This is a genomic window from Streptomyces sp. NPDC006923 (assembly GCF_040635655.1).
Classification (GTDB): Bacteria; Actinomycetota; Actinomycetes; order Streptomycetales; family Streptomycetaceae; genus Streptomyces.
This window is the reverse complement of sequence record NZ_JBEYIF010000010.1, coordinates 113,062-228,404: the sequence shown is the minus strand read 5'-3', so window position 1 is coordinate 228,404 and position 115,343 is coordinate 113,062. Positions and strand designations below refer to the sequence as shown.

The 115,343-nt window shown below is 70.6% G+C and carries 91 protein-coding genes, 1 tRNA gene and 4 pseudogenes (2 of these 96 only partly in view); 42 read left to right on the top strand and 54 right to left on the bottom strand.

The window, feature by feature from the left end; genetic code table 11:
- Together ABZ707_RS21730 and ABZ707_RS21725 are read left to right on the top strand one after the other, a co-directional pair.
- Positions 1 to 496 carry the 3' portion of a helix-turn-helix domain-containing protein gene (locus tag ABZ707_RS21730; RefSeq protein ID WP_360177247.1) on the top strand. Its footprint begins 494 nt before the window's first position, so 496 of the gene's 990 nt are visible here — the last part of the coding sequence; its start codon lies off the left edge, out of view; the stop codon is at positions 494 to 496.
- 12 nt (positions 497 to 508) lie between these two features.
- Complete coding sequence (locus ABZ707_RS21725) at positions 509 to 652, top strand: ATP-binding protein (protein WP_360177468.1); 144 nt, start codon at positions 509 to 511, stop codon at positions 650 to 652.
- A gap of 196 nt (positions 653 to 848) precedes the next feature.
- Here ABZ707_RS21725 and ABZ707_RS21720 read toward each other — a convergent pair.
- Positions 849 to 1,112 (bottom strand): annotated as a pseudogene (locus tag ABZ707_RS21720) (IS3 family transposase); the annotation flags it as partial.
- Between the two features lie 46 nt (positions 1,113 to 1,158).
- Between ABZ707_RS21720 and ABZ707_RS21715 the strand changes: the two are divergent.
- From ABZ707_RS21715 to ABZ707_RS21705, 3 genes and pseudogenes are all read left to right on the top strand, one after another.
- Positions 1,159 to 1,313, top strand: a pseudogene (locus ABZ707_RS21715) (IS110 family transposase); the annotation flags it as partial.
- Positions 1,314 to 1,370: 57 nt separating this feature from the next.
- Positions 1,371 to 1,508: pseudogene (locus ABZ707_RS21710) on the top strand (transposase); the annotation flags it as partial.
- Positions 1,497 to 1,910, top strand: coding sequence for an IclR family transcriptional regulator C-terminal domain-containing protein (locus ABZ707_RS21705; protein WP_360177465.1), 414 nt, complete (start codon positions 1,497 to 1,499; stop codon positions 1,908 to 1,910). The pseudogene ABZ707_RS21710 and the gene ABZ707_RS21705, both read left to right, overlap by 12 nt.
- Positions 1,911 to 2,309: 399 nt before the next feature.
- On the opposite strand, the gene ABZ707_RS21700 is transcribed toward ABZ707_RS21705, so the two are convergent.
- A tRNA-Pro gene (locus tag ABZ707_RS21700) sits at positions 2,310 to 2,386 on the bottom strand.
- Between the two features lie 101 nt (positions 2,387 to 2,487).
- On the opposite strand from ABZ707_RS21700, the gene ABZ707_RS21695 reads away from it, so the two are divergent.
- Positions 2,488 to 2,952, top strand: coding sequence for a DUF309 domain-containing protein (locus ABZ707_RS21695; protein ID WP_360177244.1), 465 nt, complete (start codon positions 2,488 to 2,490; stop codon positions 2,950 to 2,952).
- Positions 2,953 to 3,017: 65 nt separating this feature from the next.
- Here ABZ707_RS21695 and ABZ707_RS21690 read toward each other — a convergent pair whose 3' ends face one another.
- The 3 genes from ABZ707_RS21690 to ABZ707_RS21680 are packed head-to-tail and all read right to left on the bottom strand — an operon-like array spanning position 3,018 to position 5,874.
- Positions 3,018 to 3,659, bottom strand: coding sequence for a lactate utilization protein C (locus ABZ707_RS21690; RefSeq protein WP_360177241.1), 642 nt, complete (start codon positions 3,657 to 3,659; stop codon positions 3,018 to 3,020).
- The gene (locus ABZ707_RS21685; RefSeq protein WP_360177238.1) at positions 3,656 to 5,158 is read right to left on the bottom strand and encodes a LutB/LldF family L-lactate oxidation iron-sulfur protein; all 1,503 of its coding nucleotides are present in this window, start codon (positions 5,156 to 5,158) and stop codon (positions 3,656 to 3,658) included. Before ABZ707_RS21685 ends, ABZ707_RS21690 begins: the two co-directional genes overlap by 4 nt.
- A complete protein-coding gene (locus ABZ707_RS21680; RefSeq protein ID WP_360177234.1) occupies positions 5,155 to 5,874 on the bottom strand; it encodes a (Fe-S)-binding protein in 720 nt (239 codons plus the stop codon). The genes ABZ707_RS21685 and ABZ707_RS21680 overlap by 4 nt, the downstream gene beginning before the upstream one ends.
- A 136-nt stretch (positions 5,875 to 6,010) precedes the next feature.
- Between ABZ707_RS21680 and cobF the strand changes: the two genes are divergently transcribed.
- Positions 6,011 to 6,784, top strand: coding sequence for a precorrin-6A synthase (deacetylating) (gene cobF / locus ABZ707_RS21675; protein WP_360177462.1), 774 nt, complete (start codon positions 6,011 to 6,013; stop codon positions 6,782 to 6,784).
- Positions 6,785 to 7,319: 535 nt separating this feature from the next.
- Entirely contained in the window at positions 7,320 to 9,704 is a 2,385-nt protein-coding gene (locus ABZ707_RS21670; protein WP_360177231.1) for a discoidin domain-containing protein, read from the top strand.
- A gap of 168 nt (positions 9,705 to 9,872) precedes the next feature.
- On the opposite strand, the gene ABZ707_RS21665 is transcribed toward ABZ707_RS21670, so the two are convergent.
- Complete coding sequence (locus ABZ707_RS21665; protein ID WP_360177228.1) at positions 9,873 to 10,046, bottom strand: CsbD family protein; 174 nt, start codon at positions 10,044 to 10,046, stop codon at positions 9,873 to 9,875.
- A gap of 147 nt (positions 10,047 to 10,193) precedes the next feature.
- Here ABZ707_RS21665 and ABZ707_RS21660 point away from each other — a divergent pair, with 147 nt between their 5' ends.
- A complete protein-coding gene (locus ABZ707_RS21660; protein ID WP_360177225.1) occupies positions 10,194 to 10,364 on the top strand; it encodes a hydrophobic protein in 171 nt (56 codons plus the stop codon).
- Between the two features lie 138 nt (positions 10,365 to 10,502).
- Here ABZ707_RS21660 and ABZ707_RS21655 read toward each other — a convergent pair whose 3' ends face one another.
- Positions 10,503 to 11,231, bottom strand: coding sequence for a cupin (locus ABZ707_RS21655; protein WP_360177222.1), 729 nt, complete (start codon positions 11,229 to 11,231; stop codon positions 10,503 to 10,505).
- Between the two features lie 285 nt (positions 11,232 to 11,516).
- Complete coding sequence (locus ABZ707_RS21650; protein WP_360177220.1) at positions 11,517 to 11,924, bottom strand: ATP-binding protein; 408 nt, start codon at positions 11,922 to 11,924, stop codon at positions 11,517 to 11,519.
- 264 nt (positions 11,925 to 12,188) lie between these two features.
- Between ABZ707_RS21650 and ABZ707_RS21645 the strand changes: the two genes are divergently transcribed.
- Entirely contained in the window at positions 12,189 to 12,443 is a 255-nt protein-coding gene (locus tag ABZ707_RS21645; RefSeq protein ID WP_360177459.1) for a DUF5133 domain-containing protein, read from the top strand.
- Between the two features lie 438 nt (positions 12,444 to 12,881).
- Positions 12,882 to 13,301 (top strand): MarR family transcriptional regulator, encoded by a 420-nt coding sequence (locus ABZ707_RS21640; RefSeq protein ID WP_360177218.1) that lies wholly within the window; start codon positions 12,882 to 12,884, stop codon positions 13,299 to 13,301.
- On the opposite strand, the gene ABZ707_RS21635 is transcribed toward ABZ707_RS21640, so the two are convergent.
- Together ABZ707_RS21635 and ABZ707_RS21630 are read right to left on the bottom strand one after the other, a co-directional pair.
- The gene (locus ABZ707_RS21635; RefSeq protein WP_360177456.1) at positions 13,260 to 13,634 is read right to left on the bottom strand and encodes an STAS domain-containing protein; all 375 of its coding nucleotides are present in this window, start codon (positions 13,632 to 13,634) and stop codon (positions 13,260 to 13,262) included. The genes ABZ707_RS21640 and ABZ707_RS21635 overlap by 42 nt on opposite strands.
- 232 nt (positions 13,635 to 13,866) lie before the next feature.
- Complete coding sequence (locus ABZ707_RS21630) at positions 13,867 to 14,382, bottom strand: MarR family transcriptional regulator (RefSeq protein ID WP_360177215.1); 516 nt, start codon at positions 14,380 to 14,382, stop codon at positions 13,867 to 13,869.
- A gap of 78 nt (positions 14,383 to 14,460) precedes the next feature.
- On the opposite strand from ABZ707_RS21630, the gene ABZ707_RS21625 reads away from it, so the two are divergent.
- Entirely contained in the window at positions 14,461 to 15,630 is a 1,170-nt protein-coding gene (locus ABZ707_RS21625) for a PP2C family protein-serine/threonine phosphatase (RefSeq protein WP_360177212.1), read from the top strand.
- Positions 15,631 to 15,768: 138 nt separating this feature from the next.
- Here the strand turns inward: ABZ707_RS21625 and ABZ707_RS21620 are convergent, their stop codons facing one another.
- The 4 genes from ABZ707_RS21620 to ABZ707_RS21605 all read right to left on the bottom strand — a co-directional run bounded on the left by ABZ707_RS21620 (position 15,769) and on the right by ABZ707_RS21605 (position 19,639).
- Complete coding sequence (locus tag ABZ707_RS21620; protein ID WP_360177209.1) at positions 15,769 to 16,239, bottom strand: ATP-binding protein; 471 nt, start codon at positions 16,237 to 16,239, stop codon at positions 15,769 to 15,771.
- A 102-nt stretch (positions 16,240 to 16,341) separates the two neighbouring features.
- On the bottom strand, positions 16,342 to 16,785 hold the full coding sequence (locus tag ABZ707_RS21615; protein ID WP_360177206.1) for a response regulator: 444 nt from the start codon (positions 16,783 to 16,785) through the stop codon (positions 16,342 to 16,344).
- Positions 16,782 to 18,497, bottom strand: coding sequence for a CHASE3 domain-containing protein (locus ABZ707_RS21610; RefSeq protein WP_360177203.1), 1,716 nt, complete (start codon positions 18,495 to 18,497; stop codon positions 16,782 to 16,784). Before ABZ707_RS21610 ends, ABZ707_RS21615 begins: the two co-directional genes overlap by 4 nt.
- The gene (locus tag ABZ707_RS21605; RefSeq protein ID WP_360177453.1) at positions 18,494 to 19,639 is read right to left on the bottom strand and encodes a SpoIIE family protein phosphatase; all 1,146 of its coding nucleotides are present in this window, start codon (positions 19,637 to 19,639) and stop codon (positions 18,494 to 18,496) included. The genes ABZ707_RS21610 and ABZ707_RS21605 overlap by 4 nt, the downstream gene beginning before the upstream one ends.
- Positions 19,640 to 20,094: 455 nt before the next feature.
- Between ABZ707_RS21605 and ABZ707_RS21600 the strand changes: the two genes are divergently transcribed.
- The 4 genes from ABZ707_RS21600 (at position 20,095) to ABZ707_RS21585 (ending at position 23,156) form a co-directional block, all read left to right on the top strand.
- Positions 20,095 to 20,508: an ATP-binding protein gene (locus ABZ707_RS21600; RefSeq protein WP_360177200.1), complete on the top strand. Its 414-nt coding sequence runs from the start codon at positions 20,095 to 20,097 to the stop codon at positions 20,506 to 20,508.
- Positions 20,509 to 20,654: 146 nt separating this feature from the next.
- Positions 20,655 to 20,966, top strand: a complete 312-nt coding sequence (locus ABZ707_RS21595; protein WP_360177197.1) for an STAS domain-containing protein — start codon at positions 20,655 to 20,657, stop codon at positions 20,964 to 20,966.
- 217 nt (positions 20,967 to 21,183) lie between these two features.
- Entirely contained in the window at positions 21,184 to 22,773 is a 1,590-nt protein-coding gene (locus tag ABZ707_RS21590; protein ID WP_360177450.1) for a PP2C family protein-serine/threonine phosphatase, read from the top strand.
- Positions 22,770 to 23,156: an STAS domain-containing protein gene (locus ABZ707_RS21585; protein WP_360177194.1), complete on the top strand. Its 387-nt coding sequence runs from the start codon at positions 22,770 to 22,772 to the stop codon at positions 23,154 to 23,156. The genes ABZ707_RS21590 and ABZ707_RS21585 overlap by 4 nt, the downstream gene beginning before the upstream one ends.
- Before the next feature lie 37 nt (positions 23,157 to 23,193).
- Here the strand turns inward: ABZ707_RS21585 and nhaA are convergent, their stop codons facing one another.
- Complete coding sequence (gene nhaA / locus ABZ707_RS21580) at positions 23,194 to 25,062, bottom strand: Na+/H+ antiporter NhaA (protein ID WP_360177447.1); 1,869 nt, start codon at positions 25,060 to 25,062, stop codon at positions 23,194 to 23,196.
- Positions 25,063 to 25,259: 197 nt separating this feature from the next.
- Between nhaA and ABZ707_RS21575 the strand changes: the two genes are divergently transcribed.
- Entirely contained in the window at positions 25,260 to 26,717 is a 1,458-nt protein-coding gene (locus ABZ707_RS21575) for a M20/M25/M40 family metallo-hydrolase (protein ID WP_360177191.1), read from the top strand.
- A gap of 150 nt (positions 26,718 to 26,867) precedes the next feature.
- On the opposite strand, the gene ABZ707_RS21570 is transcribed toward ABZ707_RS21575, so the two are convergent.
- Positions 26,868 to 27,656, bottom strand: coding sequence for an SDR family oxidoreductase (locus ABZ707_RS21570; RefSeq protein ID WP_360177188.1), 789 nt, complete (start codon positions 27,654 to 27,656; stop codon positions 26,868 to 26,870).
- A gap of 181 nt (positions 27,657 to 27,837) precedes the next feature.
- On the opposite strand from ABZ707_RS21570, the gene ABZ707_RS21565 reads away from it, so the two are divergent.
- The gene (locus tag ABZ707_RS21565) at positions 27,838 to 28,170 is read left to right on the top strand and encodes a nuclear transport factor 2 family protein (RefSeq protein ID WP_360177185.1); all 333 of its coding nucleotides are present in this window, start codon (positions 27,838 to 27,840) and stop codon (positions 28,168 to 28,170) included.
- 61 nt (positions 28,171 to 28,231) lie between these two features.
- On the opposite strand, the gene ABZ707_RS21560 is transcribed toward ABZ707_RS21565, so the two are convergent.
- The gene (locus ABZ707_RS21560) at positions 28,232 to 29,338 is read right to left on the bottom strand and encodes a DNA alkylation repair protein (protein WP_360177182.1); all 1,107 of its coding nucleotides are present in this window, start codon (positions 29,336 to 29,338) and stop codon (positions 28,232 to 28,234) included.
- Between the two features lie 87 nt (positions 29,339 to 29,425).
- Here ABZ707_RS21560 and ABZ707_RS21555 point away from each other — a divergent pair, with 87 nt between their 5' ends.
- Together ABZ707_RS21555 and ABZ707_RS21550 are read left to right on the top strand one after the other, a co-directional pair.
- A complete protein-coding gene (locus ABZ707_RS21555) occupies positions 29,426 to 30,202 on the top strand; it encodes a TetR/AcrR family transcriptional regulator (protein WP_360177179.1) in 777 nt (258 codons plus the stop codon).
- 311 nt (positions 30,203 to 30,513) lie between these two features.
- Entirely contained in the window at positions 30,514 to 31,776 is a 1,263-nt protein-coding gene (locus tag ABZ707_RS21550) for an MFS transporter (RefSeq protein WP_360177176.1), read from the top strand.
- A gap of 20 nt (positions 31,777 to 31,796) precedes the next feature.
- On the opposite strand, the gene ABZ707_RS21545 is transcribed toward ABZ707_RS21550, so the two are convergent.
- From ABZ707_RS21545 to ABZ707_RS21515, 7 genes are all read right to left on the bottom strand, one after another.
- Positions 31,797 to 32,669 carry a helix-turn-helix domain-containing protein gene (locus ABZ707_RS21545; RefSeq protein WP_360177173.1) on the bottom strand — a complete coding sequence of 291 codons (873 nt, stop codon included), beginning with the start codon at positions 32,667 to 32,669 and terminating at the stop codon, positions 31,797 to 31,799.
- A 74-nt stretch (positions 32,670 to 32,743) separates the two neighbouring features.
- Entirely contained in the window at positions 32,744 to 33,589 is an 846-nt protein-coding gene (locus tag ABZ707_RS21540; RefSeq protein ID WP_360177170.1) for a class I SAM-dependent methyltransferase, read from the bottom strand.
- Complete coding sequence (locus ABZ707_RS21535) at positions 33,586 to 35,130, bottom strand: 4-hydroxyphenylacetate 3-hydroxylase N-terminal domain-containing protein (protein WP_360177167.1); 1,545 nt, start codon at positions 35,128 to 35,130, stop codon at positions 33,586 to 33,588. Before ABZ707_RS21535 ends, ABZ707_RS21540 begins: the two co-directional genes overlap by 4 nt.
- Positions 35,127 to 35,666 (bottom strand): flavin reductase family protein, encoded by a 540-nt coding sequence (locus ABZ707_RS21530; RefSeq protein ID WP_360177164.1) that lies wholly within the window; start codon positions 35,664 to 35,666, stop codon positions 35,127 to 35,129. The genes ABZ707_RS21535 and ABZ707_RS21530 overlap by 4 nt, the downstream gene beginning before the upstream one ends.
- Positions 35,663 to 37,498: an asparagine synthase (glutamine-hydrolyzing) gene (gene asnB / locus ABZ707_RS21525; RefSeq protein WP_360177161.1), complete on the bottom strand. Its 1,836-nt coding sequence runs from the start codon at positions 37,496 to 37,498 to the stop codon at positions 35,663 to 35,665. The genes ABZ707_RS21530 and asnB overlap by 4 nt, the downstream gene beginning before the upstream one ends.
- Complete coding sequence (locus ABZ707_RS21520; RefSeq protein ID WP_360177158.1) at positions 37,498 to 38,340, bottom strand: hypothetical protein; 843 nt, start codon at positions 38,338 to 38,340, stop codon at positions 37,498 to 37,500. Before ABZ707_RS21520 ends, asnB begins: the two co-directional genes overlap by 1 nt.
- Positions 38,341 to 38,682: 342 nt before the next feature.
- Positions 38,683 to 39,609 (bottom strand): response regulator transcription factor, encoded by a 927-nt coding sequence (locus ABZ707_RS21515; RefSeq protein ID WP_360177155.1) that lies wholly within the window; start codon positions 39,607 to 39,609, stop codon positions 38,683 to 38,685.
- A gap of 739 nt (positions 39,610 to 40,348) precedes the next feature.
- On the opposite strand from ABZ707_RS21515, the gene ABZ707_RS21510 reads away from it, so the two are divergent.
- Genes ABZ707_RS21510 through ABZ707_RS21480 form a run of 7 tightly spaced genes read left to right on the top strand, consistent with a single transcriptional unit; the run spans position 40,349 to position 47,680 of the window.
- Positions 40,349 to 41,299 carry an ABC transporter permease gene (locus ABZ707_RS21510; RefSeq protein WP_360177152.1) on the top strand — a complete coding sequence of 317 codons (951 nt, stop codon included), beginning with the start codon at positions 40,349 to 40,351 and terminating at the stop codon, positions 41,297 to 41,299.
- The gene (locus ABZ707_RS21505) at positions 41,296 to 42,138 is read left to right on the top strand and encodes an ABC transporter permease (RefSeq protein WP_360177149.1); all 843 of its coding nucleotides are present in this window, start codon (positions 41,296 to 41,298) and stop codon (positions 42,136 to 42,138) included. The genes ABZ707_RS21510 and ABZ707_RS21505 overlap by 4 nt, the downstream gene beginning before the upstream one ends.
- Entirely contained in the window at positions 42,135 to 42,944 is an 810-nt protein-coding gene (locus ABZ707_RS21500; RefSeq protein WP_360177146.1) for an ABC transporter ATP-binding protein, read from the top strand. The genes ABZ707_RS21505 and ABZ707_RS21500 overlap by 4 nt, the downstream gene beginning before the upstream one ends.
- A complete protein-coding gene (locus ABZ707_RS21495) occupies positions 42,941 to 43,771 on the top strand; it encodes an ABC transporter ATP-binding protein (protein WP_360177143.1) in 831 nt (276 codons plus the stop codon). The genes ABZ707_RS21500 and ABZ707_RS21495 overlap by 4 nt, the downstream gene beginning before the upstream one ends.
- A 36-nt stretch (positions 43,772 to 43,807) precedes the next feature.
- A complete protein-coding gene (locus ABZ707_RS21490; RefSeq protein WP_360177140.1) occupies positions 43,808 to 45,445 on the top strand; it encodes an ABC transporter substrate-binding protein in 1,638 nt (545 codons plus the stop codon).
- A 48-nt stretch (positions 45,446 to 45,493) separates the two neighbouring features.
- Complete coding sequence (locus tag ABZ707_RS21485; RefSeq protein WP_360177137.1) at positions 45,494 to 46,522, top strand: LLM class F420-dependent oxidoreductase; 1,029 nt, start codon at positions 45,494 to 45,496, stop codon at positions 46,520 to 46,522.
- Positions 46,523 to 46,567: 45 nt separating this feature from the next.
- A complete protein-coding gene (locus ABZ707_RS21480; protein ID WP_360177134.1) occupies positions 46,568 to 47,680 on the top strand; it encodes an LLM class flavin-dependent oxidoreductase in 1,113 nt (370 codons plus the stop codon).
- Positions 47,681 to 47,845: 165 nt separating this feature from the next.
- On the opposite strand, the gene ABZ707_RS21475 is transcribed toward ABZ707_RS21480, so the two are convergent.
- The 3 genes from ABZ707_RS21475 to ABZ707_RS21465 form a co-directional block, all read right to left on the bottom strand.
- Complete coding sequence (locus ABZ707_RS21475; RefSeq protein ID WP_360177131.1) at positions 47,846 to 48,310, bottom strand: hypothetical protein; 465 nt, start codon at positions 48,308 to 48,310, stop codon at positions 47,846 to 47,848.
- Between the two features lie 12 nt (positions 48,311 to 48,322).
- On the bottom strand, positions 48,323 to 49,057 hold the full coding sequence (locus ABZ707_RS21470; RefSeq protein WP_360177128.1) for a hypothetical protein: 735 nt from the start codon (positions 49,055 to 49,057) through the stop codon (positions 48,323 to 48,325).
- Between the two features lie 308 nt (positions 49,058 to 49,365).
- Positions 49,366 to 49,731: an MmcQ/YjbR family DNA-binding protein gene (locus ABZ707_RS21465; protein ID WP_360177125.1), complete on the bottom strand. Its 366-nt coding sequence runs from the start codon at positions 49,729 to 49,731 to the stop codon at positions 49,366 to 49,368.
- A gap of 361 nt (positions 49,732 to 50,092) precedes the next feature.
- Here ABZ707_RS21465 and ABZ707_RS21460 point away from each other — a divergent pair, with 361 nt between their 5' ends.
- Complete coding sequence (locus ABZ707_RS21460) at positions 50,093 to 50,503, top strand: transglycosylase SLT domain-containing protein (protein WP_360177122.1); 411 nt, start codon at positions 50,093 to 50,095, stop codon at positions 50,501 to 50,503.
- 634 nt (positions 50,504 to 51,137) lie between these two features.
- Here the strand turns inward: ABZ707_RS21460 and ABZ707_RS21455 are convergent.
- Positions 51,138 to 51,404, bottom strand: a complete 267-nt coding sequence (locus tag ABZ707_RS21455; RefSeq protein WP_360177118.1) for a hypothetical protein — start codon at positions 51,402 to 51,404, stop codon at positions 51,138 to 51,140.
- A gap of 304 nt (positions 51,405 to 51,708) precedes the next feature.
- Here ABZ707_RS21455 and ABZ707_RS21450 point away from each other — a divergent pair, with 304 nt between their 5' ends.
- Genes ABZ707_RS21450 through ABZ707_RS21425 form a run of 6 tightly spaced genes read left to right on the top strand, consistent with a single transcriptional unit; the run spans position 51,709 to position 57,511 of the window.
- On the top strand, positions 51,709 to 52,560 hold the full coding sequence (locus tag ABZ707_RS21450; RefSeq protein ID WP_360177115.1) for an STAS domain-containing protein: 852 nt from the start codon (positions 51,709 to 51,711) through the stop codon (positions 52,558 to 52,560).
- Entirely contained in the window at positions 52,557 to 52,931 is a 375-nt protein-coding gene (locus ABZ707_RS21445) for an STAS domain-containing protein (protein ID WP_360177112.1), read from the top strand. The genes ABZ707_RS21450 and ABZ707_RS21445 overlap by 4 nt, the downstream gene beginning before the upstream one ends.
- Positions 52,928 to 53,350: an anti-sigma regulatory factor gene (locus tag ABZ707_RS21440; RefSeq protein WP_360177109.1), complete on the top strand. Its 423-nt coding sequence runs from the start codon at positions 52,928 to 52,930 to the stop codon at positions 53,348 to 53,350. Before ABZ707_RS21445 ends, ABZ707_RS21440 begins: the two co-directional genes overlap by 4 nt.
- Positions 53,338 to 54,435 carry an ATP-binding protein gene (locus ABZ707_RS21435; RefSeq protein ID WP_360177106.1) on the top strand — a complete coding sequence of 366 codons (1,098 nt, stop codon included), beginning with the start codon at positions 53,338 to 53,340 and terminating at the stop codon, positions 54,433 to 54,435. Before ABZ707_RS21440 ends, ABZ707_RS21435 begins: the two co-directional genes overlap by 13 nt.
- A 2-nt stretch (positions 54,436 to 54,437) precedes the next feature.
- Positions 54,438 to 55,907 (top strand): HAMP domain-containing sensor histidine kinase, encoded by a 1,470-nt coding sequence (locus ABZ707_RS21430; RefSeq protein WP_360177103.1) that lies wholly within the window; start codon positions 54,438 to 54,440, stop codon positions 55,905 to 55,907.
- Positions 55,904 to 57,511, top strand: coding sequence for a fused response regulator/phosphatase (locus ABZ707_RS21425; protein ID WP_360177100.1), 1,608 nt, complete (start codon positions 55,904 to 55,906; stop codon positions 57,509 to 57,511). The genes ABZ707_RS21430 and ABZ707_RS21425 overlap by 4 nt, the downstream gene beginning before the upstream one ends.
- 6 nt (positions 57,512 to 57,517) lie before the next feature.
- On the opposite strand, the gene ABZ707_RS21420 is transcribed toward ABZ707_RS21425, so the two are convergent.
- Positions 57,518 to 58,378, bottom strand: a complete 861-nt coding sequence (locus tag ABZ707_RS21420; protein WP_360177097.1) for an oxidoreductase — start codon at positions 58,376 to 58,378, stop codon at positions 57,518 to 57,520.
- Positions 58,379 to 58,575: 197 nt separating this feature from the next.
- Between ABZ707_RS21420 and ABZ707_RS21415 the strand changes: the two genes are divergently transcribed.
- On the top strand, positions 58,576 to 59,190 hold the full coding sequence (locus tag ABZ707_RS21415; protein ID WP_360177094.1) for a TetR/AcrR family transcriptional regulator: 615 nt from the start codon (positions 58,576 to 58,578) through the stop codon (positions 59,188 to 59,190).
- An 18-nt stretch (positions 59,191 to 59,208) separates the two neighbouring features.
- On the opposite strand, the gene ABZ707_RS21410 is transcribed toward ABZ707_RS21415, so the two are convergent.
- The 4 genes from ABZ707_RS21410 to ABZ707_RS21395 form a co-directional block, all read right to left on the bottom strand.
- Positions 59,209 to 60,117, bottom strand: a complete 909-nt coding sequence (locus tag ABZ707_RS21410; protein ID WP_360177091.1) for an aminoglycoside phosphotransferase family protein — start codon at positions 60,115 to 60,117, stop codon at positions 59,209 to 59,211.
- A gap of 57 nt (positions 60,118 to 60,174) precedes the next feature.
- Positions 60,175 to 62,628 carry a SpoIIE family protein phosphatase gene (locus ABZ707_RS21405; protein ID WP_360177088.1) on the bottom strand — a complete coding sequence of 818 codons (2,454 nt, stop codon included), beginning with the start codon at positions 62,626 to 62,628 and terminating at the stop codon, positions 60,175 to 60,177.
- 285 nt (positions 62,629 to 62,913) lie between these two features.
- Positions 62,914 to 63,351, bottom strand: a complete 438-nt coding sequence (locus ABZ707_RS21400) for a nitroreductase/quinone reductase family protein (protein WP_360177085.1) — start codon at positions 63,349 to 63,351, stop codon at positions 62,914 to 62,916.
- 29 nt (positions 63,352 to 63,380) lie between these two features.
- Entirely contained in the window at positions 63,381 to 64,364 is a 984-nt protein-coding gene (locus ABZ707_RS21395) for an NADP-dependent oxidoreductase (RefSeq protein WP_360177082.1), read from the bottom strand.
- Positions 64,365 to 64,599: 235 nt separating this feature from the next.
- On the opposite strand from ABZ707_RS21395, the gene ABZ707_RS21390 reads away from it, so the two are divergent.
- Positions 64,600 to 65,211, top strand: a complete 612-nt coding sequence (locus ABZ707_RS21390; RefSeq protein WP_360177079.1) for a helix-turn-helix domain-containing protein — start codon at positions 64,600 to 64,602, stop codon at positions 65,209 to 65,211.
- A gap of 107 nt (positions 65,212 to 65,318) precedes the next feature.
- On the opposite strand, the gene ABZ707_RS21385 is transcribed toward ABZ707_RS21390, so the two are convergent.
- Positions 65,319 to 65,783 carry a nuclear transport factor 2 family protein gene (locus ABZ707_RS21385; protein WP_360177076.1) on the bottom strand — a complete coding sequence of 155 codons (465 nt, stop codon included), beginning with the start codon at positions 65,781 to 65,783 and terminating at the stop codon, positions 65,319 to 65,321.
- 232 nt (positions 65,784 to 66,015) lie between these two features.
- Here ABZ707_RS21385 and ABZ707_RS21380 point away from each other — a divergent pair, with 232 nt between their 5' ends.
- On the top strand, positions 66,016 to 66,579 hold the full coding sequence (locus tag ABZ707_RS21380) for a TetR/AcrR family transcriptional regulator (protein WP_360177073.1): 564 nt from the start codon (positions 66,016 to 66,018) through the stop codon (positions 66,577 to 66,579).
- A gap of 159 nt (positions 66,580 to 66,738) precedes the next feature.
- Here the strand turns inward: ABZ707_RS21380 and ABZ707_RS21375 are convergent, their stop codons facing one another.
- The 7 genes and pseudogenes from ABZ707_RS21375 to ABZ707_RS21345 all read right to left on the bottom strand — a co-directional run bounded on the left by ABZ707_RS21375 (position 66,739) and on the right by ABZ707_RS21345 (position 72,755).
- The gene (locus ABZ707_RS21375; RefSeq protein ID WP_360177070.1) at positions 66,739 to 67,197 is read right to left on the bottom strand and encodes a thioesterase family protein; all 459 of its coding nucleotides are present in this window, start codon (positions 67,195 to 67,197) and stop codon (positions 66,739 to 66,741) included.
- Between the two features lie 133 nt (positions 67,198 to 67,330).
- Complete coding sequence (locus ABZ707_RS21370; RefSeq protein WP_360177444.1) at positions 67,331 to 68,029, bottom strand: type 1 glutamine amidotransferase domain-containing protein; 699 nt, start codon at positions 68,027 to 68,029, stop codon at positions 67,331 to 67,333.
- Positions 68,030 to 68,424: 395 nt separating this feature from the next.
- A complete protein-coding gene (locus tag ABZ707_RS21365) occupies positions 68,425 to 69,162 on the bottom strand; it encodes a methyltransferase domain-containing protein (RefSeq protein ID WP_360177441.1) in 738 nt (245 codons plus the stop codon).
- 370 nt (positions 69,163 to 69,532) lie between these two features.
- Positions 69,533 to 69,954, bottom strand: a pseudogene (locus ABZ707_RS21360) (ATP-binding protein).
- A gap of 122 nt (positions 69,955 to 70,076) precedes the next feature.
- A complete protein-coding gene (locus ABZ707_RS21355) occupies positions 70,077 to 71,291 on the bottom strand; it encodes a helix-turn-helix transcriptional regulator (RefSeq protein ID WP_360177067.1) in 1,215 nt (404 codons plus the stop codon).
- A gap of 99 nt (positions 71,292 to 71,390) precedes the next feature.
- The gene (locus ABZ707_RS21350; RefSeq protein WP_360177064.1) at positions 71,391 to 71,744 is read right to left on the bottom strand and encodes a winged helix-turn-helix domain-containing protein; all 354 of its coding nucleotides are present in this window, start codon (positions 71,742 to 71,744) and stop codon (positions 71,391 to 71,393) included.
- A gap of 132 nt (positions 71,745 to 71,876) precedes the next feature.
- The gene (locus tag ABZ707_RS21345; RefSeq protein ID WP_360177061.1) at positions 71,877 to 72,755 is read right to left on the bottom strand and encodes an NAD(P)H-binding protein; all 879 of its coding nucleotides are present in this window, start codon (positions 72,753 to 72,755) and stop codon (positions 71,877 to 71,879) included.
- 397 nt (positions 72,756 to 73,152) lie between these two features.
- Here ABZ707_RS21345 and ABZ707_RS21340 point away from each other — a divergent pair, with 397 nt between their 5' ends.
- Positions 73,153 to 74,772, top strand: coding sequence for an NAD(P)/FAD-dependent oxidoreductase (locus ABZ707_RS21340; protein WP_360177058.1), 1,620 nt, complete (start codon positions 73,153 to 73,155; stop codon positions 74,770 to 74,772).
- Between the two features lie 107 nt (positions 74,773 to 74,879).
- Here the strand turns inward: ABZ707_RS21340 and ABZ707_RS21335 are convergent, their stop codons facing one another.
- The 3 genes from ABZ707_RS21335 to ABZ707_RS21325 form a co-directional block, all read right to left on the bottom strand.
- Complete coding sequence (locus ABZ707_RS21335) at positions 74,880 to 75,938, bottom strand: aldo/keto reductase (RefSeq protein WP_360177055.1); 1,059 nt, start codon at positions 75,936 to 75,938, stop codon at positions 74,880 to 74,882.
- A 178-nt stretch (positions 75,939 to 76,116) separates the two neighbouring features.
- The gene (locus ABZ707_RS21330) at positions 76,117 to 76,974 is read right to left on the bottom strand and encodes a helix-turn-helix transcriptional regulator (protein ID WP_360177052.1); all 858 of its coding nucleotides are present in this window, start codon (positions 76,972 to 76,974) and stop codon (positions 76,117 to 76,119) included.
- A 297-nt stretch (positions 76,975 to 77,271) separates the two neighbouring features.
- A complete protein-coding gene (locus ABZ707_RS21325; RefSeq protein WP_360177049.1) occupies positions 77,272 to 78,738 on the bottom strand; it encodes an aldehyde dehydrogenase in 1,467 nt (488 codons plus the stop codon).
- A 397-nt stretch (positions 78,739 to 79,135) separates the two neighbouring features.
- Here ABZ707_RS21325 and ABZ707_RS21320 point away from each other — a divergent pair, with 397 nt between their 5' ends.
- Both ABZ707_RS21320 and ABZ707_RS21315 read left to right on the top strand, forming a co-directional pair.
- Complete coding sequence (locus ABZ707_RS21320) at positions 79,136 to 80,146, top strand: NAD(P)-dependent alcohol dehydrogenase (protein ID WP_360177046.1); 1,011 nt, start codon at positions 79,136 to 79,138, stop codon at positions 80,144 to 80,146.
- Between the two features lie 128 nt (positions 80,147 to 80,274).
- Complete coding sequence (locus ABZ707_RS21315; protein WP_360177043.1) at positions 80,275 to 81,168, top strand: helix-turn-helix transcriptional regulator; 894 nt, start codon at positions 80,275 to 80,277, stop codon at positions 81,166 to 81,168.
- Positions 81,169 to 81,182: 14 nt separating this feature from the next.
- On the opposite strand, the gene ABZ707_RS21310 is transcribed toward ABZ707_RS21315, so the two are convergent.
- From ABZ707_RS21310 to ABZ707_RS21300, 3 genes are all read right to left on the bottom strand, one after another.
- Complete coding sequence (locus tag ABZ707_RS21310; RefSeq protein WP_360177040.1) at positions 81,183 to 81,980, bottom strand: SDR family oxidoreductase; 798 nt, start codon at positions 81,978 to 81,980, stop codon at positions 81,183 to 81,185.
- Positions 81,977 to 82,582 carry a nuclear transport factor 2 family protein gene (locus tag ABZ707_RS21305; protein ID WP_360177037.1) on the bottom strand — a complete coding sequence of 202 codons (606 nt, stop codon included), beginning with the start codon at positions 82,580 to 82,582 and terminating at the stop codon, positions 81,977 to 81,979. Before ABZ707_RS21305 ends, ABZ707_RS21310 begins: the two co-directional genes overlap by 4 nt.
- 325 nt (positions 82,583 to 82,907) lie before the next feature.
- Positions 82,908 to 83,495, bottom strand: a complete 588-nt coding sequence (locus ABZ707_RS21300; RefSeq protein WP_360177034.1) for an SGNH/GDSL hydrolase family protein — start codon at positions 83,493 to 83,495, stop codon at positions 82,908 to 82,910.
- A gap of 2 nt (positions 83,496 to 83,497) precedes the next feature.
- Between ABZ707_RS21300 and ABZ707_RS21295 the strand changes: the two genes are divergently transcribed.
- Positions 83,498 to 84,484: a WYL domain-containing protein gene (locus ABZ707_RS21295; protein WP_360177031.1), complete on the top strand. Its 987-nt coding sequence runs from the start codon at positions 83,498 to 83,500 to the stop codon at positions 84,482 to 84,484.
- Positions 84,485 to 84,606: 122 nt separating this feature from the next.
- Here ABZ707_RS21295 and ABZ707_RS21290 read toward each other — a convergent pair whose 3' ends face one another.
- The 6 genes from ABZ707_RS21290 to ABZ707_RS21265 all read right to left on the bottom strand — a co-directional run bounded on the left by ABZ707_RS21290 (position 84,607) and on the right by ABZ707_RS21265 (position 92,813).
- Positions 84,607 to 87,957: a right-handed parallel beta-helix repeat-containing protein gene (locus ABZ707_RS21290; protein WP_360177028.1), complete on the bottom strand. Its 3,351-nt coding sequence runs from the start codon at positions 87,955 to 87,957 to the stop codon at positions 84,607 to 84,609.
- A 281-nt stretch (positions 87,958 to 88,238) separates the two neighbouring features.
- The gene (locus tag ABZ707_RS21285; RefSeq protein ID WP_360177025.1) at positions 88,239 to 88,994 is read right to left on the bottom strand and encodes a class II glutamine amidotransferase; all 756 of its coding nucleotides are present in this window, start codon (positions 88,992 to 88,994) and stop codon (positions 88,239 to 88,241) included.
- 323 nt (positions 88,995 to 89,317) lie between these two features.
- Positions 89,318 to 90,244 carry an ABC transporter permease subunit gene (locus tag ABZ707_RS21280; protein ID WP_360177022.1) on the bottom strand — a complete coding sequence of 309 codons (927 nt, stop codon included), beginning with the start codon at positions 90,242 to 90,244 and terminating at the stop codon, positions 89,318 to 89,320.
- A complete protein-coding gene (locus ABZ707_RS21275) occupies positions 90,241 to 90,888 on the bottom strand; it encodes an amino acid ABC transporter permease (RefSeq protein ID WP_360177019.1) in 648 nt (215 codons plus the stop codon). Before ABZ707_RS21275 ends, ABZ707_RS21280 begins: the two co-directional genes overlap by 4 nt.
- A 6-nt stretch (positions 90,889 to 90,894) precedes the next feature.
- A complete protein-coding gene (locus ABZ707_RS21270) occupies positions 90,895 to 91,869 on the bottom strand; it encodes a glutamate ABC transporter substrate-binding protein (protein ID WP_360177016.1) in 975 nt (324 codons plus the stop codon).
- 182 nt (positions 91,870 to 92,051) lie between these two features.
- Positions 92,052 to 92,813 carry an amino acid ABC transporter ATP-binding protein gene (locus ABZ707_RS21265; RefSeq protein ID WP_360177013.1) on the bottom strand — a complete coding sequence of 254 codons (762 nt, stop codon included), beginning with the start codon at positions 92,811 to 92,813 and terminating at the stop codon, positions 92,052 to 92,054.
- A 125-nt stretch (positions 92,814 to 92,938) separates the two neighbouring features.
- Here ABZ707_RS21265 and ABZ707_RS21260 point away from each other — a divergent pair, with 125 nt between their 5' ends.
- Complete coding sequence (locus ABZ707_RS21260) at positions 92,939 to 93,859, top strand: LysR family transcriptional regulator (RefSeq protein WP_360177010.1); 921 nt, start codon at positions 92,939 to 92,941, stop codon at positions 93,857 to 93,859.
- Positions 93,860 to 93,941: 82 nt separating this feature from the next.
- On the opposite strand, the gene ABZ707_RS21255 is transcribed toward ABZ707_RS21260, so the two are convergent.
- Positions 93,942 to 115,343, bottom strand: partial view of a hypothetical protein gene (locus ABZ707_RS21255; protein WP_360177007.1) — the 3' portion only. Its footprint extends 17,220 nt past the window's final position; the window shows 21,402 of its 38,622 coding nt (coding positions 17,221-38,622); its start codon lies off the right edge, out of view; its stop codon occupies positions 93,942 to 93,944.

Here is a 115,343-nt window from a genome sequence, read left to right as displayed (position 1 = left end):
TCTCGTCCGCCTCGACCACGGCTCGTCGATCGCCAACGCCGTCGCCCGCCGCCTCGTCGTACCACCGCACCGGGCCGGCGGCCAAGCCCAGTTCGTCACCGCCCCGGTGCCCACCCAGGACGACCACCCGCTCGCCGCCCTGCTCCCCTGGATCATCGAACGGCTCGACCAGCCGCTGACCGTGGAGGACCTGGCCCGCCATGCACGGATGAGCTCACGCCACCTGGGCCGCCACTTCCACGCGGCGACCGGCACCACCCCCCTGCAATGGCTGCTGACCCAACGGATCCGCCACGCCCAGGAACTGCTGGAGAAGACCGACGAGAGCATCGACACCATCGCAGCGGCCACTGGCATGGGCACTGCCACGACGCTGCGCCGACACTTCAACCGCACCCTCGGCGTGCCCCCGGACACCTACCGCCGCACCTTCCGCTCCCAGCCGCGTTCTTCCCCAGGATCGGCAACCGGCCAAGCAGTACACGGTCGTGCGTAGGAGTCGTCAGACATCAACGCAGCTCGAACGCCCGGCTCCAGCACCGCGATCCTCGACCGCCTCTCGCACCACTGCGAGGTCGTGTCCCTCAACGGCCTCAGCCACCGGCTGGAAGAACCGCCTCATGGCATCGAGCGAGAGACCGAAGTGGCCTGACAGCTGGGGACGTTCAAACATACGCGACTGGGGAGTTAAGTCCGTACGCCGACACGCTGTCGAGTTCGGCGCCCGGTTCGGCCGCCCGCGCCATCATCTGGCCGGTGATATCCACGTCAGATCGTGGCACCGGACGGCAGGCGTCAGCTCAGGTCAGGTCCGGTAGTTGTAACCGGCGTTCCGCGAAGCGCCGTCCGCGTCGATGCGGCTTATCCGCGGTGAAGTCGCGGCCGATCAGGTCCGGGGCCTTGGCCGCGGCCGGGTCGGGGACGGTGGTGCGGTGCCGGCGGCGCAACCGGACCCCTTCGATCCCGGACGCCCGCATGATCCTGGCGACCCGCTTGTGGTTCACTGCCTCACCGTTCGTCTCGCGGAGCTCGGCGGTGATTCTCGGGGCTCCGTAGGTGCCGTCCGATTCCTGGTGCACCGCCCTTATCCGGGCGGCCAGCTGTGCGTCGGCCGCCTGCCGGGCGGCCCCGTCCGCGGCTGTCCGGCGCCGGTAGTAGTACCCCGCGGCCCTGATGGCCGTTGAGTCGTGGAAAAAGGGCCTGTGCCGGCCCGAGCCCGCGAACTTCTCCGCCTCGCCCCCACTCCGGCGCGAGCCGCAAAGCTGACCCGCACACAGCTTCAAGCCGCCCTCAAGCGAGCCGGCCGCGAACGCGGCATCGCCGCGGCGGCTGAAGTTTCCCCGTGACATCCTCCGAGCTCCTCGGGCAAGGCGGTCACCGCCGTGGCCCGGGAGCTCGGCATCAGCTCGGAGTCCCTGCGCGGCTGGTACCGCGAGGCCGAGGCCGACCGGGGCGAGGGCCGGGGCGGCGAGCTGACCAGCGCCGAGCGTGAGGAACTGCGGCGGCTGCGGCGGGAGAACCGCGAACAGCCCCCACCAGGCCACCGTCGTGAATCTGGCGATCGGCACTCGGATGCCACCGGCCGCACGAAGCCGACCGTCCGGCGGGACCTCACGGAAGCCCACCTCGCGCCGTTGACCCACAGGACATACACCTCGGCGGAGAAGCTCACCGCTCGCCTTTCCACCGTCCGCGAGCAGGGGTGGGCGGCGGTCGACCAGCATGTGGAAGTGGGCCGGCGTGCCGCCGCCGCGCCTGTCGTCGACGCGTCCGGGCAAGTGGTGGCCGCGTTGGCTCTCTCCTCGGGCACCTCAGGAGAATCCTTCGAGACGTTCGTCGGACGCGTCGTGCCCGAGGTGCTGCGCAGCGCGACTGAGATCTCCCGGCTCCTGGGCAACGCCACGGTGTGACCTGGCCGAGCACCCACTGCTGTGCCAAAAGGAACACGCAACCGACCAGAGTGTCGCGCCGTTGACCAGCAGGCACGGCGGTGCCAGCGCCAGAGAGCCCTGATCGAGACCGCGCACGGGCACACGATCGAGCGGGTACTCGCGTGGGTCGAGGACGAGGCGGCGGTAACCTGGCAAGGCAAGGACGGCATCTATCGTGAGTGGCCGCCCTGGAGCTGGGACGAGGCAGCAGCTTCTGACCGAGCAGGACCGGGACTCAGGTCGTTGACCCAATCAGCCTCGCCGTCCAGCCCGCCTCCGGACACCGCCGCTAGACCCACTGGTCCCCAACCGGCCCCCACGAAACACGGAAAGGCGGTACCGGATTTCTCCGATACCGCCTACGACCTGCGAAAACGCTGGTCGGGACGACAGGATTTGAACCTGCGACCCCTTGACCCCCAGTCAAGTGCGCTACCAAGCTGCGCCACGTCCCGATGCCCGGTCACACCGGGGCTTCCCCGGCCGACCACACAAGAGAACATTACCTCACTCCGTGCAGCGGGAAGACAGCCCCTGTCCGGGTGACAATCGGCATATGAAGGAAAACCGGCGGGACCGTGACGACGAGGGGCGGGCGCGCAACGCGCGTCCTCGTGACGGGCTGGGGCGGCCGCTGCCGTACGGGGCAGCCGGAGTGGAACGGCAGCCCGAGGGCGTGCTGCGCACACCCGAACAGACCGTCCGGGAGGCACAGCGGCTGCTCGACGCCGGCAAACCCTTCCACGCGCACGAGGTGTTCGAGGACGCGTGGAAGTCCGGCCCCGATGACGAGCGTGCGCTGTGGCGGGGCATGGCCCAGCTCGCGGTCGGGCTGACGCACGCCGCCCGGGGCAATACGGCGGGCGGCGCGCGGCTGCTGCTGCGGGGCGCGGGCGGGATCGCCGCGTATCGGCGCCCGCACGGTATCGATGTGGCCCGGCTGATGGAGTGGGCGCGGGAATTGGCCGGACGGCTGGACGGCCCGGTGGACGCGGCCGACGAGGCGCCCCGGCTGATGTGACGCCGTCCGTCGCGGCACACGTGGCGGCGAACGGCGCCCCCAGTCGCCGGCGTCAGTCACCGCCGTCAGTCGTCGACGAGGATGACTTCGAGGGTGCGTGGGCCGTGGACTCCTTCGACCCGGTCGAGTTCGATGTCACTGGTGGCGGAGGGTCCGGAGATCCAGGTGAGCGGCCGAGTGGGGTCCAGGAGTGGGATGGCCCGGGGCACGGAGGCCACCACCTGGTCGGAGGTGCGTACGACGCAGATGTGGTGATCGGGTACGAGGGTGATCCGACGTCGTCCCTGGTCGGGGCCCGCGTCGAGCACCAGGGTGCCGGTCTCGGCAATGGCCAGCGCGCAGCCCGTGACAACACTGTCGACCGCGTCCAGCTCCTGGGCGGTGGCTTCGGGCTCGTCGTCGACCCGGGTGATCGCGCTTCCTGTCGCGGAGAGCCAGGAAGCCGGGAGCAGCGGGGGGACGAGGACGGTCCGCGCGCCGCGCTCGGCGAGCAGGCGTGCGATGACCGCGGGCAGCCCCTCCACGTCCGTCCGGTGGACAATCGCGCGGTAATCGGCGAGGTTCTCGGCGAGCAGGTCGATCACACCGTCGTCCGGGATGTGCGTGTCACGGTAGTCGCGAGTGACCTCCGGGACGTCCGGGGCATCGGCGACGGCGGTGCGGATACGGGCGAGTATCCGCTCGCGGGAGCTCGTACCGGTGCTCATGTCCCGTTGTCCTTACGGTCGTTCACGCGTTCGTCCCTGCGGTCGGTCTTCTGGTCGCTCTCGCGGTTCTTCTTCCGGTCGCTCTCGCGGTTCTTCTTCCACCAGTCGCGGAAGGGCTCCGCCGGGAGTTCCGGCAGGTCCCGCGTGTTCGTCCAGGCTCCGGCACCCGGTGGTTTCGAAGGATGCAGCCGGCGGGTCCTGGACGCGGCCCGCTCCCCGGCGGCGAGTACGCGGGGATGGTCGAAGACCCAGCCCGCCGCCTTCATCGCGACCTTCTCCAGCCGGTGTCCCCTGCCGCCCTGGTCCGCGATCCGCTCGCGCAGATGCACCAGGACTTCGGGGATGTCGATGGCGACGGGACACACGTCGTAACAGGCGCCACAGAGCGAGGACGCGTACGGCAGTGAGGCGTCGATCTCGCTCTCGGTGCCCCGGAGCTGGGGGCTGAGGATGGCGCCGATCGGACCGGGATAGACGGAGCCGTACGCGTGCCCGCCCGCCCTCTCGTACACCGGACAGACATTGAGACAGGCCGAACAGCGGATGCAGCGCAGCGCCTGCCTGCCCACCTCGTCGGCCAGCGTGTCGGTCCGGCCGTTGTCCAGCAGCACCAGATGGAAGACCCGGGGGCCGTCGCCGTCCGTGGTGCCGGTCCACGTACTGGTGTACGGGTTCATGCGCTCGGCCGTCGAGGAGCGGGGCAGGGTCTGCAGGAAGACCTCCAGATCCTGCCAGGTCGGCACGATTTTCTCGATGCCCACCACGGAGATCAGCGTCTCCGGCAGCGTGAGGCACATCCGCCCGTTGCCCTCGGATTCCACCACGACGAGGGTGCCGGTCTCGGCGACCATGAAATTGGCCCCGGAGATACCGACCTTGGCCCGCAGGAACTTCTCCCGCAGGTGCAGCCGCGCCGCTTCGGCGAGCTCGGCGGGCTCGTCGGACAGGTTCTCCGGAGCGGCCCGTCCCCAGGACCCCATGCGGTCGCGGAAGATGTCCCGGATCTCGCCCCGGTTGCGGTGGATCGCCGGAACGAGGATGTGTGAGGGGCGGTCCTCACCGAGCTGGACGATCAGCTCCGCCAGATCGGTCTCGTACGCGGAGATGCCCTCGGCCTCCAGCGCCTCGTTCAGGCCGATCTCCTGCGTCGCCATCGACTTGACCTTGACGACCTCGGACTCACCGGTCGCCTTCACCAGCTCCGCCACAATGCGGTTCGCCTCGGCGGCGTCGGCGGCCCAGTGCACCACGCCGCCCGCCGCCGTCACGGACTCCTCCAACCGCACCAGATACCGGTCCAAGTGCCGCAGCGTGTGGTCCTTGATCTGTTTTCCGGCCTCCCGCAGCAGCGCCCAGTCGTCCAGCTCCGCCACCGCCTTCGCCCGCTTGTCGCGGATCGTATGGGTCGCGTGCCGCAGATTTCCGCGCAGCGTCTCATTGCCCAGCGCGTCCTTCGCCGCCACCGGAAACGCCGGCATCCCCAGATATGTGCCGCTCATGACCAGGGCTCCTCTTCCGTCGACGCCAGGATTTCCGCGAGATGCACGGCGCGCAGCGGGGCATCCTCACGACTCACGATCCCACCTATGTGCATCAGGCAGGAATTGTCCGCTCCACAGAGCACACCGGCCCCGGTGGAGACAGCGCTGCGCACCTTGTCCTGGCCCATCGCCGCCGAAACATCGGAGTTCTTGACCGCGAAGGTGCCGCCGAAGCCACAGCACTCCTCCGCCCCGGGCAGCTCCCGCAGCTCCAGCCCTCTCACCGCCTCGAGCAGCTTTCGCGGCCGGTCCCCCAGCCCCAGCAGCCGCAGCCCGTGGCAGGACGGATGGTACGTGACGGCATGCGGGAAGTACGCCCCGACGTCTGTCACCCCCACCACGTCGACAAGGAACTCCGTCAGCTCGTACGTGCGTGAGGCAAGGGACGCCGCGGCCGCGTCGCCGATCTTCGGATAGTGCTGCCGGACCATCGCGGCGCAGGATCCGGACGGCGTCACCACATAGTCGTAGCCCTCGAAGGCCCGGACCGTGCGACGCACCAGCGGCTCGGTCTCACGGCGGTAGCCCGTGTTGAACTGCGGCTGGCCGCAGCAGCTCTGCGCCTCGGGAAAGTCGACGTCGACTCCCAGGCGTTCGAGCAGCCGCACGGTCGCGATCCCGGTGGACGGATATACGGCGTCATTGACGCAGGTGACGAAGAGAGCGGCGCGCATGGGCGGAGCATATGTCGCATGTGACGGCCTGCGTAAGACCCGCGAAATGTGTGATGGATCATCAGACATCCGATGGATGTCCGATGCTCGGGGAGCTGGGCGGCAGGGAGTACGGACCATGAGGCAGACTCGACCGATGAGGAAGATCTATGTCATCGGTATCGGAGCGGGCGACCCGGACCAATTGACCGTCCAGGCGGTCAGGGCGCTCCGTCAGGTGGATGTGTTCTTCCTGGTCGACAAGGGTGAGGACAAGGCCGACCTCGTCGGTCTCCGGCAGGAGATCCTGCGGCGGCACATCGGGGACGGCGACTACCGGCTGGTCGAGGTCCGCGACCCCGCGCGGGACCGGGCGGCCGACGGCGCCGCCTACCCCGGAGCCGTCGACGACTGGCGCGGCCGGCGGGCCGACCTCTATGAGCGCATGATCATCGACGAGCTGGACGAGCAGGCGGAGGGCGACCGGACCGGAGCGTTCCTCGTATGGGGTGACCCCGCCCTGTACGACTCCACGCTCGCCGTCCTGAATGAGGTCCTGGAGCGTGGCGCCGTGCGGTTCGACCATGAGGTGATCCCGGGCATCAGCAGCGTCTCCGCGCTGGCGGCCAGGCATCGCGTCGGGCTGACCCGGGTGGGTCGGCCGGTGCAGATCACCACGGGCCGACGACTGGCGGAAGGCTGGCCAGAAGGGGCCGATGACGTCGTCGTCATGCTGGACGCGCGTCAGTCGTTCCTGCACCATCTGGCGGCCGACCCGGTCATCCACTGGGGTGCGTATGTGGGGACCGAGGACGAGATCCTGGTCTCCGGGCGGCTCTCGGAGGTCGCCGACAGGATCGTGGAGCTGCGGTCCGCGGCGCGGGCCCGCAAGGGCTGGATCATGGACGCCTATCTGCTGCGGCGCGACTGAGGGGCTCATCGGCTGCGTCACCTGCCGTGATGAGCCGGGCCGGACGGCGCGAGCCCGGCGCCCTCCGGACAGGAGACGGCCCTTGGCTCGGCGACGGCAGCCGATGATTGCCCCGTGGCCCGTCACGCCCCCGTTTCCGCTTCCGTGGCGGATGAGTGACCGGCGGCCCCGGCATACCGCCCGATGATTGCGCCGCAACGCAAACACATCCCGGAACGACCCCGTTCGCTGAACGCGTGATGACGGCCGAGCGCAAGCGCCCATCACAAAACACGCAAGGGCCGACGCTCAGAACGTGCGGCGACGGGTGTCCGCAGCGGGCCGTGAAGTCATGGGCCCCGCGTACGGCCGTTCATCCTCCCCGCCCCGTTGGGGAGTTGAGAAGAAGCAACCGGTATGTTCCGCTCAGAACGCTGGCCCGGGTCGAAGATTTTTACTTCTGTCTTCAAAATTTGCGCAGATTCATAGACTTCCTGCGGGCTCACTTCTAGCCTTTTCGCGTCCGCAGAGAGTCCCCCCCGAGCCGCAAGGACGTATGTCTGTGACACTCCCCCCTGGACGCCGCTTGCTCCGGCGCGGCATATCCGCATCCGTGTCCCTCGCACTCGCTGTGGCCGGGACGGCCGCAGCGGTGGTGATGTCCACCGCACCCTCCGCCCAGGCGGCGGCTGTTCCCGCACCCTCTCCGCTCAACGTCCCCGGTCGCGGCGCGACCGTGCCGTTCAAGGAGCAGGAGGCCGAGTACGCCGCCACCAACGGCACCCTGATCGGTCCCAACCGCCTCTACGGCACGCTGCCCTCCGAGGCGTCGGGCCGGCAGGCCGTGACGCTCGACGCGGTCGGCGAGTACGTGGAGTTCACTCTCACCGCTCCGGCGAACGCCATGTCGTTCCGGTACTCGCTGCCGGACAACGCGGCGGGCACCGGCCGGGACGCGACCATCGACCTGCGGGTGAACGGCACCTCCCTGAAGAGCGTGCCGGTGACTTCCAAGTACGGCTGGTACTACGGCGGTTACCCCTTCAACAACAACCCCGGTGACACCAACCCGCACCACTTCTACGACGAGACCCGCACCAAGTTCGGGTCCACCCTGCCGGCCGGTACGAAGATCCGGCTCCAGGTCTCCTCGACGGCCGCGTCGCCGACCTTCACCATCGACCTGGCCGACTTCGAGCAGGTGGGCGCGGCGATCGCCAAGCCCGCCGGCGCGCTGGACGTGGTGAGCGACTTCGGCGCCGACCCGACCGGGGCCGCCGACTCGACCGCCAAGATCCAGGCCGCGGTGGACGCGGGCCGGACCCAGGGCAGGCAGGTCTACATCCCCGAGGGCACCTTCCAGGTCCGCGACCACATCGTCGTCGACCAGGTGACGCTGGCGGGCGCGGGCCCCTGGTACAGCGTGCTGACCGGGCGCGACCCGTCCAACCGCGCCAAGGCCGTCGGTGTGTACGGCAAGTACGCCAACGCGGGCGGCAGCAAGAACGTCACCCTGAAGGACTTCGCCATCATGGGCGACATCCGTGAGCGCGTGGACAACGACCAGGTCAACGCGATCGGTGGCGCGATGTCCGACTCCACGGTCGACAACGTGTGGATGCAGCACACCAAGGTCGGGGCGTGGATGGACGGCCCCATGAACAACTTCACCATCAAGAACAGCCGCATCCTCGACCAGACCGCCGACGGCGTCAATTTCCACATGGGCGTCACCAACTCCACCGTCACCAACACCTTTGTGCGCAACACCGGTGACGACGGTCTGGCGATGTGGGCGGAGGCCGTCCCGAACGTCAACAACAAGTTCACGTTCAACACGGTGATCCTGCCGATCCTGGCGAACAACATCGTCACCTACGGCGGCAAGGACATCACGATCTCCGACAACGTCATGTCGGACACCATCACCAACGGCGGCGGGCTGCACATCGCCAACCGCTACCCGGGCGTCAACTCCGGTCAGGGAACGGCCGTCTCCGGCACCACGACCGCCGCGCGCAACACCCTGATCCGTACCGGAAACAATGACTACAACTGGCAGTTCGGTGTCGGCGCGGTCTGGTTCAGCGGTCTCAACGAACCGATCAACGCCACCATCAACATCAGCGACAGCGAGATCCTGGACAGCTCCTACGCCGCGATCCACCTGATCGAGGGCGCCACGAACGGGCTGCGCTTCAACAACATCAAGATCGACGGCGCCGGTACCTACGCGCTGCAGATCCAGGCGCCCGGCACGGCCTCGTTCACCAATGTCACCGCCACGCACATCGCGCAGTCCAATCCGATCCACAACTGCGTGGGATCCGGTTTCCAGATCACCCAGGGCGCCGGGAACTCCGGCTGGTACGCCAACCCGCCTGCGTGCTCGGGTACATGGCCGGCCCCGGTGTGGACCAACGGCGGTGTACCCGGTGGCGGCACCCCGCCCACCGACCCGCCGACCACTCCGCCCACGACCCCGCCGACCACTCCTCCGACGACCCCGCCGGCGGACACGGGCAACATCGCCCAGGGCCGTCCGATCACCGAGACCGGCCATGCGGACGTGTACGGCGCGGGCAACGCGGTCGACGGCAACGCCAACTCCTACTGGGAGAGCACCAACAACGCCTGGCCCCAGTCCCTCACCGTTGACCTCGGCTCCGCGAAAGCGGTCAAGCGTGTGGTCCTGAAGCTCCCTCCGTCGTCGGCGTGGGCCACCCGCACGCAGACCCTGAGTGTGCTGGGGAGCACCACGAACACCCTCCCCTACACCACGCTCAAGGCTTCGGCGGGCTACACCTTCAACCCGTCGAGCAACAACACCGTGACGATCAATCTGGACGGCACATCGACCCGTTATCTGCGGCTGACCTTCACCGGTAACACCGGCTGGCCTGCCGGACAGCTTTCCGAACTGGAGGCATACACGAGTTGACCCGTGTCACGGGAGTGACCGTCCGCTCGAAAAGCGGTCCGCGTCCCTCCCGCGACAAAGCGGAAGCGGTGGGCGCACCTCATCGCGACAGGGGCCCGGCTTATAGCCGGGCCCCTGTCACAGGTAATGCGAATTCTCCGGGCGACACCGCTCCCGCGGATGTCACCGTCAGTGCTTGAAGGCGTCCTTGACCTTCTCCTTCGCCTGACGCACATCGCCCTTCGCCTGCTCGGCTCGGCCCTCGGCGGTCAGACGCTCATTGCCCACAGCCCGGCCGGTGGTCTCCTTGACCTTGCCCTTGACCTGCTCGACCTTGGCATCCGTCTTCTCGTGGTCAGTCACGACACTCACGTCCTGCCCTACTCGACTTTCACTGGCCACCCATCGCATCACCCCGATTACGCCGGTCAAACCTCATCCGAAAAAAGAGATTCCAGGAGGCATGAAGGATTTTTGCCCGGGCACACGGATGACTGGAGGTTGATAACTATGGTTCCCCTTCTTCTCGTACTTCTGCTGGCTCTGATTCTCTTCGGAGCCGGTTTCGCACTGGAGGCGCTGTGGTGGATCGCCATCATTGTGCTGGTCGTATGGCTGCTCGGGTTCCTGGTGCGGCCGACCGCCTCGGGCGGCAAGCGTGGCCGCTGGTACCGCTGGTAGAAAAGCGGCCGTAGAAAGACCACGAAAGCGATCTCCACGACAAACGTGCGGGTGGGCCGGGACAATGGTGTCCCGGCCCACCCGCCTTTCCGTTCCGGTGAGAATTGCCGGGTGTTTCCGCCGCTTCGTGCGACGTCGTCACGCGGTGTCGTAGGTGTCCAGCCGTCCGCACATGCCGAACACGCCGCGCGCGGCGGGGAGCCGGGCACGCAGCCGCGCCTCGGCCAGATACGAGGGGTCGCCGGAGGCGAGCCTGTTGAGCTGGACGCCGGTCTGCCGGGTGGCCTCCGCCGCGCCCGCCTCCCAGCGGGCCCGCCAGGCCGCCACCCTGGGCGCCACGAGCGCCGCGGCTGCCCGCTGGAAGTCCAGCAGGGGCCGCTGGTCGCCCGCCTCCCACGCCGTACGCAGCGCCGTAAAGCCCTCCACCGCGAGGTCCCGGCGCCGGCGCGCGGCGGCGGCCTGTTCGGCCTCGGAGCCGTCCGGGATCCGCACGGCCCGCGTATACGTCTCCGGATCGGTGAGGTGGTCGGGCGGGAGGGTGAGCACGGCGTCGCCGGCCTCCGGCAGACCGTTGTTCTGCATCAGCACCACGACACGCAGCCCGCCGTCGTTGACGAGGCGGTGGATGGTGCCGGGTGTGAACCACACAAGGGCACCGGGCTCCAGCGCGGTGGTGTCGAAGCCGCCCGGCCTGAGCGTGTGCACCGCGCCGCGGCCCGCCGTCACCACATACCCCTCGGAGCAGGTGAGATGCAGATGCGGGGTGCCACCGCGGAATCCGTCGGCGGCCTCCCAGTCGTACACCCGCAGATGGGAGACGGCCACGGCCCCCGGCAGTCCGACGAACCCGGCCGCCGGCGTCGTCACGGCCGCTCTCCGGGGCGCTGGGCGGTTGTGGTGCGGGACGCGTCCGTCACCTCGCTCGGAGACGTCACGAACTCTCCCTCCACAGGCACGGCACGCCAAGCGGCACAAGCAAGCACCGCGGCACAGCAAGCGCTTTCCGCACGCAACGTAGAGCGTCCGGACCACCGCGTCAACGCCCCGGCCCGTGCCGGGCCACCTGCCGCAGCCCGCCTCCGCCGTGCTGTCACGCGCGTGGCCCGGGCCGTACGACGGTGCTCCGCGGCCCACGTCGAGGACTGGACCGCCCTACCGCGCGAGAACGGCCACGATGCTCTTGCCGCCGCTCGGGCTGGGCCGGACGGTGACCTTCTCCGCCAGCCGCTGGATCATGGGCCAGCCGAAGCCGCCGGTCCGGCCCGTGAGATCCGGCGTACGGTCCTGGGGCTGCGCCGGGCTGGGGTCGTCCACCACTATCTGCAGGCTCCGGCGGTCCGCGCGCAGTCGCAAGGAGGTGACCTCGCCGGCGTGCCGCAGCGAGTTGGTCACCAGTTCGGACACCACCAGGATCAGATTCTGGGACATGTTCGCCGAGGGCGAGGGACAGAGCCCGGCCAGAAAGCCGTACGTCATGTCGCGGGCCTCGGCCGCCAACTGCGGCCGGCAGTCACACTCGGCGAAGACCTGGCCCTCGGGCCGGGACTGATTTCCGGTCACGTGCGGGTGGTGCATATGGCTCACCCCGTCGGTTGAACTCGTCTTACGGCCGTCTCCAGCGGTCGTTTACCCCCGCGATCGGCACCCATGAGTCTCCAGGTGAGCGTTGTCTCCCGGCCCGCGCTCGCCGGGGCCCGTCATACCCGGCGGTATGCAGAAGGAATACCCGTCGGTAGGACAGAAGGCCGAAATGGATGCACATGGTCTTCACGTACCGGGGCAGACGCGAGCACGACAGTCCGGCCTACGAAGGAAGGCATGCCCGTGCTCATGGCTCACCCCGCGATACTGCGCAATCTCGTCCAGCAGTACGAAGCCCTCCAGGTTCTGCACGCCGAAACGAACAGCTTCGAGACGCGCAGACGACTCGAGGACATCACCTACACGCTCTGCGTCTCGACCGGCACCCGCGTCGTCGAGGACGCTCTCGCCGTCGCGGAGCGGCAGTTGGCCGGCGCGCTTGCCGAGCAGGCCGGCGCATCGGCCACCACGGCGGAATCAGTGGCGCTGACCGTCTGACCCACCCGCCCGGTACGTGTCGGCCCCGGCAGGCGACGAGGACTTCGCCGGGGCCCTGGACACGGGAGCCTGCTCAGGCACCGGCGGTCGGGCCGGTGAAGCGACCCGGCCAGGAGTACCCCGCCCCGGGTAACTCCCCCCATCCCCACCAACTCCCCGGCCGCTGCCGCCTTGGAGATGAACCGCCTTCGTGTGAAATCCGGATGAGCGGGCATGGCAGTGGGCAGACAGCGCGTCCGGATCCGGCTCTTCCCACGGACCGGCATTCCGTACGGAGTCCCTCCGGCCGTGCTCTGACCCGTTGTCACACGCGGAACGGATGGGCACATGGAAGGCCATCGTGCCGAAGCGGCAGGATCACCAGCGGCTTCGGCGGCACCGGCGGCATCTTCTTCCACGCCGGCCGAGAGGCTGCACGAGGCCGCGGAACAGCTCGCCTTGTCGGCTGAGGCCGTCGCGGAGATCGCGGCGAACGCCGCCGCCGCCGTCGACCCCCGGCTGCTCCCCCACCGGTTGAGAGTCCTGCGCATCATCCGGGCCCACCCCGGTATCAATCTGACGGCACTGGCCAAGGCCGTACGGCTGCCCCTCCCGCGTGCCAGCCGCGTGTGCAGCGGCATGGAGTCGGAGGGCATGCTGGAGCGCCACTCCGTGATCACCGACCGCCGGGAGATCGGGCTGTCGCTCACCCCGGAGGGGGAGGCCCTGCTGACCGACTACCGGGCCCGCAGGACGGCGGAGATCACCGAAGTCATGCGCCGGATGCCGGCGGGAGACCAGCGCCGGCTCCTGACCGGGCTGCGGTCCTTCACGCGGTCACTCGCCGCCGTCAGAGGGCCCGGTGGCGAGCGGCCCTGAGCCGGGCGGGGACGCGGCCGTCAGAGCCTCCTCCACGGAGCCGTACACAGGCAGGGCCTGCTCCAGCCCGATGACCGAGAACAGCCTCTGCACAAAGGAGGAGAGCTCGGCGAGCCGCAGTCTCGGGCCGAGTGCGCCGTGCGCGCGCAGGAGCACATTCACCGTCGTGGAGTCGGCGAAGCTGACACCGGAGAGATCCACCACGACCGGACCCCGCACGGTTTCGCCCGCCTCGGTCAGGGCGGTGGCGAGGGGGGTGATGTTGTCCAGATCGAGATCGCCGCTGACAGCGAGAACGACCGCGTCGCCGTCCTGTCTCGCCGCCATCGCCATGGCCTGTCCTGCACTGTGGGGAGGTTGCACGGAGATCCTTCAGGGACTGGTGGAGGAGGACGGGAGACGGTGCCGCCCGGCCCCACGGCTCACTACACGGTGCCACCACGATAGAAGCGATAGTTGTCATTTGACAACATTCTCTGGTGGGCAACAATCTGTTCACTGCTTCCACGCAATGAGCTTGCGCGGAGAGTAACGTGTCAATGCCAGGAAGTGGGCCCGAATGAAGCTATGCGCTGTCCGCCACGTGGCTCCGCTCGGACGCGGCGGGTGCGCTGTCCGCGGCACTGAGACGCCGGGTCGCCGCGGCCCGGAACGCCATCAGCCCTTCCGCGAGCATGACGATGTCCGACGGATCCATCTCCGCGAGCACCAGCTCGACCTCCCGGCTCCGGAAGGCGCGGTACTCGTCCAGCACCTGGTGGCCCCGCCGGCTCAGCCGGAGCTCCACCTCACGGCGGCTGGTGGGGCTGGGCGAACGGATCACCAGCCCCATGGCCTCCATCCGGTCGCAGAGCCTGCTCAGCGAGGAGGGACGCGAGCCCAGGACGTCTCCGAGCGTCCGCAGATTCGCACCCTCATGTTTTTCGATGACAAGAAGGGCCCGTAGTTGGGAAGGCGAGACCGGCCCGGAAGGCGCGGCCTCCTGACCACGCCCCCACAGCACCTCGAGCAGTTCCGAGGCGGCGCAGGCGGCCTCGGCAACCTGCTCGCGTTGGTGCGGCTTACCGGTGAAGCGGGACATCGATCCACTCTTTCATCCGGCACGGGCCTTTGTCAGCCCTGACGGACCCGACCCTGGAAGAAGAAGGCCAGAACGACAGTGACTCTACTCTCGGATGTGGAAAGAGCGGTCCGCACAGCGGCGCCGCATGCCCTGGTGGACACCCTCCGGGCCCGGCTCGCCGCGGCGTACGGCGCGACATCCGTACAGCTCTACCTGGCCGACTACGGGCTCACGGTGCTCCAGCCGGTCGACACCGCCACCCACCCGGCCGAGGCGCTGTCGCTGCACAACACCCCGGAGGGCCGGGCCTTCGGCAGCCAGGAGCGGCATGTGCAGCAGGTCAGGCAACGGAACGCGGTGGACCACCATCTCCCGGTCACCGTCCGCGGCGAGCGGCTCGGCATCCTCACGGTCCAGCTCCCCGGCGACCGCTCCACCCCGGACACCGTGGAGGATCTGACTCAGATGGCCGAACTGCTCGGCCACGAAATCCTGGTGGCCGAGCGGGACACCGATCTCTACCAGCGCGCCCGCCGGGTGAACCGGCTGACCCTGGCGGCCGAGATGCAGTGGGAGCTGCTGCCCGCGCGTGCCTGCACCGCGCAGGAGTACGCCGTCGGTGCCCAGCTCGAACCCGCCTACGCGATCCACGGCGACAACTTCGACTGGGCGTCGGACGCCGACGAGCTGACGCTCGCGGTGACCAACGGCATGGGTGAGGGCATCCAGGCGTCCCTGCTCACCAATCTCGCCGTCAACGCCCTGCGCAACGCCCGCAGGGCCGGGATCGGCATCGCCGACCAGGCCGCGCTGGCGGACCAGGCCCTGTACGAGCAGCACCGGGGCGCTTCCTACGTCTCGACGCTGCTGCTCCGGTTCGACCTGGCGACCGGCAAGGTGGAGGCGGTGGACGCCGGGTCGCCACAGCTCTGGCGGCAGCGGGACAAGACCGTCGAACGCATCGAGCTGGACGCACAGCTTCCGCTCGGCATGTTCGAGGAGTCGGACTATGTGGCGCAGACGTTCCAGGTCCTGCCGGGCGACCGGCTGGTCTTCGTCAGTGACGGGGTCTACGCGGCGGTCTCGCCACAGGGCGAGGTCTACGGGGACCGTGCGCTGGCCCGCGCGATCAGCTCCACGAGCCTGCTGCCCGCCGCCATGGTGCCGCGCGCGCTGCTCCGCGAGCTGGCGGCCTACCGCGACGCCGAGTCGACCGACGACGCGCTGGTCCTGTGCCTGGACTGGTTCGGCAGAAAGGAAGACTGAAGACAGCCGGACGGCCGGGCGGCCGGGCTGAGCCGGGCCCTGTGCTGCCCGGAGCCGTGAGAGGGCGCTGTCCGGGCTTGTCGGCCCCGTGCCGGTCCGGTGCGGGGCCTCGGGCCGTCGCGTCGGCAGGCGCCGGGATCAGACCCCGGCCCGGTGGCGTCCCAGGTCGAACGCGGCCTGTACCCGCTTGCCGACCGGGACCCGTTCGGCGCTGAGCCGGTCGCTCAGCGTATGGACGATCTCCAGGCCGTGACCGCCCACCCGGCCCGGGTCCCGCGGGTAGCGGCGCGGAAGGGTCGAGCTGCTGTCGTACACGGTGACGGTCACCTGCCGGTCGGTGCCCTCCAGCTCCAGCAGATAGGGGCCGTGGCTGTGCCGCTCGGCATTGGTGACCAGTTCGCTGACGACCAGCAGCAGATCGCCGGTCGTGCGGTCGCCGAGCGCGGCGAACCACTCAGCTTCGAGCTGCTGCAGAAACCTCACCGCGAGCAGCCGCGCCTCGGCGGCGCAGCCGGGCTCTCCGCTGAATTCGGCGGCACGGCGCAGCGGCTGCACGGCTTCGGGCCCGATGGCCGCGAAGGCCGGGGTGTTAATGGTCTGTTCGTTCATGCGCTCCTGCCCCACGCCGGTGAGGGCGATCGGGGACCCCCTTCTCGGATCCCTTTATGCCCCCGGACGCCGACGGTATGCGGACCGGTTCCGTGAAGGGCGTCACGTCTGCCCCGGAAGGCGGACCACGGTGACAAAGAATTCGTCGATCTGGCGGACGGCCGCGATGAACTGGTCGAGGTCGACCGGCTTGGTCACGTAGGCGTTCGCGTGCAGTTTGTAGCTGCGGAGGATGTCCTCCTCCGCCGAGGACGTGGTCAGTACGACGACGGGGATCAGGGACAGCTCCGGATCCGTCTTGACCTGCTCCAGGACCTGGCGCCCGTCGTACTTGGGCAGATTGAGGTCGAGCAGGATGAGATCGGGCCGGGGAGCCCCTCCGTGGGCGCCGCGCTGGTACAGGAAGTCGAGGGCTTCCTCTCCGTCGCGCACCACATGGAGGGTGTTGCGGATCTTGTTGTCCGCGAAGGCTTCGCGGGTCATCAGCTCGTCGCCGGCGTCGTCCTCGACCAGCAGGACCTCGATGGCGCGCGCGGGGCTGTTCACTGGGCGGCTCCCGGCGGAGTGGGCGTAGCGGTCAATGGGGCGTCTTCCGGCGAGGCGGCAGGGGCGCCGGGACCGGCGGTCACGGCGGGGTCTCTGCGGACGGGCAGGGTGAAGTGGATCCGGGTGCCGCCTTCCGTCACCGGCTCCAGCCAGATCCTGCCCCCGTGGAACTCTACGATCTTTCGGCACAGCGCAAGGCCGATCCCGGTGCCTTCGTACTCGTCCCGGGCGTGCAGCCGCTGGAAGATGATGAAGACCTTCTCGGCGAATTCGGGCGCGACGCCGATGCCGTTGTCCGTGACGGTGAGGTGCCATTCGTCGTCGTCGCGGGTGCAGCCGATGACGATCCGGCCGGGTTCGTCGGGCCTGCGGAACTTGACCGCGTTGCCGACGAGGTTCTGCCAGAGCATGGCGAGCGTGGTCGAATCGCCGGTGACCGTCGGCAGCGGGTCGGGCCGCAGGACGGTGACGCCGGACTCCTCGACGACCAGGGCGAGATTGCCCAGGGCGCCGTCCAGGACCCGGTCCAGCTCGACGGTCTGCACGGCGTCGTGCACCCGCCCGACCCGGGAGAAGGTGAGCAGATCGTTGATCAGGATCTGCATGCGCTTGGCACCGTCGACGGCGAAGTCGATGTACTGCTTGCCTCGGCTGTCCAACTGGTCGCCGTAACGCTTCTCCAGGAGCTGGCAGAAGGACGCGACCTTGCGCAGCGGCTCCTGGAGGTCGTGCGAGGCCACATACGCGAACTGCTCCAGCTCGGAGTTCGAACGGCGCAGTTCCCTGGTCTGGTCCGCGAGCAGGGCCTCACGGGACTGGGTGGCCGCGAGTTCGTCGGCGAGGCGCCGGCGCATGTCCTCCACGGCCGCGCCGACGGCACGGACGTCGGAGGGCCCGGCCGGCTCGATACGCCGGTCGAACGCTCCGGCGCGCACGCCGTCGGACGCGGCGCGCAGCGCGTTCAGCGGCCGGCCGACCATGTGGTGCAGCACCAGCGCGAGGGACACCACCGCGACGGCGAAGACGCAGAGAATCAGGATCAGCACGAGGTCACGAAGGTCACGGGACGCGTCGAGCTGGGCACGCGCCCGGTCCCGGGCGGCGTCGAGATGGTTCTGCTGGGCCGCGAACAGTTCGCGCACCTCGTCGAACTTGGCCTTGCTCTGCGTCAGCCGGTCGGCGGAGGCCGCTTCCGCGCCCCGTGTCCGCACGGACGCGATCAGCGACTCCGCCTGCTCACGCCGCCACTCCTCGGCGGCGCGCGTGATGCGGGCGAGGTCCTCCACCGCCTCGGGGTCGTACGAGACGATGGTTCTGATCCGACGGGTGATCTGCTGCTCGTCCTCGCGGCCCTGGTTGTACGGCGCGAGGAACGACGGGTCGGCGGTCAGCGCGAATCCGCGCACGCCGGTCTCCTGGTCGAGCAGGGACTTCTGGAGCTGGAAGACATTGGAACGGGCCGGCTGGATGCGGTCGACGAGTTCCGTGGTGCGGTCGTTCGTCTGCGAGAGCAGTACGCCGCCGACGACGGTGCAGCAGCACACCACCAGCACCAGCGCGCCAAGGATGAGCTGCACCCAGCCCTGCACCGACAGCCGGGCCTGTGTCGTCTGCCACAGCAGGGCCCGGCGGGGGCGCCGCTCGGCGCGCGTCGCGTTCTCCGTACCGGTACTCGTCACGTTCTCCGTTCGCGTCCCGCTGTCCGTCGTCATGGTGCCCCGCCCCAGCCCAGATGCAGCACGGCGACATCGTCCGCGAGGCCGCCGTAGGGGGCGGCTCCCTCGGTGGCCTCGTCGACCAGCGCGTCGATGAACGCGCTCGCGGGCAGCGCGCCGTGCTTTCTGGCCACCCTGAGGAGCCCTTCCTCACCCAGCCGACTCGACGGGCCCGTACGTCCCTCGAAGAGGCCGTCGGTGAAGAGCACCACATGACCTCCGGGTGGCAGCGGCAGCACGGTCTCGGTCCAGCGTCCCATGCCGGGCAACAGCCCCAGGGCCATGCCCACCTGTGGCTCCTCCCAGCCGACCTCGGAGCCGTGCCGTACGAGCAGCCCGGGATGACCGGCGCGCACGACCCGCACCTCCCGGCCGCCGGGCGGAAAGACCAGTGAGCTGACCGTGGCGAACACATGCTGGTCGGAGCGTTCCGCGACCAGGATCTCCTCCAGGAGTCTGACCTGCTCCAGCGGCGGGGTCTCGCACAGCACGGCGGTGCGCCAGGCGACCCGCAGGCAGACGCCGAGGGCCGCCTCCGCGGCCCCGTGGCCCGAGACATCGCCTATCACCGCGTGGACGGTGCCGTCCGCGGTCTGTACGACGTCGTAGAAGTCGCCGCTCAGCAGGCCGTGGGCGCGGCCCGGCTCATAGCGGGCGATCGCCTCGAATTCGTCCCCGCGCAGCAGTGGAACGGGCAGCAGGCCCCGTTCCAGCCGGGCGTTCTCCTGAGCCATCAGCTCGTTGGCGCGGAGGGCGGCGGTGGCCTGCTCGACCTGCTTGCGCTGGAGGGCGTAGCGGACCGCTCTGCTCAGCGCCTCCGGGTCGAACCGTCCCTTGACGAGATAGTCCTGCGCGCCGGTGGCCACCGCCGAGAGCCCGGCCTCGCCCTCGGCCAGGCCCGTGAGGACCACAATGGCGGCGCCGGGAGCGCTGCCGACGATCCGGGTGACGGCATCGACACCGTGGACGTCCGGCAGGTGGAGGTCGAGCAGCACACAGACCGGCGTGGTGCAGGCGGCGAGGAACCGCTGGGCCTCGGCCAGCGTCTTGCACCAGGTGAGCGGCGCGTCCAGGTCGCTGTCCAGCAGCATCTCCTCGACGAGGAGCGCGTCGCCGGAGTCGTCCTCGACGAGCAGCATGACGGCGTCGACCGACCACAGGGAGTCCCGCACGGTCGCGGGAACGTCCTGCGACGGCACGGCCCCAGCGCTGTGCGCGCCCCGCACGGGACGCGATGAGAGGCCTACGGGCAACTCGACCACACTCCACCCCCTCACCCGGCGGCGCCGGGCCGCCCGGCGTCGTATCGGCCGGAAGCATATGCGACAACCAGAGCGTCATTCCGCTCGCGGTGCGAGAACGCTCCCCAGGGGTGCACTTGTGGCAAACCGGCCGGACGGAACGGCATATCCACGCACACTGGTTCACGTACTCCGGTTCACGAACGGAGGAAACGTGCGATGCTCTCCGCCGGGCCCAGGACCACGCGATCGCGTTCACCGCGTGATGGAGCGGGAACAAGCACGTGACACCGGGCACAAGCACGGCACGAGTTCACCGGCATGAATCTACAGCCGCGTATGGGGGTGCGGGGATGACAACGGTCGACGACGGAGCGGACAACGCCGTCACGGGACCACCTGCGTGGCTTGAGGCACGGCCCGCCGACACGGCCGGCGCCCGCGCGCTGGCGCGCTCCTTCCTGGAGCGTCACGAGCCGGCGGTGCCCGAGCGCACCGCGGTCGATGTGCTGCTCGTCGTGTCCGAGCTTGTGACAAATGCCATTCGGCACGCCGACGGGGTGACGGCTTTCCGGATCGCCGCCCGCACGGGAGCGGTGGAGATCACCGTGCGGGACGCGAGTCCGCGGCTGCCCCGGCACAAGGAGCACGGCGACGACTGGCTGCCCGGCGGCTACGGCTGGCCGCTGGTGCACCAACTGGCCGAGGTCACGGTGCTCCCGCTGGAGGACGGCGGCAAGGCCATCACGGCGCTGATCCGTCATTGACCGGCCCGTCGCCCGTCCGGCCGGTTCAACGACCGTTTCGCTGCCACTGCCGACCACCAAGTGATCACTCCGGCGGCGGCCCGCCGCACATGGCATGCTGTGGCCCCATGAGTCCCGACCATCCTCAGGCACCGGATCACGCCGTCGTGACACATCACCCCCTGGGAGATGCGTACGTCGTGACCCTGGCGGGCGAAGTGGACGTCGATGTCGCGCCCGAGATAGAGCTCGCGATCAGCGACGCGGGACGGTTCGGCGCCCGGCGGGTCGTCATCGATCTGTCCCGGATGACCTTCGCGGATTCGACGGTGCTTCATCTGCTGCTGGCCGCGGCGCGCCGGTACGAGCTGCGCATCGTGGGCCCGCTGCGGCCTTCGGTGCGGCGGCTGCTCGACGTGACGGGGACGGCCGGGCGTTTTCCCGTCGCCGCCGATCTCGACAGCGCGCTGGGCCGCTGACCGAGGCCGGCTCGCGGCCGGCTCGTCCGCCGGTTCACTCCCTCGGCGGCACCTGCTCCGGCCGGGAGGGATTGCGCTCTCCGACCGGGGGAAGGAATGTTGCAGAATAGCAACAGTGCAGCCGAACTGTGAGAGGGTGAACGGGATTCGTGCCGAGTGCACGGCATTCCACCATGTGACGGATTCGCCGAAGACGACCTCCGCGGCCGGCCCGGCCGTGGGAGACGCGGTTCTGGAGTCCTCGCCGCACCCGGTGATCGTGGCCGACCGTACCGGTGTGGTGCGTCTCGCCAACGCGGCCGCTGCCGCGCTGCTGCCCGGCCTCGCCGTCGGCTCGGAGCTCTCCGGCCCGGGACCGCGGTGGCTCGCCGACGCGCATGCCGGCCAGGAGCGGACGGCGCACGGCCCGGTGGGCGCGCGCTCGTACCGGGCCAGCGGTGTCACGGCGGACGCCGAGGGCCTGATGACCTGGTGGCTCAGCGACGAAACGGACCATCGGGCGGCGCGGGACGCGCTCGACCTGGAACGGGAGCGCACCGCGTTTCTCGTCGAGGCGTCCACTCGGCTGCTCTCCTCTCTCAACGCCCGTACCTGCATGGACACCACGGCGCTGCTCGCCGCCGGACGGCTGGCCGACGCCACGGTCGTGATCGGGCCCCGGACGGGCCGCCGGGCGCCGCTCGTCCGCGCCGGTGAGGACGGGCAGGTCACCCATGACGTCCTGACGGCCGATCCCGCGGACATGCCGGGCCTCGCCGAGGCACTCCAGGGCTTTCCGCCCGTGCCTTCGCGCTGGATCGATCCGGACACCGCTCCCCCGTGGCTCGCCCCCGGCGGGTTCGGGGAGCTCGGCTCCGTCATGATCACCCCGCTGCCGGGCAGCGGCGGCCCGGCGGGCGCGCTGATCCTGCTGCGCCGGGCGGGCCGGACGTCGTTCACGGAGAGCGAGGAGGCCCTCGCCGGCATCTTCGCCGCGCGGGCCGGCGCCGCGATCTCCGCCGCTCTGCTGTTCGCGGAGCAGTCCTCGGTCACGGAGCTGCTGATGCGGGACCTGATGCCGCCCCGGCTTCACCACTACGACGGGGTCGAATTCGCCGGCGGCTACCGCACCTCGCGGGAGGACCAGCACGTCGGCGGTGACTTCTACGACTTCTATCCGGCCGAGCAGCAGGGCGGGGAGTCCCAGGCCGTGCTGGGCGACGTCTGCGGCAAGGGGCTCGAAGCGGCCGTGCTGACCGGGAAGATCCGCAACACCCTGCAGGCGCTGCGGCTGGTCGAGCCGGACCACGAGCGGCTGCTGAAGCTCCTCAACGGCGCGCTGCTCTCCTCCCGGCACACCCGGTTCGCGACGATGGTGCTCGCCTCGGTGGCGCGGCTGGCGCACGGCATCGAGCTGCGTCTGACCAGTGGTGGGCATCCCGCTCCGCTGATCGTCCGTTCGGACGGGGGCGTGGAGGTGGCGCGTACGAGAGGGACGCTGATCGGGGCGCTCCCCGAGGTGTCCGCGCGGACGTTCCGCACGGTCCTCCAGCCGGGTGAGACCTGTCTGCTCTTCTCCGACGGCATCACGGAGGCGAGGGGCGGGCCGTCGGGCGGCGACATGTTCGGCGAGGACCGGCTGTCGGCCGCGCTCGCCGAATGCGCCGGGATGCCGGCGGAGGCGATCGTCGAACACGTCCAGGTGATCGCCGCCGACTGGGTGGGTTCCGGGCGGCACGACGACATGGCCCTGGTCGCCATCACGGCGCCGCGAAGGACGCATCTCAGCGCGGTAGGAGGACACGGACCGGGCAGGTTCACGGCATGACGTCGTCCCTACCCGATCCGCTGACCCTTCTCGTCTCCACTCCCCGGCCGGGCACCGCCGTGGTCGGACTCGACGGCGAGCTGGATTACGAGACGTCGCACGAGGCCGTCGAGACCGTGCGGCGGTTGCTGGTGAGCCATCCGGACGTACGCCGGCTGGAGCTGCACTGCGGTCGGCTCACCCTGTGCGATTCGACGGGTCTCTCGGCCCTGCTCATGATCAGACGCCTCGCGGAAGCCGCCGGCGCGTACCTGGTGCTCACCGAGCGACAGGCACCGCTGCGGCGCTTTCTGGAGGTGACCGGCACCGTGGAGTATCTGAGCGGCGCCGAGCGCACGGAGCAGGAGGAGAGCTCCCCGTCGAGCGACAGCCGCCCCGGGTGAGCGGGCGCACCGGCTCCTCTCGGCGCGCCGGGCCGGATCAGGCGATCATGACGGATCGTTCGCGGGCGGCTCGTACGGCGGCGGACAGGCCGTCGATGTCGTAGGCGCCGTGGTGGCGCCGTCCGTTGACGAAGAAGGTCGGCGTGCCCGACACACCGCTCAGGTCGGCGGACTCGACATCCTCGGCGACCCGGTCGGCTCCCGCGTGGGCCCGCAGGTCACGGTGGAACCGGTCGGTGTCGAGTCCTGTCTGTTCGGCGTAGCGGAGCAGGTCGGCGGGGCGCAGGTCGCCCTGGTGGGCGAGCAGGAGGTCGTGCGTCTCCCAGTAGCGGCCCTGCAGGGCGGCTGCCTCGGCCGCCTCCGCGGCGAGCTGCGCGTTCGGGTGGACGTCGTTGAGCGGCAGATGGCGCCAGACGTACCGGATGTCCCCGGCGCCCGCGAGGAGTTCGCGGATCACGGGCTCCGCCAGGCCGCAGTACGGGCACTCGAAGTCGCCGTACTCGACGACGGTCACCGGCGCGTCCCGCGGACCGCGTACATGATCGCGGTCCGGGTCGACCGGGACGGCCAGATCGACGATGGACTGGGAGGTGCCGAGCAGGGCGCGGGCGCGCCTGCGCCGCGGCAGTGCTCCGATGACCCCGGTGACCAGCCAGGTGGCGGCGAAGGAGCAGATCACGGCGGCGAGAATGCCGATCTTCGCCTGCTCCAGATCGCTGCCGCTGAAGGCGAGGGTGGCGATCAGCAGGGAGACCGTGAAGCCGACGCCCGCGATCGTGCCGCCGGCCCCGGTGGCGCCCCAGCCGACCGGCGGGCGCAGTCGTCCCCGGCTCAGCCAGGTGGTCAGCAGCGAGGCGCCGGTGATGCCCACGGGCTTGCCCAGCAGATAGCCGAAGAGGATGCCGAGCGTGATCGGCGAGGTGAAGGCCCGGCCGAGCTGGTCGGCGCTCAGGGTGATGCCCGCGTTGGCGAGGGCGAACACCGGCACGATCACATAGCTCGTCCAGGGGTGGTACATCCGCAGCAGTCGCGCGTTCGGGGAGATCGCGGAGGCGAGCCCGAGCCGCACCTCGCGTTCCAGTTCCGGTGTGGGCTGCTCCCGGAAGAGCCGGAACAGACCGCTCGCGCGCTCCAGATCGCTGCGTGACGCCGGATAGGCGTAGGTCATCAGCCCCATCGCGAGGCCGGTGACAACGGGATCGACGCCCGACTTCAGCAGGGCGACCCAGGCGGCGACCGCGAGCAGCCCGTACACCACTCCCCTGCGCACACCGGTGGCCCGGACCAGCAGGATCACCGCGAAGACGCACAGGGCGACCACCAGCGCGACGACATTGACATGTCCGCTGTACGCGATAGCGATCACACCGAGTGCCACGAAGTCGTCGACGACGGCGACGGTGAGGATGAAGACGCGCAGCCCTCTCGGCAGACGCCTCCCGAAGAGGGCGAGGATGCCCAGGGCGAACGCGGTGTCCGTCGACATGGCGACGCCCCAGCCGTGCACCGAGTCGTGGCCGGCGTTGATGGCGAGGTAGATCGCGACGGGGACGGCCATGCCGCTGATGCCGGCGAGCAGCGGAAGCGCGACCCGCTTCCGTTCGCGCAATTCGCCCATGTCGAACTCGCGGCGCGCCTCCAGGCCGACGACCAGGAAGAACAGGCTCATCAGTCCGCTGTTCACCCACTCGCGCAGGTCCAGCGAGACACCGGTGGAGCCGACGCGGACGGCGAGTTCGGTGTGCCAGAACGCCGCGTAGGTCCCCGGGCCGGCGTTGGCCCAGACGAGCGCGGCCAGAGCCGCGACCAGCAGGAAGGCGGCGCTGCCGGTCTCCGTACGCAGAAAGTCACGCAGCGGGGTCCGCATGTCCTCGCCGCTGGAGGTCTGGCCGGAGAGGCTGGGCATCGCCGGTGGCACAGTCACGTCGTCATTGTCCTTCGGATCAGGTGTCATGTGCCGGAGGACGCCCCCGGGAACGGTGTCAGTGGGGTTGAACGCCGAGAGGGTGGCCGAGGCTTCCCGCAGGTGCGGGCGGGCCGGGGCAGGCGTGGCCCGTGGGGCGACCTTGCGAGTCGTTGATCTGTCCATGACTATGGAGCGCCATGTCACTGACGCAGCCGTGGAAGGGACTCGCCATGCCCCAGAACCCCGCAGGGACGCCCCGAAGAACCGTCCTGTCGGCCGCCGCCGCGACCGCTGTGGTGGGTGTGCCTTCGGTGGCCCAGGCGGCCTCCGCGACCGCGTCCACCGGACGGAGGTCCGGAGACCGTCCCGCCACCGCCCAGTCCCCCGGCCGGGAGCTGCGGGAACTGCTCCAGGAGATCGACCGCGACCGGATCGAGGCGACCGTGCGCCGGCTCGCCGCGTTCGGGACGCGGCACACACTGTCCACCCAGGACGATCCGGAGCGCGGCATCGGTGCCGCCCGGGACTGGATCTACGCCGAGCTGAAGCGGTACGCCGCGGCTTCCGGCGGCCGGATGACCGTCGAGCTCCAGTCGTATGTGCAGGAGCCCGCCTCGCGGATCCCGGTGGCGACACGGATCACCAATGTCGTCGCGACACTGCGGGGTTCGGTCGACCCCGATCGTGTTCATGTCGTCTCCGGCCACTACGACTCGCGTGCCACCGATGTCATGGACGCCGTCAGCGACGCACCGGGCGCCGACGACGACGCCTCCGGGGTCGCGGTGGCGATGGAACTGGCCCGGGTGATGGCGAAGCGGCGTCCCGCCTCGACCATCGTCTTCGCCGCCGTCGCCGGTGAGGAGCAGGGGCTGTACGGGTCCACCCATATGGCGGAGCGGTTCAAGGCCGCGGGCGCGAACGTCCAGGCCATGTTCACCAATGACATCGTCGGCAGTCCCCGGGCGGACGACGGCACGCGTGACCCGTACAGCGTGCGTCTCTTCGCCGAGGGGGTGCCCACCTCCGAGACACCGCAGCAGGCCGACACCCGCCGCTCGGTCGGCGGCGAGAACGACTCGCCGACCCGTCAGCTCGCGCGGTTCGTCCGTGACGTCGCGGACAACGACGCGACGGGCATGAACGTCCGCGTCGTCTACCGCCGGGACCGCTATCTGCGCGGCGGCGACCACATCCCCTTCCTCGAACGCGGTTATGCCGCCGCCCGCTTCACCGAGCCGACCGAGGACTTCGCCCACCAGCACCAGGACGTACGGGTGGAGGGCGGTCAGCAGTACGGCGACCTGCCCGAGTTCTGCGACTTCGGTTACATCGCCCGCGTGGCCCGGGTGAATGGCGCGGCCCTGTGGACCCTGGCCCAGGCACCGGCCGCACCGCGCGGGGTGAAGATCGTCACCAGTTCACTGACCAACTCCACCGAGCTGGTGTGGGAGCCCGGCACGGACCCCGGTCTGGCCGGCCACGAGGTGGTGTGGCGCGAGACGACCGCGCCGGAGTGGACGCATGTGATCAAGGCGGCGGACGCGACGAGCCACACCGTGGACCTGTCCAAGGACAATGTCTTCTTCGGTGTCCGCGCGGTGAACCGGGCCGGCCTGCGCGGACCGGTGTCCTTCCCGGTACCGCAGCGCTGAGCACCGGGCCGCCGTACGGGGGCGGCCCGGTGGGCGGACCCGTTTCCCGGCACTCCCGGGGCCGGCACGGCAGCTCGCTGTTCCGTGCCGGCCCCCGCCGCCGCACACCGAGGGAGCGGGGCGGGAGAGACCGGCCCGTCGGGGCGCGGCTCAGACCGTGCTGACGGTGCCCCCGTCGATGACGTAGTCGACGCCGACGATGGACGCCGCGCGGTCGGAGACGAGGAACGCCACCAGTTCGGCGACCTCCTCCGGCAGGCCGGGCCGGCCGAGCGGGATACCGCCGAGAGAGTCCATGAGGATCTTCAGCGCCCCCTCGCGGTCCGTGTCCGCCCCCTCGGCCAGACGGTCGACAAGCGCGTCGGCCGCCGTGGTCCGGATGAAACCGGGTGAGACGGCGTTGACCCGGACACCGCGGGGAGCGACCTCGTTGGACAGCCCCTTGCTGTATGTCGTCAGAGCCGCCTTGGCGGCGGCGTAGGCCAGCGTGGCCTCGTACAGCGGCATGCGGCGCTGAATGGACGAGATGTGCACGACGGCGCCGGAACCCGCCTCGATCATGGAAGGGAGCAGGGCGCGGTCCAGCCGTACGGCAGCCAGCAGATTCGCGTTCAGCGCCCGGTCCCACTCCTCGTCGCCGAGCGCCGCGAAACCGCCGGAGGGCGCGCCCGAGCCGCCGACATTGTTGACCAGGATGTCCACACCGCCCAGCCGCTCCAGCGCCTCGGCCGCGAGCCTGCTGGTGCCGTCGGCGGTGCTGACGTCCGCCTGGACGAACAGCTCAGGCGCGGGCCGGCCGTCGGGCAGGGAGCGCGCGCTCACCAGGACGGTGGCTCCGCCGTACGCCAGGCGCTGGGCGATCGCCGCGCCCATGCCCTTGGTGCCGCCGGTGACCAGGGCCCGTTTGCCCGTCAGGGACTCATTCAGGGGTGTGTACATCGACCTGTCCGTTACGTGGGAATGACGGCGGCCCTTGACGGCCGCCCGTGTCGTCCTCTCCACTCTGCCACACTTGCTACAGTGACGAATGTAGCGACTATAGCGAGGCTGCCGATCAACACGGACGCACACCTATGTGTCCCGACATGTGTGTCCCCGAAAACGAGAATGGACGTACGCCATGGTGAAAGACCTCCCGGACGCTGTCGCCGGGTATCTGAAGGCCGACAGGGAACGCGACTCGGACGCTCTTCTGGGCTGGTTCACCCGGGATGCCGAGGTGACCGACGAGGACCGCGCGTACAGAGGACATGCCGAGATCCGTCGGTGGCGGGAGGGGGCCGCCGCCGCGTACGAGTACAGCGTCGCGGTGCTGGGCTCAGAGCCCGTCGGCACGGACGGCCATGTCGTCCGCACGCGTCTCGAAGGTAATTTCCCCGGCGGCACGGTGGATCTGACCTACCGCTTCACGCTGCGGGACGGGCTGATCGCGGGGCTTGAGATCGCCCCCTGAGGGCGCGGTGCGGGGGTGGCGCCGGGCGGCGGTACCGGACGCCGCCCCCGCGCCTGGAGGGTCAGGCGTCCAGGACGAGCCGGAACGCGCCGCGGCCGGCCACGCTGCCATTGACCTGGATCTCCAGGGCGTGTTCACCGGCGTAATAGGTCCGCGTGCTGATCTTCTTGAAGGAATGGCGACGCGCGATCGTGACGCTCTGCCCCGGCTCCAGGGTGCGGGTGGTGAGCTTGAAGACCTTGGGACGCAGCGCTCCGTTGGCTTTCCTGTGATGGACCAGATAGTCGACGGCCAGCGCGGCCGTTTCCGCGCCGGTATTGGTGAGGGTGACCTCGAAAGCGAGTTCTTCGCCCACCGCCACGGTGTTCGTGGCCAGGACGGGGCCGGCGACCGTCACCAGGGGAGCGGGCAGATAGCCCTGGAGAGCGAGGGCGCCCGGATGCGCCCGCTTGACCAGGGTGCGCAGCCCGTGCCGCACCACCCACCGCGTGTGGGCGTCCGGGTTCTCCAGCCAGCGGGTGGCGGTGGCGACGACCAAATCCGGTTCGTTCCTGCTGATGTCATTGAGATGGTTGGCGACGGAGCGCCGCACATACTCGCTGGGGTCCCGGTAGAGGGCGTCGAGGATCGGGACGGTGCTCTCCGGTGCCGCGAGGATCGCCTTGACCTTCTTCGCCCAGGGCAGATGCGGCCGTGTCCCCTCGCTGGCGAGGCGGCGGACATGGGCGTCGGGGTGCCGGGTCCAGGCGCGGATGCGCGGGAGGGCGCGCGTCAGGTCCGCCTCCAGCAGGGGCCGGACGGCGAACTCCCCCGTCAGGCGCGGTGTGAGGTCGGCGAGCAGGTCGAGCACACCGTCGAACGACGCGGCGGTGCCGTCGCTGAGGGCAGCCCGTACGGAAGCCTCCGTGACCGGCCAGATCAGCCAGCCGGTGAAGAGTTCGTCGTCGAGGGCGGCCCGGAAGATCTTGTCCAGCGCCCAGTAGTCCTCAGGCAGGTCCCTGAGCAGGGCGTCGGCCAGGAGGTCGCTGCGCTCCCGCAGACTGAGCCCGTCCAGCGCGTCGGCCGCTTCGCCGAGCGAGCGCAGTGGGCGGCGGGGAGCGGCCCGGCCGACCGTCTCGATGAGTCGCAGGGCGACACCGCGCCCAAGGAGTTCGTCGGCGGTGGGCATACGTGTTTCCTGTCGGGTCACCGCGGACCCGGCGGGCCCGGCACGCTATAGCGCTCACTGTAGCTTATATAGCGCTATTCTTACGGCGTGGCTCCTCCCGTCGTAGAAAAAGCATCGTCCAAGTCCGGCGTCACTCGGGACCGGCTCCTGCTGGCAGCCGCCGAACTCATGCACGCGTCCGGCGGCAGGGGTGTCTCCACACGGGCCATCTGTGAACGCGCCGGCGTCCAGGCGCCGACTCTGTACCACCACTTCGGCAGCAAGCAGGGCCTGCTCGACGCCGTCGTCAACTATGGCTTCACCCAGTATGTCCAGGCCAGGAACGAAGAGCGGCCGGGCGGCGGGGATGATCCGGTGGAGCGGATCCGTCACGGCTGGGACGACCATGTCCGCTTCGGGCTTGAGCACCCTTCGTTCTATGTGCTGCTCTACGGACAGATCCAGCAGGGCGTGCCCTGCACGCTGACCGGGCAGGCCGAGGCGATGCTGCTGGAGCTGCTCACCGACGTCGCCCGGGCCGGTGGCCTGCGGGTCGACCCGGCCGAAGCGGCGCAGGAGATCGCGGCGGCGAATGTCGGCGTCACCCTGAGTCTGATCGCGCGTCCCGATGCCACCGCCGACGCTCCCCTGTCACGGCGGGTGCGCGACGCCCTGCTGCGTGACCTCATCGATGAGAGCCGGCTCGGCGGCGAGCGCGGGCCCGCCGGTGAGGGCCGTCCGGCGGGCACGGATGCGGCGCCCGGGATCGGCACGCTGGCGGTGGCGCTCTCCACGGCTCTCGCGGATGAACCTCCCCCGGCGCTCAGCAACGGCGAGGCGATCCTGCTGCGGGAGTGGCTGGACCGGCTCGGCGGGGCGCTGTAGGTCCCGGCCCCGGGAACGGTTGTAGGACCCGAACGGTCGTAGGTCCCGGCCCGGGGAACGGCCGTCGTCGTCAGCCCGCCGCGGCCGGGGCCGCGCTCCCGGCGGCGGGTAAGGATCCCCCGACTGCGTGCCGGCCCGTACGGGTGCCTATGACCGCCGGTCACAGGATGAACGCCTGCCTGGTTGCGAGCGCGCGCTCCGCGCACGATGGCGCCGGATGGCCCGATCCTCCGGAGCCGCGTACCGCCATCCCGTCGGCCACCGAAGGCCGCCCGGCTCCTCCCCGACGGCTGGAAAGGCAGTGATCCCCCTTGAGCGCTCTCCCGGACGCGCACGACCCCCCATCCGCTTCCGAGACGTTCAACCGGCTGCGGTACGCGGGGGTCTTCGCCCTGTTGTTCCTCTTCGGTACCGAGACATTCCTGGTCTCGCCCCTGCTGCCGACCATCGCGGACGACATCGACGTCACCGAGGCCGCCGCGGCCTCCAGTGTGACCGCGTATGTCCTCGTGTACGCGATCTGCGCGCCCTTCCTCGGTCTTCTCAGCGACCGCTTCGGACGGCGGCGCACCCTGCTGGCCGGCGCCGCGCTGTTCCTCGCGTCCAACGCCATCGCCGCGCTCTCCACCGGGCTCGCACTGCTGGTGGTCTCCCGGGCCGTCGCGGGGCTCGCCGCCGCCGCTGCCGGGCCCGCGATCTGGGCGCACATCGCCGAGACCGCGCCCGACCGGGTGCGCGGCCGGGCTCTGGGGCTGGGCATGGCGCTGTTCTCCTGCGGTCAGGTCGTCGGCGTGCCGCTCGGCGCGCTCCTGGCCGGCTGGGCGGGATGGCGCTCCGCGTTCCTCGCCATGGCCGTGGCGACGGCGGTCGCGGTGCCGCTGCTGCTGCGCCAGCTACCGGTGGGCGCCGGACAGCGGGCTCCGGTCGGGGCGGTCAGGGCGGTGCTCGCCGCGTGGAGCGATCCGACGCTGCGCAAGGCGCTGACCGTCAACACCGTGTTCAACGCCGCGAATCTGGGCGCCTACACATTTCTGGGCGCGCTGCTCGTACAGCGTTTCGGTCTGTCCGTGTCGGCACTCGGCCTGATCGGCATTCTGGTGGGCGCGGGAAGTGTGGCCGGTTCGCTGATCGGCGGGCGGCTGGGCGACCGGGCCCGCGCCGCGGGACGCGACCAGGTGCCGCTGCTCCCCGTGTGGGGCGTCCTGCTCGCGGTGGGCATCGCGCTCTCGGCCTGGGGCCCGGGTCTGGTGCTCGCGCTCGCCGGGGTGGCGGTGTGGTTTGTGGCGAGCGGTGGTTTCGTCACCGATCAGCAGACGCTGGCGGGCACGGTCAGCCCGGAGCTGCGGGCGACCTCCAGTGCCTGGCTGACCTCGACGATGTACGCCGGTACCGGGGTGGGCGCCTGGGCGGTGGGGTCGTTCACCGATGTCGCGACGGGCACCCTGGTGATCGGCGCCGGACTGGCGGTGGTCTCGGCGCTCGGAGCGCTCACGCTCGGCGGAGGCCGCGGCAAGGCGGCGCGGCACACCGGTGAGCCGTCGGACACCGAGGCCCGCACCCCGGACCTCGCCTGAGCGACTCCGCGGCGGGGCGGTCAGCCGGCCTGGCGTCCCGCACCGGAGTCCACGGCCCGCAGCGGGCGTCCGGCGAGGGCCCCCATCCTGGTGCGGTCCTCGGCGGACGCCGGTGTGAAGAGAAGCACCAGCGCGCTGGGGTCGTCCACCGGGTGGAACGAGGAGAGGGACAGCTCGATCCTGCCGATTCCCACCGGCTCCACGGTGACCGTACGGGCCGTCAGCTCCGCCACCGAGTGGCATCCCCACCAGTGGCGGAGCTCCGGCGCGTCCTCGTCCAGCCGCCGGTAGACCTCGCCGGTACGGGGATCTCCCAGGGCGGGTCCGGCCTGGGCGCGGAAGTGCTGGAAAACGTTCATGGCGAGCGGCTCCCAGTCGTGCAGCACCGTCCGCAGCCGGGTGTCGGCCACCATCAGCCACATCAGGTTGCGGCGGTCGGCGGGCACGGCCTCGGGGCTGCCCCAGAGCGCGCTCCAGGCGGCATTCCAGCCGACGAGGTCGAAGTGGCGGTCCAGCAGGGCGGCCGGGCTCGCGGGCCAGGAGTCCAGCACCGGCTGGACGGCGGCGGCGAGTTCACCGCTGCCGCCGTCGTCCTCCGCGGCGGCGGGCTCGTGATAGCCGGCCAGCCGCATCGCGTGCCGCAGGCCGGCGGCGTCGAGCCGCAGCGCCCGGGCGACCGCCCCCAGCACCTGCCGGGAGGCGGTCACCCTCCCCTGCTCCAGCCAGGTGTACCAGGCCAGGCCCACCCCGGAGAGCGAGGCCACCTCCTCCCTGCGCAGCCCCGGCGTGCGCCGCCGGGCGGTTGCCACCAGGCCCACGTCGGCGGGCTTGAGCAGCTCGCGGTGGGCCCGGAGGAACGCGCCGAGTTCCGTGCTGGGAAGGGGAGTTGACATCGGTGGTGGCTCCTCGGCCGGATCGGTCGGCGGGTCGGTACGGGGCTACGGCTGCGCTCAGCGTAGCCGCGTGCTCACCGGCGTGGAGTGAGCTGCCACAGCCGCACCGGCATCGAGCTGACCCGGCCCCGCTCGCGCTGCCGCCGCCAGGCGCTCTCGCCGACCGCGCGGAAGAACGCGGCGCGGCGCCCGGGGTCCACGAGCCGGGCGTAGTAGTCGCCGAAGGTGGCGGCGTGGAAGTGCTCGTACTGGCTCTCGTCCTCGACGGTGACGACCGCCTCGCGCTCCAGGTGCGACTCGATGTGGAAGTACCGTCCGAGCAGTGCGCCCAGTTCGGCGGCGGGCCTGGTCCGGACGGCGATGGGCAGCACGTCGCCGTCCGAGAACACCCCTGCCACGGCGGCCCGTTCGGTGCCGAGAGACACCAGCGCGTCACGGACGATCTCGTCCTCGCCGCCCAGTCCGGCCGTGTCGCGCTCCGGGTGATAGGTCGTCAGCAGGAAGACACCGCCGGGCGAGAGCCGCTCGCTGATCCACTGGAGGACGGTCTCCTCGCCCGGGTACAGCCAGTGCAGCACCGAGGTCATCGTCACCACGTCGGCGCGCTCGGGAAGCGGCGGCGGCGCGGTGAGATCGGCCTGGACCAGCCGGACCCGTTCGCCGTACGGCCGCAGCCGCTCCGCGGCCTCGGCGATACGGTGCTCGGAGCGCTCCAGGCCGACGGCCAGCCGCAGCGAGGGATGCCTTTCGAGCGCCTCGTGCAGCAACTGGCCTATGCCGCTGCCGAGATCGAGCAGGATCTCCGGTTCCCCGGTCACCCGGTCGAGCACCCAGTCCCGGTCGTGGATCTGGCGCAGCGCGCTGGCGTGCGCGTAGCCGGCGAGGGTGCGCGCCTGGATCTCGGTGGTGGACGCGGTCATGGAGTGACCTCCTGGAGGGAGCCGGCCGGGGCGGCGGGTGCGGCGCGGTCGGCGGGTGCGGCGGGTTCGTTGATGAGCCGCCGCAGCCGCTCCTGGACGGCGCTCTGGTCGTAGCGCTTGTAGAGGTTGATGCGGTTGCGGGCGAGATCGCCCCGGTGGACGTACTCGTAGAGGTGCTGGCGCTGCCCGAAGGCGTCGCCGGTCAGTTCCCAGGCGAGCCGGAACAGCCGGGACTTGTGGTCCGCGCCGATGCCCCGGCCGCGCATGTACCGGTCGAGATGGGGCCGGAGCCCGGGATGGGCCAGGTCGTTCTCGGTGGGCTGCATCAGCAGTCCTGACGCGCCGATCCGGCGCACGATGTCGACCGCGCTCTCGGCCACCTCCGCGGACCAGACACGGCTCGCGGCGGTGTCTCCCGGGGCCAGCAGCCCGCTGTCGGTGACCGTCGCCCTGGCCTCCGCGGCGTCCAGGAAGAGCTCGGTGAGTTCCGCGTATCCGGCGAGCCGGCCCAGGTCCTCCTGGATGTTGCGGAAGCCCTCCACACCGATGCTCTCGGCGACCAGGGTCGCCGTCGCCAGCAGGGCGCGCAGCCGCTCCCGGTAGCGCACATGGCCGATATAGGCGCTCCAGGCGTTGATCCGGCCAAGACCGCGCCGGGCCAGTTCGCCGTCGCGCAGCAGGAACACCCGGTCCCAGGGCACCAGTACATCGTCGAAGAACAGCATGGCGTCCTGCTCGTCGAAGCGGGCGCCGAGCGGGTGGGCGTGCCCCCAGGAGGCGCCGCCGAGCGGTTCGCGGCACAGGGTCACCAGGCCCGGTGTGTTCAGTGGCAGGGCGAACCAGACCACGAACTGCTCACCGCGTCGCTGGGTGAAGGACGCCGAGAGATAGACGAGCACCTCGTGCGCGAGGGGCGCGAGGGTGGTGAGCTGTTTGGCGCCTCGGACGACAACGCCCCGGTCGTTCTCCTCCAGGACCCGCAGCGCGAGGTCGGGGTCGTCGACCGGATCGGTGGAGCGGTCGATCTGCGGGTCGCCGAGCGCGTGCGACAGCACCAGGTCGTTGGTCGCGCAGTGCCGGTACCAGGCGTCGGCGTTGGCGCCGAAGCCCGCGTGGGAGTTCTCCAGTTGATGACGGAAGTCGTGGACACCGACCGCGATGGACGCCATGAAGGCGGGCGAACGGCCGTGCTGGCCAAGGGATTCGGCGTGCCAGAATTCGGCGCTGCGCCGCTGGACGCGCAGCTCCTCCAGGGTGCGCGGCGGCTGGTAGGCGCGGGCGAGCCGCTGTCCGGTCTCCGGGTCCTTCCAGGTCAGCAGCTCGTGGTGGGCGGGGTCGTGCTGGAGGTCGATCAGCCGGGCGAGTTCGTCGACGGCCGGTTTGAAGGCCGGGTGCGCGGCCGGGTCGGTGATGCGCCGGCCGTCCAGATAGAGCTCGCGTCCGTCGTCGAGTTCGGCCCGGTAGCGGTCTCCGGTGAGCAGGCCCCTGCCCGGGCCCCCTCCCCGGCCCTGTCCCGGTGCGGCGGTGTCCAGTCGGGTCATGCGCGGGCTCCTGTCGGCGTCGTGGGATGGCGGTCGAGGGTGCGGTACTGGCCGTCGTGGTACAGCAGCGGCTCGCCGGGGCCGCCGTCCGCCGCGACCACCCGGCCGACGAGAACGGCGTGGTCACCGCCCGGCAGGACGCTGTGCAGCCGGCAGTCGAACCAGGCCAGGCTGTCCTCCAGGACGGGCGCCCCGGTGTCCTCGGCGCGCATCGGCGCGTGGGTGAAGAAGCCGAGGGCGCGGCCGGCGCCGGGAGCGGCGAAGCGCCGGGCGAGCGGCTCCTGGTTCACGCCGAGCACGGACACGGCGTACCGGCCGCTGCCCCGTACGGCCGCGGCGAGCGGGCTGTGGGCGTCCACGGCGACGCTGATCAGCAGCGGGTCCAGGGAGAGGGTGCACAGCGAGGAGACCGTCTTGGCGAAGACCTCCTCGCCGGAGCAGGCGGTGAGCACGGCGACGCCGGTGGTCCAGCGCCGGGCCGCGCCGCGGTACGACTCCGCCTCGGCGCTCCGGACGGGCCGCAGGGCGGGGCTCACCGCAGCCCCACCCGGTAGGCGCGCAGCCACTCGTCGACCTGGACGAGGTGGTCGAGGCCGCCGACCGGGTTCGGGGCGGTGCGCGGGCTGGGCAGGGGCCGGCCCTCGGCGAGGGTACGGCGGACGGCGTCGCGGTCGACCAGGTCGAAGACCGGCGCCTGGGAGTCGGCGAGCAGGTCCCGGGCGCGGGCGGTGAGCACTTCGGTGTACCGCACGGCGGGGGTGGAGGGGTATCCGCTCTTCGGCCGGTCGGTGACCTGGGGCGGCAGCAGATCGCGCACCGCGTCGCGCAGCAGGCCCTTGGACCGGCCGCCGGGCGTTTTCACGGCCCAGGGCACATTGGCCGCGTACTCCACCAGGCGGTGGTCGCAGAAGGGCACCCGGACCTCCAGCCCGACGGACATACTGACCCGGTCGACCCGCTCCAGGAGCGGCGGCAGCCAGCGGGTGAGCGCGAGATGGAAGACCTCGCGGATGCGGCGGTCGGCGCCTCCCTCGCCGTCCAGCCGGGGGACGTCGGCGAGCGAGCGGCGGTACTGCTCGGCGGTGTACTCCTCGGGCCGTACCTCAGCGGCCACTTCGGGACGGAGCAGTGCGGCCGGGGTGGTGCGCCCGTGCAGCCAGGGGAAGGTGTCGGCGGCGAGCGCCGCGGGGTCGTGGAAGTAGGGGTAGCCGCCGAAGATCTCGTCCGCGGCCTCGCCGGAGAGCGCCACCGTGGAGTGCTTTCTGACCTCGCGGAAGAGCAGGTGCAGCGAGGCGTCCATCTCGCCCCAGCCCGGCCGGTCCCGGGCGCGCAGCACCGCGTCGCGGGCGTCGAGGAGGTCGTCGTCGGGGATCAGCACCGAGGTGTGCAGGGTGCCGATGTGTTCGGCGGCGGCCTGGACGAAGGGCGCGTCGGCGCTGGTGCGCCAGGCGTCCGGGGCGCGGTCGGCGCTGCCGGGGAAGTCCACGGAGAAGCTGGTCACCTTGGAGTGGCCGGAGCGTTCCCGGGCGGCCGCCGCGAGGGCGGTGACTGCGCTGGAGTCGACGCCGCCCGAGAGCAGTGTGCACAGCGGTACATCGCTGAGGAGCTGGCGTTCCACGGTGTCGGCGAGCAGCGCCCGTACGGTCTCACGGGTGGTCGCGGGGTCGTCGGAATGGACGTGGGAGGTGGGCCGCCAGTAGCGGGTGGTGCGCGTGGCGGCGCGTCCCACGGTCACCACCTGGCCGGGCAGGACCTCGTGCAGGCCCCGGAAGACGCCGTGTCCCGCGGTCGGGGCGGCGGGCAGGGCGAACAGCTCGGCGATGCCCTCGGCGTCCAGTTCGGCCCGGAAGAGCGGGTTCGCCAGTACGGCCTTGGGCTCGGATCCGAAGAGCACACCGGTGCGGTGCGCGTGCCAGTACAGCGGTTTGACGCCCAAGTGGTCGCGGACCAGCAGGAGTTCGTGGCGGCGGACGTCCCACAGCGCGTAGGCGAAGATGCCGTTGAGGTGACGGGGCGCGTCGGCACCCCACTGGAGATGGGCGCGGAGCAGCACCTCCGTGTCGGAGCGGGTGCGGAAGTCATGCCCGAGGGAGCGCAACTCCTGCCGCAGTTCACGGTAGTTGTAGAGCTCGCCGTTGTAGGAGAGCACGGCGCCCGGCCCGGTCCCAGCGGTGTCTCCCATCGGCTGGGCGCCGCCGTCCGGAGCGATGACGGCGAGCCTGCGGTGGCCGAGTGCGGCGTGCCGGGAGAGCCAGACGCCGGAGTCGTCGGGGCCTCGGCAGGCAAGCGTTTCGGTCATCGTCCGGAGGGTCGTCTCCTCGGCGCGCAGATCGGTCTCCCAGTCGATCCAGCCGGTGACTCCGCACATCAGGTCTCCTGGAGTTCGTCGGGGCCGGCGGGCGCGGTGGCCTCCCACCGGCAGCCGTGGCCGGTGGGCCCGTTGCGGAGCTGGTGCGCGGGCAGATAGCCCTTGGCCCGGATATTGGCGGTCAGGGCCTCGGTGCAGTAGGTGCAGGGCGAGGCCAGAGTGAGCCGGACTCCGCCGCGCCGGGCCTTTTCGCGGTAGTCCCAGATGGCGCAGTGTGTGATGGTCACGGCCGCGTGCCCGGGGCCCGTCGTTTCGGCGTCGTCGTCGAATTCGTAGTCGGATCCGTACAGTTCGGCCTGGCGGGCGATCCGGTGGACGGGATCGGCGGCGCCCCGGCCGCGATCGGGTTCGACCTGCCGGTGTATCCCGGCGTTGGCGCGGGCCCAGTCGGCGAGGATCTCCTCGCCGTAGCGGGCCACGAGGAAGCGCTCCATCAGCGCCTGGTCCCGGAAGAAGACACGCTGCCATTCACTGGCCGGGGCGGTGAGCGGATCGGGCAGATCGGCGAACAGCTCTGCCTGCAGGGTGAACCAGTCGGTCAGATGGACCTCGTCACCGAGCGAGGCGAGCAGCCCGGTGAGGCCGGCCTCGGCCTCGTGGAGCCGCTGCCGCCAGAGCGCGGAGCGTTCCGCGTCGGGCATGGAACGGTACGGATTGCGGAACTTCTCGGGCCGTACGACGGCGTCCGTTCCCGCGACACCGTCCGTGTCAGGACCGGGCAGCACCGTTGTCCGTGCCCTGCCGCTCTCGGCCGGCTCAGGTCCGGCCGGTGTACCTGCACCCTGCGCCGCGATGTCGCGTGAGCCGGCGCAGGCGATGGCTCCTTCGGGCGCATCGCTCATCGGGATCTCCTAGGCGAGGTGGGGTACGGACCGGGAACTCCTGGTCCGCCGGTAAACCTAGGGACGGCGACGGGCCGCCCAGAAGCCCCGAACGGAGTCGGTGACGGCGACCATCGGCTCACGGCGCATGCTCCGAAGGTCGCCCCGGGCCGGGCCTGCGGGGCCCGTGCGATGGCGTAGCCCGTACCGGGGCGGCACGGAACGGTCCCGGACACGCCAGGAGCGGGCCGCCGTCGAGGGGCCCGCCCCTGGTGTACCGCCTGCGTCAGATCCGTACCGGACGGGGTGGAGGGCCGGGGTGTGTCCCACGGCCCCACGCGCGACAGGCCGGGGTCTGTCCGGTCAGCCGGCCAGGCCGTGCCGGTGCGCGTAGAGCGCCGCCCGCAGCCGGTCCGACTGCCCCGTCTTCCGCATCGCCTGGGTGAGGTGTTTCTTCACCGTCGCCTCGGCCAGGGCGAGTTCACGGCCGATCTCCGCGTTGCTCAGGCCCCGCGCGAGCTGCGCCAGCACCTCGCGCTCCCGGCCCGTCAGCCCGCAGTTCTGCGGCAGTGGTTCGGTGGCGTGCCGGTCCAGGCCGGCCGGATGGACCCGGGCGGGCGGCGGCGCCGGCAGAAAGACCGTCCCGCCCGCGGCCACCATCGAGACGGCGCCGATGATCCGGTCCTCCGCCAGATCGAGCGGGAAGCAGCCACTCGCCCCGGCGAGCAGCATCCGGCTCGCCTCCGTGGTGGACTCGGCCCGGCGCAGCAGCAGGATGCGTACGCCGGGGGCGCCTTCCTGGCCGCGCAGCCGCGCGACGGCGGACAGGTCGTCGCCGAGTGTGTCGCCGCCTCCCAGCAGGATCACATCGGGGCGGGTCCGCCGTACGGCTTCGAGAGCGCGGCCCGCGTCGCCGGAGCTGCCGACCACCACCATGTCCGGCACGGGACCGAGGACGCTGCGCAGCCCGGCACTCGCCACCGGATGGCGTTCCACCAGGAACACCCGGGTGGCCGACGTCCCGCCATGGGCGGATTCGGTGCACAGCGGGTGTCCGCAGGCGCAGCCCGCGGGCGCGCGGTTCAGCCGTGCGGGGGCGGTCCGGTCCGGCCCCCGGTCCTCGGGGTCGGCGAGGAGCTGGTGGCCGGCGATCAGATCGAGCGGATTGTCTATCTCGTTGTGCAGTGCCTCGGCGCCGGCCTGTGCGAGCGGGGTGCGCGGCTGGCGGCGGCCCGGCTGCCGTCTGCCGCGCGCGGCGCCCGGGTCCACGACATCGGTCAGCAGCTCCACGGCTCGCCACCTCCCGGGCGCGAGGCGGTGGTTCTTGGTTCGTGTTCTCGGAAAAGGTATGGCATCGCGGTGCGTTCCCCTCGGGTACGACGGTGATGCCGGAGCTCTCCGCGTATCCGCTGACCTGCGGTCAGGCCGAGACCAGCCTGCGCACGGGGAACGGGAAGGACCCGGCCGGAGGAGGAGGCGCCACTGTCCGGGGAAATGAGCCGGAGGTCAGCGCCCGACGCGTGCGCTACAGAGCTCGTCGAAGCACCTGCGGTGCCACGAGCCGCCGATACCGACCAAGGTGAAGTCGGTTCGCGGGATAGCCATGCCGTCAGCGTAATGAGGGGCCCGGCGCCGGTCAACGTCGGCCGGTGCACCGCCGGTCACGGGGCCGGCCCTACCGGGCCCCGCGGATCCTATGACCCGGAGTATCAGCATGAACTGCTGCCTGGCTGTGGCCTGTTGACATCCCTCATTGTTCGACTCAGCGGCCGGTCCGGCCCGCCGGCGCGGCGGGCCCCACCCCTCCGGGCCCCGCGGGCCGTCGACGACCCGGGGGTCGCCGGGGACGACGTCCCGTCCGGACGGCCCTCAGTGACGGACGCCGCCGGCGATCCGTGCCCTCGCCCAGGACCGTTTCCGTCACCACTCCGCGCCAGTCGATCCGCCTGCTGAAGGGACCACTCATGTCCGGCCACTCCCGTCCGCCCGCCACCGGTCCTTCCGGTGTCCGCCCCGGGCGGGCCGAAGGGTGAGGGGATTCCTGCTGCGCCGGCTGCTGCTCGCCGTGCCCACCGTGCTCGGAGTGACGGTGGTGGTCTTCGCGACGGTCGCGCTGATCCCCGGCGACCCGGTCGGCGCCCTGCTCGGCCCCGGCGCGCCGCCCGAGTCCCGGCGGGAGCTGGCGGACCGGCTCGGCCTCGGTGAGCCGCTCCCGGTCCAGTACGCGAACTGGCTGTGGCACGCGCTCCACTTCGATCTGGGGGTCTCCATCTCCGCCCAGCGGCCGGTGGCGGAGCTGCTGCTGCCCGCGCTCGGCCAGACCCTGATCCTCACAGCCGTGGCGTTTCTGCTGGTCATCACCGGCGGCACGGTTCTCGGCGCACTCGGTGCCCTGCGTCCGCGCGGGCCGCTGGGGCGGCTGTCGAGCGCGCTGACCACCTTCTCGGTGTCCGCTCCGCAGTATTCGGTGGCGCTGCTGCTGATCGCCGTCTTCGCCGTGTGGTGGCGTCTGCTGCCCGCCGGTGGCACGCACGACGTGTTCGGCGGGGGCGGTACGTCCGATCTGGCCCGGCATCTGGTGCTGCCCGCCGTGGCCGCCGCGCTGGTCCCGCTGGGGCTGACCGCCCGGGTGTTCGGGACCGCCCTGGGCTCGGTGCTCGCCTCCGACCTCGCGGACAGTCTGCGGGCCCGCGGGCTCAGCCGGGCGGCCGTGCTGCGGCACTGCGTACACAACGCCTCTCCCGCCCTGCTCACCATCGGCGGGCTCCAGCTCGCCTACCTCCTCGAAGGGGTGGTGTTCGTGGAGACCCTCTTCGCCTGGCCCGGTGTCGGACGGCTGCTGTACGACGCGCTGACCGCCCGGGACCTCCCTCTTGTCCAGGGCGGGGTGCTGGTGGTCGCGGTCGCGTTCGTCGGCGTCAATATCGTGGTCGACGCGGCGCACGCGCTGGTCGATCCCCGGATCAGGGACGCGCGATGAGCCGCCTCAAGGGGTACGGGCCCGGGCTGCTGGTGCCCGCAGGATGCGCCGCCCTCCTGCTGCTGCTCGCTCTCGCCGGTCCGCTGCTCACGCCGGACGACCCGGCCGCCGGAACGCTGGACGACCGGCTGCTCGACCTCTGGAGCCCCGGCCATCCGCTGGGCACCGACACCCAGGGCAGGGATGTGCTGAGCCGGCTGATCGCGGCCACTCTCCCGTCGCTGGCGGGCGGGCTGCTGCCGGTCGCGGTCGCCGCCACCGCGGGCCTGCTGCTGGGCACGGCCGCCGGTCTCGGCGGCCGGATCACCGAACAGGCCCTGCTCCGGACGCTCGACGTGCTGTACGCCTTCCCCGGTGTGCTGCTGGCCATCGCCGTCGCCACGCTGCTGGAGCCGGGGCTCGGCACCACCGTGCTCTCCCTGTCCGTCGTCCTCACACCGGCCGTGGCCCGGGTCGCCTTCACCGAGGTGCAGCGGATCCGTACGGCCGAGTATCTGGAGGCGGCCCGGGTGAGCGGCGCGGGCCGGACATCCGTCGCGCTGCGTCAGGTGGCCCCGGTCGTGGCGCCCGTCGTCCTCGTCTACTGCTCGTCCCTCGTCGGCCTGTCCATCGTCTACGCGGCCGGGCTCTCCTTCCTCGGGCTCGGTGTGGCACCGCCCGCCGCCGAGTGGGGCGCGATGCTGGACGAACTGCGTCCCGCTCTGCTGACCCATCCGGCCGTCGCGGTCCTGCCCGCGGTCACCATCCTTCTTGTCTCGGTGGTCTTCAACACCCTCGGCGAGGCCCTGCGCCGGCGGATCGGCGACAGCCGGGCGCTGCTCCCGGAGGCCGTCCGGTGAACCGTCCCGCGCAGAACGCCGAAGCCCTGTCGGTGACCGACCTGACGGTCAGTCACCCGGGGCCGGACGGCCCGGTACCGGCCGTGAACGGAGTGTCGTTGCGCATCGAGCGGGGCGGTGTGCTGGTCCTCCTGGGTGAGTCCGGGAGCGGCAAGACCACCGTGGCCAGGACCGTCCTCGGCCTGCCCGGCCGCGGCGCGGCGGTGGCCGGGAGCGTACGGCTCGACGGCACCGAGCTGCTCACGCTGGACGAACGCGCGCTGTCCCGGATACGCGGCCGGCACATCGGTTACGTACCGCAGGACCCGACGGGGGCGCTGGACCCGCTCCGCCGGATCGGTCCCCAGCTCGTCGAGGTGCTGCTGCGCCACCGGATCAGCGCGGGACGCCGGGCGGCGCGGGCCGCCGTACCGGCCCTGCTCGCACGGGCCGGGATCGGCGAACCCGAGCGGATCGCCCGCAGCTTTCCCCATGAACTGTCCGGGGGGCTGCGCCAGCGTGCGGCCATCGCCCTGGCCGTCTCCTGCGGTCCCGGGCTCGTGGTGGCGGACGAACCCACCACCGCGCTGGACGCCGTCGTCCGGTCCCAGGTCCTCGATCTGTTCCAGTCCCTGCGGTCCGCGCACGGGATCGCCCTGCTGCTGGTCACCCACGATCTCGCGGTGGCACGGCGGATGGGCGGCCGGATCGCGGTGATGCGTGACGGCCGGATCGTCGAGACCGGCGACGCGGACCAGGTGCTCTCCCGGCCCGCTCACCCCTACGCGGCCGAGCTGGTGGCCGCAGAGCCGGGAGCCCGCCCATGACCGACGCCCTGCTCACGCTCACCGGCGTGTCCAAGCGCTACCCGGGCGCGGCCGGCCGGCTCGCCCTGGACCGGGTCTCGTTGACCGTCGCTCCGGGAGAGACCGTCGGCCTGGTCGGCGAGTCGGGCTCCGGCAAGTCCACACTCGCCCGGCTGAGCCTCGGCCTGCTCGCAGCGACGCACGGCACCGTACGGTTCGCCGGACACGACCCGTACCGGCTGCGGGGCCGGCCGGGCCGTCCGGTGCGCGCCCGGTTGCAGTTCGTCCCCCAGCACCCGAGGGGCTCGCTCAATCCCGCTCTGCGAGCGGGCGACGCGGTGGCCTTCGCCCTGCGGACACACGGCACTCCCAGACGCGAACGGCCCGAACTGACGGCGGAGTTGTTCCAGCAGGTCGGTCTCGATCCGGCGCTGGCGCGCCGCTATCCGCGTGAGCTGTCCGGTGGGCAGCTCCAGCGGGTGGCGGTCGCCCGCGCGCTGGCGACCGGTCCCGAGCTGCTGGTCTGCGACGAACCGACCTCGGCGCTGGACCGGGGGGTGCAGGCCCGGATCCTCGACCTGTTCACCGAGCTCCAGGAACGCCGGGGACTCGCCTATCTTTTCATCTCCCACGATCTCGCGGTGGTCCGCCGGCTGGCGCACCGCGTGGTGGTGCTGCGGCACGGCCGGGTGGTGGAGGAAGGTCCGGCCGAGGCTCTCTGGGCCGCACCCCGTCATCCGTACACCCGGGCCCTGCTCGCCGCGGCGACCGGCGCCGGGCCCGGGGCCGGCTCTGCCACCGCCGTCGCCGGCACTTCCGCCCCTACCGAACTGTCCGCGCCACGCTGACCGGTCCACGGAATCACCAGCACCCAGAGGAACCACATGACGCACCGCCACCCTCACCACCGCCTCCGTGCGAGAGCGGCCGCCCTGCCCGCCGCGGCCCTGCTGTCCGCCGCCGCTCTCCTGCTCACCACCGCCGGCTGCGCACCCGGCTCCACCGCCGGAGCCGGTACGAAGACCTCAGGACGCGGCGGCACCCTCGTCATCGGAGCGACCGGGAAGCTGCCCAACACCGACACCATGATCGGCGGCGCCGGTTTCGAGGGAAAGCGGCTGGTCAGCTTTCAGCTCTACGAGGGCCTCACCCGCTACGACCTGTCCAGGACGGACGCCCCGCCCTCCGTCACCGGTGCGCTCGCCACCTCGTGGAAGGTCGCGGCCGACCACAGGACCTGGACGTTCACTCTGCGCGAGGGCGTGACGTTCCAGGACGGCACCCCGTTCAACGCCGAAGCGGTCCTCTTCAACCTCGACCGCTATCTCAACAAGAAGAGCGAGTACTACACCGACGCCCTGGGCGCCGCCGCGGGAGAGTACGCCGGCGGAATCACCCGCTACCGCAAACTCTCCGACGGCCAGGTGGAGCTGGTCACCAGAACGCCCAACGGCCACTTTCCCGAGGACCTCGCGCATGTCCTGATCGCCAGCCCGGCCGCGGTCCGCGCGACCGGCTCCGCCGACTTCTCCGAACACCCCGTCGGGACCGGTCCTTTCTCCTTCGTGTCCCAGCGAGCGGGCGAGCAGATCGACCTGGTCGCCAACCGCTCCTACTGGCGGGGCGCCCCGAAGCTCGACAAGCTGGTGGTCAAGGCCCTGCCCGACGCCGCCGCCCGCACCGCCGCGCTGCGTTCCGGCTCGGTCAACTGGATCGAGTACCCGAACCCGGACGACATCGAGACCCTGAAGGCCGACGGCGCGCAGGTCGTCACCAACAACTACGACCACCTCTGGTACTGGATCCTGGACACCGGGAAGGGCCCCTGGAAGGAGCTCAAGGTCCGGCAGGCCGCCAACTACGCCATCAACCGCGAGGCGATCGCCGACACACTGCTGCACGGCACCGCGGACCCGGCCTACCAGGCCGCGCCCCGGGCCACGCTCGCGTACGACAAGGCCGGCGACACCTACGCGTACGACCCGGCGAAGGCCAAGCGGCTGCTCGCGGAGGCCGGATACGCGGACGGCTTCAGCACCTCGGTGACCGTCCCCACCGGTGGCTCCGGCAATCTGCTGCCGGTCCCGATCACCGAGGCGCTCCAGCGCGATCTGGCCGCCGTGGGCATCACGGCGGAGATCCGCACCACCGACTGGTCGACGCTGATCAGCGCCGAGGCGAAGGGCTCCGTCACCCTCGGCTCTGACGCCATCGCGCAGTCCACCACGCTCTTCCAGTCCGAGGCGCTGCTGCCGCTGTTCATCGGCAGCGGAAGCCCGTTCTGGACCGGCCACTACAGCAATCCGAAGGTGGACGCGCTGCTCGCCTCGGCGGCGGCCTCACCGGACCGGAAGGCACGGCAGGCGGACTACCGGCAGGCGCTCTCCCTGGTGACCAGGGACGCGCCCTGGCTCTTTGTCGTCAACGACCGCAATCCACGGGCGCTCGCCCCGACCGTCCACGGCCTCGTCCAGCCCCAGTCCTGGTTCCTCGACCTCACCACCGTCCGCGTCGGCGACTGAGCCACCCCGCACGACCCCCTCGTACCGCACGAAAGGACGGCCGGTTCCATGACCGCCGAGCACTCGCCGCACTACCATCCCGCCGTCGCGCCGGCACTGAAGTGGGGCGTCACACTGCCCTTGCCGGGGCTGACCATAGACCGGCACCGCTTCCTGGTGGAACGGCTGCCCGACCTCGGCTACACCGACGTCTGGAGCGCGGAGGGCGGCGGCACCGACGCCTTCACACCGCTGGCGGCGACGGCCGCCTGGTCGCCGTCCCTGCGGATCGCGACGGGGATCGTGCCGGTGCACACGCGGGGGCCCGCCGTGCTCGCCCAGACCGCCGCGACCCTGGCCCAACTCGCCCCCGGGCGGCTGCTGCTGGGACTTGGCGCCTCGGTGCCCGCGCATGTCACCGACATCAACGGCATCCCGTTCGACGAACCCTTCAAACGCACCAGGGACGTCCTGCGCTTTGTCACCCGGGCGCTGCGCGGCGAGCACATCGCCGGGGACTTCGACACCTTCTCCATCACCGGGTACCGGCTGCCGCATCCGCCCGCCGACCCGGTGAAGGTGATCCTCGGCGCGCTGCGCCCCGGCATGCTGCGGCTGGGCTTCACCGAGGGCGACGGAGCGATCACCAATCTCCTCTTCCCGGAGGACGTGCCGAAGGTGCTGGACGCCGTGGGGCCGCAGCCTCCCGGCAAGGAGCTGGTGGTGAAGGTGTTCGTGTGTCCCACCGAGGACACCGATTACGCGCACCGCGCGAGCAGGCCGTTCCTGGCCTGGATCCTCAACCGCGAGCCGTACCGGAAATTCCACGAATGGCTGGGTCACGGTGAACTCCTCAAGGAAACACACGAGTTGTGGGCTGCCGGGGATCCCGAGGCGGCGCAGAAGGCGCTGCCCGACGAAGTGGTCGACGGGCTGTTCATCAGCGGGTCGCCCGAGGAGTGCCGGGAGCGCATCCTCAGCTATCACCGGCCCGGAGTGACCACCGTCCAGCTCTATGTGTCGCTGCCGCCCGAGGTGTTCGTGAGCAGGGCGCGGCTGCTGGACACACTGGCCAGGCTGGGGCCCGCCGCCCGGTGATCCGGGGCGTGTGCGGTCCGCCGAAGGAAAGGGTGAGGAGTGCGTATGGAGCTCGACCTGCGAGGGGGCGTACGGGCCGCTCCGGTACTCGGCCGCACGCCGCACGAGCGGCAGGCGCTGCGGTTCGCCCCGGACCCGCCCGAGCGCGACGCGGACCCGGACCATGTGGCGCGCGCCGCCCGGGAGAACGAGGAGGACGGGCTGGACAGCGCGCTGGTGACACAGTCCAGCTCCTGGCCGGACCCCTGGCTGGTGGCCGCCTGGGCGCTGGCGGCCACCAGCAGGTTACGGATATCGGTGGCGCACCGGGCGGGGACGACGGCGCCCACCTCGGCGGCCCGCGCGCTCGCCACACTGGACCGGCTTTCCGGTGGGCGCGCGTCGGCCCATGTGATCATCGGTTCGAGCGACGCGGATGTCGCACGGGACGGCGACACCCTGCCGAAGGCGGAGCGCTACCGCCGGGCCGCCGAGTATCTGGAGGTGTTCACCAGGGCGCTGGCCGGGCGCGCGGAGTTCGACTTCGAGGGGGAGTTCTACGCGGTACGCGGCGCCCGGTCGGGCCTGCGCCCGCGACCGCGCGCCGAGCTGCTGTCGTTCGGGGGCTCGTCCCCCGAGGGCGTGGACCTCGCCGCACGGTTCGCGGAGGTGTACGCGGTCGCGCCGGGACCGCTGTCCGCGACCCGCCGGCGGATCGCCGGGGCCCGGGCGGCAGCCGCCGCGCACGGCCGGACCCTGCGGATCTGGCGTCATGTCACGCTGGTGCTGGCCGCGACCGACGAGGAGGCGGCGGAGCGTGCCCGGCGCATCGCCCGGGATGTCGTACGGCTGACGACGGACCCGGACAGGGGACACCGGCTGGACGCGGTCCAGTTGGACCGGGACCGGGAGCGTGGCCTCGTCGGATCGGGCGGTGAGCGGGAGCGGGCGACCGTCTATGTGCGCCGGGCGCTCGCCGCCGCGTTCGTCGGTTCACCGGAGAGCGTCGCCGAACGCATCGGCTGGCTGCGGGCCGCCGGAGTGGACATCGTCCAACTGGACATGGCGGTGGAGACGGACGAGGACCGGGAGCTGCGCCGCGCACTGGTGGCAAGGCTGCGCAGCGGATATCTGCCGGCCCCCGCGCGCTCGGGGCCCCATTACCGCCGAGGCTGGTAGCCGGGGCGCCGGGCTCGCCAGGGCCGTAGGAACGGTGGGCGACGGCGCCCGGACGGCGATGGCCGCGTGCGCCATCCGGTGAACAGTCCCCGGGCGGGACTCGGTCATGTCCCGCCCGGGGGCCCGCTCGCTACCGGAGCCGGGGCAACGGTGAACCGTCCCGGGTCAGACTGCGGTCACGGGAAGGATCGGACGCGTGCTGCCGTCCTCCGGGCACGTCCAGGAGGCCACGCCGTCCACCACCTCGGGCACGGCCGGGTGGCTGTGGCCCGGACAGGGAGGCGCCGGAGTGCCCCCGGTGTGCTCCAGCACACCTTCCTGGAGTTGTTCGGCCAGCAGCGCCACAGCTTCGTCCACCGTCAGGGACTCCTCCAGAAGCACACTGGTGGAGGAGTCGTCGTCGAACGCGAGCGTGACCAGCACGGCCTCGCCGTCCTCCACCTCCGATTCACCGGGCTCCGCTTCTCCGTTCAGGCGGAGACGGGAGGAGAAGGCGCTCTCCGTGGCCGGCGCCCCGGAATCCCGCTCAGCGACCACCGCCGTCGCGTGGAGCGTGTGGCCGGCGGGATCGCCGAGCTGGCGCAGAATGATGTGGGCCCATCGCAGGGCCGAGGCGCTGGTCAATTTCATCACGCCACTTCGTCACTTCTTGGCCCTGACGTCCGCCGCCCAGGTGAGGGAGCCGGTGCCGGTCCTCCCGCCGATATTGACCCGGAAGGTCATGTAGTCCTGGAACTGCACCCGATCGTCGTGCTTGACCGGCTTGAGAGTGCCGTGGAAATGGTAGCTCTTGCCCACCACATGCCCGGCGTTCTTCGGCTTCCTCTTACCGTTGTTCCACCAGGAGACGCCTCGCTCATTGACGTTTCCGGTGATGAGGGACTTCACCCGCGTGGAGATCTTGTAGCCCCAGTTGATGGTGCCGTACCGGCAGTTGAAGCGAGCGCTCAGCGTGCCGTTCGCGTCGCTCCAGCTCGGATTCCTGTCGCAGCGGAGCGTCCCCGGCCCCTTCTTCAGCCCGGCCCCGGATCCCGGCTGCCAGGCACCGGACACGAACTCTCGCGCGGCGGTCCGGCCCCCGGCCGGCCGACCGCGGACGATCGCGGCGATACGCTGCCTCTCCGCGCGGGTCAACTTGAGCGGTACGCCATGGGACTTGGCGTCCAGCACCACGCGCAGCGTCGTCTCCGACGTGGCGGTGGCGGTGGTCGAGACAAAGGTCCTCTCCTCGGCGGGAGGCGCCACACCGGCCACATGTGTCCCGCCTGTCGCCGCGTTGTTCGTCGCGGGCGCCGCGTGGGTCCCCGCCGTACCGGACGCCGTCACCGCCAGGGCGAGACAGACGGACGCCGTACCGCTCCTCCACGAAACACGCATGCCCTTGGTCTCCTCTACTCGCTGTCGCGACCGGCCAGGGGCTCCGCGCCCCGGGTCCGTCCACCGGACCGGATCTCGCGAGCCGGCCCGCAGGACGCAACCGCCCGAGCGAGCCGGGGTCCGGCGGACAGTGGCTCGCGAGATCGGTCTGTCGCATGGGGCACGAGAATCTCGCATCCCCGCCGAGTCGAGGGCGTTTTCCCAGCTCAATCACCTGATGGAGTGATGCGGCCGGGCGCCGCGCCCGGACCGGCCGCAGCCGGGCGGACGGGGGCGGCCGGGACGGGGCGGGTCCCGGCCGCCGTCGGTCAGGCGCTCTGTCCCGCCCCGGGCCGCAGCGCGGGAAAGGCTTCCACGAGGCGTTCCGGAGCGGCCTGGGTCCACGAGTCCACCAGGATGTCGCGCAGTTCGTCCAGGTCCTCCAGAGTGCGCAGCCGCACCCGTACCCACGCGGAACTCGCCTCGTGCGGCGGCACCCAGAACTTCTCCGGCTCCGCCGCGATCAGCTCGTCCCGCTCATGCCTCGGGCACCGTACGGCGAACGACGTCTCGTCGTCCGGGACGGTGATGAACATCTTTCCGGCGACCCGGAAAGTGGGCATGCTCCACGCTTCCTTCTCCACCGTTTCCGGAAGGGACATCGCGATACGGCGGACATCATTCGCATCAATCACGGTGACCACCGTAGACGGCGGTCGCGGCTGGTGGTGAGCGGGCCGCCGGCCGTTCCCGAGGCGCCCTGCCCCCTGGCCAATACGGTTGGAGCCGAGGGGAGTTGACCAGCCGGAGCGGGCTCGGGTGCCGGTGGGAGGCCGACGGTGACAGCCCCGCCCGGCGGTCCGTGGAGAGGCTCGTGACGTCATGGACCCGGCGCGCCGCGCGCTAACGGCCCCGGGGGGCAAGCCACACGAAAGGTGCGTGCTTGACCCACACGGCCTCTCATAACAACCCACTCTATTTATGAGGACCCTACGGTAGTAGGAACTGGAAAGCCCGCGGATAGCCGTGGGCCTGTTCCCGCAGAAAGGACACCACGTGTCCCCACGCATTCTCGAAATGCCCGGACGCCCCCTGCGTCCTGCCACCGTCCTCACTGTCACCGCCGTGTTCCTGGCGACCCCGCTATGTGTCACGCAGGCACATGCCTCGCCTTCCGTCTCCGGCAGCAACCGCGCCATCGCGGCCAATATGCTCTCCCCTGCGCAGTACCGGTGCCTCAACCGTCTTTGGACCCGCGAAAGCGGCTGGAACCATCGAGCCGGGAACCCCAGGTCCGGCGCGTACGGAATTCCCCAGGCGTACCCCGCCCACAAGATGGCATCGGCCGGACCGGACTGGCGCACCAACCCCCGCACGCAGATCCGGTGGGGCTTGAAGTACATCAAGACCCGGTACAAGACCCCCTGCCGGGCCTGGAGCTTCTGGCAGAGGAACAACTGGTATTAAGGGCCGTAATCCCCGGCGGGCGTCCGACGACTGCTACGGCGCTTTGCCACGCACCGCATCCGACACCGCGCCGATCCGCCGGACATTACGGAAAAACCCTGAGCGTGGGAGAATTCTCGGATTCATCTTTTCTCTTCATGGGCCCGACCAGTCCACGGAAGTGCTTTCCGGCCACCGGGGCGAATCCCTTCGCACAGGAGACGACCCCCGACCGTATTCAGGCGAAATTCATTGGATGCCCGATGTTTCGCTTTCCCGCTCCGTGCTTTCAGGTGTGTTCCTGAAATTCCGCGCCGTGGAGGAAAACCGCCCGGTGCCCGGGCGGTCCGATTCGGGCCGGGTTCTCGTCCGGCATCCGCGGAGCGGGCACGCACAGTAATCCCGGTGGATCGGCGCGCGGCGTCGGATGCGGTGCGTCCCACAGCGCCGTAGCTGTCGTCGCGCGCCCACCGGGGGCACGGGATGCCCCAACGCTCTCCGCCGCCGTCGGCGCGGCAGCGGAACGGCCTCCGATGCCCCCTGTCCGCACGGGAGTTGACCACCCACGGCGGGGCCCCCTACCTGGGCGCGATGCCGTCCTGCTGCCACGCCCCGGCACCACCGCGTCCCGTGACGCCGCTCCACGGGGTGTCTCCTACGGGGTGTCGCCCCGCCAGTCCCATCGCCGCGGATCGGTGTCACGGGGTCCGTATTCCGCGTGACCGCCCGCCCCGTACGAACCGATCTCGGTGAGCAGCGCGGCCCCTTCGCGCAGCCGCCGGTCCGGCCAGCCCGTGACGTCGAGCAGCAGCCCGTCGAGCGGGCCGCCCACCAGTTCCCGGTAGACGTGTCCCGGCTGAGGCCCCGGGTCCGGATCATCATGGTCGGCGCCGTACACCCGGCGCCGCATCAGCTCGTCCATACCGGCAGCATCCCAGCCGCCACTGACACCGGCCGATATCGGGCACCGGCGACAGCGGCCGGCGGACCCGGTGACGCCGGGCCCCGTATGCCGCGGGCCACCGGCGAAGTGACGCAGGACACCTGGTCACCCGCGCAATCCCGGGTAGTCGGTCAGGGGGGTTCCGACAGTTCTCCGGCTGCCGGGAAGGCCGCGCCGGGCCCTGGGCCGGAACCGCGCGCTCTCGAAATCCCGCGGTCGGCCGATGCCGTACGCTTCCGAATGATTGCCATACTTCAACTCTTTACTACTAAGGGAGCGCGCCATGGCCAAGCAGGACACGACCGCGGGGCTGGTAAGACTGCTCGCGGCAGACGACCAGGACTTGGCGGCCCAGTGGGTGGACCATGTCTCGAACTCCCTCAGGGGCCGGGTGAGCCGGGCCGAGCTGGACCGGGAGCTGAACGAGCTGTTCACCGCGCTCGTCGAGGCACTGCGCAACGGCGCCGCCGACGCGCACTCCGAGGGGATGTCCGAAGTGCGGGCGCTGCTCACCGAGTTGTCCCGGAACCGGGCACGGCAGGGCTTCACGCCGACCGAGACGGCGGTCAGTGTCTTCGCGCTGAAGCAGATGATCGAACCGATCCTGCGGGACGGTTCGACGGAGGACGTCCAGGCGTATCTGCGGTTGAGCAGGCTGCTGGACGATCTCGGCCTGTTCACCATCGAGACCTACACGCGGACGCGTGAGGAGCTCATCAGCGCCCAGGCCGACCAGCTCATGGAGCTGTCCACGCCCGTGGTCAAGCTCTGGGACGGTGTGATCGCCGTACCGCTCGTGGGGACGCTGGACTCCGCCAGGACCCAGGTCGTGATGGAGAAGCTCCTCCAGGCGCTCGTGGACACCGGCTCGGAACAGGCGATCATCGACATCACCGGTGTGCCGGCGGTCGACACCCAGGTCGCCCAGCATCTCCTCAAGACCATCGTGGCGGCTCGTCTCATGGGCGCCGAGTGCACCGTGTCCGGTATACGCCCGCAGATCGCGCAGACCATCGTCGCGCTGGGGATCGAGTTCGGCGACATCGTCACCAAGGCGAGCCTGGCGGACGCCCTGCAGCTCGCGCTGCGGAAGTCCGGCGTCGACCTGGTGGCGCACAAGGGCGGCCAGCGGTGACCGAACGCGTACCCGTTCTGCAGATCGGCGATGTCCTGCTGGTCTCCATCCAGGTCGACCTGGAGGACCAGACGGTCCTGAACCTCCAGGAGGACCTGGCGGAACAGATCGTGGCCAGGGCGGCGCGCGGGGTCGTCATCGACATCACCGCCGTCGAGATAGTCGACTCCTTCGTGGGACGCATGCTGGCCACCATCGCGGCGATCTCCCGCATGCTCGACGCCGAGACCGTTGTGGTCGGGATGCGTCCCGCCGTGGCCATCACCCTGGTGGAACTGGGCCTGTCGCTGGGCGGTGTACGCACCGCGCTCGACCTCGAGAAGGGGCTGGCCCTGCTGCGGCGATCCGACAGCCGCACGGACCGGGCATGACCGCGCCCTGGACCGCGGAGGAAGAACCGCAGACCCACCCCATCACACGCAACGACGATGTCGTACGGGCACGGCAACTGGCCCGAGTCCTGTCGCAGCGGTGCAAACTGTCGCTCGTGGACCAGACGAAGTTCATCACCGCGGCCAGTGAGCTCGCCCGTAACACTCTGGTCTACGGAGGCGGCGGCGTACTGCGCGCGGGGCTGGTGCGCAAGAACGGGCGGCTCGGTGTGGCCGCGGTGTTCGAGGACTCCGGTCCCGGCATCCCGGACATCGAGCTGGCCATGACGGACGGATGGACCTCCGGCGGCGGACTGGGACTCGGACTGAGCGGCGCCCGCCGTCTGGTCGACGAGTTCGCCCTCGACACCGAGGCCGGACGCGGCACCACCGTGACGGTGATCAAATGGGCCCGGTGACCGGCACGCCGGTAGTGCTGGACTGTGAGGACATCGCCTGGTTCCGCGACGATCCCTCTCTGCCGTCCGCCGCGCGAGGAGCCGCCGCCACACTGGCGCGCCGTATCGGCCTGGACAGCCACCGCGCGTCTGAGGTCGCCCTGGCTGTCACCGAGGCGGCGACAAACCTGAGCAGGCACGCGGTCGACGGGTCACTCCTGCTGCGTGTGCTGCGCACCGAGAGCGAGGCGGGCGTCGAGTTCATCACGGTGGACGCCGGTCCCGGTATGGCCGATGTGGCGACCGCGCTGTCCGACGGCACCTCCACGGCGGGCACACTCGGCATCGGGCTCGGCGCGGTGGCCCGGCTCGCCGACGCGTTCGACATCCACTCGATTCCCGGCCGCGGCACCGTCATGGCCGCGCAGTTCTGGGCCCGGAGCCCCGGCTCCAGGGCAGCCGGCCGGCCCGCCGTCCAGGGCTCTGTCGCGGCGGGCATCACACGGCCCATCAGCGGCGAGACCAGTTGCGGCGACGCCTGGGCCGTCCGCGTCGACCCCGGTACGGCCGACCGTCCCGACGGGCCGCGTACGGATGCGCGCGGGCCCGCGCTGCTGGTGATCGTGTGCGACGGGCTCGGGCACGGGCCGCTCGCCGCCAGGGCCGGTGAGGCGGCCGTCAATGCCTTCAAGCGGACTCCGGCGCGCCGCCCCGAGGAGATCTTGCGCGAGGTCCACACCGCTCTGCGCGGCACGCGTGGTGGCGCGGTGGCGATCGCCAGGATCGAACCCGAGGCGCAACGCCTGCTGTACTGCGGTATCGGAAACATCAGCGGTTTCCTCATCGGTCCCGATGCGCGCAGCGGGCTGCTGTCGGCGCCGGGCATCGTCGGGCAGCAGATGCGCAGCCTGCGCACCTTCGAGGTGCCCCTGGTCCCGGGCGGGGCGCTCGTCATGCATTCGGACGGTCTGACCGAACGGTGGACGACGGACAAGATGCCCGGCCTGCTCCAGCACACTCCGGCCGTGGTGGCCGGGCAGTTGCTGAGAGAGGCGGCGGTCCGCCGCGACGACGCCGGGATCGTGGTCGTCAAGGGAGCTTGGTGATCATGCCGTTCCGGGACAAGGGACATCTCCTGGCGTTCGAGCTGTCCTCCGCGCAGGACGTGTTCGCGCTGCGGCGCAGTGGCCAGACGGCCGCGGAGGCGCTGGGTGTGGAGCGCCAGGACCAGGTGCGGCTGGCGACGGCGCTGAGCGAGCTGGGCCGGGACCGGCTCGGCTGCGCGGCTCTCACCGTGACGTTCACCCTGCGCGCCGAAGAACCGGCGGCGCTCGTGGTGACGTTCGCGTGGGCCGGTGGTTCGGCGCCGGGCCGCGAGTCCCTGGAGCTGGCCTCCCGTCTGGTGCAGCTTGTCCGGCACGAGCCGGGCCGGGCGGGCGGCCGCATCGTGGTGGAGCAGCCGCTGCCGCCCGGCGGTCTCCCGCCCGCGTCCCGGTACGTCCAGGTGCAGGAGGCCCTGCGCCTGAGCACACTGCCCACGCTGGCGGAGGATCTGCGGGCCCAGACCCGGGACCTGATCGCGACCCTGGAGGAGACCCGCGCCCAGCGCGAGGAACTGCGCCGGCTCAACGAGGAGCTGGAGGAGACCAACCAGGGCGTGCTGGCCCTCTACACCGAGCTCTCCCAGGAACTGGAGGACACCAACAGCGGTGTCGTCGCTCTCCACACCGAGCTGGAGGACAAGTCCCGCCAGCTACGGGAGACCAGCGAGGCCAAGACACGCTTCTGGACGAACATCAGCCATGAGCTGCGGACGCCCGTGAACTCGGTGGTGGCCCTGTCCCGGCTGCTGCTGGCCCCCGACTCGCCGTCCCTGGACGACGAGCAGAGGCGGCAGATCTCGCTGATCGCCTCCTCGGGAAACACACTGCTCGCGCTGGTCGGTGATCTCCTGGATGTCGCCAAGGCCGAGTCGGGCCAACTGGAGATCCAGCCGGGCGCGGTCGATCTGCGCACACTGGTCGGTCAGCTCGGCGGGCTGCTGCTCAGCACCGTGGCCGCGAAGGACGTCGCCCTGGTGATGCCCGAACCGAAGGCCCTGCCGGTCGTGGTCACCGACGAGGTGCTGCTGACGCGCATCCTGCGCAATCTGCTGTCCAACGCGCTGAAGTTCACCGAGCGGGGCGAGGTACGCCTGGCGGTCGACACCGACCGGTCGCGACCCCGGCCGTGGCTGACCTTCACCATCACCGACACCGGGGTCGGCATCCCCCGGGCCGAGCTGAAGCGGGTCTTCGAGGAGTTCTACCAGGTGCCCGGCCCGCATCAGCGGGGCAAGCAGGGAACCGGCCTCGGTCTTCCCTATGCCCGCACCCTCGCGGAGCTGCTCGGGGGCACACTGACACTGACGAGCGCCCCGGGATCCGGCACCCGCGTCGAGGTACGGCTGCCGGACCTCTCGGCCGCCGCTCCCCCGGTCCAGGCGAATGGAACCGGTCCGGCCGGAGCGGATCGAGCCGGTCCGGCCGGCATGGGCGTCCTCGTGCCCCTCGAACACCACGCGGAGGCAGACCAGTGAGCGATGACGCCACGCTCGACGACGCGCCCGGCACCGTCCTGGTGATCGATGACGACGACACGAACCGCTATGTCCTCGGGAGCTGGCTCCGACGGGCCGGTCACACGGTGGTCGACGCGAGCGACGGCGCCGCGGGCCTGGCGCTGCTGGCCTCTCCGGACACGCCTCAGCCGGAGGCCGCGATCGTCGATGTGCGGCTGCCCGACATGAGTGGTTTCGAGGTCTGCGAACGCATCAAACGCGCACCCGGCACCGCCCATCTGCCCGTCATCCATGTCTCGGCCGCCGCCATCACCTCGGAGGACCACGCGGAGGGTCTGCACCGGGGCGCCGACGCCTATCTCAACCAGCCCATCGACCCGGCGGAGCTGCTGGCCACGGTCACCGCCACCCTGCGGTACACCAGGGCCCGCCGCCGGGCCGAGCGGCTGGCCGCACGCCTGACGACCCTGAACCGCACGACCCTGGACGTGTACAAGGCCATCGGCTTCCACTCCTTCGCCGCCGCCGCGACCAGCGGCAGCGCCGCACTGATGTCCAGCGCGGCCACCGCGGTCTTCCTGACCCCGCAGGGGCAGGCCGTCCACAGCGCGGTCGCCGCCCCCGGCGCCACTCCCACTTCCCTGCCCGCGCATCCGGACCTGCTGGCACAGCTCGCCGCGCACTCGCTCGGCACCAGCACCGGGGCCGCGACCGCGGTGCTTCCGCACGCCGTGTGGAGGGCGCTCCTGCCCTTCGACCATCTCGACGGCGATGTCGTCCTGGTCGTGGCCCGCACCAAACGCGGCCGGCCGCCCGTCTGTCTCGCCGTCCCCGCCGACGCCGTGCCCACCACCGACGACCGGGAGCTGTTCCAGCAGCTGGCGCACGCCTGCGCCCTGTCGCTGGAAGCGCTGCGGACGTACAACGAGGAGCACTCGCTCGCGCTGGCCCTCCAGCGGACGTTCCTGCCGGACCGCCTGCCGGACGTCCCCGGCATCGATCTGGCGGTGCGGTATGTACCCGCCTCCGCGCACGCCGAGATCGGCGGCGACTTCTACGAGGCGCTGGAGACGGCGGACGGACTCCTGCTCGCCATCGGGGATGTCGCGGGCCACTCTCTGGCCGCGGCCACCGTCATGGGCGAGGTACGTCACGCACTGCGGGCCTACGCCCTGGAGGGCCACCCGCCGCACCACATCAATGAGCGCCTTGAAGGGCTGCTGGCCCAGTCCAGGCCGGGGCTCACGGTGACGCTGTGCCTGATCCTGATCGAACCGGGCGGGCGCCGCGTTCATGTCTCCAACGCCGGCCACATCCCGCCGCTGCTGCTCGGTCCGGACGGCGAGGCCCGCTTCCTTCACGATCACGGCCCGCTGCTGGGGCTCGGCCTGCCGCATCCGGTCGCGACGGCCTACGAGACCGCACCGGGCACCCGCCTCGTCCTCATCACCGACGGGCTGGTGGAAGTGCGCACCGAACATCTCGACCACAGCCTCGCCGCGTTCAGCGCCGCGGCGCTGGCCGGCCCGGCGGAGCTCACGGAGCTCTGCGACGCGCTGCTGCTGGCCTTCGGCGAGCACAAGGCCGACGACATCGCCCTGCTCGCCGTCCGCCTGGCCTGACCTGGGTCACCTGATGTCGGCGCCCACCGGGAAGTCGGTCGAGCGGGAGAGTTCCTCCCAGCCGTCGAGGTCCTGATCGACGGCCTCACGCCCGGCCCTGACCAGGCGCAGGGCGTCGGATCCGAGCACCAGGTGCGCGGGAGGACGCGGCACGTCGAGGATGCTCAGGACGGCGGCGGCGGCCTTGTCGGGATCACCGAGCTGCTGTCCGCTGGCCGTCCGGCGCGCGGTGCGGATCGGGTCGAACAGCTCGTCGTAGGCGGCGATGGTCCGAGGCGCGCGAACCATCGAGCGGCCCGCCCAGTCGGTGCGGAAGGAGCCCGGCTCCAGGGCGGTCACATGGATGCCGAAGCCCGCGACCTCCTTGCCCACCGACTCGAGGATGCCCTCCAGGGCGTACTTGCTGCCGCAGTAGGCCGAGACACCGGGGAAGGCGGCCAGACCGCCCATGGAGGTGACGGCCATGATGTGCCCGCGGCGGCGTTCGCGCATAAAGGGCAGGACGGCCTGCACGGTTGTGGCGGCGCCGAAGACATTGACCTCGAACTGGTCGCGCAGCGCGGCCATCGTGGTCTCCTCGAAGGTGCCCTCCAGCCCGTAGCCCGCGTTGGCGATCAGCACATCGATGGCTCCGACGGACTCCTCGACCTCCCGGACCACCGCGAAGACCTCCCGTTCGTCGGTGACGTCGAGCAGACGTACATGAGCGTGTGCGGGGTCGAGGGCGGTGAACGCCTCGGCGTCGGCCTCCTTGCGCACGGTCCCGACGACGGTGTGGCCGGCCCGCAGTGCGGCGGTGGCGAAGGCGCGGCCCAGCCCGCTGCTGACGCCGGTGATCAGAAATGTCCTGCGCGGTGTGTCATTCATGAGATGTGTCTCCTGTGGTGTGTCCGGAGTCCCGCGCCTCCCTGGTGGAAAGCCCCTCGGCCCATTGCCGAGGCGGGACGACACCCCTCCAGTCTACACAGTGCAGATTTTTTCCAGCACGAAGTAGATTTGTCGGTGGGTGGCGGTAGCCTTCACAGAGAGCCGGTCGAGGGCCCGGCCTGGGGAGAGGACACGCGATGGGCAGACGGAGCGGCGCTCCGAGCAAGGGTGACCAGCGGGAGCAGGCTCTGCTCGACACCGCGGAGTCACTGCTGGAGCGCATCGGCCTGGAGAAGATGACAGTCGACGCGATCGCCAAGGGCGCCGGTATCTCCCGTGGGTCGCTGTACTTCTACTTCGGATCCAAGCAGGAGGTGCTGGCGGCGCTGGTCGACCGCACCATGGCCGCCATCCGGGCGGAGGCCCCCAACACCGCCGTGGACCTGGCGTCCTCGCCGCTCGACGCCATGGAGCAAGCCGTAGGACGAGTCGAGACGGCATGGCGCGAACACGGCACCGTGATGCGCGCTGCTGTCGACTACGCGCCGGTGCACCCCGCCATCGGCCGGTCGTGGAACGAGACGGTCGGCTTCTTCGCCGAGACGATGACGGGCCTGCTGCTGAAGGCGGGCGTGCCCGACGGGCCCGGGCCCGCCGACGCCCCGGCCCTCGCCCGCGCGCTCTGCTGGATGACGGAGCGCAGCTTCTACCAGGCGTCGTGTGCCCCCGGTGACGAACTCGCGCAGGCCGCCGCCACCTCCATGGAGATCTGGCGCCACATCATGACGACGTCCACACCTCCGGCGAACTGACCGGACGGACCCCGCCCGTTACCCGAAACGGTCGTGGTCGGCCAGGATCTCACCGATCACATGCCGGTTGAGGGCAGCGCGCTCCTGATCCGCTTCGGTGCACTCGGAGAGGACCAGCAGGGCTTTCCAGAGCGCCCAGCCCCGGGCGCGCGCCCAGGTGCCGTCGTCCTGGCCGACCGCGCGCCGGAACGCCTTCCTGCTGTCGCCGGAGAACATCCCCCACGCGATCACCAGATCGCAGGCGGGATCGCCGACGCCCGAGGTGCCGAAGTCGATGACAGCCGTCAAATCCCCCTCCGCGACCAGCAGGTTGCCGGACGCGATGTCGCCGTGGAACCACACGGGCGGCCCGGACCACTGGGCGTCGAGTGCGGCGTCCCAGACGGCGGCGGCCCGGCCGGTGTCCACACGGCCCTTGAGCAGGGCCAGGCAGCGGCGGGTCTCCTCGTCGTAGTGGTCCGGCGACGCCCCCCGGTACCAACTGTGCTCTCCGGCGACCGGGCCGCCGTCGGTCCCACAGCCCTGGAGAGCGAGGAGGAACCCGGCCACCGAGGTCGCGAACCGCGGCATGTCATCGATACGCCCTCGCTCCGCCGTCTCGCCGCGCAGCCAGCCGCGCACGGACCACGGGAAGGGGTATCCCTCGCCCGGAGCGCCCTTGGCCAGGATCGGCGGGACGGCGACCGGCAGTGCCGGGGCCAGCCGGGGCAGCCAGTGGTTCTCCTTGTCGACCGCCGGGACATAGCCGGGGGCCGTGGGCAGCCGGACCGTCATGTCGTCGCCGAGGCGATAGGTCCTGTTGTCCCAGCCGTCGACTTCCACCGGAGTGACGGGCAGGCCGCTCCAGTGCGGGAACTGCGTGGCGATCAGGCGTTTCACCAGCGCGGCGTCGATTCCGGCGCGGCCGTCCTGGGCGAGGGAAACCATCCCCCGATCATCGCCTCCGGCGGTGACTCCCGGCAACGCATTACTGACGTCCGGCGGTCAGTCCGGCAGGACCATGTCCTGTCCGGTCGCGTTCTCGACAAGCGGCAGCTCGGTCCAGATGGTCTTGCCCCTGCGTCCGTAGCGGCAGCCCCAGCGGGTGGTGAACTGCGCCACGATGAACAGTCCGCGCCCGCCCTCGTCGGTGTCGCCCGCCCTGACCAGCCGCGGCTGCGTATTGCTCGGATCGGTGACCTCGCAGATCAGCGCCCCGTCCCGGATCAGGCGCAGTTCCACCGGCCCCCCGCCCGCGTAGCGGATGGCGTTGGTGACGAGTTCACTCACCACGAGTTCGGCCGTGAACGCGATGTCGCCCAGATACCAGTCGTGGAGCTGGTGCCTGGTCACGGCGCGGGCCTCGGAGACCGCGTTCGGGTCGGCCGGGAATCTCCAGCTCCGCACATTGCCGCTGGGCAGTTCTCGCATACGGGAGAGCAGCAGGGTGACGTCGTCGCGTGACGGTTCTCCCGGAGCGTCGCCGAGGACGGCCCGCCCGATGTCGTCCAGTGTCATCCGCGAGCGCGCCTGAACGGCGATCTCGTCCTGGAGACGGCGCATTCCGTCGCCGTCCGCGTACGGTTCCAGACCGAGCACGCCGTCGGTGTAGAGAGCGAGGATGCTGCCCGGTTCGATCTCGGTGGTCACGGACTCGTAAGGGACGCCGCCGACTCCGAGGGGCGGACCGGCGTTGACATCGATCAGCCGGGGAGTGCCTTCGGGACCGATCAGCACCGGCGGCGGCTGCCCCGCGCTGGCCAGGGTGCACCGGCGGGTGATCGGGTCGTAGACCGCGTACAGGCAGGTGGCTCCCACCACATCACGCGTGGCGGCCGGTGCTTCGGCGGCGAGCCGGTGCACCAGGTCGTCGATGTGTGTGAGGACCTCCGCGGGATCCAGTTCCAGATCGGCGAAGGTCTGGATGGCCGTGCGCAGCCGTCCCATCGTGGCACTGGCGATCAGGCCGTGCCCGAAGACGTCACCGACGACCAGCGCCACCCGCAGGGACGGCAGCGGGATGGCGTCGAACCAGTCTCCGCTGACGGCGTGTCCGCCGTGGGCCGGCCGGTAGATGGCGGCGGTCTCGGCCGCCGGTGTGTCCGTGGTCGCCCAGGGCAGCAGCCGGCGCTGCAAGGCCATCGCCGTACGGTGCTCCCTGGCGTAGCGGCGCGCGTTGTCAATGGCGAGCGCGGCCCGGGATCCGATCTCCGCGAGCAGCTCCGTCTCCGCGTCGTCGAACGCCCCGGGCTGCCCGGTGCGCCACGCCGCGATCGTGCCGAGCAGCCGGCCTCTGGCGTGCAGCGGTGTGACCACCAAGGTGTGGGCGCCGGGAGGGACGAACAGGGCGGCCCGCTCCCCCAGCGCGCGGGTCACCTCGCCGCGGCTCAGCCGGACGGAGCGGTTCTTCTGCAACAGGCGCAACTGCGGGCTCAGCGGCGGAACGGTGTAGACACCGCCGACCTGGAGCAGTTCCGCGGGCCACGGGCCGTCGGTCGAGGCGACCGCGATGCGGACCAGATCGGATTCCCCGGCGGCGAACACCTGAGGCGGTTCACCGCCGGACAGGATGGGCTGGGCCAGGTCGACCGTGGCGATGTTCGCCAGCTCCGGTGTGACGATGTCGGCCAGCACGCGCGCCGTCCGTGTGACATCGAGGGACATTCCGAGCCTGCTGGCGGACCGGTGCAGCAGATCCCGGTGGCGCCGGATCCTGCTCTGCTCCGTGACGTCGTGGACCAGCACCATCAGCCCGGCCGGTTCCCCCCGGGCGTTCTCCATCCGCATCACGCTCAGGGACAGCGTCCACTGACGCTCTCCGGGCCTCCGCGAACGCATCTGGAACTCGTGCCCGAAGATGGGGACGCCCGTCTTCAGGACCCGCCGCAGGACCGCCTCGACCGCCGCCGCGTCATCCGTCGGCATGACGGCGTCCAGCCGGTCACCGGGAGTGAGCGGGGGGCCACCGAACATCTCGGGGGTGATATTCGTCCGCACAACAGCGAGATCGGTGTCATGGAAGGACATGCCGACCATGTCCTGACCGAATACCGCGTTCAGGAAGGAGAGTCCGTGCCCCCATCCGAGTGCCTGGCCGAACGGAACGAACAGGACGAGCCGGCGGCCGTGGCCGATCAGCGGTGAGTCCCACAGATAGATCTCCGTGTGCCCGCCCGCCGCGGAGTGCGCGAGGACCGCGCGGGTACCGGCGCCGGACCCGCCCGGCTCCGCCGGGTCCGGCCCGGGGTGCGTCCCGTCCACCGGCTGGGACTTCCGCGTCGCGGGCGCGGTCAGCAGATCGTCGAAGGGCCGGCCCTCCACCTCCGCGAAGGCCATACCGACCAGCAGCTCCGCTTCGGCGGACCACTCCACGATCCCGCCGTGTTCGTCCAGCACCGCGACGGCGGGAGCCGGGAAGCAGAAGCCCGGCTCACCCATGGCATCGGCGTGTTCATCCATTGCGGCTCCTTCGTTCCCCGACGGAGCGTCCTGCTCTTCCCTCGCCTCCTACCCGGCCATATCGGTCGATAAAGGTTCATCTCGGACGTCGAAGCGTGCCGCCCCGCCCGCTCGACGGCCGCAAGGCGCTGCCGCCCGAACCGTTCACTGAGCGCTTCGCTGGTCAGTCGCCCCGTGGAGACGCGACAGGGACCGGTGGCGGTCGGCTCCCGCACCGCGGCGAATAGTCCGCACGTGGCGAATGGTCCCCACGTCACCACGGCGGCGGGGCGGGCGGCACGAGAGTCACCGCGTCCCCGTGAGCGGTTCGAGACGGATGATGGGGAATGTGCGGGTGGTGCGGGTCTCGTACTGGGCGCTGTCGGGCCAGTACGCCGACCAGATGCCGTAGAGCCGCTCCCACTCCGGCGAGGCGGCACGGAAGACGGTGGCCGTCGCACGGAGCGTCCCACGACCGGTTTCCACGGTGGTCCAGCCGGGTCCGGCCTCGATATTGGCCACCCACGCGGGGTCCCGGGGTGCGCCTCCCGCCGTCCCGCACACCAGGTAGGCGTCCCCGTCACCGGCGGCGACCAGGGGCGTGACCCGCTCCTGGCCGCTGGCGCGGCCGACATGGTGCAGCAACACCAGCCGTTTCCCCTCGAAGGGGCCGCCGACCTCGCCACCGTTGGCGCGGAACTGTTCGATCACTCGGGCGTTGGCGTCCGCGTACTGGTCGGGCATGGAGTCCTCCGGTCGTGTCCGTGCGGTGCTCAGACGGATCGTGATGAGCGCGATGCGGGGGATGGTGTCGGGCGGAGTACGAGCTTGCCGCCGGAATGACCACCGGCCAGGACGGTGTAGGCGGCGCGGGCCTGCTCCAGTGGGAACTCGCCGGCGACGGTGACGGCGAGCCGGCCGGCCGCGGCCAGGCGTACGAGGTCCAGCCGGGCGGCGGTACGGACGCGTTCGGTTTCGGGTCCGGGGCCGAGCGCCTGGGCTCCCGCGGCGAGCGCCGCCTGATAGTTCGCGATGGTCACGACCCGGGCGGGGTCGGCCACCAGTTCCAGGGACACCGTGATCGCCTCATCGGTGCCCACGGTGTCGACGGCTGCCGAGACACCCCCGGGAGCAAGCGCCCGAACACGTTCGCCCAGGCCGTCGCCGTAGGCCACAGGCTGCACCCCCATGGCACGCAGTCGCTGGTGGCGGCCCGGTGACGCGGTGCCGATCACCCGGGCACCGCGGAGGTTCGCGAGCTGAGCCACCATGCCGCCGACCGCCCCGGACACACCGTGCACAAGGACCACGTCCCCGTCGTGCACACGGGCCGCGTCCAGGGTGTGCACGGCGGTGGTGCCACTGCCGAGCAGCCCGGCCGCTTCGGCGAAACCGAGCGCGGACGGCTTCCGCAGCAGCGTGTCCGCGGGCACGGTGATCTCGTCCGCCTGCGCTCCGGGCAGCCAGTGCCCCAGCACCTCGTCACCGGCCGCGAGCGGCGCACCGTCGAACCCGATCGCGTCCGCACCGACAGCGGTGACGATGCCGGCGACCTCGTTGCCGAGGCGCAGCGGCAGCATGTCCTCGTCGCGGCCCATCATCCCCGCCGCGCGCTTGAGGTCGAACGGGCTGATCGCCGTCGCGTGTACGGCGACCACGGCCTCACCCCGCCCTGGCGGCCGCGACGCCACCTCGACGACCTCGATGACATCCACTCCGCCCCAGGCGGTGGCCGCTATCGCGCGCACCGTTCCCACGGCCGCCCGCCCGGTCACCGCCCGACCCGCTGCCTGATCAGGTCCGCCATGGTGTCGCTTGTGGTCATTGCCAGCCCCTTGCCTCGTTCTTGTCCTGCCGGGCCGACGGCGTCCCGCACCGTCGGCCGGGAACCCCGGACAGCGCGAGGCCGCGGCGTGTCGCAGCCTCGACGGCGTCCCGACGAGCATAAGCGGACTTTACCCCGCTTAGCCAGTGGGGCAGTAGAGTGACGCCATGAACCGGCCAGTTGTGACATGGGGCGCGTCGTCACCCAACGAACGCGCTGACGCGTCCCGCAACCGGCTGCACCTGCTGGCCACGGCGCGCGAGATGCTCGCCGAGCTCGGCGCGGACCGGCTCACCATGGACGCTCTGGCCGAACGGTCCGGACTCGGCAAGGGGACCGTTTACCGCCGCTTCCGTACGCGGGCGGGGATCTTCCAGGCGCTGCTGGACGACGGCGAACGCGTCGTGCAGGAGCAGATACTGGCCGGTCCGCCGCCACTGGGCCCCGGCGCTCCGCCCGTCGAGCGCCTCATCGCCTACGGACAGGCCCGTGTGCGTTTCCTCGTCGAGCACCGCGAGATCGCGCGGGCGGCACTCGACGGCCGCCAACCCGTCCCCGCCGGTTCCCAGACGTCCCAGACCCATATCCGGATGCTGCTCGGGCAGATCGACCTGGGCCCCGCCGACCTCACTCTGCTCGCCATCCAGCTCACCGCGGCCCTCGAAGGCCCGCTCCTGCTCTACATGTCGGCGACCGAGCTCAGCAGCACCGCGCTCCAGGTGGAAGAGCGGCTCGCCCGCACCTGGCAGGACCTCGTCCAGCGCGTCTGCCGCCCCTGACACCAGCCGCTGACGATACGGAACGCGAAACAGGGGGCCGATCCAAGCCGGTCCACAGGGGCGGCCGGATTCAGCGGCCCGGGCGTTCCCCCCTGCGGCCGGTGGCCTCAGGAAGCCAAGGGGCGGGTCTCGGTCCAGTCGACCATCAGCTTGCGCTCCGCGAAGTACCAGCGCCCGTCACGCTTGGTGAAGGTGTCGAGGTAGCGGATGGCGGCCACCATGAGGGTGCGCCGCCCGCCGACGGTCCACACATGGTGTGCGAGGCAGTACGACTCGCCGGTGGCCAGCTCGCCGTCGAGGACCACGGTGCTCTGGCCGTTGACATGAGTGGTGGTCTCATAGGTCCGCAGATTGCCGAAGACCGGGGCGAGGGCCTCCCTCCCGCGCAGCCGCTGTGACGGCTCGGCGGAACGGCTGTCCATGTGGACGACAAAGCTCGCGTCCTCGGTGAACAGCGCCATCTGGCCTTCCGCGTCACGCCTGTCGGCGCAGTGCGCGTAAGCGTCGATGAGCTCACGGATGGCGAGGCGGTCGGCCCCTTCCTGAGCAGAGAGTGTGTTGTGCGTTCCCATGGTGATTCTCCGAGCGGTCAGCGGAACGAGATGCGGATACGGCGTGGGTGGCCGGCGCTGAGCGGCGGCCATCTATTTGACACCTGTCAAATAGACTAACGCGCGGCACCGTAACCGCCCAACGAGGGCAGACCGTCTCCGCACCCCCAGGTCCACACGAGACGCCCCGGCCCGTCCGGGGCGGTCGGCGTGACACCATCGGCGAAGGCGGAGAGAAGCGAGGAGGGGCGGCATGGTGGATCCGCGAATCAGCCGCACGGCACGCGCGTTGGAGGCGGCGGTGGTCACTCTCGCCCGCGAGCGCCCAGCGTCGCGGATCAGCGTCTCCGAACTGGCCGACAGGGCCGGCGTCAGCCGTGCCACCGTCTACAACCGCTACGGCACACCGCTCGACGTACTGGTCGACGTACTGGGCAGGGATTTGGCTGCCGCCCGTCACGAGGACGAAGCCCGTCGCATGACAGGTGACACTCAGGGGGACGAGGCGCTTCGGCTGGCCACCCAGGACATCGCCGACCACGTACTGCGTTTCGCCGACATCTATCGCCGGGCCCTTCATGACCCGGCCGATCAGGGCGTCTACGCGGCGCTGGCCGATCACTTCGCGGCGTACAGCCTGCCCTTCATCGAGCGATCGGTTCCTTCACCGGTGCCGGAGAGCAGTCATATGATCGTGGCCCAGTTCCTCTCGCACGGTTTTGTCGGCGCGATCAAACAATGGCTGCTGGACGAGACCATCACGCGGGACGCACTGGTCGAGGCGGTCAACGCCTGCGCCCCCGCGTGGTGGTCCTGAACCAGGCGGGGGCGTTGCCGCGGCCGGTGACGGTTTCCCGTCCGGTATGTGGAGGGCCGTTCGGCCACAGCGGCCGGGACCGGTCCGTGACGGCGAGCGGCTCCATCCCGCTGAGCCCCTGAGACCCTGAGACCGTCAACGACTGGGCGCCGCGCGGCCTCAGACCTGCGGCGCCTCGATGGTCCTGGCGACCTCCCGGGCCCGGTCGGACCACGGTGTGGGCAGCAGTGTGGTGCTGTCGAGACGGACGACAGTACGGCTGCCGTGCGCGTACGTCGTACCCCCGTCGGCGGAGCACACCCGGTAGCCCGCGGTCGTCGAGGTGGTCCCCATGCGCTCCACCCACAGGTGCACGCCGTACTGGCCGAACATCGTCACGGGGACGTCATAGGTGATGCTGAACGCCTTGATGACATTGAAACCGTCCCCCTCGATGCCCTTCTCGCCACCGAAACCCCGGTCCCGCCAGAACGCCACCCAGGCTCGCTCGACCAGCACCTGATAGCGGCTGTTGTGCAGCATGCCCAGCGTGTCCAGGTCGTCGAAGTGGACATCCACCGGTATCAGGACACCGACGTCGGCGGTCGGTGTGGCGACGGTCCGGGCGGTACGGGGCATCGTTCTTCTCCTGGATAGCGCATAAGGCAAAAAACCTGCACTTTCCAAACGGTTCCGCCCGTCAGTTCGTTCACCGTTGTGACGCTCGCAACACCGGCCGAGCCTGCCGAGCCTTGGCTCCGACCAGGCTGTTTCATCTCCCGAGGACTTTGAGGATTTCCCGGGACGCCGGTCCTGCCGAGGCCGGATTCTGACCGGTGTGGAGATTGCGGTCGACGACGGTGTACGGCTCCCAGACCGGGCCGCGGGAGTAAGCCACCCGGAGTTTCCTGACCTCGTCCTCCATTGTCCACTTGGCCTGGGACAGGAAACCCACCGCCTCTTCCTCGTCGTTGGTGAAACCGGTGACCCGATATCCGTCGAACGGAGACGTACCGTCGGCCCGCTTGGTGGCCAGCATCGCGGCCGGGGCGTGACAGACCACACCCAGCGGTTTGCCCGAGGCGAGAGCCTCCGTCAAGATCCTGGCGGAGTCCTTGTCGAAGGCCAGGTCCTCCATGGGACCGTGGCCGCCCGGATAGAAGACCGCGTCGTAGTCCTCGACGCGGACATCCCGCAGAGGCATCGGGTGTCGCAGTTCGTCGGCACGCTCAAGGACCATCTCCTCATCACGGGAGGCCTCCGCGCCGCCGGCCATCTCAGGCCACAGGCTCATGGTGTCGACTCGCGGCACCACGCCGCCGGGCGCCGCCACCGTGACCTCGTAACCGGCTTGCGTGAACGCGGTGTACGGGGCCACGAACTCCTCGGCCCAGAAGCCGGTGGGATGTCTGTGGCCGTCCTTCAGTGTCCAGTAACTCGCCCCCGTGACAACGAACAGGATCTTCGCCATCAAAATCGCCTCCTCGGCCTGGCCGGCCGCTCGCTGATCCACCAGGGATGCTGATCCACCAGGGATTACGGGGCACCCTTCGCTCTCGGCAGTCGGGCGACAGCGTCGTGCCGTACACCGCGTGTCCGATTCTTGTGCGAGCGGTCCGGGTGAGGACCTACCGTTATACGCACGCCCGAGCCCTAAATCTCACGCTACTCCCCACTTCACAGCGAGGACACCTCGGCTTCCCAGCGAGCACACCTGGCCAGGGAGACCGCCGGGGAAACACCACCAGAGCGATATGCGGCTCTTCTGTCCACCTGTCCACGAGGCATCTCGTATCCGTGGCGGATCACGGCTCGGGTTCCCTGCCCCCGAGCGCCGGCAGATGGCGCGGCGTGATCGCCCGGCAGCTACGGCCTGGCGCCACGTCGGAACAGGGCTGTCCAGAGGAAGAGTTCGCCGAAGCGGGGAGACTCGGGGGGTTCGTCGTGCATACGGCGTAGTTGGACTTCCGTCAGATCGGAGAAGATCCAGCGCAGGGCCTCAGGCGTGTAGGCGAGGCCACCATTGAGGCGGGACTGGCGGTAGAAGTCGGCGTCGGGGAGTTCGGACCCCATGCCGCCGGCCGCGAAGCAGGTGAGGGCGAAAAGGCCGCCGGGGGCAAGAGCCTGGTCGAGGAGGGCGAGGTAGCTGATGCGGCGGTGCGGCGGCAGATGGTGGAAACAGCCGGAGTCGTAGATCAGGTCGTACGGGCCGTTGAATTCGCCGCCGACGACGGTGAATGCGTCACCGCAGTGAAACCGCACCTTGGCTCCCGCCTCCCGGGCGCGTTCCCCGGCCCAGGCAATGGCCGCCGGGGAAAGGTCAACGGCATCCACCTCAAAGCCCAGCGAGGCGAGGTAAAGCGCGTTTCGACCTGGGCCGCAACCCAGATCGAGGGCGCGACCCGCCCTGATCAGGCCGTGGTCAAGGTACGAGACCAGGTTCTCGTCCGGCTTCGCCACGAAGAACGGAACCGGCTTGGAGCGATCCGCGTAGAAACCGTCCCACCAGGAGGCCGCGTCGGCCGTCCAGCGGTCGGCCTCCGGCGCGAACAGGCCGTCCAAGAGCCTGAGCACATCGTCCACCGTACGCATGTTCCGGTCCATCCGATGTCCGTTTCCCATCAGGCGATCGTAGGCCCAATTGAACAAAGCGCCAGGTCATGCGCTACGGCCGGACGCCGTTGCCGACCGAGTGAGAGGCTCGGACACGATGGGCAAGGGAGTCACCCACGGGTGAGTATGAATCGCCTTCCACGCCACGGTCGCGGGCCACCACAGGGGCAATTCCCGCCGCGCCGATCACCGTTTCTGGGGCTTTCGTTGGGAACAGGCTGGCCCCGGAAGCACGGGCTGGTGCCGTCAATCGGAAGAGAGAAAGGGGAGGGGAAACCACGGCTCCGGCTCCAACGCAGCGAGCCACCGTGCCAGGGCACGCGAGACCTGTACGACCCAAACGCACAACCTGATGTGCCGCTCATGCCCCCTCGCCGCCCCGCAGCTCTGCCCACACCCGCATGCCCCATGGCAGCAATTCGGTGCCCCAGCGGTCGGCCAGCTCATTCACAAGCGCGAGGCCGCGCCCGCCCTCGTCCGCGCAGGCCGGCTCAATGCGCACAGGAAGCACCTTCGAGAAGTCCACGACACCGATGCGCACCCGGACCGCCCCGGCCGATCAACAGTGAGCCGGATGGCTTCCCTCCGAGCGTGCTGGACGGCGTTGGACACCAATTCGGAGACGATCAGGGCGCCGTCGTCGGCCAGGTCGTCCAGCCCCCAGACGGCAAACGCGACGCGATCCAAGCGGCGCGCGGTGGCGGCGCTCTCCGGCTTGCGCGGCAGGGTCTCGCTGTACCCGGGGTAGCCGGTGGGACGCGCCCGCGTCGTAGGTTGCGGCATGTCAGTCTCTCTCGGATCGGCCGAGCCCCGGGACCGTTCGCACGGTCGCCGGGGCGCTGTCCGCTCATGTAAGCGACATGCCGGGGACGCTGACAGGGACGCAACGTCCCACTTTCAGCACACTATTCGCCGACCCCCAGGAACTCTGCCAACGGCCGGAGTCCCAGTGGGTGGTTGGGCAGCGCCCACAGGTCACGGACGATGGCCACGGCCAGCGTGTGGTGCTGCATCCATGCCGGTGCCACCCGGCGCAGGGACTCCAGGGTCTTCACGGCCCCGGCGGCATCTCCGATGTCCGTGTGGGCTCTGGCCACATCCAGCAGCAGCCATGTCCGCCAGGACGGCGGGGTGTCCTTGCTCAGTCGCATGCCCTTGGCCAGCGCCAAGGCGTCCTCAGGATGCCCGTACTGCACTGCCAGCCGAACACGTTCGATGCGGACCGACGACAGGCTGAAGACGCTGACCATCCGATTGTCGCCACCATCAGGCAGATTCGAGACGCGGACAGCCTCCTTCTCCGCTCTCTCCATCATCGCCGCCGCGCGCTCGTAGTCGCCGCTCCGTGCGGCCGACGTGGCAGCACTCATGATCAGCGCGCCCCACACCTTCAGTCCGTCGGCTGTCGCGTCACGGCCTGCGTTCACCATGTCATCGGCGGTGCGGAGCGCGACGCTCAACGCGTCCTCCAGGCGGCCCTGCCGCTGATAGGTCCACGCCATGGAGTTGACGATCATCGGCAGAAGCAGTGGATCGGAGGACTGTCCCGCAGCATCCGCCGCGCGCTCCAGGCTCGTCAGCGCAAGGTCGGTCTTGCCCATCCGCACGGCAACGTGTCCAGCGAGTTGAAGCGCCTTGCCCAGAGCTGTGAAACCGGCCCCCCGATCGTCGACGTCGCGCGACGCCGCCACAGCGCGCGCATCCGAGAGCACGTGCGGCAACGCCTCCATCACCGTGTCGAACTCGGCGGCGTGGTAGCGCGTCCAGCCGTCCGCGATCCGCTCACGCAGACGGTCCAGCGAAAAATCGGGCCCTGCCGGCTCCGGCTCGGGCCCCCAGAGCACGGGCATGATGGCGCGACGTACCGCCACGAAGCGCGGTCCGTCATTCTCTCGTGTGGAGGAGACCGCGGGCGGATCGCCCAGCAGCGTGGTGAGCTCCACGCCAAGGCCGTTGGCCAGTGCGTGCAGGGTGGGCAGTCGCGCCGAGTGCTTTCGCCGCTGTTCGAGCTGACGGATCACATCGACGGACACACCGGAGCGCTCAGCCAGCTCTTCTTGCGTCAGGGAGGCCAGACGGCGCAAGCGGCGCAGGGCCCGTCCCAGCTCTTCGTTTGCCACGCTGCCACGGTACGCCGCCCATCCTGCCGTGCTTCTTCAGCAGCACAGGGCCGTAATCAGAAGCAGCACAGGGCCGTAATCAGACCTCACGCTTCGCCGCTAACCGCGAGCCCCGGCGCCTTCCCGGGCTGATTCGGCTTTCTGACTGTTGTTCGCGACCAGTTCAAGCAGCCCGGGAAACCGCCTGTTGAGGTCTGCTCGGCGCAGAATCACCTCGGCGCGATTTCCGAAGTCGAACTGTGTGATCAGACCCGCCTCGCGGAGCACCTTGAAGTGGTGGGTCATCGTCGACCTGGGCACACCGAGGCCGAAGCTTGAGCACTTGCGTCGGACACCGGCCGGCTCACGAAGAAGCTCCTCGACCATCGATCGCCGAAGCGGGTCCGCAAGTGCGGCGAACACCACCCCCAACTCAAGCTGCTCGGTAGCCGGCTGCTCCTTGGCTTCGGTCACCGCGATGCCTTCCCCTCCATGCGCTTGCTCCTTGACCCTACGGAGTGACGTCCCGTCGCTCAGGACTTCCGGATCACTCGGCGGCGCCAAGCCCGAGGCTGTCGAACACTGAAAGGTTACGCTCGAAAACGACTACGGCAGGAGGAACAGTTCGTCGGGCATCTCCTGGAGACCCTTCGGGCGGCGGCCCAGCAACCGCCCGAGCAGCGGATCCACCACCGCGCCCTCGCCCCTCGCCAGACCGTCGTACCAACCGTCGGCTCCCTGACTTCCGACGACTCGAAGGTTGACGGGACGGCCCGTCCGTTCCTCCACCACGCGTGCGATCTCACTGACCTTGGTGGCTGTCGGCCCGGTGAGCCGGAGCGTCTGTCCAAGGAAATCCTGGTGGTGGGCGATGACGGCGGCGTTGCCGTCGCCCAGTTCGTCCAGGGCCGTCCAGGCAATGGCGATGTCGTGGGGGACGACCCATTCGAGGGCTCGCCGGTCCCCCTCCTTGCCGGAGATCCGCTTCCTGAAGATCTGCGGCTGGAAGCCGACGTAAGCGGGCCAGGCTTCCGCGTAGATGCCTTGCCGGACAATGATGTGGTCGATCCCGCTCTGTGCCAGGTAGCGCATGGTGTGGATATGGCCCTGCTGGATGCCGATGACACTGTCCATGCCCGTCTCGCCCCCCAGCATCATGCTTGAGTAGATCACCGTGCTGACGCCGACCTCCCGGGCCGCCTCAATCGCGTTCCTGTGCAGTGCCACGCGCTGAATGCCGGGGTCGGGATGGGACATGAGGAACAGGACATCGGCACCGGCGAACGCGGATCTCATCGACGCGGGATCGGTGTAGCTGCCAGGCCGCACCTCGACTCCGTGCCGCCGCGCGACGGCTGGGACACGAGCGGGGTTCGATGTCGAGATGACCAGGTCGCTGGTCGGAATCTCCGCCTTCTCCAGAATGCCGCGAAGGACTCGGGAGCCTAGGCGGCCCGTTGTTCCGGTGAGCACATAGCGAGTCATGTCAGTGATCCTCCGATCCGGGCAGAGCGGACAACGATGGAGCCTCGGGGCGCTCCATGAGCGCCGTTGGCCGCCTCAGGGCTCCCCCGCGACAGCGCGGCTCCTTCGAAGCAACTCATAGGTTCGATCATTTTCGTATCTGACGTTAACGCGAGTGTTAGGTTCGATGCAAGTCGTAAGTAACACTGCGCAAGGAGACCGGGCTCACGCCGGCGTCCGAGCCGGTCCGGCCCCCGCCGCCATGCCCGGGTTGCGCCGCGACACGGCGCTCCGTGGGGTCGCCTGCGCGAGACGTGACGGGGTCGAGGTGCCGCTCAGCCCGGGGGCCCCCTGCGCCAGAACCGGTCCAAACTGGTAGTTACAGGTCTCACTGCTTCGTGGGCGGGAGGTACGGCTCATGACCCCGGAAGGCTCCTCGGACGACTCCTACGACGCGATTGTGATCGGCGGTGGCCACAACGGACTGGTGGCCGCCCTGTATCTGGCGCGGGCGGGATGGTCGGTGGCAGTGCTCGAACGCAACACCGTGGTGGGCGGTGCGATCGCGAGCGGCGAAATCACACTGCCCGGGTTCGTCCACGACCTGTACTCCACCAACCAGAACCTCTTCCTCGGTTCCCGCGCGTACGCCGACTTCCGAACGGATCTGACACGTCACGGGCTGGCGTTTCGCACCACTGAACACCCCTACGCCAATGTGTATCCGGACGGCCGGAGCCTGCGGGTGTACCGCGACTACGCCCATACGCTTGATGATCTCGCAGCTCACAGCGTCGAGGACGCCGAGGGATTCGCCGGTCTCTACCGTCAGTACCAGCGTTTCGCACCGCACCTCTTCGCCCTCTACGGCTGCGCCCTACCGTCGGCCGCCGCCTTCCGGCAGATGCTGAGCCTGCTGAGGCGCCTGCGCCCGCACGGCGTAAGTGAACTCACCCGCACACTCCTGATGAGCACGCGGGAACTGGGCGAGACCTGGTTCGCCACCCACGAGGCGCGGGCTCTGGCGGCCTGTTGGGCCATGCACCTCGACTTCGGCCCTGACGTGGCAGGCGGGGCCATGTTCCCGCTGCTGGAGCTGTTCGCGGGGATGGAGAACGGGATGTCCGTGGTCGAGGGCGGCGCCCAGCGGCTGCCGGCGGCGCTGGCCGCCGTACTCGTCGAGCGGGGCGGTGTGGTCCGGACAGGCACGGAAGTGGCCCAGGTGCGGTGCCGGAACGGCCGGGCCGTCGCTGTGCGCACCACGGACGGCGCCGTGTTCGGGGCGCGCCGGGCCGTGATCGGAAACGTCGGACCCGCGGCACTGTACGGACAGCTCCTGCGATCCGAACATGTCCCCGCCGAGGTGCGGCGCACAGCACGCGGCTACCGGTACGGCCCGGGCACATTGATGATGCACCTGGCTCTCGACGCGCCCCTGCCATGGGCTGCGGGACATGAGCTCGCCGGCTTCGGATACGTCCATGTGGCGCCCTACGTCACGGACTTGGCCCGCACCTACGCCGAGGCCCAGGCCGGACTCCTGCCCCAGGACCCACTGCTTGTCGTGGGACAGACCTCGGGTGTGGATCCCAGCCGGGCCCCCGCAGGGCGCCACACGGTGTGGATTCAGGTGCGCACCGTGCCGTCGGTGATCCGTGGTGATGCCGCGGGAATCATCCGGGGCACTCGCTGGTCCGAGGTGGCTGACGCCGTCGCCGAGCGGGTTCTGGCCAAACTGGAGCGCTACGCGCCCGGCAGTTCGGCCCGGATCGCCGCGATGACCGTACACACGCCCGAGGACCTGGAAGCGGGGAATCCCAATCTTGTCGGCGGCGACAGCATCGCCGGCAGCCACCATCTCTCGCAGAACTTCATGTGGCGCCCGATGCCGGGGCACAGCGGCTACCGCACCGCGGTCTCCGGGCTGTATCTGACCGGTGCCGCGACCTGGCCCGGTGCCGGCACCCACGCGGCATCGGGTCGTCTGACCGCCCGGCAGGTACTCCGAGACGCCCGACGCCCCGGAAGGCTGAGATGACCGGGGCGCCGGACCGCCCCCGGGCGAGCCCTGCGAGGCCCGCCGGCCCCGCCGGGGAAGGTGCGGGGCTCGGCGGGGCGGGGGTGCGGTTCGGTCAGGGGGTGGGGTCAGGACTGGGCGACGTGGGTCTCCCAGAGGTCGACGGCTCCCCAGCGGTCCGCTCCCTGGGTTTCGACCATCCAGCCCGGGTACTCCGGGGGCAGTTGGCTGACCTCGTCCAGTTGGCGGGTCTCCTCGTGTGTCAGGACGACATCCACGGCGGCCACGTTGTCCCGCAGCTGGTCGAGCCGCTTCGCGCCGACGAGCACGGATGTGACAGCGGGGCGGGCAAGGAGCCAGGCGAGGGCGATCCTGGCCGGGCTGCACCCGTGCGCCTCGGCGATGGGGCCGAGTACGTCGATCACCTTCCAGGCCCGCTCCTTGTCGACCACGGGGAAGTCGAAGCCGGACCGCCGGGACCCCTCGGGGTTCTGGTTGTCGCGGCTGAACTTGCCCGAGAGCAGACCACCGGCCAGGGGGCTCCAGACGAGCAGTCCCAAGCCCTCCTCCGCGAGCAGCGGAACGATCTCGCGCTCGACGTCCCGCCCGGCGACCGAGTAATAGGCCTGGACCGTACTCAGCGGGGCGTAGCCGGAACGCGCCTGGATTCCCAGGGCCTTGGCGATCCGCCACGCATGCCAATTGGAGACGCCGACATAGCGGACCTTCCCCTGCCGGACCAGGTCGTCCAGCGCTCGCAGGGTTTCCTCGACGGGAGTGAGCGTGTCAGTGGCATGGACGTGATAGAGATCGAGGTAATCGGTCTGCAACCGGCGCAGACTCGCCTCCACCGCGTTCATGATGTGTCCGCGCGAAGCGCCGACGTCGTTGGGGCCGGGCCCCATACGGCTGTACACCTTGGTCGCCAGAACGTATTCGTGCCTGGCGATGCCGAGGTTGCGGAAGGACTGGCCGAGAATCTCCTCGCTCTGCCCGGCCGAATAAACGTCGGCCGTGTCGAAGAAGTTGATGCCGGCGTCCACCGCCGCCTTGACGAGTTCGTCGGCGCCTGCCTGGCCGACATTTCCGATGTGCTGGTAGACACCACCTGAGCCACTGAATGTCATCGTCCCGAAGCAGAGTTGCGAGACGAGGAGACCGGTGTTTCCCAACCTGTTGAATTTCATCGTGCCCGTCTTCGTTCGTGAGTTCGCTGTGACAATTCCTTACAACGACAAAAGTCTATGCACACGAGGGTCGTCAGCAGGCTCGATTGAGAGGGTGCATCGCACCCCCCATTCGGACACCGGCGGCCGGTGCCGCCATTCCCACGTACGACTCGGAATCGGCCGTTGGGCACCTCGCTCACGGCCTTGCCTGCCTGCCAGAAGCGACCGTGTCCTCGGTAAGAGTGCTCAGCAGCCGCAGCGCCGTCTCGGAGGAGCTGCCCGGCTCGGCCTGGTAGACGACCAACTGCTGCCCGGGCGTGCTGCTCACGGCGAGCGTCTCGTAGGTCAACGTGAATTCCCCTACCCCGGGGTGGTGGAATTCCTTGTCCGCGGATGTCTTGCCCCGTACATAATGGCTGTCCCACAGCCGCCGGAATTCCTCGCTGCCGGCCGCCAGCTCCGCCACCAGCAGGATGAGCCGGGGATCCCCGGAATCGGCGCCGGCCGCCGCCCGTAGAGCCCCGACTCCGTCCCGCGCCGCTTCCTGCCACTGGGGATAGAAACAGCGGGACGCCGGATGCAGGAAAATGAAGCGCAGCAGATTGTCGCCGGGTCGCACATGCGAGAACAGCACGCGAGCGAGTGCGTTGGCCGCGAGCACGTCCAGGCAGCGGCTCAGCACCATCGCGGGAGTGTCCGTCCATCCCGCCATCAGTCGCACCAGGTCCGGGCCGACTTCCTGGCTCCAGGTCCTTCGGTACCGGGCCGCGCCCTGGCGGCGCACCAGGCCCAGCAGGTGGGCCCGGGCCTCGGCGTCAAGGCGGAGGGCGAGGGCGATCGCGTCGAGGACCTGGTCCGAGGGATAGCGCTCGCGCCCCTGCTCCAGCCGGGTGTAGTAGTCCTTACTGACCCCGGCGAGCGCCGCCACCTCCTCGCGGCGCATTCCGGTCGTCCGCCGCCGACCGGACGTGATCACGTCGGGGTCGGGTTCCGTCGAGGTCCGCCGGGCCCGCAAGAACTCACCGAGTTCGTTGCTCTTCTTTCCGACAGACATGACCGTCCGCCTTTCTGATGTCGTCCGGCCGCGGGGCTGTGCCGTCATCCGTGGTGAAACAGCGAGCGGCGCCGGATGCGGTACGCCGTAAGACGGAGTGCGCCCCCGTACTGGACACATGGGGGAGGCGTTCCGGCAACGCGGCGACGTGCCGTGGCCGTCTCGCGAGCCCGCCGGGGATGACGGGACAGTCCTTTGACTCACCTCAATACATCACCAGGCCGGCCGAGACATTGATGTCTTCTCCGGTAATGGAGGCGGCGCCCTCGCCGAGGAGAAAGGCAACGACATCGGCCATCAGAGGTAGAGCGACTGGTAGCGCTGGTACGACAAGAGAGCCTCGGGGCCGAATTTCAGCCCGATCCCGCTGGCCTTGATCATGGTTGTGGGGGCGGTGACATCCGGGGAGTAGTGGTTGATCCCGACGGAGCCCGTCACGATCCGGCGCGCGACGGCGAGGCCACGGTCGGGGTCGGTCGTCCACACCGTTCCCGCCAGGCCGTACTCCGAGTCATTGGCCAGCTCCACCGCCTGGTCCTCGCCCTCGTACGGGGTGACGGTGACCACCGGGCCGAAAATCTCCTCCCGCGCGATCGGGTCGGAGGGGTCGACATCGGCGAAGACCGTCGGCTCGACGAACCAGCCCGCGCGCAGGCCCGCCGGCCGTCCCCCGCCGGTGATCAGCCGCGCGTCGGAGGCGACGCCCTGGGCGATGTACTCCTCCACGCGTTCCCGCTGCCGCTCGCTCACCAGGGGACCCACCTGGGTCGTCGGGTCGAGGGAGTTGCCGACCCTGAGCGAGCGGGCCAGCGCGGTGACGGTCTCGACGACCTCCTCGTAACGGCTGCGCGGGGCCAGGACACGGCTGGTGATGAAGCACGTCTGCCCGTTGTTGCCGAACAGCGCCGGTGCCAGGCGTGGTGCGGCGGTCTTCAGGTCGAGGTCGGCGTCGTCCAGCACGATCGCGGCCGACTTGCCGCCGAGTTCCAGTGTGACCGGACGCAGCAGCCGCCCGCAGACCTCGCCGATCCCCCTCCCCGCCGCCGTGGAGCCGGTGAAGGCGACCTTGTCGACCCCGGGGTGGCCCACCAGATGCGCCCCGGTGTCCCGGCCGCCCGGCACGATGTTCAGCACGCCCTCCGGCAGACCGGCCTCGACGGCCGCCTCCGCCACCAGGTACGTGTCGAGGACGGTCTCCGGCGACGGCTTGAGGACGACCGTGCAGCCTGCGGCGAGCGCGGGCGCGTACTTCAGCGCGGCCATGGTGTTGGGGAAATTCCACGGCACGACGGCTGCCACCACGCCGAGCGGGAGCCGGCGCACCAGCGTACGGCCGGTGCCACCGCTCTCCCTGATCTCCTCTCCGGCCCCGTCCGGCCCGTCGAGCAGACCGGCGTAGTAGCGCAGCAGGTGGCCCGGCCGCCGGGAGTCCCCCGCCTTGGCCAGGAAGATCGGCATGCCGTTCTGTTCGCTCACCAAGGGCGCCATGGCGTCGGCACGGGCGTCGAGTGCGTCGGCGAAGCGCCGCAACACGTCCGCGCGCAGGGAAGCGGGCAGGTGCGCCCAGCCGTCCCGGGCGTCGAAAGCGGCCCGGGCGGCGGCCACGGCGGCATCCACGTCCGCCGGGCCGGCGGCGGGCACGGAGCCGATGGGCTCGCCGGTGTTCGCCGACCGGACCTGAACGGTGGTGTGCGTACGGGGCGCCACCCATCGTCCGCCGATGAAGAATTCCGTGTGCACGGCCGGGGAAACACTGGTGCTCATGGGATTTTCCCTTCGCGGGGATCGGCTTTCTCCCTGGAGTTTCTTCCCCCGGGGTCGCACACCGGCGTGCGGCGGCGCTTCACAGCATCATGCGTACGCGCGCGGGCGCCCGCATTCCAGGGCGCGGTGTGCCGCGAATTGCGGGCCCGCCGCTCCCGGAAGTCCTGCTGGGTCTCGACGCTAGCAAAAAGGCGGCCGGTCAGGGTGGGTGTGTCGCACCCTCCCTGACGGTCCGCCGGTTGAGGTCGGCCCTGGCCGCTACCGCGTGCCGAGTTCGCAGCCTGGGTGTGCCGCACCCCGCCTGGAAAGCGTCAATGCCCCTGTTCCTGTGGTCGGATTGACCGTTGTCGCTCAGTAACGGCGGCGGTAATTCAGTTACATCACCAGGGAGTTCCCCGTGAAGGCTTTCGTCCTCGAAGACTTCGGCTTGAAGAATCTGAAACAGCGCACGGTGCCGACCCCGGAACCAGGGCCCGGTCAGATCCTGGTGAGGGTCTCCGCGGTTTCCCTGAACTTCCGCGACCGCGCCGTCGCGGAGGGCTACTACACCCCGGAGAAAATGCCGCGGAACCTCATCCCCGTGTCGGACGCCGCGGGGACGGTGAGCGCCGTCGGCACGGGAGTGAGCCGGTTCTCCGTCGGCGACCGGGTGATCTCGCACTACGCGTCACGCTGGCTGGACGGGACTCCGCCCCGCGACCTGGGCGACTTCACCCTCGGCGGGCCGCTCGACGGCGGCCTCGCCGAATACCTGCTGCTCGACCAGGACGGCGCGGTCGCCACGCCGCCGACGCTCAGCGACGAAGAGGCGTCCACGCTGCCCATCGCCGCGCTGACCGCGTGGTTCGCGCTGTTCGAGCGCGGCGGGCTGGAGCCCGGGCAGACCGTGCTGGTGCAGGGGACCGGCGGTGTCTCCGTCGCCGCGGCGCAGCTCGCCTCGGCCGCCGGGGCCCGTGTCATCGCCACGTCGAGCGACGACGGCAGGCTGGCCAGGATGCGGGAACTCGGCGCCACCGAGGTGATCAACTACCGGACCGCGCCCGACTGGGCGGCCGCCGCCGTCGAGCTCACCGGCGGGAATGGCGTCGACCAGGTGCTCGACGTGGCCGGCGGCAGCAGCCTGAACCGGTCGGTGTCCGCCACACGCCCGGACGGACACGTCTCCGTCATCGGCTTCCTGGAGTCGATGACCGCCTCCCTGGACCTCATGCCGCTCCTGTACGGGCAGACCCGTATCACCGGCATCGCCACCGGCCACCGGCGCGCCTTCGAGGAGCTGGCCGCCTTCGTCGAGGCCCAAGGCATCAAGCCGGTCATCGACACCGTCTACGGTTTCGACGACGCGCCGCAGGCGTTCGAGCGGCTCGGTCAGGGCGCGTTCGGGAAGATCGTCGTCCGCGTCGGCTGACCGCCGGCCGCTCGATGGGAGGCGCACGGTTCCGGAGCCGTGCGCCTCCGGTCGTGCGCCCGCGCCCGACCGGTAAAATGGACGACCCGCCCCAGCAGGGCGACGTCCGTCGGAGACGCATGGTGAGCATGACTGCCAACAGGAAGACCAACGAGCTCGGAGAATTTCTGCGGGCACGGCGCATCACCACGGATCCGGATCCCCTGGTGATGACCGGGGGCCGGCGGCGCACACCGGGAATGCGCCGCGAGGAGGTGGCCGCGCTCGCCGGGGTCAGCAAGGACTACTACACCCGGCTGGAGCAGGGACGCGAACGGCACCCTTCGGAGCAGGTGCTCGACGCCCTGGCCTGTGTCCTGCGGCTCGACACCGAGGCCCGCGTCCACCTGCGAGGTCTGGCCCGGCTCCGCGGCGGCGCCCGGTTCCGGCAGGAGTGGAGCGAGGAGGTCAGCCCCCACCTCCTGCGGCTGATGAGCGGCTGGACGGACACTCCCGCGATGGTGCTGAGCCGCTGTCTGTACGTGCTCGCGGCGAACGACCTCACCAGGGCCCTCTTCTCGCCGATGGAGCCCGGCGACAGCCTGCTGCGTTTTGTCTTCCTCTCCCCCGCCTCCCGCGAGTTCTACACCGAGTGGGAGAGGGTGGCACGCAATGGCGTCGGGTCCCTGCGGGCCGCGGCCGGTGTCGATCCGGAGGACGAACGGCTCGTGTCGCTCGTGGCGGAACTCTCGGCGGGGAGCGCGGACTTCCGGAGGCTGTGGAACAGCCACGACGTACGCGCCAAGACATGGTCGGACAAGAGTTTCCACCACCCCGTGGTCGGGGACCTGACCCTGACCTACGAGACGTTCAGCGTGAACAGCGCCCCGGGCCAGCAGCTTCTCGTCTACCAGGCCGAGCCGGGCAGCCCCTCGGAACACGCGCTGCGGCTGCTGGACAGCCTCGCCGGGCGGGAGCCCTCACCCGTGGGGCCGCTGACCGCCGCGGCCCCTCGGGGAAGTCACGCTCCGGGGGAAGGCTGACCTGCCGGTTCACCTCACCGCGGCAGGCCCATGACCAGGCCCCCGTCGATCACGACGTCCTGGCCCACGATGTAGCGGGACCGCGGCGACAGGAGGAAGCCGACGGTGTGTGCGATGTCCTCCGGCGTCCCGTTGTGCCCGGCCGGGACCGCGGCGGCGGTGGCCTCCCGCCCGGCCTCGCCCGGCACGAACAAGTCGTACATCGGCGTCCTGATATAGCCGGGACTCACCGAGTTCACGCGGATTCCCTCGTGCGCGAGATCGGTCCCGAGGGAGCGGGCGAGATTGTGGACGGCCGCCTTGGTGGCCGCGTAGACCGCCGCCGGGACCATGCCCCGGTGCAGGGTCCAGGAGGCGTTGAGGACGATCGAACCGCCGCCCGCCTGCCGCAGCAGCGGAAGGGCCTTCTTCACCGTGAAGAAGACACCCTTGAAATTCACCGCCACCAGTTCGTCGAAATCGTCCTCGTCGGTGTCGTGGATGGTCTTGAAGATGCCGGAGCCCGCGTTGGCGAAAAGGCCGTCGAGCCGGCCGTACCGCTCTCCGATCTCGCGCATGAGCGTGTCGACGCCCGCGAGATCCGCAGCGTCCGTCCGCACCGGCAGCAGCCGGGAACCCCGGTCGGAGACGTCTTCGAGCTGTTCGCAGGCCGTCATCAGCCGCTCGTTGTCCCGCCCCGTCACCACCACCCGGGCTCCGCTCTCCAGAAGATGGCGCACCGTGGCAAGACCGATACCGCTCGTGCCGCCGGTCACGAGCAGCACCGCATCGGTGAGACCGCTCTGCCGGGTGTCCGTCCGCGTCGATGTCATAGCGCTACGCCTTTCTTCACGCTTCCGCCCGGCCCGGCGGCCGCCGGATTCTGCCGGAACTTGTTTTCCATTGCTCGGGATTGCTCGTGATCGCTTGGGAGCGATTGCTCAGAAAAGGCCCGCGTGGGATCCTCACCGGTTTCCCAGGAGACGCCCAGCCGCTGGCGGGAGAGCCGCCAGCCGTCCGCCGTACGGACGAATTCCCAGGCGTACGGTCCGCCCATGGCGTACGGCCGGTCGCGCAGGTGCGGTTCGGGTACCGCGACGAACCACATGTAGCCGATCCCGGTCGCCGTGTCGCCGACGACGTCGAATTCCATGTTGAGGATGTGGTGCTGCATCGAGTCGTAGGGGGCCTCCGCCTCGCTCACCACTCGGAGGATCTCTTCCCGGCCCCGGATCGGCGGCCACGGACCGAATTCCATCAGCGCGTGGTCGGTCCAGCAGGCGATCCACGTTTCCCAGTCCCTGGCGTCCAAGGCGCGCCAGCCACGGATCATCAAGGAACGCAATCGCTCCTTGTCCTCCAGACGGCGCAGGCGGGCCATCAGGCCGTCCCGGCTCTCGCCGGTGACGGCCGGCTGCTCGAAGGTCGCGGACATGGGTCTCTCCCTGGAATAGGCCGGTCGGATTCAGGGCGGTGCGCCGCCCTGAATCCCTGACATCGACCCTAGAAAGATCCCCTTCGCCCAACCAGGACGTAATACGGCCAGGCTGACCTCGATCTTGCATGAGCCTTCGTTGAATGTCGGCGGGGGCTTTTTGCCTGCCGAGGTTCGGGTTGTTCTGGTGGACGACTGACGCTTGCCTGTCATGTGTGACGGATTCCGTCATGTTTCCTGAGATTCTTGATCACGAGGCCGCTGGGGCGGGGTGCCCCGCCTACCCGGTGGGTGATCCCGCGTTCCACTGCTGCGAGGAGCTACTTCATCGTGCGACCGCCTTGATCGCGTCAGCGATCTCGGGCACCAGCTTCTCGTAGGCCCCGCGCGTCAGATGGATACCATCGTCGTCGTACGCCGCCGGCGCGAGTGTTCCGGTTATCGCCCCTACATCCAGTGCGATGCCGCCGGATGCCTTGACCAACTCGGCCAGAATCCCGCTGAAGCCCCGGATCCGAGGGTTGACCTCATCAGCTGTGCAGGGGGCGAAAGCGCGGAGCAGGTCACGCGGTAGAAGGGCGATCCACCGTCCTCCGCTTTCCAGTTCCCGGGACAGGTTCTCGCGGAAGGCTGCCGGGGAACTGCCGTAGGGCGGGTGGCTGTCGCTGCTTCCGATCGACACCACGACCGCCTCATAGTCCCGCACTGTCCGGTCGCCGATCTGGTGGCGAAGGGATCCGGACCATGCGCCTCCTGCGGCTCGGCACTCGACGTCGGCGCCGAACGCTCGCGGCACCAAGTCGGGGAGTTCGTAGTACAGGCGAGCGAGATTGCTGTCACCTACAAGAAGGACCGTCATCTGAACATCCTTGGGCCGGTCGGTCTCACTGGACGACTGCAGCTTGCCTCTCATACATGACGGTTTCCGTCAGGTTTTCTGAGATTCTTGATCCCGTGACGTCGGATCGTTTCTTCTCACTGCTGATGGCGCTGCAGTCTCGGGAGACCATGACGACCGCCGATCTGGCGGCGCACGTCGGTGTGTCGGTCCGTACCGTCCTGCGAGATCTGCAGTGGCTACAAGAGGCGGGCTTCCCGCTGCTGATCCGACGAGGCCGTTGGGGCGGGGTGACCCTTCTCTCCGGTGGGTTGCTCGACACGTCACGGCTCACCCCCAGCGAACGGGACCATCTCGCGCTCTACGGCCTCGACGACATGCAGCGCGAGCAACTGGGAGCCGCGGCCGACACCCAGCGCGCGCGCCAGAAGATGCGATCGCCCCTGCGCCTGTCGAACACCGATGTGCTGCCCTTGAGCGCGGTCGTGACCACCGACAACAGACCGTGGTTCTCCAGAGACACCGAGGGACTGCCTCCGGCAGCGCTGGTGGGTGACCTGCGGCGCGGTGTGCGGTTGCGTATCCGCTACCGCCGATCCGAGGACATCGAGGCCACCTGGCGGGTCATAGACCCGTATGGGCTACTGGCCAAAGCCGGGAGGTGGTATCTCGTGGCCGACTCCGCGGGCCGTCCTCGACTTCACGCGCTGGAACGGATCGTCGACTGGGAGCCGATTCAGGCAGCTCGTCGAATGCGTCCGGACGTGACCCTGGAAAGCGTCGCAAGCGAACTGACGGCCCACTGGGAGAACGCGGAAGCCTTCCGGATCCACGCCGAACTTGACTCGAACCAACTCAGTCGAGCGAGGCGCATCCTCGGCCGCCGCTTGACCGTTCGGGACACCGCAGGAACGCAACGAGTACGCATCACGGTCACCGCTCGGGACGTGGAGGACGTTCGCCTGCTCCTGCAGTTCGGCAACAGCGTCACCGTCACCGGCCCCGCGGAAGCCCGCGAGCGCATCCGGGAAATCGCTGCACAAATCCTTCAGAAGTACTCCTAGCCGAGAATTCCACGTCGCCGCGTCCCGCTACCTGGCCTGTCCGCCCACCCCACCCGCCGCTGCCGGCCGCCGTGGGCGAGTCCCCCGACGACGGCATCCACATCGACGGCCGGCCGGCTCTCTCAGCGCACCGCCGGGACAGGGGGCAGGTCCTCCGGCAGCAGTGTGGTCAGCGCCTCCAGATCCGGGGCACCGACGCCGGCGAGGCGGCCGGCCTGACGGGTCATCATGGCCTCGATGAGCTGCCGCGCCAGTCGGGCGTTGCCGAACGACCGGCCGCGCGGCAGACCGTCCAGATGGACGCGCAGGGCGGCCAGGGTCTCCGGCGCGCATTCGTAGCCGGCGGTCGCGGTCTGCTCCCGGATGATGGCGAGCAGTTCGTCCGTCGAGTAGTTCTCGAACTCCACCTGCCGGGAGAAGCGTGAGGCCAGACCCGGGTTGGAGTCGAGGAAACGGCCCATCTCGTCCGGGTAGCCGGCGGCGATGACAACGACCTCGTCCCGGTGGTCCTCCATCAGCTTCAGCAGTGTGTCGACCGCCTCCCGGCCGAAGTCCTGGGGGGAGTTCTCCGGGGTCAGTGTGTATGCCTCGTCGATGAACAGCACACCGCCGATGGCCTTCTCGAAGGCTTCGGTGGTCAGTTGCGCGGTGTGGCCGATGTAGCGGCCCACCAGGTCGGCACGGGCCACCTCCACGAGCTGGCCGCGCGGCAGGATACGGAAGGAGCGCAGCAGGTCCGCGTAGAGCCGTGCGACCGTTGTCTTGCCGGTTCCCGGCGGACCGGAGAAGACCAGGTGGTGACTGATCCGGGGCGTGGGCAGCCCGACCGCCTCGCGCTGCCGGTAGGTGGTGAGCAGGTCGACGATGCCCCCGACCTCGCGTTTGACGGCTTCAAGCCCCACCATGGAGCGGAACTTGGCGAGTATGTCGGAGTCTTCCGCGGCGTCGCCGTCACCGGACCGGACCTGGGCGGCCTCCTCGTCGCCGACGTCCTCGGGGAGGATCAGCATCAGGTCGGCCTCGCTCGCGTCCGGGAGGGAACCCAGCCGGTAGGACTGCCGGTCGACCATCTCCTCGAAGACACGCCGGGCCGCGCGTCCGTTGCCGAATGTGGCGTCGCGGCGCATCTGGGAGAAGCGCAGGTGAAGCGCCTGGCGTGCCAGTGGGTCGAGAACGTAGCTGTGACTGGTGGACATGTTCTCCGTGATGGTGATGAGTTCGTCCACGGAGTAGTTGTCGAATTCGATGGTGCGGGTGAAGCGGGACGACAGGCCGGGGTTGGCCGCGAGGAAATCCTGCATCTCCTTGGAGTAGCCGGCGGCGATGACGACGGCTTCGTCGCGATGGTCCTCGATGAGTTTGACGAGGGTGTCGATGGCCTCCTGCCCGAAGTCGGCGCCGGACCCCTTGCTGTCGGAGAGCAGGGTGTATGCCTCGTCGATGAACAGCACACCGCCGAGGGCCCTTTCGAAGGCTTCCGTCGTCTTGATGGCCGTGCCGCCGATGACCTGGGCGACCAGGTCGGACCGCGACACCTCGACGATGTGTCCGGAGGGCAGCATGTCCAGGCTCGCGAGAATGGCGCCGTAGAGCCGGGCCACCGTCGTCTTGCCGGTGCCGGGCGGACCGGCGAAGACGATGTGCCGGCTCATCGGCGGTGCGGGGATGCCGAGCTGGGCGCGGCGCTGGGTGAGGCGGCCGAGGCTGATGAGTGTGTTGACCTGGTGCTTGACGCCCGCCAGACCGACCAGTGAGTCCAGCTCCGCGAACGGGCCTTCGGGCGCCGGGGCGGTCTCGGGCGCCGGGGTGTTCTCCTTGTCCGAACCGCCGCCGCCCGGTCCGTCCGCGCCCGCGCCGCCCTCCGCGGGCTCCGCGCCCGGCCAGGAGTCCGCGACCTTGTTGTCCGAGCTGGTGAGACCGTCCACGGTGAACCGCGTGCCGGGCTTGGAGTGGCGTAGCCCCGCACCCTGGTTGGAGCGCACGGTGCACGCGGTGACGGAGATCTGTTCGGCACTGTCGAAGCGCATGCCGTCACCGGTGTTGCCGCTCAGTTCGCAGCCGTTGAGAGTGGCCCTGCCGCCGGCCGAGACCAGCACACCATGGGCGCTCGATCCGGTGACCCTGGTCCGGACGAGGGAGATGTCGCCGCTGTCCTCGACGGCCACACCGGAGCCGGCGCTGCCGGTCACCTCGCAGTCGCGCAGCGAGCCAAGACCGCCCTTGCCGATGGAGACGCCGGCCTTGCCCGCCGCACGGAAGGCGGAATTGCCGATGTGCGGATTGCCGTTGCTCTCGGTACGCAGTCCGGCGCCGATGGTGCTCTCGATCTCGCAGTCCTCGAACCTGCCCCTGCCTTCGTCCGTGACCAGCACACCGGGGCCGCGGGAGCCGGTGACCCGCAGGTGGCGCAGCAGCGGGTTGGCGCCGGAGCGCACGGCGACGCCGACACCGCGCGCGCCGGAGACGTCCAGCCGGTCGAACTCGGCTCCGGACTCCTCGGTCAGCAGCACACCGATGCCTTCGCTGTCGCTGACCTTGGTGCCGGTGAGGACCGGGGTGCTGGACTCACTGATGTGGATGGCCGTCTGGGCCGCCGTCGTGAAGGCGCAGTCGGTGAACTGTCCCCGGGCCCGGCCGGTGACGAGGAGTCCGCTGCCGCGGGTGCGTTCGGTGGCGCAGCGGGTCAGGTGGGGATCCGAGCGGTTGGCCAGGACGATTCCATGGCCGGTGGTGTCGCGGACACGCACGTCCTCCAGGAGCGTGCGAGCCGCACTCGCGAGGTAGAGGCCGATCAGCGAGGTGTGGACCGTGGTACGGAGTACGGCGACGCTGGAGTCGCCCTCCAGGGCCACGGCGGGTTTGTCGGTCGACGATATCTCGCAGTCCTCTATGGAGCCCTTGGACTGTCCGTTGGCGAGGACGCCGTTGCCGCGGGCGTCGCGCAGTTTGCTGCCGCGTACGGTGGCCCGGCCGTTCTCGCTGATGACGACGGCGGACGTGCCGAGGTGCTCGATGACGCAGCCCTCAAGGACACTGCCGACGGAGCCCGCCTCGACAACGCCCGCTCCGACCGGGTTGCTGACGCGACAGCCGCGCATCGCCAGCGAGCCGTTGTTACGGCTGAGCAGCGCGGTCCAGCCGGTGCCGAGGATCTCGCAGCCGTCCAGCGCGACCTGCCCCCGCGCGGCGTCGACCACGGGCAGGTCGCCCTCGCCGCCGCGCAGAACCAGGTCCGTGAGCATGACGGCATCGGCCGCCAGGGTGATGGCGCTGCCCGAACGAGGAGCGATCTCCACGGAGCCGCGGGGCCCGTCGGCGACGATGGTGGCCCGGCTCTGCACGGTGAGGCTCTCGCTGTACGAGCCGGGACGGACGCGGATCACCGCGCCGGAGCGGGCTCGCGCGAGAGCCTCACCGATCGTCGGGTACTCGCCGGTGCCGTCCTTGCCGACGGTCAAAATCTGGCGTGCCACGCCCGGTCCTCCTCAGTCCTGGTGCTGCCTGCCCGACTTGAACCACCAAGTACGGCACGGCAGTGGCCATTCTGCCCCGCGCGGGACGGCAACCACCCATCCTGGCCCGCGGCGCCCGGCCTGCTCTCGGACGCGGTCTGTGCTGCGGGAACGGCCGGCCGGATGAGACTTTCAGAGGATACTCAACAGTTGGCACGCGGGGTCGGCCCGGCGTGGCACCGCCGGTTCGACATAACCCGACAGGTCCGACAGGTCCGGCCGGATACCGGCCGGCAGCGGCCTCAGGCTCCGTACACCGTGACCCTGGGGGCGCCCCCTCGGGCGATCTCCAGGACGTGCCGCTCCGGCAGCGTCGTCCACTCCGGTTCCGGGTGGGGCCATCCGGTGGAGGCGACGACGGTCCTGTTCCCGTGCTGACGGTAGTGCAGACCGAAATAGCCCGCGCCCCGGCGCTGGATGACTTCGGAGCCCGCGTCGTGCTCGGTGTAGGCGAGCAGTGCGGTGGGCGTCAGCAACAGGCAGTTCAGACTGGCGAAGCCGGTGGTCAGGGAGCGCAGGTCGTCGGCGGTCTGGATGAGGGCCTTGGCCGGTGAGAGGCCGTCATTCATCCGGCGGCGGACGGCGAGGGAGAAGCGCTCGCTGTCCGTGTCCCCCTCGGCCAGGGTGAGAAGCTCGGGCCCGATCACGCCGTCGAGACTGGTGTAGGGGGTGAAGTCCCCGTTGTGGGCGAAGGCGGTCTCCGCGTCGCCGAACGGATGAGTGTTGGCCATGGTGACCGGGAAGCCTTCGCTGGCCATCCGCAGGTGCAGCAGCGCCGCGTCCGTGGTGCAGGACGTCAGGAGCGGGCGCAGCCGGGTGCTCCTTTCGGCGCTGGCGGGCTCCTTGACGGACTCGACGGCGCCGCCCCGGGAGCGGAAGGCGAAGCCCCAGCCGTGGCTGTGCTCGCACGCCAGCGCCAGGAACGGATCGAGATCATCGCTCAGCAGATCGCTGACCGGCGCGGGTTCTCCGGCGACTACGCCCAGAAGTCGACACATGGGGCTCTCTTCTCTTCTCTGTACGGGCATCGGCACGGCAGGGCGCCGGGCAGATCACGGCTCGCCTCGCTGAGAGGTCACTGTTTTCGCGCAGCACGGACCGGCCGGTGGCCGGACGGGTGGGGACGGACCGGGGGAAGGTGCCGCCGGCACCGGCGGGGAGCTGACAGCGCGCCTGGCTCACGGCGTCCGGCGCGCACGCGGCGTGGTCGGAGTCAGCCCCGTACGTCCTGTACGAGACCGCTCCTCCGCCGTGCGATCACACGCACCGGACGCTGTGGGCCCCGCCCCGCGGGCGGACGAGGCCACTGCTCACACGCGCCTCAGGGGCGGCGGCGCCTGCGGGCGCCGCCGAGCCGGCGCTCCAGCCGGTTCGCCGCGGATGCCAGCGCCACATTGACGAGGACGAAGACAAACGCCACGACGAGATAGCTCTGGACGATCGTGTGATTGAACTCGCCCAGCACCTTGGCCGAGTTGAGGAGTTCGAGAAAGCTGACGGCATAGCCCAGCGTGCTGTCCTTCAGCAGCCGGACGAGCTGGCTGACCAGGGCCGGTGCGGTCTGTCTGACCGCCTGGGGCAGCACGACGAGTCGCATCGTGGTCCAGTGGCCCAGCCCCAGCGCATGCCCGGCCTCGGTCTGTCCGGGCGGCAGTGCCCGGACGCCGGCGCGGAAGATCTCCGCGAACACCGCCGCGTTGGTGAGGACGATCGGCCAGACGAGCTGCCAGAACAGCGACAGCTTGACGCCGGTGCTCGGCAGTCCCAGCAGGAACGCGTAGATGAGCAGCAGCAGCGGGACCGCCCGCATCAGCTCGACATAGACACTCGCGGGCCACCGCAGGAACCGCGTCCCGGACAGCCGCGCAAGGGCCAGCAGCGCCCCGAGGGGCAGTGCTATGGCACCGCTGACCAGGGTGACCTTGACGGTTGCCCAGAGGCCGGTCAGCAGGTACCGGATGACGGGCCACTGGGCGAAGAGGCGCCACTTGTCCGCCTCGAGCTGCCCCTTGACCGCGAACTGGCCAATCGCGACGGCGATCAGCGCGGCCATCAGGAGCAGGGAGACCGCTGTGGCCACGGCGACCCGCCGCCGCCCACGCGGGCCCGGTGTGTCGAAGAGCGGTACGTCGTCCTCCTCCGCCCTGGCCATCAGCGCGGCAAGCCCGCGTACGGGGCCGCTCCGTTTTCCGGACCCGGCGGGCTGCTTCGCGGTGTACTCGGCCGGCTTTGCCAACGACGTGGTCATCGCAGCACCACCAGCCTGCGCTCCAGAAGCGCGGCCAGCCGACCGATCGCCAGGGTGAGCACGACGTAGCAGGCAGCCGCCGCACCAAAGGTGATCAGGGGTTTCGCGTACTGCTGGTCGAGCAACTGGGTCTGGCCCGTCAGTTCCTGGGTGACACCGACGGCCGCCGCCAGTGAGGAGTTGAGCATCACCGCGATCAGCAGGGACGCCAGCGGCTGGATGATCGAGCGCAGCGCCTGCGGGAGAACGATGAGCCGCACCACCTGTCCGAAGGTGAAGCCGAGCGCCCTGGCCGCCTCGATCTGGCCGAGGGGAACGGCACGGGCGCCCGAGCGCAGCGTCTCGCAGAAGAACGCCGCCCAGTACAGGCTCATGGCCGTCACCACGGTCCAGAAGAGCGAGTAGACCAGCCCGACTTCCGGCAGTCCGAACACGAACAGGGTGAGCAGGACGAGGAGCGGGACGCTTCGTACCGTGGATACGTAGAACCTGCCGAACAGACGCAGCGGTGTCACGGGGCTGATCCTGAACACAGCGAGGACAAGCCCGAGGAGACCCGCGAGAACGAAGGTCGATCCGCTGATCTCCAGGGAGACCAGCAGGCCGTGACCGAATACGTCCAGGTTGGATGTGATGACGCCCATCGGCGGTCAGCCGATCTTCGGTGGGGTGGGAACCGCGCCGGGCACCTGGGTGCCGAGGGTCGCCTTCCACACCTTGCCCCAGGTGCCGTCCGCCTCGATCTTCCGCAGCCAGTCGTTGACGAACTTCTTGAAGTCGGGCTTGTCGAGGGGCAGGCCGATCCCGTAGGCCTCCTTGCTGAAGGTCTCGGACAGGACCTTGACGTCCGGGTTGGTGGTGGCGTTTCCGGCGAGCACGCCCTGGTCGAGCACATAGGCGTCGGCCCGGCCCTGCCTGAGCGCCTGCAGGCACTCGGTGTTCGTCTCGAAGAGCTGGATCCGGGCGGTGGGCACCTGGGCCTTGATGGTCCTGGCCGCGGTCGAGCCCGACTCGGTGACGACGGTTTTGCCGGCGAGGTCCTTCAGCGTGGTGATGTCGGTGTTGTCCTTCTTGACCTGGATCGACAGGCCGTCCAGGTAGTAGGGACCCGCGAAGTTGATGACCTTCGCGCGCTCCGGGGTGATGGTGTAGGTGGCGAACACCGTGTCGACGGAGTGGTTTCTCAGCAGCGCTTCCCGCGTCTGGGCCGTGACATTGACCAGCTCCGTCTCGGGCTTGCCGATGATGTACTGCGCCAGCAGCCGGGACAGTGCGGCGTCAAACCCGTCGACCTTGCCGGTCGTCGGGTTGAGAAGCGAGAACAGCGCCGCGGTCTGCGTGCCGCCGACAAGGAGCTTCCCGCGCTTCTTGATCTCCGCCGCGGTGGAGCCGGCCGGCATCAGCGACGCGTCGGCCGGCTTCTGGGCGGCTATCAGCGAGTCGATGACCGCGGCGCTGTCGGCGGGCGCGGCGCCGGCCCGGGCCCCGGGTGCGCCCGGGACTTTCGCCGTGGAGGACGAGGATCCCGAGCACGCGGCCGTCAGGGCCGTGGCCGCGACGATCGCGACGAGGGCGCCGGCGCGCCTTCTGGTGGCGGCGGTCTTCAGTGCTGCTGTGATGGTCATGGGTTCTCCGGCAGGGGAAGCGGATCGGGCACGATGAGGGGAAGCGCCGCCGCTCCGACAGGGTGACGTCCGCGGAGCGGCGGCGCTGGGGAAGGGCCCGCGCGGGTCGCGGGAGAGAAGGACCCGGGGGCCCGTGGCACAGGGGGACGTGCCGGCCGGGGGTGTGGCCGACGACGCCCGGTTCAGTGACGAAGCACCTTGGAGAGGAAGTCGGCGGCACGTTCGTGCCGGGGGGCGGCGAAGAATTCGGCGGGCGGCGCCGTCTCCAGGATCCGGCCGGCGTCCATGAACACGACGCGGTCGGCGGCCTGTTGCGCGAATCCCATCTCGTGCGTGACGACGATCATCGTCATGCCTTCCGCGGCGAGTTCGACGAGCACCTCCAGCACTTCCTGGATCATCTCCGGGTCGAGCGCGGAGGTCGGCTCGTCGAAGAGCAGTACCTTCGGATCCATCGCGAGGGCCCGGGCGATCGCGACCCGCTGCTGCTGGCCGCCGGACAGCTCGGCCGGGAGTGCGTCGGCCTTGTCGGCGAGGCCCACCCTGGCGAGAAGACTCAGCGCACGCTCCCGGGCCTCCGCCCGGGACAGGCCCCGCACCTTGACGGGTGCGAGCGTGAGGTTCTGCAACACCGTCAGGTGGGCGAAGAGATTGAACGACTGGAAGACCATGCCGGCGTCGGCCCGCAGCCGGGCGAGCTCACGGCCCTCCTCGGGCAGCGGTACGCCGTCGATGGTGATGGTGCCCGAGGTCGTCGTCTCCAGGCGGTTGACGCAACGGCAGAGGGTGGACTTGCCCGAGCCCGAGGGACCCACGATCACCACCACCTCGCCCGGCGCGACATCCAGGTCGATGTGGTGCAGTACCTGGGTGTCGCCGAAGTGCTTGTCAACGCCGCGGATCTGTACCAGGGGGCGGCGGCCGGCTTCGGCGGTGGTGGTCACACGGAACTCCTGCGGGGAGGGATGTCGAGCGGTTTCCTGTGCTGCCGCCATTTGATCGAATCCCGGTCCTTGGTGTCTAACGAGGATTTTTTCTTCGACTCATCAAATTCCCTTATGCTTGCCGGGTGTTGGACGTCCATCAGCTCCAGGTACTGGCCGAGGTCGCACGGACGGGTTCGTACACCGCGGCCGCCGCCTCGCTCGGCTACACGCAGCCGGCGGTGAGCTACCAGATGCGCCGCCTCCAGCAGGCGGTCGGCGCCCCCCTCGTGGTCAGGGTGGGGCGTGGCCTTGAGCTGACCGAGACCGGGCACACGCTCGTCCGTCAGGCGGACGCCATCTTCTCCGTGCTGCGCGCCGCGGATCAGGAGGTCGCCTCGGTCGTGGCGCGGGGCGGTGGGCTGGTCCGGATGGTGGCCTTCCAGAGCAGCTTCGTGACCCTCGTACCTCAACTGATCGGGCGGCTGCGGAGTACGTACCCGGAGGTGCGTGTCACGGTCGTCCAGGCCGAACCCGTCGAGGCACGGCGCATGATCAGAACCGGTGAGGCGGATCTCGGGCTGCTGTGCAACTGGGAGAACGAGGATCTGCCGGAGGGCGAGGGCACCATGCTCAGGCAGGAGCTGATGACCGATCGCCGGTGCGTGCTGATGCGCGAGGACGATCCGCTCGCCGGACGGGCCTCGATCGACCTCTCCGCGCTCTCCTCGCGCGACTGGGTGATGGAGAGCTTCCGGGACCGTTTCATGGCGGCCTGTACGAATCTGGGCTTCCAGCCCAGGATCACGGCGACCGTCGACGATGTGAGCGCCATTCAGGCGCTGGTGGCGTCCGGGCTCGGCATCAGCCTGATCAGCGAGCTGGCCCTGTACGCGCATGTCGCACCGGGTCTGGTCCACCGCCCGCTGCGGAACTGGCCGCTGCGGCGCACCTACGCGCTGCTGTGGCCGGACATGGCACGCGTGCCCGCGGTGGCGACCGTACTGCGGGAGATACGGACGGCGGCCCGTGCGATGCGGGACGGCCCGGGGGAACGGCCGTCGTGATGACACGTGTCATCACGACACGGCGGACCGCCGGGGCGTCCCCGGTGTGGTCCGGATCCCCGGGCGGCTGACGCCCCGGCCGCTATTCGGGCGCCAGGCCCATCATCTCGGCCACGACGCGTTCCTCGACCGTGAGCTGCGGCTGAGGAACGGCCACCTCGGCGACCTCCTGTTCCGGACCGCCGGAGCCCCTGCGCGGCATCGGCGACAGTCCGGGCGCCGCACCCGGGCGGAACACCACCACGGGCTCTCTGCCCGAAAGATGGTTGAGGGCGATTTCCTCGAATGCCGTCCGCGACTCCGGGGTGTTCGGCTTCCAGTACATGTGCGCGCCGTGTTGCACATCCGCGTCACCCGCCTTCATCGCGGATATGGCGCGCTCGTAGGTCGTCGGAGTCAGCGTGGCGCCGTCCGGGGTGTAGAGGTCGAAGATGTCGTTGTCGCTGGTGATCGGACGCCGGGCGCCCTGTGCGTCGAATCCGTGCACCACACCGTCGACCACCGGGTACTGCTGGGCGAGAGCCGCCATGTCCGGAGCCAGACGCCGGTACTCCTCCAGCCGCTTGTCGTAGCGAGCGGTGATCTCGTGCCACTGGCCCTCGTCCATGGCTCCCGTACGCTGCGGCAGGCTCGGCCAGAAGTACCCGACGAGCCCCAGGTCCTTCGCGTCCGCTCCGAGGTGGACATCGGTCGGATTGATCGACTTCGCCTTCAGAACCTCCGGCTTGGGCAGCGCGCCCTCGCTGAGCCACTTCGCCGAGTACGGGTTGGGCGGGCGTACTTCGATGACGAGGTTGAGCTCGTCGCTCAGCTTCCGCAGGCGTGACACGTTCTTCCCCGTGATGCCGTGGTTGACGTCCACCTCGGGCACGGTGAAGCCCGCCCAGTGCGTTCCGAAGCCACTGTCCTCCGGGGCCGCCGGGCGCTGCTGCTGCTGCTCCTGCTCCTGCTCCTGCTCCTGCTCCTGCTCCTGCCGCAAGCTCTCAACCGGCGCCGCCCCGTGTCCGGGCGGCGCCTCGGTCGTCCGCATGACGATCTCGCCGGCCACCCAGCGCGTGCCGTCCGGCCCGACGATCTTGAGCAGCCCGGCCGCCCGCACCTGATGGCTGGGCACGCCCTTGGCGGCGCCCGCCATCGGGGTACCGAACCGGAGCATCTCGCGCCGGGGCGCGGACTGGGTCATCGTCTGCCCCATGGCCGACCTGGCCCCGGCCAGGGGGCCCGTCGGTCCGAGACGGTCGCTCTGGGCGCTGTTCAGTGCCGGGCTGACACCGAGGGTCAGGGACGGGCTGTGCGTCAGGTCGGCCTGGGTGAAGGCTCCGTCGGCGGCGATCTCGACCCGGTCGATCGCGGTGTCCAGACTCTCCGATTCGCTCCGCGGCGCGAAGATCTGTACCTGGACCTCGGTCCTGCCGCTGCCCGGTTGTCCCAGATACGGGGCAGTGGCGGCGGGCGACAGCAGGACGAGTCTGCCGGTGGCGGCGAGCTGGGTCAGCCGGAGGAACATCCCCTCCGCCGATGTCGAGGTGTGCAGCTCGGGGTCGCCCGCGAGCGCGGAATCGACCTCGCGCAGCGCCTGTGCCAGCTCAGGCATCGCGCCGAACTCGTAGACCCCGAACGGCCTCCTCGGAATCCACGGCTCACCGCTCAGGAGTTCCCTGGTGTCGCCCGGCACCTCCATGTCGATGACCACGCCGTCGGCGGGAGGGGTCAGTGCCCGCGTCGGGTCGCCGGTGAAGATCCCCGGAACGATCCGCCGCGCGGGAGTCGCCGCACTCCCTTCGCGCGGGGTTTCCGAGCCGTTGAAGCGGAGGGTCGCACGGGCGTGCACGGCGTCGCCGACGGTCTGCACCGGGTTCGGGAGCTGGTCGAACAGCCGGCCCAGATTCTCCTGCCACCGGTCGGTCAGCAGCCCGTAGGCGCCGGAGGCGAGCCGGTTCAGGCCGCTGTTGCGGCCGGCCCAGCCGAGACCTTCGGCCATCAGCCGGGGCACCTGGACGATCAGCGCCTCGTCCAGGAAAACGGACTTGACGGTCACGGTGTACGCGTAGCGGAGACCGAATTCGGACGTGTCCCCGACACTGCGCTGCCAGGTCCGCCGCTCACGTGTGGAGGTGGCCGCCTCCGTGTAGTCGGTTCCCCTGTTCATGGTGAAGGTGGGCCGGATCCGGTGGCCGGCGACCTGGCCCATCGGAGTGAACTCGGCCTGGTTGCCGACCACGGTGGTGCGCGCGTGCCGGGTGGTTCCCGGCTTCGGCAGCGCCGTGCCGTCGCCGCTGGAGTGGCCGAGCACATTGTCGAGACCGGCGGACTTCAGGGCGAAACGGCCACGTGCCGCGCCCAGGTCCTCGGCGGGCCGCGCGTTCAGCCCGACCTCCACCAGCATCGGGCCGAGCCACGAACGGTAGACGAAGTGGAAGGCGGTGCGGCCGTCCGGGCCCGCGTTGACGAGTGTGCGCATGCCGAGGGACGTGCCGTGCTCGTTGATGCGCGACAGCACGCCGGGCACGTACACCGAGCTGCCGGGCCTGGTCACGCCCGGAGCGACCTGTTCGACCTTGGCCTTGATCACGTTTTGGAAGGCGGACCTGCGCCGCCGGTCGTCGGTCGCCGGCGCGATGTCGCGCTCTCGCTGGTCGGGCCTCTGGGCCCCGCGTGTGGGAGCGGCCGCCGCGGCGTGTGTCTCCGCTTGTGTCTCCACATCAACCTGGACCACGGACCCGAAGCCCAGCAGGCCACCGCTCCGCACGAACGGCGGCGGCAGCATGCGGTCGTACGGGCCGGGCTCCGTCGGCTCGGGAACTCCGTCGAGCCTGAACTCGGGGTGGTTGATGAGGTCGTTCTCGTTCAGCAGGAACTCCACCGCGTCAGGGAGTTCGACGATCCTGGCCTCACTGCGCGGGGTCGCGGTCGCGAGGGTCGTGGCGATCACATTGCGCCGGCCCGTCCGTACCGTGATCCGGTACGTCGCCTTGGCGCTGAAGCGGTGCGCCCGGACATCGTTCTCGGTGGTCACCCGGAACGCGGCGGTGTTGTCGTTGACCGTGTCGCCCTCGGTGACGGTGCTCCGGTGCAGGAGACGGCCCGACGGGACGAACAAGCGCGACGAGTCGCTGTAGTTGCCCCCGAGGCCCAGGCCGTACGCGTGCCCCCGGCCGTAGTTCTCCGTGTGCGCCGAGGCGTCGACGGACTGGATCCACCGCTCGTAGTCCATGACCCCGGGGGCCCGCAGTGGCTTCACCTCCGTGAGATGGCCCTCGACCTCGACCGTGATGTCGGTGCCCTGCAGCACGCCGGAGGTGCTCACGCCCTCCACCACGTACGAGTCGCGGAATATCCGTGCCCCGTTGCCGACCATGTGGTGCGGCGAGAATCCGGCCTCGATGGCCTCCTGCGCGGTGCTCTCCGCGGCCAGCGCGTCCCCGTCGGCCACCAGCCGGCTGCCCCACCGCCACACGCCGCCGGCCAGGCCGGTCGCCCGGCCGACATAGCCGAGGCCGGTCTCCAGTGCTCCGGCCGCCGCGCTCCGCAGCACATCCGCGACCACGGACGTGGGTTCGGCGTTCCGCGCGTTCTCCGGCACGGCCTCCGGCGTTTCGGCCGGCTCCTCGTGGAAGGTGCCGGGGAGGGCGGGTGGTTCACCGTCGTCGTCGGCGTCCTCCGCCGTCCGGGCGGGCACCGCCGGAAGCTCACCGGGGGTCTCCTCCGGGTAGGCGCCGGGCATGGGAGGGAGATTCCGCGCGTCCTCCTCCGACGCGGCGCGGGCCAGCGCCTCCAGCATGCCGTTCACGGCCTGGCGAACGGCCGCACTGCCCGCGACCCGGTCGAAGATCGCGGTCTCGGGCAGTTCCACCGCGTCCGCCGGACCGTTCTCGTCCTCGGCGGACAGCGGCCGCGCCTGGGCGGGCGGCGGCGGCGCCTCGGTGCTCGCCTCCGTCAGTGTGCGGTACGTCGGCAGTGCCAGGCTCACGGAGCCGTCGTCGTCTCGCGGGGCCGGCGCCTCTCCATGGCTCCATGACATCTCCGTCCGGTAGGTGACCGGGACGGTGAAGACCTGGATGCCGTCGGCGGTGGGACTGAGAGCGTAGAACTCGTGTCCGGCTCCGGCGCTGGACCCGGTGATCTCCGCTCCCTGGCGGGTGAGACTGCCCTCTCCCGTGATGCCCTGCAGTTCCAGGTCGCCCACGTCGTTGAGCGGGTTCGTGAGGGAAGCCTGACCGGTCAGGGTGTACGCCCTCGGGCTGCGGTTGACCTGTTCGTCACCCGGGATCGTCGACCCCGTGTAGTTGAGGGTCTGGATGTCCTTGAGTTCGAGGTCGTGGGTGGCACCGCCGTCCTCGGCGTCCTCGACATAACGGCGTTCGGCGGTGATGCGGACCGAGACCCGCTCGGTACCGCCCGCCACGGTGGGCAGCTCGAACCGGACGACATGGCCGCCCTCGACCATCTCGTCCAGCTCCCCGCGCAGGCCGGAGACCGAGCGGATCTGTTCCAGCTTGCGCACGTTGTTCAGCCGCTGGAGGTGCAGGGCGTTCTCGACGGGGCCCTGGTACCAGGACGGGACTCCGCCCCCGCCGGGCGGCAGGAAGCCCTTTTCCCGCAGCCAGTTCTCCAGATCGGTGAAAATGTCCTGAGTGCCCTCCACGCTCAGCGGGGTGGTGGAGACGTTGAGCGACCGCAGGTGCAGGACCTCCGGCGGCAGATAACGCCTGGCCTCCGGCGTTCCCGAGACGGTGGACTCGGACGGCACCCGCAGGATCAGCGGATACCGGGGCTTCTCCGGCCGGGCGAGAACGCTGTCGGGCTCGGGACCACGCTCAGGACCGTCCGGCTTCACCAGCGCGATGTCGTACACGACGTCGGCGTTCTCCCGGAACAGCGGTTTGCCCGTGCGCAGGGAGTGCGACGTCCTGGCGCTGCCACCGGAGTTCAGCGTGTGCGTGACCTGGTGCTGGACACCGCCCTGTCCGGTCACCGCGAAGCCGAACGGCTCGGTGTGAGTGACGGGATCCGGCGCGCCCGAGGCGATACCGGCGGTGAGCGCCACGGACAGCCCCGCCGCGTTCGCCACGGACGCGCTGCTGGTGAGCCGTACCGAGCGCAGCACGTGCGATTCGAGGACGGAGTTCTGGGTGGGCGGTCCGGCCACATGGTCCGGCCCGGTGCGCTCGTGCAGATCCGCGTGGACGCGGAACATGCCGATGACTGAGCCGTCCTTCGCGTACAGGGTCGGGGACAGGTGGTTTCCGCCGTACAGCAGGGGCATGTTGCCGCGCACATTGCCCTCACCGAAGAACTGGCGGAGTTCGTCGAGGGACGTCTCGGAGACCTGGGCCAGGGACCCCTTGAAGGAACTCAGCACATCGGCGAGCAGCTCATCGGCATGGGGCACGGTCTCGGTGGCGAACAGCGGGACCTTGCCTGTCACCGTGGCGAGCGGGGCCGGGCGCTTCGCCGGGTCCTGGTCGTCCCGGGCGGCGGCGCCGTCGTCCGCGTCGGTCAGGTGCTTGGGGAACCAGACAGTGAGGCGTTCCTCGTGCCCGGGATTGCGCTGGGTGTGCCACTGATCGTCCAACCGCACCGTGGTCAGCGCCTGGTGCAGGTCCGCCGTGGCCCTGATCTGCCAGTTCATCACGTACTCGTACGGCCAGGAACGCTCCCGGCTGCGCAGCAGGACCATGGGCTGTACGGTCGCGGCCGCCGCGACGGTGGTGGTCGTCTGGTTGTACGTGAGGCTCGCCTGCGGGGTGATGGTCAGCCTCTTGAACCAGCCCGCGTGCGGGAACTGCCAGGTGTGCGAGTAACTGAGGTTCATCGCGCGCAGATCGCCGACGCTCTCGGTGTCACCGACCTCGCTGACGCCGAACATCCAGCGCTGGATGTTGACCGGCGGGCCCTGCGGGTTCTCCATCTGCTGGATGTCCGGGTCGCCCTGCTGCGGCCGGGACAGCCGGAGCCGCAGAGCCACCTGGTACGTGTCGCCTCGGTGGGCGACCTGGAGGGGCGCCCCGTGCTCGCTGAACAGGCGAGCCCATTCGTTGCTGAGGAAGCGCGCGGTGACGGTGGCGCGGACCGCCGTGCGCAGCGCGGTGTCCTCGCCGCCGTCTCCCTCGATCTCCCGGATCACCTGGTCCTGAAGCCAGGTCACGGTCCCCTCGGGAACGGGCGTGACATGCACCAGCCCCTGGGCCCCGTCACCCCGTGCGCCGAACTCCGCGACCGCGCTGCTGAGTTGTTCCCCCGGTGGCTCCTCCGCCAGGGCGTTGAAGTCCCGGAAGCCCTGCCACACGTCGTCCTCCGCGCGGACCGCGGCGACCGGATTGGCGCCGCCCCGCACGGCGGGGTCGTCCCCGTAGAGCCGGGACAGCAGCGGCACCAGCGCCTGCTCGTTGTCGCGCACCCACTGGGGACCGTTGTTGCGTGCCAGACCGGTGTACGGGTCCCGGCCGTGGTTCGCGCCGAGGTAGGCGTTGGAGGTCTGGGCGAAGTACTCCGCGGCGCTGCGGGAGGCGTAGTTGTCGACCGGGCGCCCGGCGGCGTCCCTGCGAGGGCCGTCGGCCCACTCGGCGTCCTGGCCTTCGGCGCGCCTGGACCGGTGACGGGCCTCGATCTCCGCCCTCTCGGCGTCGGTGAGACCGAAGAAGTAGACCAGGTGGGCCAGTTCGTGGGTGACGCTGGAGTAGCCGTCCGGATACGACGGCACGTCGTCCAGGCCGGTGTCCGCCCCGAGCAGGTTCTCCTCGGCCACGGCCACGACCCGCGCCCGGACGTCGGTCAGCCCCCGGGACTCGTCCGCCGGCCGGGCCGCCTCGTCGGGTCCGTGGGTCCTGAGGTCCCGCAGGTGGCCGTAGCCGGGCAGGTCGGTCGGGCGTACACCGCGCGGCACCAGGAGGATCCGCGCCCCGGATTCCTGGATCCGTGCGGCGGTCCCGGGGTCCTGGAGGACGCGCGCGGTCTGCCGGAGCAGTTCGTTGCGGGCGGCGACCGGACGTTCCGCTCCCCCGGCGGGCTCCGTGATCAGTGCGAGGGCCGCGTCCAGGGCCCGGCCGTCCGGCAGCGGCGCGTAGAAGTCCGGCGCCGTGACCGGATCCGCCGGGGACTCCTGGTCCTGTCCTTCGACCGGGCGCGGGGCGCCGTACGAGGGCTCGGCCTGTTCCTCGACCGCGGAAAGAGGGGCCTCTGTCACGGTCGGGGACGGTACGAGCAGCGCGGTGCCGAGCAGCCCGGCGATGTTCAGGCCCGCGGGGGCGCTGAGGGGCCGTCCGGTGCGCGGCGGCGACGGCACACTCAGCAGCGACGGGGGCAGGAAGGCCGTTGTGGCACTGCCCGGTGTGGCCGGTCCCGGGTCCATGGAGAGCGGGAGTTCCGTGACCGTCGGCGGTGCCGAGCGGAGCGCCGGAGTGACGGGCGTGGCCGGGGCGGCGAGCTGCGGCAGCGGCGGGCTCAGCGGGGTCTGCTCGACAAGCGCGGCGACGAGCGGGGAGCCCTCGGCCAGGTACTGGAGGGTGCCCCTCATCGAGGGGGCGGGCCGCTCGCCGGCCGGGTGCATCTCAAGGTCCGTCACGAGCCGCCTGCGGAGTACGTCCGCCGGGTGGTCGGCTGTGGGCACGACGCCGGGCGGGAGCTCGCGGCCCCGGTTGTGCCCGAGGACCTGGAAGTCCTCCTGCCGCAGCACGGCGGGCCCGTCCGCCGCCGGAGTGGCCGTGAGACCCTGCAGTTCGTTCAGGTTCTCCTGGAGCAGACGGCGGAACGCGGTCTCGAACCGTTCGAGGCGTTCCCTGCCGCTCTCCCGGGCCCTTTCCTCGCGTCCCGACAGCTTCGCCAGGCGGTTCTCCAGGGCCCTCAGGTACCGGCTGCTGACGCCGTTGCCGCCGACCGAGTAGCGCAGGACCGGCAGCGGCATACCGTGCGTGAAGCTCCACAGCCCGACGCGCGCCACCCGCCCGGCCAGATAGCCCAGCCGGAACAGCTCGTCCTCGGACAGGTCGTACCGGCCGTCGTCGAAGGTGAACCAACTGGACGGCCCGGCCGGGGCGTTGTGCGCGCCGACCACCACCGCGGTGAGCGGGTTGACGACGATGCCCGGCCTGTCCTCCTCCCGCAGTCCCGCCATCTGGTCATGGAAGGTCCCGTGCGGCTGCTTGGTGACGAACCGCATGTGCCAGAGCCGGCCGGGCGACGGCAGACCCTGCTTGCCGGAGAGGGTGCGCAGCGCCTGCTGGGCGAGCCGGGTGGCGCCCTCGACGGCCTTCTCCGCGGCCGCCACGGCTGTCTGCCGTTCGGGCGTGTCGGGCAGTGCCCCGGCGTCGGCGAGCGCGGTACGGGCGTCCCGCAGCGCGGCCAACTGGACCACGGCTCGTACGGACGCCTGGGCCAGGCTCCGCTGCGGGGTGTTCTCCGGCGCGGACGTCTCCTCCGCCTCGTACGCGGCCCGCATCTCGTCCAGCCGGTCGCCGAAGCGCGTCAGGTTGCGCTCGACGGCGGCCTCGAAGATCCGCCGGCTGCCGCCGTTGCGGGCGTAGTTCTCCAGGGTGACCTGAGAGCCGCCGTCCTCGCTGGCGAGGACAGCGGTGGCGTAGTGGTAGCCGAAGGGGTTGTCGACCGGGTGGAACGCGTAGGCGTGGTCCTGGAGTGTGAAGTCGCCCTGCTCGTCGCGCGAGCCGATGGACTGGGTGAGATATGCCTCGCCCACCTCGGCCCAGGCGAAGGAGTTGATGCCGACGCTCCTCGCGGTGTTCTCCAGGGCCCGGTTCATCCCGGCGTTCCCCGGGGCGACGCTGAGGTACGTGCCGTAGCGCTCGCCGGGCAGCGGCGTCACCGGCAGGGGCGTCCGGGGCGCGAGCGCGGGACCACCCGGTACGGGGCCGGCCGTGGCACGGCCGCGCACCCCGGAGGCCTTCTCGGCCGCCCAGAAGGCGTCCGGGGTGCGCGGGGTCCTGCGGCCGCCGTCCACGACGTCCGCCGTCGCGTCGGCGAGGCGGTGCATCTCACTGACCTTGAGTCCGTCGGTGGCGCGCATCGGGCCCAGGTCGGTGAAGCCGCGCCGGTCCCGGAAGACCAGGTGGTCGGGCATACCGCCGAGCAGGTCGCGCGCCAGGTCGCGGCAGACGTCGGTCGGCTGCTCGTAGAAGTCGGGGCGGACCCGGAACAGGGTGCGGTCCGTGCCCTCGTGGCGGACGACGATCGACACGTCCTCGTCGGCCACGAGGGTCACACCACTCTGCGTCGCCCGCAGCGCGGCGGCGGAGCGTGCGATGGCCTCGCGCGTCGCGAACGCCTCCTGGACCTCGTTCTCGCGGCTCAGTGCCAGCGTGCCGTCCTCGGAGAGCCGTAGCGCGGGATGAGCCTCGGTGACCAGCGGCTGTTCCACCGTGACCAGACGCGGCGCGGTGCCGTCCGCCTCCTGTGTGGTCCCGCGCCCGTCCGCCGTCGTGCCCTGGTCGGAGAGCCGGATCGGCATCACGCGGCGGAAGACGCCCTCTGCCGCGGCCCGGTCGTCGGCCCGCACGACATAGTCGTCGGTGATCAGCCGGCTGTCGCCCTCCCGGCCGGGAACGTCGATGCGCAGCGGCTGGGGCCGGGGACGGCGTACGCGCGAGGGGTCGGCGGAGCTGGAGCTGTCGTCGGAGCCCTGCCTGGCCGGCGCGTGGTCCCGGCCTTCCTCCGACGGCGGCTCCTGCCGCCGCGTCGTGCCGGTCTCATCCGCCCGCTCGGCGGTCTCGGACTCGGTCCGCGCGTCGGAGCCGTGCCGGCCGCCGGTGTCCTCCGTGTCGGCGGGCCGGGATTCCGGAGCCTGGGTTTCGGCGGTTCGGCGCTGCTCGAAGCGCGTCAGCAGCCCCTCCGGATCGGCGTGGCCCCAGGCCCGGACCGCCCCTTCGTCGACGGACAGCCGCATCCGCGCCGCCGCCAGGGCGATCACGGCCCTGGCGGGGGCGTGGGAGTCGGCGAGCGGCACCCCGCGCGCCGCGTCGACGCGATGAGCGCGCGTCTCGGCGCGGATCTCACGGACCCGGGCGGCGGACGCCTGATAGCGCTGCCATGCCTGCTCGCGCGTGGCCGGGAAGCCGTCGGCATGCCGCGCCGGGTCGGGCCGGAAACCGGAGGCGTCCGCCTCCAGCTCCTCCAGCCAGGAGAGGGCCCGGGTGTCCTCGGCCGGCGTCTCCGTGGCCGTGCGGTCGCGGGCGGGGCCGCTCTCCCTGTCGAGTCCCAGGGCGTTCAGCAGGTCGGTGCCCATGCCCAGGGCGGGGAAGTGAGCCGTGTCTCCCCTCGCCAGCAGTTCGGGCGGCGGGTCGAGCAGTGTCCCGTGGGCGTCGAGGTCGATCGACTGGACCACGCCCACGTCCCCCTGCGGGGCGAGGACCAGGACGCCGCTGCGGTGGTCGAACCAGCGCACGTGGCCGCGCACGTTCACCGCGTAGAGCGGCCTGCCCTCGCCGTTCGAGAAGCGCTCGGGCAGTACGAGGGAGCGGGCACCGGGGCCCGCCGCGAGCAGGGTCCGCTCCAGGTCCGCCACCGCGTCCGCGAGGGGCTCGCGCCACACCCGGAAGGCGAGGCCCACCCGCTCGCGGTCCGCCTCGGTCAGGACGTCCGGGTCGTCCGGACGCTCCTCGTCCGTCATCCGCGCCGCGGACCGGTGACCGACGGAGGCCGAGGTGGCCGCCTCCTGGGGCGCGACGGCGTCCTCCCGCGGGGACGCGCCCGTGGCCAGCAGGTCACCCACGCTCTGAAGCAGGGCGTCCCGGCGCTCGGCACCGACGTCCTCGGTGTCCCGCGCCAGCTCACGCAGTCCGTCGAGCGCGAACTCCGCGTCCGCCCTGGCCTCTTCGTTCGCCGCCTCTCCCCCCTGCGTCAGCCGCAGCGCGTTCCGGTACAGGGCGGGCAGCTCCGGATCGGTGGCGCGCAGCCGCCACAGCCGGCGCTGCGACTCGGCCGACACGGCATCGGCGAAGCTGCGGCTGTGCTGCCACGAGGTCCGGTAGATCTCGCCCAGCTCCGACTCGTCGAAGCCGAGCTCCTCGACCGTACGGCGCAGCTCCTCGCCGATCAGCCCGGCGCCATGGGCCTCCTGGGCGGTGAGCCCGTTCTGGCCGGGCGCACCGGGATCGAGGGGATCGAAGGCGTAGACATGGCCCGAGGGCTGCGCCCAGCGGCTGCGGACCGTGCCGTCGGCCCCGATGACGTCCAGCCTGACGTGCGCCGCGAGTTCGTGCGCGATGTTCCGGACCAGGTGATCGTGGGAGAGTCCGTGGAAACCGAGGGCGGCGGGGATCGGCACCGGCGGCAGCGCCGGGTCGTTCCTGAGCGTGGCACGGACCTCGTTGACGGCCCTCGCGATGTCGCCGACGGCCCGTTCGGCCGAGCCGGTGAAGCGCGGCACGGAGGGCAGCCTGCCGAACTCCGCCTCGTAGCGCGTGAGGAGCTCGGGCACCGCCGCGTCGGGGTCGCCGGTCCTCGCCAGCGCCAGGTCGGCGCGCATGGTGGCGACGGCCCATCGGACGGCGGCGGCGTACGTGTTCGCCGCGTGGGCGGCCGTGTCGAGGGTGAGAACGGCGGCATCGAGCGCGTCGGTCGCCTGTGCCCGGATACGGCGGGCCACCGCCTCATGAGCGCGGGCCGCGCTCGCTGCCCGCTCCCCCGCGGCGTCCCTCATCAGAGTCGCGAGGTCGAACCGCCGCGCGTCCTCCAGCTCCAGCCAGCCCAGGTCGCCCCGGGCCGCCTCGTGCTCCGCCTCCTCCATACGGGCGCGCAACTCGTCGACCTCGGCCTGGAAGAGCTGGACGTACACGTCACCGGTGAAGGGGTCGCTGCGGACGATGCCCCTCTTGTGCGTGGTCGGCCACAGGAGATGGCGCGTGTACCGCTCCGCCTCCAGCCGGTAACGGCCGCGCAGCCGTACGAGGTAGAGGGGGCCCTGCTGCTTGACGTGCTGTTCGCGCCGGTAGTTCTCCGTCCCGGCGTCGCCCACGCTGCTGCCGGTGCCGCGGGACGCCCCGGAGTCACCTCCCGCTGTGTACGGCGGGTAGTCACGGCCGTCGTCCGTGGTCGGCGGGTTGTGCTCGTGGGTGACGCCCGAGTCGAAGGTGCCCGCGCTGGCCGACGGGCGCCAGCGGTCGGAGGTCTGGCTCGCCGTCGTGCCGCTCTGGTGCTTGATGTAGCGGCCCGCGCCCGTGCCCTTGACCGGGCCGAGGACCTCAAGGGCGAACAGGTCGCCCTTCATGTACAGCTTGGCCCTGTCGGAGGAGTGCCCCGGCACGTGCAGCTTGTCGGTCAGCAGGTAGCGGTTGCCTGCGGAGGCTTCCGGCAGGTGATTGGTCTGCTGGGTGCGGCCCATGAGCTGGCGGACGGTCTGGCTGGTACGGGTCCTGGCGCCGTCTGCCTGGTCGCCGAACAGCTTCTTCATCAGCTTCGTCGCCGCCGGCAGCCCGTCGTCCAGCATCGTGCCCGTGACGTAGGCGTCGCCGGGCAGCGGCGGCAGCGGGCGCAGCTCCCGGGCGCGGGAAGGTCCGTACGTGGGCCGGAATTCGGCCAGGCCCCGTGGGACTTGCAGGTCGAGAAGGCCGGACACCGTGTCGGTGTTCACACCGGAGCGGTCGTCGCTCATGGCCCGGTACCAGCCCACCAGCAGGTTGTTCAGCGGCCGGCCCGCCATGTCGAGGCGCCGGACCTCGGCCGTCAGCGTGTGCCGGAACCGGGCCAGGTAGTTGCCGTTCCAGTCGTAGATCGTCTGCTCGGTGACGGCGTTCTCGGCGCGGGTCACGCCTCGGTGGTCGCCCTGCCCGAAGCCGACTCCCCCGTTGTGGAAGGTGTTCGTCTCGCCACCCCCGAACTTCAGCGGCGTGAAGCTCTGCGAGCCGTCGCGGGAGGTGCTCTCCGACGTTCCGACGTAGCCGTGGCCGTAGACCTCGACGCCGGTGTCCGGCCGGAAGTCGTGGATCTCGGGGGCGCCGTCGAGGACATCGGAGATCTTGACCTCCACGATGTCGCCGAGCGCCCAGCCGACCGGATTCACCAGGTACAGGACGTGCCCGTTGGGCGAGAGGAACTCGTCCCACATCGCCACGTCGCGGCCCTTGGCCAGCAGGGCTTGCAGGGAGTTCACACCGCCCTGAAGCCGTCCGATCCTGCGCCCGTCCGCGGTCCACAGCTCGGGCCCCGAGGCCAGCAGCCCCGGCGCCGTCTCCTCGATCAGGTCCCGCACGATGCCGTAGGTGGTGCGGCCGTCCTCGTACTGGAGGTCGTGAACGCCGCTGTGGCCCAGGATCCGGCCGCCGGTGTCCTCACGGGTCAGGTATTCGGGGAGCCGGATGTCGTCGAAACGGCTCGACGGGTCCCGCAGTTCCTGCCCGAACCGCGCGTTGAACGCGGCCCTGATCCCGTCGTCCAGGATGGGCAGTCCGCCGTTCTCGTGCAGGCGCGCGAGCGTCACCGCGAGTGCGGGGCGGTCCGCGTCGAGGGCCGCCGGCAGGTCGTCCGGCAGCGCCGCCGCGTCCTGGGTCCACCGGGACAGCACGGCGGCGACGGTGTTGCCGCTGAGCCTGACCTCGCCCTTGCCCCAGCGGTTCATCACATCGACAAGCTGCTCGTCGGAGACGGGCACGAGGCCCTTTCCGTACTGTTCGAGCGCCTCGGGCTCCGAGAGCAGGAAGACGACCGTGCGTCCCGGCACCGTCTGCTCATCGGCGGCGTGCGCCTCCCAGACCATCTTGCCGTGCTTCTCCAGGCGGTTGGCGACAAGGTAGTCCACCGTCGTACGGAAGGCGTAACCGCGGTTGAAGTCGAGCTGGATGAGCTCCTTGCCGCCGGTGCGCCCGTCGCTGGAGGACGTGTTGTGCTGCCAGGCGCGGTTGGCGTCGACCGTCCCCTGGACGAATCCCGGACTGTCGGGGTCGTCCGGGCGGGTCGGACCGCCGACCGTGACATCGGCCTGGGCCCACTTCAGGCCGGTGCTCCCGGTGTCCGTGGTGTTCGTCTGGAGCAGCGAGAGCATGATGATGCCGAGAACGAACTTGTCGGGTGTGGCCCCCGCGAACTGGACGGGTCCCAGCTCCGCGCGGATGTCGACCATGCCGAAGGTGTCCCGGAACCATCCGGGGCGGAACGGCTGGTCCGTGGTGAACTGGCCGTTGGCGATCTCCTTGAAGTGCGCCTTCACCTGGATGGTGTTGGTGAGCGAGTGCAGTTCCTGGTCGGCGTTGCCCTGCGGGCCGGTCAGCGGCCCCAGCACGGAGGTCGCCGCCTCGTACACACCGGTGGCGTCGACGTAATACATCACGGCCCGGTCGAGCACGGAGGCCGGGGTGCGGGCCAGGGTCGTCACACCGGGGCGGCTGACGTCGCCGAGCGGCAGCAGATACGCCCTGGCCCCCTGGTCCGTCAGCACGATCGGCTCGGGGTCGCGGACGCCCTTGCGCATCTCGCCCTGAAGTCCGCTGTGCTGGAGCTCCATCGTGACGGTGTAGTCGCTGAACAGCCGGTGCCTGTTGACCACGCCCGGATATTCGAGCAGTTCCGGGCGGTTGTTGAGATAGGAGACCGCGTCCGTGGCACCGACCTGGCGGATCAGGTCGATCCCGGTGACGGAACCCTTCAACTGGTTGAAGAGGGCCTTGAAGCGGAGGCTGAGCGCGATCTTCTTGCTGCCGCCGCTGAACTGCCCGGCGGTATCCATGCCCATGGCCAGGTTGACGGTGTGGAACTCGTCGGACGAGCCCTCGAACCGCGGGGCCAGGGTCCGGGAACCCCTGGCCTTGAGGACGATCTTCACCGCGTCCACGTCGAGGTCGGTGCCCACCAGACCCCGGCGCCGGTACATCGTGATCGCCAGGCCGCCCTGGTGGATCTGGTCGAAGTGCGACTCCATCCCGCGGTCGCTGAAGTACTTCTCCAGCATGTCGAGGTTGTTCAGCAGGGAGTCCGTCTTGTTGCCGTGCGAGTACCAGCGGCTGCCGGCCAGCGGCGCCTTGGTGTCCTCGGGCAGGAAGCCGAGCCTTTGCAGTTCCTTCTCCACCAGGTCGTGCAGTTCGCGCACGGTCTCCCGGTCGACGTCGACGAGTCCCATGCCGATGCCCCGGCCCTCGGCGACATGCGGGGGGACGTCGAGGTGCTCGGGGTCGCCGGCCCGCCGGCCTGTCCGGCGCAGCAGGCCGGGCTCGTACTCCACGGTGCGGCCCCGGGGCCCCTCGTGAACGATCACGGTGCGCTCGGTGACGTCCTCCGTGGCCTCTGTGACCTCCACTGTCTCGGAGGGCCGGAGGACATCGCCGCGCCCGGCGAGAGCCGCGATCTCGTCGGGGTCCGTGATCTCGGTGATGAGCGGCTCGTCCAGCGCGGGTGCCGTCGGCGGTTCGACGGCCCGGCTGCCCTCGGCGGTGGTGGTCCCGTCGGTCTCCTGGGCCTCCTCGGCCGCTCCGACGGTGTCCGTGATCACCGCCGGAGCGTCGATCTGGGTGACGACGTCTCCGCTCAGCGCGTCCTCGTCCACCTCGAAGCCGTAGGCGAAGGCGTCCGGTTCCGGCATCCGGACCAGCCCCCGGCCCGGCACCGAGGGGGTCCTGACCGCGTCGCCGCCGCGGACGGCGACCACGGCACTGTGCGTGAAGTCCACCCGGTAGGCGGCGGTGAAGCCCGCGTAGCGCGGCACCACGACCCACAGGCCGGTGCGCCCGGCGCTGATGCCGTCGGAGTTCGCCCAGGTCATGGCGAGGGAGGCGCTGGCGCCCAGCCCCAGATCGGGGTTCGTGAACGGCACCGGCGCCATATTGAACTCCGCGCCCGGCAAGGTGACCGTGGTGGAGTTGTTGACCGTGTGGCCCCCGCCCGTTCCGTCGATCGCCGTCCTGACGTTCTCCACATGGGCGACGCTGCTTGTCGAACCGACCCGGGTACCGCGCGAGGCACGCACCGAGTGGAGTTCCACGGACGCGATCGGCCTGCCGAACTTGTTGTGGAGGGTGAACGGATAACCACGCTGATTGCCCACTGCCTCGTCCAGGTGCGCGTCGAGGTTCCACAGCTTCTGGAGCAACTCGGCGCGGGGCACACTGCCGAGGGGCAGCTTGAGCCCCTCCTCGCGCAGCGAGGCGACGATGTGGTCGAAGAGGGCGGGCAGGTTGGTCAGACCCGAGGCGTAGTACACCGGGGGCAGTCGGTGCTCAAGGCCGCCGGTGCCGGAGGCGGTGATCTGGCCCGGGGCCTCTTCGAGGTAGTGGTCCGGCACGTACAGCAGCAGCCGCTGGTCCCCTTCCGTACTGACCGCGGTGGGCGCGATCGAGTCCCAGCTCCGCTCCGCGTCCGTACGGATGCGCAGGGACCAGTCGGGGCGGTACGCGATCATCGTCGAGTCCGCCCTGCTGTCCTCGACGTGCCCGCCCTCCGCGTCCCCGATCTTGTTGGTCGACCGGTAGGAGGAGTTGGCCGCGCCCGAGACACCGGCGAAGACCTTGACCACCTCCAGCACCCCGGGGCTGACGCCGATCCCGTACGACATCGAGATACCGCCGCGTGTCGCGCTCGTCGGGCCCCCGTGGGACTGGACCTGAGCGCCCGTCAGGTATGAGGCGTTGATGGTCTCGTTGGCGTGGAAGAGCTCGGGTCCCGGGGCGCGGTCCGGCACCAGGCCGGCCGGCCCGGTGCTGTCGGGTGTCTCCCGCTCCGAGGCGGGAGCCGGGGCGGTCGTGGTCTCCGGGGACTCGGCCTCCCGGAGGACCGGACGGTCGTACGACCCCGCGGGGCGGTGGACCGAGCGCGGGTCCTGCGGGTCGAGCGTGACGAGTGCCTCGACCTTCCCCAGCGGCACCATCAGCCCGGTGCTGCCGGTGTCGCCCTCGCCCGGCACCAGATAGCGGTAGTTGCTCAGCAGACGCTGCGGCAGCCGGTCCCACTCGGCCTCGGTGACGGTCTGTCCGGACTCCGCGACCATGGCGCGCAGTTGACGTATCACCTCGGTCAGATACGGCAGTCCCGCCCTCGGCACACCGATGGACCTGACCATCGGATCGGCGGTGACCGGCTCGCCGAGCGCCGGTCCGGACGCCTGGTCCTCGGATCCGGGCCGCGTGGACCGCTCCTGGCCCTCTTCCGCGCTCTCCGAGGTCGTCGCGACCGGGGCAGGGGCCGTCGCGACCGGGACAGGGGCCGTCGCGACCAGGGTCGGGGCCCATGGGGTGGTCTGCCGCTGTGTGAAGACCTCCACGCCCTCGGTGTGGTCCTCGTCGAAGAGCCGGAACCCGGTGCCCGGTTCGCCGTCTTCGGGAGCCGGGGCCTCGCCCAGCGTGCCGGCCTCGGGGTCCAGGTGGATGCCGTAGCGGCTGGCGATGACCGGCGACTCCAGTGCCGCGGCCAGCCGCGCGGCGAGCAGGTCCGCCCCCGGCATCGTCAGGATCGGCGCCCGCCCCGGCGCGGCGGCGGTGATCAGACTCGCCAGGCCCTCCACCGTCACGGGCCGGCCACCGGCGACCAGCACGCCGTCGCGCACGTCACCGAAGACGAGCACGGCGTCCTCCGGCACCAGCGCCGGCAGCGCGTCGAGCACGGCCGGGTCCTGGTCCGGAATCCGCGCGTCCGCCCCGGGGAGCCAGAGGGCGAGGGGGCGGTCGGCGTCCCGCGCCATCCGCGATCCTTCGAGCAGCTCCTCGACGGGTACGGCCCCGGCGGGGCGGGCCGCGTCCAGGGCGGGTGCCACGAGAGCCTCGGGTGCGGGGACGGGAACGACCCGCTCCGTCTCCGCCGTTGTCTCCGCCGCCTGATCCCGCTCCGACGGCGCGTCCTCGTCCGGCTCGGCCTCCTCCCTGATCCGCCCGAGCGGCCCCCGGGAGACCGACGGCAGGACGACCTGCGGGAACTCGGGGTAGCCCTGCTGCTCCTGCTGCTGCTCCTGCTCCTGGGCCGGCTCTTCGGGCTCGTCCCCTTCCTCCTCCGGAGCGGTCTGGTCCTGGCGCGCACCGATCCGCGACAGCCTCACCCCGAAGTCGTAGCCGTTCAGCTCGGCGAACTCCAGAAGCTCCTGACGGGTCCGGACCGCTCCCTCCTCACCGGAGTGGCGCAGCACGATGTGGTCGACGTCCGACCAGGACAGGTCCCCGTGGATCTGCGCCTCGAAGTAGCCACGCGGCTCGAACGTGCCGTTGCCGACGCGCTCCTTGAGCTCCGGGTCGTGGGCGAAGTCCGTCGCTTCCGCGAAGGCGAGCCTGACCGGGTCCTCGTCCCCGTGCGCCAGCAGCGGGAACAGGTGGTCCGGGCCGGTGAGGCCGCGGGCCCCCTGCGCGCCCGGAGACCAGCTGTCACGCGGCGTGAGGGTGATCCTCGACGCGACGTCCGGCTTCCAGTGGAAGACGGCGTTCCCGTACCCGGTCGCACCCGCCGTCTGGAGACGGGAGACCAGGGCCGCGTACTTGGGCAACTGCCGCCTGTCCTCGGCGGAAGGGGTGAACCGGTCGAGGAGGGCGTCCGGGGTCGCGGTCTGGAATGTGCCGCCGCGTGAGGTGTCCCTGGCGAGGAGCGCGGCATACCCCATGTTCTCCTCACGGGCGCCGCGCATCGCCGGGTTGGCCTGGGCCCCCGAGAGCTGGGTCTCCCAGTAGTTGCGGAATCGGCCCTCCTCGTCGCCCATCAGGGCGTCGAGCAGGGTCCCCTCGCCGACCCGGCGGCTCAGATCGAAGTTGGTCACCAGGTCCATGCGGTCTCGCAGATGGCCGTGCACCCGGTCGAGCAGACGATCCAGTTCGTCGCCCCGCGCCGGATAGCCGGCGGCCCATGCCCAGTCGCCGTCCGCGAGGTGCCCCGCGACGATCGCGCGATCGCGCCCCGCCATCTCCCGCGCCCGGCGCTCGACCAGCACGACGGCTGTCCGCTGCGCCTCGGTCAGGTCCCGGACGCCGTCCCGGGCACGCACGGCGCGCAGCAGATCCCGGTCCGCCTCGACGTTCTCCGCCTGGCGCCGCAGCATCTCCGTGTAGCCGGCGGCCCTGGCCCGTTCCCGGGACCGCATGGTCTCGATCCGGCCGAGTTCGTTGGTCAGGGCGGCGGTACGGCGGTCCAGCTCACGTTCCACCACCGCCTCGTCCATCGCCAGGAACTGGGCGAGTTCGGTCTCCCGCGCTCCGGGGACCATGCGTTGGTTTCCGCGTGCCGCCTCGGCGCGGCGGTCCAGCTCGGTGCGGATCGCCGCCGTCTCGTCGAGCAGCCGCTGATGGAATCCGCGCAGGTCGGCGAGGCGGCCGGCGGACCGGTCGGGCAAGGCGGCCCTGGTCTCCGCGCGCGCCAGGGTCTTCGCCAGATCACGCGTCAGCTTCTCGCGGTGCTTCGCGCCACGCTCCAGGGCCTGCTGGGATCCGGTGAGGAAATGGGACGCGTACAGACCGGACGTGGCGAGGAGGGCCTGGGCGTCCGCGACGCGTTGGTCCAGCTCCTGACGCCGCTCCGGGTCGGGGTCGTCCAGCCGCTCCTGCTCGTCACGTACGGCGCTCAGCCGCCGCCAGGCGTCCTCCGCCCGGGGCAGCGGGTCCTGGGCGCGGGATCCGGCGACCCGCAGCGGGTCGTCCGAGGGATGGGCGGCGACCGCCATCGCCTCACCCCCGGTGGCCGATCCGCGGTGCAGCACGGGATAACGCGGCTGCCAGCCGGAGGGCAGCGCCGGCGCGACGTCCAGGTCCCGCGGCACGGCTGCCGAATCCCGCCCGGGGGCCTGGCCGCCGGCGTGCACGTACGGCAGCAGGACGTCCCCGATCTGGCGCAGATGGTCCGGTGTGAGGAAGAGCTCGCTCGGCAGGGTGCTGCCGCTCAGGGGCCCCATCACACTCGACAGGCCCTCGGGGACCACCTGTTCGCCACGTCCGCCGGGAGTGAGCAGGGCCTCGGGCGCCGGCAGGTCGTCGAGGACACCGAGACCGTGGACGAACTCGTGGACATACGCGGCGGGGTGCACGCCGGTGAACCACACGTCCTGGACCATGGCCCGCTCGGCCTCCGGCCGCCCACTCCGTACGGTCACCGTGCCGTGGGCCTCCTCGGCGCTGTCCACGAACCCGACCGACACATGGAGGCGGGGCCCTGCCACGGCCGGCCCGGTGACCTGGGCGGGCTGGATCGGCGGCAGCCGGTAGCCGGGCCTGTTGACCACCTGGTCCAGCGCCCGGGCGAAGGAGTGGCGCAGCGCGCTCAGCTCGGCCCCTGTCGCGCCGGAGGAGTCCAGATGGATCCGGCGCGTCACCCGCAGGACACCGGGGTCGTCCGCGCCGTCCCGGTGCCAGGCCCAGTCGTAACCGACCTCGGTCCGCTCGCCGGATCCGGCGGGCCGGGTGACCAGCCGCGTACCGTCGGCGGACCGGGAGAACTCGAACGCCTCGGGGCCGCCCTCCGGCCGCCCCCGGCCGCTGCCGAACGGCACCCATCGGTCGGTGCTCACCCGGCCGGAGCCCCATACCGGTCCGAGGCCGGACGTGAAGAGCGGTTCCGCCGCGAACCGGTCGTCGGTCGCCTGCTCCGCCGCGGGCTCCACCATCAGGCTGTTGTGCCAGCTGGGGTGAACCGGCACGGCGGCGTCGACGGGAGCCTGCTGGTCTCCGGCCCGCCAGCGGACCGTACCGCTCCCCGCGTCCCACACCCCCGTACGCCGCTCCAACGCGTCATACACACTCACCACAGCCCGAGCATCCACCCGCCCCGTAAAAGCAACCTCCCGCTCCCCCGACAACTCATCCCCGGCATCCAACCGCACCAACGTCGCGTTGACATCCACCCCCACCGGATCACCATTCAACACCGCACTCACCTGATACCTGTACCGCTTGACCCCGTACCACAACTCCCGATCACGCGTCGTCGACACAAACTGCGCCACCGGATTGTCACTCACCCACTCAAACAACGACACCACCTCGGACACACTGTCCGCCACAAACCCCCCAGCAAAAACCACCACCGGATCAGCATCAGAAAAACGCCACAACGTCTCCCCCGCACCACTCTCCACCACCACCGCCACATCATCCGCATGAACCAACCCGTAATTTACCGACGGCGCCACATCCGCGCCGGCTGTTTCGGGGCGTCCCGCCAGGGTCCGTGCCACGGCCAGACCCGCGCCGTCGCCCGCCACTTCGAGGGCGAGGGCGACGGCCCCGCGGTCATACCCGGAGTCGGCCTGCCGCGGCTCTTCCGCGTCGCGTCCCTGGGACCGCGCCTGGTTCAGGAGTGTGCCCGCCGTCTCCGCGACGTGCGGGGGGAGCACCTCCAGGGCACGGGTGAACACGTCGGAGCCCTGCGCGCGCAGCCCCGCGCCGGCCTCAACCAGCCGGACCGCCGCGCTCCGGATTCGCGCGGCCCTCGTCTTGCCGGAGCCCGGACGGGACAGGTCGGCGAGGGCGGCGTGGTATTCGGCCACGGCCCGCGCCAGATCCTGCGCCCTGGCCACGGCGCCCCGCTCCGCCGCGGCCGTGCTCGCCCCGCGTCCCGCGCCACCGGCGGTCTGTCCGGCCGGCCCCGGCGT

Bases quoted from the DNA above. Each gene is read 5' to 3' on its own strand.
- ABZ707_RS21405 (WP_360177088.1), bottom strand. From the start codon at position 62,628: ATGGATGAACACGCCGATGCCATGGGTGAGCCGGGCTTCTGCTTCCCG.
- ABZ707_RS21495 (WP_360177143.1), top strand. From the start codon at position 42,941: ATGACCGACGCCCTGCTCACGCTCACCGGCGTGTCCAAGCGCTACCCG.
- ABZ707_RS21695 (WP_360177244.1), top strand. From the start codon at position 2,488: ATGAAGGAAAACCGGCGGGACCGTGACGACGAGGGGCGGGCGCGCAAC.
- ABZ707_RS21295 (WP_360177031.1), top strand. From the start codon at position 83,498: ATGACGGTTTCCGTCAGGTTTTCTGAGATTCTTGATCCCGTGACGTCG.
- ABZ707_RS21325 (WP_360177049.1), bottom strand. From the start codon at position 78,738: ATGAGCACCAGTGTTTCCCCGGCCGTGCACACGGAATTCTTCATCGGC.
- ABZ707_RS21310 (WP_360177040.1), bottom strand. From the start codon at position 81,980: ATGACATCGACGCGGACGGACACCCGGCAGAGCGGTCTCACCGATGCG.
- ABZ707_RS21480 (WP_360177134.1), top strand. From the start codon at position 46,568: ATGGAGCTCGACCTGCGAGGGGGCGTACGGGCCGCTCCGGTACTCGGC.
- ABZ707_RS21335 (WP_360177055.1), bottom strand. From the start codon at position 75,938: ATGAAATTCAACAGGTTGGGAAACACCGGTCTCCTCGTCTCGCAACTC.
- ABZ707_RS21690 (WP_360177241.1), bottom strand. From the start codon at position 3,659: ATGAGCACCGGTACGAGCTCCCGCGAGCGGATACTCGCCCGTATCCGC.
- ABZ707_RS21490 (WP_360177140.1), top strand. From the start codon at position 43,808: ATGACGCACCGCCACCCTCACCACCGCCTCCGTGCGAGAGCGGCCGCC.
- ABZ707_RS21370 (WP_360177444.1), bottom strand. From the start codon at position 68,029: ATGGCGAAGATCCTGTTCGTTGTCACGGGGGCGAGTTACTGGACACTG.
- ABZ707_RS21305 (WP_360177037.1), bottom strand. From the start codon at position 82,582: ATGTCCGCGACCTTCGAGCAGCCGGCCGTCACCGGCGAGAGCCGGGAC.
- ABZ707_RS21570 (WP_360177188.1), bottom strand. From the start codon at position 27,656: ATGTACACACCCCTGAATGAGTCCCTGACGGGCAAACGGGCCCTGGTC.
- ABZ707_RS21620 (WP_360177209.1), bottom strand. From the start codon at position 16,239: ATGAACGAACAGACCATTAACACCCCGGCCTTCGCGGCCATCGGGCCC.
- ABZ707_RS21400 (WP_360177085.1), bottom strand. From the start codon at position 63,351: ATGCCCGACCAGTACGCGGACGCCAACGCCCGAGTGATCGAACAGTTC.
- ABZ707_RS21600 (WP_360177200.1), top strand. From the start codon at position 20,095: ATGACAACGGTCGACGACGGAGCGGACAACGCCGTCACGGGACCACCT.
- ABZ707_RS21535 (WP_360177167.1), bottom strand. From the start codon at position 35,130: ATGACCCGACTGGACACCGCCGCACCGGGACAGGGCCGGGGAGGGGGC.
- ABZ707_RS21630 (WP_360177215.1), bottom strand. From the start codon at position 14,382: ATGTCCCGCTTCACCGGTAAGCCGCACCAACGCGAGCAGGTTGCCGAG.
- ABZ707_RS21415 (WP_360177094.1), top strand. From the start codon at position 58,576: ATGGGCAGACGGAGCGGCGCTCCGAGCAAGGGTGACCAGCGGGAGCAG.
- ABZ707_RS21390 (WP_360177079.1), top strand. From the start codon at position 64,600: ATGAACCGGCCAGTTGTGACATGGGGCGCGTCGTCACCCAACGAACGC.
- ABZ707_RS21505 (WP_360177149.1), top strand. From the start codon at position 41,296: ATGAGCCGCCTCAAGGGGTACGGGCCCGGGCTGCTGGTGCCCGCAGGA.
- ABZ707_RS21475 (WP_360177131.1), bottom strand. From the start codon at position 48,310: ATGAAATTGACCAGCGCCTCGGCCCTGCGATGGGCCCACATCATTCTG.
- ABZ707_RS21385 (WP_360177076.1), bottom strand. From the start codon at position 65,783: ATGGGAACGCACAACACACTCTCTGCTCAGGAAGGGGCCGACCGCCTC.
- ABZ707_RS21275 (WP_360177019.1), bottom strand. From the start codon at position 90,888: ATGGGCGTCATCACATCCAACCTGGACGTATTCGGTCACGGCCTGCTG.
- ABZ707_RS21410 (WP_360177091.1), bottom strand. From the start codon at position 60,117: ATGGTTTCCCTCGCCCAGGACGGCCGCGCCGGAATCGACGCCGCGCTG.
- ABZ707_RS21605 (WP_360177453.1), bottom strand. From the start codon at position 19,639: ATGCTGCTCGTCGAGGACGACTCCGGCGACGCGCTCCTCGTCGAGGAG.
- ABZ707_RS21610 (WP_360177203.1), bottom strand. From the start codon at position 18,497: ATGACGACGGACAGCGGGACGCGAACGGAGAACGTGACGAGTACCGGT.
- ABZ707_RS21285 (WP_360177025.1), bottom strand. From the start codon at position 88,994: ATGTGTCGACTTCTGGGCGTAGTCGCCGGAGAACCCGCGCCGGTCAGC.
- ABZ707_RS21585 (WP_360177194.1), top strand. From the start codon at position 22,770: ATGACGTCGTCCCTACCCGATCCGCTGACCCTTCTCGTCTCCACTCCC.
- ABZ707_RS21300 (WP_360177034.1), bottom strand. From the start codon at position 83,495: ATGAGAGGCAAGCTGCAGTCGTCCAGTGAGACCGACCGGCCCAAGGAT.
- ABZ707_RS21575 (WP_360177191.1), top strand. From the start codon at position 25,260: ATGTCACTGACGCAGCCGTGGAAGGGACTCGCCATGCCCCAGAACCCC.
- ABZ707_RS21560 (WP_360177182.1), bottom strand. From the start codon at position 29,338: ATGCCCACCGCCGACGAACTCCTTGGGCGCGGTGTCGCCCTGCGACTC.
- ABZ707_RS21330 (WP_360177052.1), bottom strand. From the start codon at position 76,974: ATGTCTGTCGGAAAGAAGAGCAACGAACTCGGTGAGTTCTTGCGGGCC.
- ABZ707_RS21565 (WP_360177185.1), top strand. From the start codon at position 27,838: ATGGTGAAAGACCTCCCGGACGCTGTCGCCGGGTATCTGAAGGCCGAC.
- ABZ707_RS21315 (WP_360177043.1), top strand. From the start codon at position 80,275: ATGACTGCCAACAGGAAGACCAACGAGCTCGGAGAATTTCTGCGGGCA.
- ABZ707_RS21635 (WP_360177456.1), bottom strand. From the start codon at position 13,634: ATGGCGATGGCGGCGAGACAGGACGGCGACGCGGTCGTTCTCGCTGTC.
- ABZ707_RS21455 (WP_360177118.1), bottom strand. From the start codon at position 51,404: ATGGACGAGCTGATGCGGCGCCGGGTGTACGGCGCCGACCATGATGAT.
- ABZ707_RS21520 (WP_360177158.1), bottom strand. From the start codon at position 38,340: ATGAGCGATGCGCCCGAAGGAGCCATCGCCTGCGCCGGCTCACGCGAC.
- ABZ707_RS21365 (WP_360177441.1), bottom strand. From the start codon at position 69,162: ATGGACCGGAACATGCGTACGGTGGACGATGTGCTCAGGCTCTTGGAC.
- ABZ707_RS21485 (WP_360177137.1), top strand. From the start codon at position 45,494: ATGACCGCCGAGCACTCGCCGCACTACCATCCCGCCGTCGCGCCGGCA.
- ABZ707_RS21375 (WP_360177070.1), bottom strand. From the start codon at position 67,197: ATGCCCCGTACCGCCCGGACCGTCGCCACACCGACCGCCGACGTCGGT.
- ABZ707_RS21435 (WP_360177106.1), top strand. From the start codon at position 53,338: ATGGGCCCGGTGACCGGCACGCCGGTAGTGCTGGACTGTGAGGACATC.
- ABZ707_RS21340 (WP_360177058.1), top strand. From the start codon at position 73,153: ATGACCCCGGAAGGCTCCTCGGACGACTCCTACGACGCGATTGTGATC.
- ABZ707_RS21680 (WP_360177234.1), bottom strand. From the start codon at position 5,874: ATGCGCGCCGCTCTCTTCGTCACCTGCGTCAATGACGCCGTATATCCG.
- ABZ707_RS21685 (WP_360177238.1), bottom strand. From the start codon at position 5,158: ATGAGCGGCACATATCTGGGGATGCCGGCGTTTCCGGTGGCGGCGAAG.
- ABZ707_RS21280 (WP_360177022.1), bottom strand. From the start codon at position 90,244: ATGACCACGTCGTTGGCAAAGCCGGCCGAGTACACCGCGAAGCAGCCC.
- ABZ707_RS21660 (WP_360177225.1), top strand. From the start codon at position 10,194: ATGGTTCCCCTTCTTCTCGTACTTCTGCTGGCTCTGATTCTCTTCGGA.
- ABZ707_RS21470 (WP_360177128.1), bottom strand. From the start codon at position 49,057: ATGCGTGTTTCGTGGAGGAGCGGTACGGCGTCCGTCTGTCTCGCCCTG.
- asnB (WP_360177161.1), bottom strand. From the start codon at position 37,498: ATGTGCGGAGTCACCGGCTGGATCGACTGGGAGACCGATCTGCGCGCC.
- ABZ707_RS21420 (WP_360177097.1), bottom strand. From the start codon at position 58,378: ATGAATGACACACCGCGCAGGACATTTCTGATCACCGGCGTCAGCAGC.
- ABZ707_RS21380 (WP_360177073.1), top strand. From the start codon at position 66,016: ATGGTGGATCCGCGAATCAGCCGCACGGCACGCGCGTTGGAGGCGGCG.
- ABZ707_RS21540 (WP_360177170.1), bottom strand. From the start codon at position 33,589: ATGACCGCGTCCACCACCGAGATCCAGGCGCGCACCCTCGCCGGCTAC.
- ABZ707_RS21345 (WP_360177061.1), bottom strand. From the start codon at position 72,755: ATGACTCGCTATGTGCTCACCGGAACAACGGGCCGCCTAGGCTCCCGA.
- ABZ707_RS21430 (WP_360177103.1), top strand. From the start codon at position 54,438: ATGCCGTTCCGGGACAAGGGACATCTCCTGGCGTTCGAGCTGTCCTCC.
- ABZ707_RS21545 (WP_360177173.1), bottom strand. From the start codon at position 32,669: ATGTCAACTCCCCTTCCCAGCACGGAACTCGGCGCGTTCCTCCGGGCC.
- nhaA (WP_360177447.1), bottom strand. From the start codon at position 25,062: ATGCCCAGCCTCTCCGGCCAGACCTCCAGCGGCGAGGACATGCGGACC.
- ABZ707_RS21270 (WP_360177016.1), bottom strand. From the start codon at position 91,869: ATGACCATCACAGCAGCACTGAAGACCGCCGCCACCAGAAGGCGCGCC.
- ABZ707_RS21450 (WP_360177115.1), top strand. From the start codon at position 51,709: ATGGCCAAGCAGGACACGACCGCGGGGCTGGTAAGACTGCTCGCGGCA.
- ABZ707_RS21670 (WP_360177231.1), top strand. From the start codon at position 7,320: ATGTCTGTGACACTCCCCCCTGGACGCCGCTTGCTCCGGCGCGGCATA.
- ABZ707_RS21440 (WP_360177109.1), top strand. From the start codon at position 52,928: ATGACCGCGCCCTGGACCGCGGAGGAAGAACCGCAGACCCACCCCATC.
- cobF (WP_360177462.1), top strand. From the start codon at position 6,011: ATGAGGAAGATCTATGTCATCGGTATCGGAGCGGGCGACCCGGACCAA.